The sequence below is a fragment of the Ligilactobacillus sp. Marseille-Q7487 genome, from assembly GCF_949152225.1.
Taxonomy (GTDB): Bacteria; Bacillota; Bacilli; order Lactobacillales; family Lactobacillaceae; genus Ligilactobacillus.
Map to the genome: position 1 here is coordinate 1,700,172 of NZ_CASCJC010000001.1, position 115,343 is coordinate 1,815,514.

Genomic DNA, 115,343 nt, shown 5'->3' on the forward strand with positions numbered 1-115,343 from the left:
GATTGAAGCTTCAGGTGGTATCAACGCTGAAACACTACCACAATTTAAGGGCTGTGGGGCTAATTTCTTATCGCTTGGATGCTTGACTAATGAAGTAGCGGTATTTGATATTAGCTTTTTATTAACAGATGCAATCAAAGCAGACAACCCCTTAACTAAATAGTTTTGACTAAGCCACGAAAACCCATCTGTTGATGAGTATTTCGTGGCTTTTATAAAATATACCCTAAAATTTGCATAAATAAGACTAACTTAGCTATCAAACTCCCGCTTTTTTGCTCCTGTGCAAAAAAGCACAAATTATCTTTGTATAATTTTACATTTTTGTAACATTATTTTTAAAAATTCTTTTATTAGAAGTTTAGACAGGTTCACAAAACCTTGGCATAATAATTTTTCGAAATATTACTCACCTTAATAATTTAGTAACATTTTTGTAACATTTGTAGTGATTACTAAAATTTACTATTGACACAAAAACCTTGTATTATCAACTATAGCTAACCGAAATATAAGTTCTCATTTCGTTCGCAAATTAAAATAAAGTCTTCATAAACAATGGTTTCATAGGGGTTATGCGCCTTTTGTTACAAAAAACTGCAATTTGTAACATTTTTTAACGTTCACTAGTGTCATTTTAAGGATATAATAGCATTATGGAATTAATCTACACATGTTACATGTTTCTTTAAATTTGAAAAATTAGGGAGTGAAATCATTTGAATCATTCAGCAAAATCGTTGCTTGTCGGTACTGTAGGAGCAGCTGGTTTGTTATTAGCGACAAGCGCCACTGCAAACGCTGATACAACACATAAAGTTGTCAAAAACGATACGATCTGGGATTTATCTCAAAAGTACGGTGTCTCAATTGCAGATCTCGAAAAAGCTAATAACATTGATGGCAATTCTCATTTGATTTTTGTTGGTCAAACTTTGACGATTCCTACTAGCGGTTCAACAACTGATACTGCTACAACAAATCAAGTGACTGTTAAAGCTGGCGATACCTTATGGGCAATCGCTAAAGCTCACGGCGTTTCTGTAGATCAATTACGTTCATTGAATGGTTTGGCAGCAGATGCTTTCATCATCCATCCTGGTGATGTCTTAAAGGTTACTGGCCAAGCACAAAATGTTCAACAATCTGTTTCTATTCCAGAAACAACGGTTCAAACACCAACACAAGAAACACAACCACCTGTTCAAGAAGAACAAACACAAACACCGGTTATCTCTGCTAACCATGTTTCTTATACAGTTAAAGAAGGCGATTCGCTTTACATAATCGCTCAAGCTTATGGCGTTACGGTTGAATCCTTGCGTCAATCTAATGTCTTAGGCGCTACTTTACAAATTGGTCAAACATTAATTATTAATGACCCAACTAAGAATCCTACAGCTCAAGAAGAAACACAACAATCAACAACAGTTGAAGATGTTGTTGACTCTGTTCAAGAAGATGTGCAAGTAGACGCCCCAGTTCAAAGTACACCTTCTGTAAGTACAGACAACAATACAAACAACTCTGCTAACTCGAACTCCTCAAGTTCAAGCAATGCAGGTTCAAATACAACAGTCCAACAACCTGTTGCACCTTCTACACCATCTGTATCAACACCTTCTTACAGTGGTGCAGCTATCGCTCAATACGCAAGCACATTTATCGGTGTTCCTTACGTTTGGGGCGGAACTACTCCTAGTGGTTTTGACTGCTCAGGTTTAACTCAATATGTTTACGCACACTTTGGCAAGTCCATCGGCCGTAACACAATTGCTCAAGAAAATGCAGGAACAATTATTCCAGTTTCTCAAGCACAAGTTGGTGACTTATTATTCTGGGGTTCACGTGGTAGCACATATCACGTAGGTATCTACATGGGTGGCAACACTTATTTAGCTGCTCCAGAACCAGGCCGTTCCGTATCAACAGGCAACATGACTTACTTCATGCCTTCATTTGCGGTACACGTAAACTAATTAATACAAACATTATCCCCTGCGCTTGCGTAGGGGTTTTTGATACTAAAAAAATACACCACATAATCTAGGTTATGTGGTGTATTTTAGTTTTACTCAGTCAGTAAGTTTTGTTCGATATAATTAGCAATTCCATCGTGATCATTATCATCTGTAATAAAATTAGCAACACTCTTCGTTAATTCACTACCGTTGGCCATCACGACACCAATTTTAGCGTTTTGAATCATATCATGATCATTGTCGGCATCTCCAAAGGCGCATAGGTTATCCATCGTCAAATCATGCCAACTAAGAATCTTTTCTAGTCCAAATGTCTTAGAAATACGTGGATCCATGAATTCATACAAGGTACTTGTGGTGATGAGCGCAGCTGACTTGTAGTGTGGATTAGAAAATGATTGTCCACGTTTTACAACTTTATCCATGTCTTCTGGATTAAAGACAATCATCACCTTAGGCTTTGGTTTTTGTAAAAATTCATCAAAATCGACAATTCGGTAGTCAATCTTATCTTCTTTAGATAGCGTCTTGATTAAATCATCTTCTTTAGGCGCATATAGCAAACCTTGGTATGGAATGGCAAAGTTTACCGGCATATCTGCGTAATGTTTGATGATTTCTTTGATTAAAGCTCCATCAAGTGGGTAATTATCTTCTTGTTTATCCAAGGACAAATCACATAATTCTGAGCCACCCGAACCTACGATAAAATCGACTTGGCCAGCCAAGCCCCAATCAGCAAGTTGATCTTTAACACTAAGGCTTTCACGGCCTGTGGCAATTCCAAATAAGTAACCTTGGCTGCGTGCTTTTTTGATGGCAGCAGCCGTCTTTTCTCCAACGGTTCCTGTGCTTGTGAGTAATGTTCCGTCGGCATCGCATGCGATGACTTTGATGTTATTCATAAACATATCACCTCATCACAATTATACATGCACAATTCACTTTCAACAACCGTTTTCACATTTTTAAGCTAAAGTTTGATATTTCTTAGCGAAATGCTTTTCTAAAATACTCAATAGTTGAGCAAAAGTAAAGGTCAAGACAAAATAAATGCCAGCAGCTACCAATAATGACGCTACAAAATTATACAATGTACCGCCAACACCTAGGGCTTGTGCGGTAACTTTTTGTACACCAATATAAAAAAGTACCGAAGATTCCTTGATTAATGAAATAAATTCATTGCCTAAAGCTGGTAATGTTGTTCGGATAGCTTGGGGCAAGACGATAAAACGCATTGTTTGGATATGGCTTAACCTAAGACTTAAACCGGCTTCCATCTGCCCTTTTACAACTCCAGAAATACCTGCCCGAAAAATCTCAGCGATATAAGCTGCCGAATTTAACCCTAAGGCAAGTGAGCCTGGCAAAGTTCGGTCAAGGCTTGATCCTAAAATATGAATCGGAGCAATCTCGATGCACTTAGACAAAGTATAATAAATCAGCATTACTTGAATCATCGCAGGCATCCCACGTACAATTGCGATATAGACTCGTGCAAAGCCACGTAAAAATTTAACCTTTGACATTCTAAACAACACCAAAACCAACCCTAAAATGGTCCCGATAAAGCCACCGATTAGCGAGATGATGATCGTTTGTGCCGTCCCATCGATGAATGCTGGATAGTATTGGTACATGAAATCAAACATCTATCCTTGCCCCTTTCTAATTAGTTAACGTATTTGCTTTGAAGTTCTTGCGCTTCTTTTAACATTTGTCCATCTTGTCCACTGTCTTTAACTTGTTTAATAACCTTATTGACAGCTTTAATTAACTTTTTATCCCCCTTCTTAACAGCAACACTGTACGCTTCAACATCCTTAACATCTGTTAACTGCACTTTAGCTACCGCATACTTACCAGAAAATTTTTTTGCATAGTTATTAGCCGTTGCGTTTTCCAACACGACACCGTCAAGTTTATCGTTAGCTAATTCTGTCGCTAAAGAAGTTACTAATGATTCAGAAACAAGGTTAGCATCTGGCATTTTCTTTTTAACTAATTCTTCTTGCGTAGTTGATTGTTGTGCTCCAATCTGCTTGCCGGCTAACGCTTTTAGTGTGTCATATTTATCTTGGTCGCCTTTTTTAACTAACAAAACATTTTTAACACTGTAATATGAGTCCGAAAAATCAACGGCCTTTTCTCTTTTCTTAGTCTTAGATAAGCCAGACAACACTAAATCAACCTTGTTGTTGTTCAATTCAGAAATTAAAGATGGAAATTCGATATTGACGATTTTTAACTTCACACCTAATTCATCAGCAATCTTTTTAGCTAACATCATGTCATAGCCGACAAATTCTTTTTTACCATCTTTAACGATAGGAAATTCAAATGATTCAAAGTCCGCCGAGGTTCCTACCGTTAAAACCTTGGCTTTTTTAATGTCTTTAATCGAATTATCAGTTTGTGGGCCAGCTTTTTTATTGGAACACCCTACCAATACCAAAGCTAAACCAAATAACGCTACAGTCTGCATAAAATTTTTAAGTTTCATAATAATTTCTCCCTTTAATTTTTTTCTAAATCATTTATTAACAAACACTATACAGACCATTTTCGAATTTTTAATAATAAATATTCATAATAATGTAAATTTTAGATATTTAATACAAAAATACATAATTTTATACATTTTAAAACGCAAAAAAACGAGGTACAAACTACCTCGTTTTAATCTTTATTAAACTTACGCTTCGATAATCACAAAACCATTTTGTCCGACCCGATGTTGATCTTCAAGCAAATTTTGGCTCAAGATTAATTTAGCATTTTTAGGTAAGACAAACTTGACACTGCCATATCCCATGTTAAATAACGCAAAAATCTTACGGTTACCCAAGGTCCGTGTAAAGCTCAAAAAGTCAAACTTACTGTTACATTGACCCCATTCAAGGCTACCTTGCGTCAACAAATCACTGTAACGACGTCTAAATGAAATCAATAACTTAACGAAACGATGCATAGTTTCATCTTGTTGTTCTTTATTCCACTTCATGCAGTTGCGATTAGCGAAAGGCTGTGTCCCACTTAACCCGATTTCGGTACCATAATATAAACATGGCATCCCTGGTTGCATAAACACAAAAGCAAGTAAAGCCCGTAAAAGCTGGGCATCGTCACCACATTGTGCCAGCAGACGCAATGTATTGCGATTGTCTAAGGCATTTAACATCACTTGGTTGTTTTGGTCACGATACTTCATCAACTGTTCGTTTAAAGCATGAATCATCTCGGCTAGTGGAATTTCATGTTCGATGAAGTAATCACGCAAAATACCCATCAAAGCTTCGTTGGTTGTCCCATCAAATTCGCGTCGTTCAATTCGTGAACTAGCATCTTGCTTAACTTGCCCCAACAAGCATACGTCTGGTTTAATGCGCTTGGCTTGGCGGTAAAATTCATGCCAAAATTCGTGATCGACTTCATCGGCACAACTCAAATGCCAAGCATCAATATCAAAGTTTTCTAGCCAGTAGCGTGCCACTTGCAAGAGATAATCTTTAACTGCGGGATTTTTTGTATTGAGTTTTGGCAGATGCGGATTGTTGGCAAAAACTTCATAAGATAAGCTTTTAGCAATGTGGGGATTATCGGTTGGCACATAATGTGGCGGAAAATCATGAATCAAAAACCAATCGGCAAAGCGGGATTGGCGTCCGTAACGTTTGACATCTTGCCATTGTAATGAAAAGTCACCCACATGATGAAAGACACCATCAATCATGACTTTCATTCCACGCTGATGGGCTTGTAAAATCAACTCTTTGAGCTTTTCTTTAGTTCCAAAAGTAGGATCTAGACTATAAAAGTCAATCGGATCAAATTTATGATTAGAGTAAGCAACAAATAATGCCCCCAGATACAAGCCGTTGACTCCTAGTTCTTGTAGATAATCGAGCCGATCGATGACTCCTTGTAAATCTCCCCCAAAAAAGCTCGTCTCGTTTGCTTCTTGACTATCCCATTCAAGGGTCGATTCGTGGTCATTTTTAGTATCACCATTAGCAAAACTATCCAAAAAGATATCATACCAAACAACACTACGCGCCCATTTAGGTGTTTCTAAGACATCATCCGTTGCAAAATACGGCAACTTAAACGGTGCTACGTGTTTCAAACAATCAGCTGTATATGGGCGCAACTTGCGATCATCATAAATATATTCTTCGCCTTCTGGTCCTAAGAGATGAAAAGCATACTCTAAGCGCCGATTGGCTGGCAAAGAAAACTCTGCTAACCAATAATCTGCGACCACGCTTTGATACAAGCATTTCATAGCAATCACTTCTGGATGCCACAAGCCATCAGCAGCTTGAATCGCATATGGATCGGCATATAAAAGTTCCACCCCTAAAACATCTCTGTGTTTCAAACGCAAGCGGATCTGAACAGTATTTTTATCTTTTAAATAAGCCATCGCACTATCGGGGCGATGATAAACAGCCGCTTTTTGCATTTAACATCATCCTTCAATTCTCTATAATCATGCGTATCCCCACAATACGCAATTTTCAATAGTCAGCAAACTTTAAAATTGTTTAACTGTCGCTAATATCATTGAACCTCTCATGACTAAAGTCGTAAGATTCTTGGGAAAAGAGTGTACTTGATAGATTATTTCTTTACTAACAGCGTATCTCTTGTTTACCAAGCTATCCCCGTGGTTCCTACGGTTTATAAAATTTACCTATATTTTACTTTAAATTTGCTAGGTTTCGCAATCTTTTTCCTAACAAAAAGAGGCTGGAAAAAAACTCAGCTTCAATAGAAAAAAGGCTCACGTCAAAAAATTTGGCGTGCGCCGAGTACACGTTAGAGGTGAAAAAGCAGTCCGAAAGGAACTAGGATTGTTGCTTCTGGCGATTAACATATCAAAATTATGGTATTTATTCCAAAAAAGAGGGATAAAATCCCCAAAAAAACGAACCAAAAATAGACATAATAGAAAAATAGCTGATCAAATTTCATTTTTAGAAATTCAATCAGCTATTTTTATGTCCAGACTGGTACTTTTTTCCCAGCCTCCTTTCGTTAATGCATCATATTTATCGTTGTCAAACCTGCAAACATCACCATTGTTATCACGATAATAAACAATAACATCGGCAAGTTAAAAATAGCACGCTCAATGTAGCCTGGACGAATCTTGTTTTGTGCCAACCAATCCTTGATAGTTTGTCGTTCGCTGTACAATAAGACAAGCGCACACACGCAAGCTGCAAGATTTATCACTAGATTGATGTATTGTCCAAAATTGCCCCAGTGGTTATTTAAAAAGTCACTCACACCACTGATGACAAAGTTATTACAAAAATGCAGTACAATCGACCAGACAATCCCATAATTATACGCTACATAACCTAAAATCAACCCTACACAAAAGGCAAATGGCGTTTGCATAATATTAGCATGCATCAAGCCAAACATTGCCGCTGAAACAACGATTGCTAACTTAGCTCCATATTTTTCTAGGCTACGTAACAAATAACCTCTGAAAACCAATTCCTCACTGATTGGCGCAAGCAAGGCACTATATGCTAGCATCGACCAGGTTGTCCCTGAGCTAACCGCTTGTTTAAGCTGTTCTAGCGCACTATAGCCAAATAAGTTTAGCACCATTTCAATCACACTATCAAAAATCCCTAGCAAGAGCTGGATTAAAATAAAGGTGACCACCAACGTGAAAAAGGAAAATTTCGTCATCTTCACTCTTCCTGGTGCCAAAATCTTTTTTTGTAGCTGGGGCGACACATACGTCCAAACAAAAAATAATGAGATTGCTACCGCCCCAAAATATGGTAAGCCTGAGTTTTTGACTGCAGCTACATTACTTCCGCTTAACCAAGCATGGTTGACCATAAATTGGCTAATCAACAACGCTCCTACCTGGAAGGTAACCCAATAAATCAAGATAGTCTTGGTTACTTTACCAATTGTTTGATTGTACTCTTTAAACTCCCCTAAGTTCCAATCATCTTTCATCTAATCCCACCTTTCATTTAATTATTTCAGTAAATCAAGATGTTGTTGTCTCAATGTTTCAACTTGTTGTTTGCTTAGCTTACCCATTTGATACAAGGTATCTTCAATTTCTTCTAAGACAACAATCCGGTCGTTTAAGTTCGTCACAAAATCATACTTATCCCCGTCTATGATTAAAAGTGGCGAAGCATTGTATTCTTTCATCCAGATATCATAATGCTTTAACAAGCGATGGTAATAATCGATTAAAGATGGATCTTTTTCAATCAATTCATAACTGCGCCCTCTTTTTTCGATTCGCTTAAGCATTGTTTCATATGAAACTTTAATCGTAATCATCAAATCAGGTGATTTCTTTTGTGCCGCATATGGTAGTTCTTCCATCATATTGGCTAGCAAGCTCTTGTAGATCTGGTATTCTACTTCAGTCGCATTGCCCATCTCGGTATTCATCTTCATAAAGATCTCGTCTTCATAAATCGAACGATCCAAGATGTTATTATCTGCTTGCATCGCTTCTTTAATCATCGCAAAACGACGATTTAAAAAGTATGTCTGCAACAAATACGCATACGGATTAGTCGCATCTTTTTGTCCGTTTGCCCGCTTTTGGGCCGCTAATTCGTTACCCTTATAAAACAACGGTAACACCGGATTATCCTTAACCGGTTCGTAATAAGCTTTGGTTCCTAATTCATTAGCTAAAATCTCGGTTAGACTTGATTTGCCTGAACCGATGATGCCAGATAGTGTGATCAAAATAACTGAAACATCCCTTCTATTCGCTTATTTGTAAAAAGTATCGTTAACCGCATTAGCAATCGCAATCTTAACGTGTGCAAATGACAAACCACCTTGGATGTACAAGGCATATGGTGGACGTAACGGACCATCAGAGGAAAGTTCGATAGTCGACCCTTCCACAAAACTGCCTGAAGCCATGATAACCTTGTCTTCATACCCATCCATGTAACTTGGTTCTGGATCAACAAAGGCATTCATTGGTGAATAATGTTGGATTGTCGCACAGAATTTCACCATTGGTTCTTCCTTGCCAAAAGCAACGGTTTGCACGATATCAGAACGTGGTGCATCCCATTTTGGTGAAACTTCCATACCCATCTTTTCAAGCAAGGCTGCCGTAAAGATCGTACCTTTGATAGCTTCACCAGTTGTATGTGCCGCCATGAAGAAACCTTGGTAAAAATCACGCAAGTAAGCATAGGTTGCCCCTTCGTATTTACCTGCACCTGGCACGATCAAACGTGCACCAGCTTGAGCAATCAAGTCTTTGCGTCCTACAATGTAGCCACCTGATTTGGCAATACCTGCACCGGCGTTTTTGTAAAGCGAACCAGCCATCAAATCAGCTCCATAAAAAGTTGCTTCCTCTGTTTCGGAAAATTCGCCATAACAGTTATCGATAAAGACCACCGCTTCTGGGGCTACTTTTTTGGCTAATTCAATCATCGGCTTGATCTTTTCAATCGTAAACGTATCACGGGTTGCATAGCCACGTGAACGTTGAATTGCGATAACTTTGATTGTTTTGTCTTCTTTTAAGACCTTTTCAACCACAGCATAATCAACGCTACCATCTTCTAATAACGGAGTGTAGCGAAACTTGATGCCATATTCAAGCATCGTGCCTGGATTATCACCTGCTACTCCGATGACTTCTTGAATCGTGTCATAAGGCATACCCGTCATATAATACAACGTGTCTCCTGGACGCAAGCATGAAAAAATAGCGGTCGAAATCGCATGTGTACCCGAAGCAATATGGGGGCGCACGATTGCATCTTCTGTCTTGAAGTATTCAGCATAAATCTTTTCTAATTTATCACGGCCACGATCGTCATAACCATAACCAGTTGAACCCACTAAGTCTTCTTCAGCCACGTGATTTTCTCTAAACAAGTTTAACACCCGTTGTTGGTTGTGTAAAACTTGGTCATCGATTTCTTTGATTCGTGGTGCAATTTGTTGTTCAACTTCTTGAATTTTTGTTTGTAAATCTTTAGGAAAATGTTCCATCCATGTTGGCATCATTACCACAGTCCTCCTCCAATTTTTATACCATTCTTTATTGTATCATTATTTGTCCAAGTTCAAAGGTAAAACTTCTGCTTGTACGTGGATTTTTTTGGCAGCATCCGTAAAATAGTGTACCCCTTGGATTTCAGGAATAAAACCATCGAATCTTTCCATCGCGCCTACCAAAACTTGGAAATACTTTTGGTCGATGGCTTGCCAACGCTCACCAGGCGCAACAATAAAGACTCCCGGCGGGTATGGCAAGGCTCCTTCTAGCGCAATTCGTCCAACCACATCTTCTAACGTACATAACTCGCTGTCATTTTGCATGAATGCACGATCAGCTTTGGCCGGCGTTTGCACGTAATCTTGCATATTTTCTTTTGCAAAGAGACGTTGTTGCAACCTAAACGTCTTATTTTGACTATAAAAAGCATGCATCTCATCACATAATTGTTGAATAGTGTAGCCTTGATAACGTTTGGCATGCTGACTAGCCAATAACGGTAAAACCTCGCTCAACGCCGCATCCTTAAAATACAACTCTTCAAACTTTAGCAACGCATCTAATAACGCATCTAGATCTTGCTTGGCATCACCTGGTGTCAATAAGAACAACAACGAATACAAGTCGTCTTTGCCCTTTAAGATATTGTTTTCGCTTAAATATTGTGCCACAATCGGGCCTGGAATGCCTTTGGTGGTGTATTTTTCATTAACCACATCTACCCCTGGTGTACAAATCGTCAGCTTAAACGGATCAAGCCGTGCTTGGTGTGCGGCAATATGTTTAAACCCATGCCACTGTTGATTTGGTTTGAAATTCCAACAAGTCGGATCACTTGCTAATTTGGCTGTGGAAACTTGTTGCCAAGAAGTCCCGTCAATTTCTTTTGGAACAAATGGTACAAAGAGTTTAGATTTTTGTAAGAGTTGCTTACGCCAATCTATACTTAGCTCCAATAGTTCTTGCCAAGCTGCCTGATTGGCTTTTGAGCCTGCTAAATAAGCATTAACCGTCAAAGAAGCGTATAACGGATAGGCATAACTAGACGTTACATACTTAAGATATGCATTGTTGAAGTGCTTGTGATCGACATAGCGTTTTTGGCCTTTTAAATGTGCATCTTTTTTTAGAATTTGGGAGGCTTGACCCATGCCTGCTTGTTGTTTATGAATCGATTGTGTCACTAAAATCCCTGGATCATCTGGGCCATAAGTTTTGTTTAAGGCTGCTAAATCAGCCAATAATGGGCTAAACTGCTCATAACCACCCCAAGCACAGTCAAACAAGACATAATCACATAAATGCCCAATCTTGTCTAAAATCCATTTGGCAGAATAAAACAAGCCATCATACGTCTCTAATTGTAAAACCGCTAGCCTAAAAGGACGCTTTTTTGTAGCCTTATCCGGTGCAACTTTTTGGATTTGTTTGCGCAAATAATCCTCGTTTAAATACTTAGGTAACATCTCGCCAATCAACCCTAAAGCATTGCGGTCGGTAGGCACATAAACTGGTGTTGCCTTGTTCATGATCAAGGCACTGTTGTATAAAGATTTGTGATTATTGCGATCAAACAAAACTAAATCGCCCTCACCTAGCAATGCACTTGCGCAAATCGTGTTGGCGCTTGTCGTACCATTCGTGCAAAAATAAACTTTATCGGCCCCATAAACCTTAGCGGCGTGTTGTTGTGCATCTAAAGGTGTGCCTTGATGCGTCATCGTATCACCCAATTGCGCAACCGTATCGCTTGTATCAGCGTACAACATATTATCGCCAAAAAATTCTTTAAATACTACACCAGCCGGATGCAAGTTATAATACTGACCGTTGTGATGTCCTGGTGTCGTAAAACTTATCGGCCGCTCCTTGGCAAAAGCAATCAAATCCCGCAAAAATCCTGGTACATTTTGTTCTTCATAGCGTTTAGCCGCCTTAGCTAGGTTAGCTGCATCATTTTTTGGTTCACCTGTCAGCAATACAATTGGCACATCTAGCTTTGCTTTTTGACATAATTCTTGCGCCAATTGTTGTTCTTTAACCGTAACTCCTAAGGCCGCTAGTGTTGCTAAATTTAACTCCGCACTCAAAGCTACTGCTTGATATTCTTTAGGAACACTAGCTAGCATCGTAGCTGGCACGGCAATTTTTAATATCTTCATCTGTTTATCCTTCTCTTTTATCTTTGGCTTAATTATAATAACAAAAATACGCAGTGAAAAGACTCACTGCGTAAGAAAAAACATTATAATTGATTAATCATACTTGCATTATAGGCTGCTCCAAAACCATTATCTATATTAACAACACTAACACCACTAGCACAACTATTTAGCATAGACAGTAATGCTGCCATTCCGTTAAAACTTGCTCCATAGCCCACACTCGTTGGCACTGCAATTACAGGTTTATTTACTAAGCCCCCTACAACACTTGTTAATGCACCCTCCATTCCTGCAACAACAATTACAACTTTAGCATTACGAATAACGTCTAATTTAGCCAATAAGCGATGCAACCCTGCAACACCCACATCATAAACTTCTTCAACTTTGTTTCCAAATACTCGTGCACAAAAAACAGCTTCTTTTGCAACAGGCAAATCACTTGTACCTGCTGTTACCACACAAATATAATCCTTAGTTTTTTCTTCAAATTCTCCTAAAAATGCACATTGTGAACAATCATCATATATAACACTTGGTAGTATTTTCTTAATCGTTTTAGCTTTATGTTTATCTACCCTTGTAGCTAACGCGTTTTGTCCATTTTCATGCAATACTTGCATAATTTCAATAATTTGTTCTGCCGTCTTTCCTTGACCAAAAATAATTTCTGGATAACCATTGCGACTTTGACGTGTTATATCTACTTTAGCTTGTCCAATATCTATAAACTCTTGTTTTTCCATTATTTAACACTTCTTTTCTGAATTTGATTCATATTACCTGTATGATAGCCTCGCAAACTTAACATTACATCTAAGCATCCAAAACTACGAAATGCTTGATCTACTTGATTCATAAAATCTATATCAAAAAAATTAGCTCTCATTTGCGAGTCTACCTCAATACATGCACGATAGTTCATCAATCGTACTCGCAATTTGTCAAATCCAAATTGATGTAAATAATCTTCACACTGTCTGATTAACTCAAGTTTCTCCTCTGTAATAGTTTCATTACATGGTATTCTTGTTGCCAAACATCCACTAGATGGCTTATTCCATAATTCACATCCCCATTTTTTCAACTGTAACCGAATTTCACTTTTATGCCATCCACATTCTTCAAGTAAAGATATAACCCCTAATTCCTGTAAAGCTTGCATTCCTGGGCGATAATCTAAATGATCATCTGCATTTGTACCATCAATCACATTTTTTATTCCTGCTTGATGTGCAATTTCAAAAATATGATTAAAAATATAATGTTTGCAATAATAACAACGTTTTGGACCGTTTTCGATAAACTCTTTTGTTTTAAAAACATCTAGTTTGATTCTTTTTAAAGGTAGGCTTGTTTGTTTAGCAAAACGCAAAACATCATCTTGATCATTTGTGCAGATAACTGCAGCATCAACATGTATTAATAATGTCTGATCAGGAATTGTTTTTTGGCAAAGCAATGCCAAAAACGTACTATCAACTCCACCAGAATATGCAATCGCCACTTTCCCTAATTTTTTTAAAACTTGTTTAGTATAAGTTAATTTTTCTTCTAAATCCATCCTTCTCAGCTTTGAAGCTTTACTCCTCTCATTATAGGCAGAATTTCTCTTAATACTAAGTTCATTGGCAATTTTTAGCTTATTTTTTGAATAAATCTAGTTAATTGATTTTTTACATCAGTACAATCTATATGATTTGGTAAAGCTAGTAAATGTAAAACTTCTTTTTCAATTTCACTAAACTCATCTAATTTTTTAAGAAGCACTTGCTTTTTTTCTTGCGATAAAATATTAGCTTCTTGGCGTACTAATAAACTAGTCTGATATGCTTGCATTAAATAAATACGACATGTTTCCTTTTCATAAACTGCTTCCCTGGCATTCTCTAATTGAATTAACATTTGTTCAAACATAATTTTTCTCTCCTTATACGAGTTAATTACTCTTTTTTATTTCTAAAGATTCATTCATTCTTCCTGTTCGAAAAGGTTCTACATCAAGAGTCACATATTCAAATCCAAATTCACGTAATTTTTTTGCAATTCTTTCTCGTTTTTCCCATGCAACCATTAAATCTTCTTCAGGCAATTCAATACGTGCTAAATCTTGATGGGCACGTACACGAACAGTTTTAAACATAAACTCATCACGTAAATACTTCTCACTTGCGAAAACCCGTTGAATCACATCATGAGTTAATCTTGTTCCATATGGAAAACGTGAAGCTAAACTACAAGAAGCTACCTTGTTCCAGTTACTCAAATTATGTCTTTGTGCTAATAGACGAACTTCATTTTTATATAGCTTGACCTGTTGTAAAAGACTTAAAATCCCCTCTTCATCACGTGCTTTTAATCCAGGTCTAAAATCACTTTCATCATCCATTATCATGCCATCTAATATATTTTCATATCCTTCTTTATTAACATGTTTTTTTATTGTCTGATAGAGTAATTTTTTACTGTAATACCAGCTTTTAGGCGTATTCGCGACAATTTTAGGCTCACGTAATTCACTCATTTCCAGTCCTAAAACTTGCGACCCCATTTTATCTGCTATATCAATGGCTAAATTAAACTCTTCATCTGAAAATAATTCAGAATTGACAATAACCGCTAACACATTAGATTCTCCTAGTGTTTCTAAAGCTACTTTCAGCAAATAAGTACTATCAATTCCACCAGAATACGCAATTGCTACCTTTTTTAAAGTACACAACTTTTCAATAAGATGTTGTTCTTTTTCTAACATTTCTTGCATAATTTCACTCTCCCAATAAATTGCTAAACTAATGATGTATATTAGTATATGCAAAACTATCTTTAAAAAAAATAACGATTATTGTCATCATTTGCTACCAATTTATTGTGCTTTATATTCTTGCAATGCTTCTATGTTTTTGATAATAATTTTTTGTTTGTTGACTTCAATAATTTCTCCTTGTTTCAAATCATGCATTATTCGATTAACACTATTTCGTGTTGAAATACCACAAAATCCAGCTATATCCTCATTAGTTACACAGAAATCAATTAAAATACTTCCGTTTTCTTGTTTCTTCCCAAACAAATCAACTAATTTACAAAGTAGCGCACAAACCGCTCCTTTTTTACCATTCATTGTCATGGTCTGTAAAGTTTCAATATAAATCGATAATTTTTTACGATAATAATCCCTTACATAATCTTGTAACTTTTGGTCAGCTTTTACATAGCACCAAAATTCAGTACGTGGCATACGATAAAATACAGCTTCTTCACTTTCAATTCGAATATTAAAGGGTGAAGAAGTATATTTTGATACTTCATCTTTTAATAGCGAAATTACATCCGGTGCAGTGATATACGATAAATTAAATTCTCGTCCATCTAGCAAAATAACGCTAATTTTAACAATACCTTCTTTTAATATATAAACGTATGATTCATCTAGTCCATGGTATGCCAAATATGTGTGTTTTCTTTTGGAAATAATTGGTACATGCTTGTTTTCTAAAAATTTAATCAAATAATCTATCTTATCCTCTGACATTTTTACTACGCTACCCCTTTTTACAATTATTAACTTACATTAGTTTTCATACGCGTTTACAAATTTACTCTATTATTTTTCAAAAAACAATAACATTTGTTACTAACAATCGTGTTTTCGTTAATATACTTTTTTAGTATATACTACCCTTTGTTAAAAATTTAACACTTAGGAGATGTAAGAAATGGTAGAGATTAACTTACCTTACAACACAACAAGTATTACTGCAAAAATTCCAGATGAAAATTTTGCAGGCTTAATTGAGTCACATGCTGAAGATTTTTCAAATCCATTTTCTGAAAAAGAAACTGTTGAAAAATCATTAGATAATCCTATTGGCAGTCCAAGATTAGAAGAACTTGCTAAAGGAAAAAAAGATATCGTGATTATTAGTTCTGATCATACTCGACCAGTCCCATCTCATATAATCACCCCAATTTTACTTCGGCGTATTCGTAGTGTTGCACCAGATGCACGTATTCGTATCTTAGTAGCCACCGGATTTCATCGTCCATCAACACGTGAAGAATTAATCAACAAGTATGGGCAAGAAATTGTTGACAATGAAGAAATCGTCATGCATTTTTCTAAAAAAGATGAAGATATGGTTGAAATTGGCACACTTCCTTCCGGTGGTGCTTGTCTAATTAATAAAGTCGCTGCACAAGCCGACTTATTAATTTCTGAAGGTTTTATTGAATCCCACTTTTTTGCTGGATTTTCTGGTGGACGCAAAGCTGTTTTACCTGGCATTTCTTCTTATAAGACTATCATGTATAACCACTCAGGAGAATTTATTAATTCAAAAAATTCACGTACTGGTAACCTTAAGCATAATCTTATTCATGAAGATATGGTTTATGCTGCTCGCTGTGCTAAATTAGCTTTCATCTTAAATGTTGTCTTGGATGGCGATAAAAAAATCATCGGTTCTTTTGCAGGTGATATGGAAGCTGCACATAAAGTCGGTTGTGATTTTGTTGAAAAATTAGCCACTGTTAAAAAAATTCCTTGTGATATTGCAGTTTCAACTAATGGTGGTTTCCCATTAGATCAAAACATTTATCAAGCAGTTAAAGGAATGACTGCTGCAGAAGCTACTAATAAAGAAAATGGTGTAATTATCATGGTCGCTGGCTGCCAAGATGGTCATGGTGGTGAAGGATTTTATCATAATATTGCCGACTTGGCTACACCACAAGAATTTTTAGATAAAGCTATCAACACTCCACAACTTGAAACAACACCTGATCAATGGACTTCACAAATTCTTGCACGGATCTTAGTTCATCATAAAGTAATCATAGTTTCTGATCTAGTTGATCCACAACTTGTAACTAATTTACACATGCAAATTGCCAAAACATTTGATGAAGCCTTACAAATGGCCTTTGAAATGCAAGGCAAAGAGGCAAAAGTTACTGTTATTCGTGATGGCTTGTCTGTCATTGTCAAATAAAATTTAAAACCTAAAGGAGTTTTACTATGTCTCATATTTTGTATCTTGAGCCATTCTCTGGGTTAAGTGGTGATATGCTTAACGGCTTATTATTAGATTTAGGCGCAGATGTTGATAATTTAAAAAAGTCATTGACTTCATTATCGAATAAAGAATTTGAAATTAAAATTGAACATATTACTAAGAATAATATTTTAGGAACTGATTTTGATGTCATAATGCCACATCATCAACCTAAAGATTGCGGTATTGCACACAATCATCATCATTCCCGTAACTTAAAAGACATCTTAACTTTGATTGAATCTAGTGCGCTTAGTTCATTTGTCAAAAAACACGCAAGTAATGTTTTTTATGATATTGCTAAAGCTGAAGCAAATGTTCATAACAAGTCACTTAATGACATTCATTTTCATGAAGTTGGTGCAATTGATTCAATTGTTGATGTCATTAGCTTCTTTGTTATGTTTGAACAATTGCAAATCTCACAAGTTTATTCAACTACTATTACCGAAGGCTGTGGATTTATCAATGTTGCGCATGGAACAATGCCCGTTCCTGTACCAGCTGTTATACAATTATTAAACCATACAGACTTCCCAATTAAACAAGATACAGATGTTGAAACCGAGCTTGTAACTCCTACTGGTTTAGCCATTTTAAAAGAACTAAAACCCATCTTTCAACCATTGCCAAACTGCACTCAAATCAAAATCGGTTACGGATTTGGCAAAAAAAATACAGGAAAGTTTAATGCTTTACGCGGAAGATTATTTTCACTGAAACACAGTCAAACTCAAATTAATCAAACCAATGATCAAATCATCAAAATCGAAGCAAATATCGATGATCAAAGTCCCGAGCAACTAGGTTATGTAATGAATTTACTCTTAGAAAATGGAGCTCTAGATGTTTTTTATACATCTATTCAAATGAAAAAAAATCGACCAGCAACTATGCTAAGCGTTTTAGTAGACGTTACTCAAAAAGATAATTTTATTAAATTAATTTTAAAACATACTTCAACAATTGGTGTCCGCTATCAAATATTCCAACGTGTAGTTATGCGTCGCTCATTTGATACATTAACCACTTCCTATGGAAAAATCCGTATTAAAATTTGCCAATTTCAAGATTTAACAAAAAAAACACTTGAATTCGATGATTGTGCAGAAATTGCCAAGATAAATAAATTACCAATTTCAACCGTTTACCAAACAGCGAATGCTGCATTAAATAATCATACAAATTAAAGGAGTTATGTCATGTTACACAATGTTTTAGCTGAATTTATGGGAACCTGCTTAATGATTGTTTTTGGGGTAGGTGTACACTGCGATGAAGTCTTACACAAAACAAAATATCATGGTTCTGGTCACATCTTTGCAATTACCACCTGGGCATTCGGAATTACCGTTTGTTTGTTCATATTCGGTGGAGTATGTATTAACCCAGCTATGGCACTATGCCAAGCAATCTTAGGAATGATTCCTTGGAGCAGTTTTATTCCTTATGTAATTGCTGAACTTCTCGGTGCACTTTTAGGTGCAACAATTGCTTATATCATGTATGCAGATCATTTTAAAGCATCTGAAGGAATTATCGATCCAGTTGCAATCCGTAACATTTTTTCAACCAATCCTAATTGCCGTAATTTAGCACGTAACTATTTTGTCGAAACATTTGCTACTTTTGTCTTTTTAACAAGCATATTGGCAATAGCTCATAATGCCGAACCTGTATTGCCTATTGGTGTTGGTTTATTAACTTGGGCTGTTGGTATGGGACTTGGTGGTACAACTGGTTTTGCTATGAATCAAGCTCGTGACTTAGGTCCTCGTTTAGCTTATCAATTATTACCAATCAAAAATAAAACCAATAACGATTGGCAATATGGTTTAATTGTCCCAGGAACTGCACCTTTTGTAGGAGCTATTTTAGCGGCTTTATTCGTCAAATTTTACCTAAAATTCTAGTTTAAATTATCGAAAGGATGTGTTGGCATTTTATCCATTTTCAATGGTTAAATGTCGAATTTATGAAAAAAGAAATTTTATCTGACAGCTTAAAATATTATCTAGCTTGCTTAGGATTACACATCATTGGAATTGGATTATTGCTTAATGCAATGGCAAGCTATCCTCGATTCTTGGCATTAGGTTTATTAGCCTATTCTTTAGGATTACGTCATGCATTTGATGCTGATCATATTGCTGCTATTGACAATACTGTTCGTAAACTTATTTCTGAAAACAAAAAAACAAGTGGTGTTGGATTTTTCTTTTCACTTGGACACTCAACCGTTGTTTTTTTGATGGCTTTATTTATTGGTTTATCAGTAAAATGGGCTACTATTCAGCTTCCTATTCTTCAAAAAATTGGCGGAAAAATAGGTGCTGTGGTATCTGGGAGCTTTTTAATTGCTATTGCTGCCTTTAACTTTGTTATTTTAATAAGCTTATTTCGTTCACTTCTTGATTTGAAAAGCGGTAAATTAGACGATACCAAGATAAATTCATTACTTGTTCCAAATGGTTTTTTAACTCGTCTTTTACGGCCACTTTTTAAATGCATCAATCATAGTTGGCATATGTATCCTATTGGTTTTTTGTTTGGTTTAGGATTTGATACTGCTTCAGAAATTGCTTTACTTGCGCTTTCTGCTACAGCAACCCAAGCAAACTCATCTTTTCTAGGAACTTTATCATTGCCAATATTATTTGCTGCTGGAATGAATTTGATGGACACTACTGATTCTGTTATGATGTCTGGTGCCTATAAATGGGCTTTCGAAACACCCGTACGTAAAATTTATTACAACCTAACTGTTACAGCTATTTCTAGTATAGCCGCTCTTCTAATTGGTAGCATCGAATTATTACAAGTCGCTTCTAAGTCTATTAAATTTAAAAACATTTTTCTACGATATTTACAACGTTTAGACTTTGGAGTTCTTGGATATTGTATTGTTATTTTATTAGGAGCATGTTGGTTAGTAACATACCTTTCTTATAAGCTTAAAAATCAACATTTTGACAATCAAAAACTGTAAAATTTTTAAGGAGCTGGGAAAAATTCAGCTTTAATAGAAAAAAGGCTTACGTCAAAAAAATTTGGCGTGAGCCTTTTTTATGGCTAATCTCTTGCTAATATTAAGTTGAACAAAACCAATAAAGGAGAGGTTAACCATGTACAAAAATTATAACACATCTGAACTAGAATTAGATATTACTTATTCATTAAAATTACCATCTGACCATATTGCAGTTTTAATCAGCCACTTCGTGGACTCAATTTTACTTAATATTCTTTCAGAAGAGACTTCACATACCGGTCGGCCTGCTTTTCATCCGGCTATACTACTAAAAATGACGCTTTTTGCTTATCATGAAGCTGTTTTTTCTGACAGAAAGATTACTAAATTAAATTAATATTACCTTCCTATGATGTGGTTAAGTGGTAATACTCTCATTAGCTATAAAACTATCAATAATTTTCGTTCTAGTGATGCAATAAAAGAACTTATCAAAGAAACTGATATTAAACTAATTGAGTTGGAAGAAGAAATTAAAGCCGAACCTAGGGTTATAAAAGGTGGTTCAAAAAACAAACATGTTCGTCGTAAATTAAAGAGTATCAAACGTAAATTGAAAGAAGATTTTCTTCCTAGAAAAGTGAAGTATGAACGTGATAGAGAAATTTTCAAAGATCGCAATAGTTTCTCGAAAATAGATACTGACGCTACTTTTATGCGCTTAAAAGAAGACCACATGCAAAATGGTCAATTAAAACCTGCTTATAATTTACAAATTGCGACCAGTGGTCGCTTTGTTTTGCACTATGATATCTTCCCTAATCCAACGGATACACGGACGTTGGTACCTTTTTTGAAATCTTTTTCTAATTTGGATTTATTTAAACACATTGTTGCGGATGCAGGCTATGACAGTGAAATTAATTATCAAGCAGTTATTGACAAATTTGAAAAGATTCCATTGATTCCTTACGGAACGTATCAAAAAGAACAGAGTCGTAAATACCAAAGAGATCCACAAAATATTAACATTGGACATATTACGATAAAGATGATTATTATACAGACCCTGATGGAGTCGTATTTAAGTTCCAAAGATATAGTTCTCGTGTGGATAATATGGGGTTAAACGAGATTTTAAAGTCTACGTAGCTGATAAATTTCAAGCGACAAAGAAATTAGAACAATTAGCGAAAACTCAAAAGGGCCAACAACGGACTAAATCAATAAACTTAAACTGGGAATATTTAAAACATAAAGCTAAAGAAAACCTTTCTAGCGAAAAAGGTTCAACTATCTACCAAGAAGATGAACAGATGTTGCAACAATTTTCGGAGATATGAAGGGGAATTTTGGCGTGCGCCGAGTACACGTTAGAGGTGAAAAAGCAATCCGAAATGAACTAGGATTGTTGTTTCTGGCGATTAACATATCAAAATTATGGCATTTATTCCAAAAAAGAGAGATAAAATCCCCAAAAAAACGAACCAAAAATAGACATAATAGAAAAATAGCTGATCAAATTTCATTTTTAGAAATTTAATCAGCTATTTTTATGTCCAGACTGGTGCTTTTTTCCCAGTCCCTTTTATATTAATCAACTTTTCTTCTTGGAACAAAAAATCCTAAAATCAACCATACAAACACTACATATGGGAAGAGGTTCATTGGCCAAGCCGGTATCGGCCACAAGTTGCTATAAATTGGGAAAATCATCACACCAATCCCGATGATTGGCGCAATCAAGTGCTTAAAGTAAGCTTTGCTCTTTTGTTTTCTAAAATAAACAATTGCGCCGACATTAACTAACACATAAACCAACAATAAGGCGATCACGCCGATTGTACCAAAATAGTTGTAGTAATCACCAGCACTAACTTTTAAGCCAATACCAATGATTGCATAAAAGATCAACGCTAATACAGTAATCAAGTCTAGCGCTTTGGTTGGTGTTTGCTTTTCACCTTTTAATTCACCTAAAGAAGGCATCAAATACCCACTTTTGGCTAAGGCTTCTAACATAAACGCACCCGCATTCAAAGCACCAAAGTAGCAAGCAAAATAACTTGTTACAGAAGCAAAGTCAATAAAGACTGCCATCCAACTGCCGACATAACGAGTTGATAAGTAATTTAACGGTGCAGCAGAGTCTTGCATCTTGTCAAGATTTGCCAAACCAAAGCCCATGATTTCAGTGTAACTAACAATCATGTAAAAGAACATTCCAAAGACAACTGAACCTAAGATCGCAATCTTAATGGCCTTAGCCGGTTTTTTAGCTCGTGGTGCAATCGTTGCTGAACCTTCAAAACCTGCAAATGACATCAGGGCAAAAATCATCCCAGCGCCAATTCCACTCCAAGTCCCGTTGCTTGGATTTAGTGGTTTAGCTGAAAGTCCTGCATCGCCACCCTTAATTAAAATGATAGCCGTCAAGACTACTAAAGCCCCTACCGCAAAAAACTCAAGCACTAAGGCAAAACGTGTCGAAAATTCAATCCCTTTGTGACTCAATGCCCCACCTAAAAGCAACACGAAAATCACGTAAAGTGGCACAGGCAAATGAATTCCGAAATGTTGTAAGAAGACATCTAAAAAGTTCCCCACAACCGCTGAACTACTAAATGCAAAGGTCACATAAACTAATACCAACAACCAACCTGAAATAAAACCTGCTTTTTCGCCTAAAGCCTTAGCATTGTAAGCATAAGCCGATCCTTCACCTGGAATTTCACGTCCAAGTTGAACAAACGACATCCCGACAAACAAAATACCTAAACCTGCCAAAATAAAACCAATCGGTGCAACTACACCAGAAGTCTTGACCGCACCAGCCGTATTAAAGGCCATTGCCCCAGTCGGTGCTAACATCGCCACAGATAAACCTAAGACTTCAAGTAATGATAATTTCTTTTCTCTCATCTAGTCAACAATTCTCCTTAAAATTCTTCTCTAATCCCATAAATTTGTGCACTTGTTTGCCAACAAATCGCATCAATATAACGCTTCTTTGCGTCTAACGGTAGTAGCGTTAATTTTTCAAAATGTGCTAACAGTGCTTCTTTGAAACGTCTGGCTGCCACACCATACATTTCCGGACTTGTACTTGCATCAGAAGCAAATAAAAAGCGTGTATATGGCGCCAATTCCAACGCCTCATCCAAGACACGTTCAATTGCACTTGGTCCCAACGGATCGATTAACGAAATATCAAAATACAAGTTAGGAAAGACACTCGCTAGATAACCTGCTTCACGATGATATGGATAGCAATGTAGTAACACTACTTTTAATCCTGCTAAACACCATTTTTGTAAAAAGTCCCGCAACAACAACGGATTTCCTTGATACATATCGGTATCCGCATCACCATACCCTACGTGAAATTGTAGCGGTAAATCTTGTTTAATCATCAATGGTGCTAAATTCCAGACAAGATAACTGATAATTTGCGGATCACTTAAACGAACTACACTGGATTTTTTCCATGCTTCAAACGCAATTTTAGCTTGTTTTTCAGAAACTTCCGTGATTTTTAAACCAAAACGATAAGCTGCAATCGATTTAAAACCTACATACCCATTTGCTTTAGCCATTTTAACTTCAGCATACAACGCTTGCCACCATTGCTCAAAAGTCACACTTTTTTGCATGATATCTTGGGCTGCTGTTTCGAGGCGATAAATCGGATATACACTCGTATTGGTCAAAGTCGCTGTTTCCTTTAAATCCAAAATCGCATTGTCTGGCACAAAGCCAATATCAATCAATAAACTCCGATAACCATAATGTCCAAATAAGTTCGTACAATATTGTTGATATTGTTGTTGTGTCAGCACATTTAGCGGATCAAAATCCTGACTAAACTTCTTAGCTTCTGCTTGAAATTCCCACCATGCCAAGCGATTCTTGGTATCTTCTAGTGGATAATAACTACTATCAGCCTCACTTGATATCATCGCTGTTCTTTGGGCCCGATTAGCCAAGGTCCCATCAATCAAGAAATGACAATGATGATCAAGCAAAGGCACTTCTTTTAGATAATCTGCTAAATTCATTTTTTCTTCCTCTAATATAAATCACGGTACGCAGCCGCAATCTCGGCTGGCGTTTTATCGGAAAAATATGCCACATCTCGTTGCTTAACTTTCAAATACGTTTCTAAGCCTATTTTCCCTAACATTTCACCAAACAACTCATCTTGTTGCAAAGCTTCTAAAGCTTCGGTCAAACTTTGTGGTAACCGTGTGATTCCTAAGGCTTCTCGTTGTGTTTGACTCAATAAGGCCGGATCACTGTCTAATAGTTGAGTTGGCATGATTTGTTGTTCAATACCTTCAATTCCTGCAGCCAATAGCGCACTGCAGGCTAGATACGGATTGCAACAAGCATCGCTCGCCTTCAATTCGATATTTAATGTTTGGGCTGGGTCGCTTGCAAACGTTGATGGAATTCGTATGCAAGTTTCTCGATTATCTTGACCAAATGCCACATAAGCACTGCTCCAGTGACTTGGCTTTAAACGTTCATAGGAATTTAAACTCGCACAGCTAAATGCAAGCAATGCCGGCATATGCTTTAAAAGCCCTCCAACAAACCAATAACCTAGCTGGCTTAACTTCATTGCATCATCTTCAGCATACAAGGCATTTTTTTCACCTTGCCATAACGACACGTGCAAGTGTGCACCGTTACCAGCTTGATCTAAATTAGGCTTTGGCGCAAATGTTGCGTATAGACCATGCTTTTTAACAACACTTTTAAGCACACGCTTAAAGCGTAATAAATCATCGGCTGCTTCTAAAGCCTCCTTAGGCTTGACTGGTAATTCATGTTGCCCTGCCCCAGCTTCAGGATAATATGCAATAGGTTCGATTCCTACACGTTGCAAATCTTCTAATATTTCGGGTAAAAACACATAGACATCTTCCATTGATTCAGTCGAAAAACAAATGTTAGGCCGATATGGTTTTAATCGCTTATTTTCATCTTTTTCATACAGACTAAATTCATTTTCATAACTAAATTTAGCTGTCAAACCTAATTTAGCCAAACGTTTGATTTGCTTTTGTAAAATAACTCGTCCATCAAATTCTAAAGGTGTTCCATCTTGCATTTGGTAATCACACATCACCGTTGCTACCCAAGGTGTCTGAGGTAATACGCGTAGTGAACTTAAATCAGGTACTAACCGAAATTCACCAATTGCATCAAACCCTTTGACTGCAACGATCTCATCACGCATTGTTGATGCAGGCATTGCCCGGGTTATACCCATTCCATCGCTGAGACGTGAAGCCAATTGTTCTAAAACAATCGTCTTTCCACGTGCAATCCCTGTATAATCAACATAAATAAATTCAACTAATTTAACACCTTGTTTATACAACAAACTCACTAATTCTTCGACTTTCACCACGTTATTTCCCTTTTATATGTGCTAATTTCCATTCTTGTGCGCGTTTAACTAAATCACTGAAAAATTGTAACTGAGCTGGATCTTCTTGCCACAAGTTTTCAGGATGCCATTGAACGGCCAAGGCATTAGCTTGTTTTGATTCGATTGCTTCAATGACGCCATCATAAGCTTTAGCACTTGCGATTAAGCCTTCCCCCAAAGACTTGATTGCTTGATGATGTCTGGAGTTAACCGTTACTTTTTGCGCAAACATTTGCGCTAATTTTGTTTCTGGTGTAACAAAAGCATCATGGGTTGGGAAATGTCCTAACGTTGCTTGACTATGTTGCACTTGTAAATTCTCGTATTGACTTGGTAAATCTTGATATAAACTGCCTCCTAGAGCAACGTTTAAAATCTGTAATCCTCGACAAATTCCAAAAATTGGTTTTTGTTGTTTAATCGTTTCTTTAATTAAGGCAATTTCAAATTCATCTTTAGCACTTAAAGTAATGCCGATTTGTGGATGAGGTTGTTCACCGAAATAAAGCGGATCAACATCAGGGCCACCCGGAAGCAACAATCCATCATATAAATCCACCATTTCTTTAGCCGCAGCGGTCGCATCGGCTTTTCGATCAGGGAAAGGAAGGATTATTGGAATCCCATGAGTCGCATAAATCGCTTCTTTGGTGTCATGGGGCGCATAAGCTAAATAATCGCCAGGCATTCTTGGATTTACTTCAACTAATTGATCACTTGGAATCCCAATAATAGGTTTCATAAAAAAACAGTCCTTTCTTTCCATTAGAGATACCTCATTATGATAATAATTTCTCTTGTAAATTACAAGTTTTTTATGAAAATCTCCGCTAATTTACATTGATTTGCTTACAATTATCGACTATAATTCAAACTGTTTAAAAATATTTATTTTAAAGGAAATCACTACATGAAACTTGCTTGCAAAAATACACAGATAAAAACTATTCGTAAAATCTTCTTTGCTGTTTTATACGGTTTATTATCCGCAATTGGTATCAATATGTTTTTATCGCATGCTAACTCTTATTCAGTCGGAGTTCCTGGAATTGCGCAGTTATTACATGCAATCTTATTAAAAACCAACTTCAACTTAAGTATCAGTTTGCTGATGATTTTTATGAACATCCCTTTGTTTTTATTTGCTTGGCGCTGTTTTGGCCTTAGATATATCACTTATTCGTTAATTGCCGTTGCTTCTAACATTACATTTTTAGAATTTATCCCGCAAACAATGATTGTCTCTGATAAATTAACTAACACGCTATTAGGCGCTGCGTTAATCGGTATTGGTGTGGGATTATGCTTTAATAACGGATTTTCGACCGGTGGAACTGACGTCATTGTGACTTATGTCCAAATGCGCTTTAAAAAGAAGATTGGTTTTGTCAATAATCTCATCAACGGCATCGTCTTGGTGGCTGCCGCCCTTTGCTTTGATTTAGGACGCAGTGTCTTTAGTTTGATTGGTATGCTTGTCACCAGTTATTCAATGGATTATTTCTTCATCCAACAAAAAGATGTCAACATCATGATTTTCACCAAGCAATCCGCTAAATTAGCAGCAGCCCTTAAAAATTTCGTCCACGGGGCCACATTATTAAACGGGACAGGCATTTATACCGATCAGCCAACCGATATTATTATTATCGTCGCCCAAAAAGGCCAGCTTAAATACTTGAAACAAACGATTCAATTAACCGATCCAAATGCCTTTATCAGTGTGCAAGGTGCCGATGCTGATTTAGGTAATTACCGTCAAGTTTTTGAAGACTAATAAAGAGGACAGTCATGTTTTTATGACTGTCCTTTTTTTGACATTAAAAAAGCCGTCCTTTTCTAGACGGCTCAAGCACTTACACTTTTATGTTCTTATCGGTATAGATGATTAACATGACGATACCAATTTTGATTACCCCTCTTAAAAATTCATGTTCAAACAAGTTTAGTACCCCCTAACACTAACATCACTAAACACGCAACAATCAAAAAGATTCTTTTGACTTGTGTATTTAACATCATAATCCCCCTATTTACAAAAACAACCGTTGTTTGTAAAGCCTATTTTACAAAAACATACTCCGTTTGACTAGATTTTTCAGGTAAAAAGCGATAACCCAATTCATTGAATTCCTTTGCTTGAGCTAAATCTTGAATTTGCTTGCGTGCCAAAAACTGCACCATTTGCCCACGTGCCATCTTAGCGGCTGTCGCTTTTTGTTTAACTTTGCCATCTTTTAATTCACCAAAAACACAAGTCACAAATTTTTGGTCAGGCTTAACATAGCGTTCAATCGCTTTAGAATATTCCTTTGAAGCCAGATTCAAGACACAATCATCATCTTCATACAATACCTGATATAGTCTATCTGCCCATAAAGCATATAAATCCTTACTATCATTTAGTTTTACTTTAGCTTGCATCTCCAAGCGATACGGCACTACCCCATCAAATGGCGCTAACACTCCATAAAAACCAGATAAAATCCGCAAATATTTCTGCACATAATCAAATTGAACCTGACTAAAAACTTCTGGCGCCATGGTTTGATATTGAATCCCCACATAGGCTAATAAAGCCGGGGTCAAATTACCATCAAGGTTCATTTCCAAAAGATTTTGGTAGTTTTCTGTTGCCAATTTATCACTACACTTCCACAAATCTTTTAGTTCTTCAAAAGATAACGAACGTAGATACTCTAACAACTGCTGTGTTTGTTCCAAAAAAAGTGGTTGACTAAGCGGAATAAAGCTATCCGTATCAACTTGCATCTTTTTAGCCGGCGAAATAATAATCTTCATTACACCCACCCTTTCTTACTTTTTAATCCCTAAAAAAATATACTTGACTTGGTATGCTATAATCATAGCTGTTAGTTATTTTTTATGCAATTATTGCGGAGGAGATTTTTATGAGCGAAAATAATGAATCTAAACCACAGAATCAAAATTTATCGCCTAAACATCACATGGCCATGCCTTGGCATAATTTTGTCACAAGCAATGACCACATCATGGCAAGCGATGCACCTTTAAGAGAAAAGGCCTCTTTAGTTGGTAGAATCGGAATCATGATGCTTTCATGTGGGACAGGAGCTTGGCGTGTTAGAGATTCGATGAACACTATCGCACGCACTTTAGGATTAACTTGTTCAGCCGATGTCGGCTTGATTTCAATCGAATACACCTGTATTCAAGATGGTCACAGCTACACCCAAGCCCTAGCCTTACCAACAACTGGTGTTAACACCGATAAACTTTCGGAAATGGAACACTTCGTTAGACGTTTTGAAGAACAAGGTGCTTTTATGAGCATCGAACAAATTCATGACACTTTAGACAAAATTCAAGCCAAACCTGGAAATTACTCCGCTTTGGCAGCTGGTTTTGCTTCAGCCTTAGCATGTAGCGCCTTTGTTTTCTTATTAGGCGGTGGCTTAATCGAGATGATTTGTTGTTTTATCGGTGCTGGTTTTGGCAACTGGATTCGCCGTAAAATGCTAGACAAACATCTAACATTGATTGCTTGCATCTCAGTTAGTGTTGCTGTAGCTTGCTTGGCTTACTTAATAAGCTTTGAAGCCTTAGATTATTTCTTTAATATTTCTTCGGCTCACGAAGCTGGCTATATTGGCTCCATGCTTTTTGTGATTCCTGGTTTTCCATTTATCACAAGCGGACTAGACTTAGCTAAACTCGATATGCGCTCAGGAATTGAACGGATGATTCACGCTTTAGTCATCATTACCGTTGCTACCTTGGTTGGTTGGATCTTAGCTTTGATTGTCAACTTCAAGCCAAGCGACTTTATTGCTTTAAACCTTAATCCATGGGTTTTAGCTGGATTGCGTATAATTGCTAGTTTTTGTGGGGTATTTGGCTTTTCAATCATGTTTAATAGCCCTTATAAAATGGCAACCGTTGCCGGCTTAATCGGTGCAGTTGCTAATACCTTGCGTTTAGAATTAGTTGATCTAGCTAATTGTCCGCCAGCCGCTGCTGCTTTTTTAGGGGCTTTAGTCGCTGGATTACTCGCATCAGCAGCTCATCAAGACTACCCACGCATCACTTTGACAGTCCCTTCAATCGTCATCATGGTGCCTGGTCTTTATATGTATCGAGCTGTCTATAACATCGGTGTCACCTCGATTAGCGATGGTGCTTTGTGGTTAACTAAGGCTGCTTTAATCGTCTTATTCTTACCGTTAGGCTTGATTATTGCACGTGTTTTGACCGACAAAAAATGGCGCTATTGTAGTTAATAATTATAAAAAAACTCAGCTTACAAGGCTGAGTTTTTTATTTATGATACGGGGTATTGTTATTTATCATGTAGCAACGATAGATCTGTTCACTCAATACTAACCGCATTAATTGATGTGGCAAGGTTAATTTACCAAACGAAATTTGTGCATCACTTCTGTTCATAACTTCCATACTTAAGCCTAACGAACCTCCAATGACAAATGTCAAATCACTTTTTCCATACGTTGCTAATTGGTTTAACTCACGAGCAAATTCTTCTGAGCTTCGTTGCTTTCCTTCAATCGCCAAGGCATAAACATATTCTTTATCCTTAATCTTAGCTAAAATACGTTCGCCTTCTTTTTGCTTGACTGCTTGCATTTGAGCTTCACTTAATTTTTCTGGGGCCTTTTCATCTGCAACCTCAACAACTTCAAACTTACAAAACTTACCTAGACGTTTAGCATATTCAGCTATCCCCTGCTTGAGATATTTTTCTTTTAACTTACCCACAGCAATTATCTTTATATTCACAAAAATTCACATCCTATCAACAGGTTTTCCACAAAGTTATCCACAGTTTCCACAAAAAACACCCCATATCTTGTGTAGAACATATTTTCCCCACAAGATTTATTGTTTTGTTTCTTTTCCACAATCTAAAAGTTATCAACATCTCGACCAATAACATCCACAATATTCTTGTGTACTCATAAGCCTTGATATTATAACCTTTTCATGTCCAAACCACAACTAAATCTTTAAAGTTATCCACAATTATCCACAAGGGTTGTTGATAATTCTGGGTAAAACTTGGCTAAAATCATCTATATATTATGGACGATTCTTCTAGCTGATGCAACCTACAAAAAAGACCACTCAAGAAGAGTGATCTTTTCTACGATTATTGACCTTCGTTTGAAGCAGCTGACGTATTTGAATCATTTGCCTCAAGTGTTAATTTAACCGTTGTTGTTTTTAGCTTACCATCGTGATAGTACTTAATTGCCACACTATCACCTAATTTGTGATCATACAAGGCTTCTCTTAAGGTTGCAATACCTGTAACATCTTTGCCACCTAAGCCCACAATTACGTCATATTTTGAAATGCCTGAGTTCTTGAGTGGTGAATCACTATTGATATCAGCAACTACAATCCCACTTGTAACATCACTTGGTAATTTCAACAATGATTCACGTTCATTTTCAGGAACATTTGTCAAATCAATCAAGCTAATCCCTAAAGCAGGACGAACCACTTTACCGTTAGCAACCAATTGATTAATGATATTGACAACTTCATTACTTGGAATAGCAAAGCCCATACCTTCAACAGAAGTTCCATCAGAACCTGTGCTTGCCAATTTCATCGAGTTAATTCCGATTACTTGTCCATCCAAGTTGATCAATGGGCCACCAGAGTTACCTGGGTTAATTGCGGCATCAGTTTGAATAACTGTTGCTTGACCTGTTTCTACACCACTGCTGTTAGTTACTGAAACAGTCCGCTTCTTAGCCGAAATAATCCCTTGTGTTAGCGAAGTTGCATATTGTGAGCCTAATGGAGAACCGATAGCTAAGGCAGTTTCACCAACTTTAATATTATCTGAATTTCCAAAATCTGCGACTTGTTTTACATCTGCAGCGTTAATCTTTAAAACTGCCAAGTCTGTAATAGCATCATGTCCGACAACTGTCGCCTTTAATTTTTTACCAGAGCTAAGCAAAACTTCAACACTATCTGCGCCAGAGATAACGTGATTATTCGTTACGATAAAGGCGGTATCGCCAGATTTCTTATAAATAACACCAGACCCTTCACTTGTTGAAGTCGTTTCTTGACCCATACCACCAAGTAAAGCTTCTAAAGAATCGCTTTGACTTGTACTGTATGCTTCAACCGAAACCACAGCTTCTTTAATCTTATCAAATGCTTTAGTTGTTTGACTATTAACATTAACATTGATGTTACTTGTCTTAGCCGTACCTAATGAATTATTTGAGGTCACACCGTCAACCGTGCGATTTTCATATAAGGCATAGCCACCTGTGACAATTCCACCACCTAACAAACCACCAATCAATGCTACTACAAAAATTTTAGGCAAATTAGACTTGGATTGTTTTGTTCTTTTAGGTTCTTCATTTTTTTCTGGTTGTGTAAATTCTTCTTGTGTTGGAGGTACTTCTTTGAATTCCCCATCAAATTGATTATCTTCATTCATAAATAATGAACTCCTTTCATGTGTAACTAATTGTTATGGTCTTGATTATAATAACTAATTTTGAAAACTTTTTGAATTAAATGTAATTTTATCATAAAGAGCTCTGAAACTTCTTAAGATATGCTCAAAAAAACATCTATCTTTGTGAATTTAACCTTATTCCGTTCTTTTTTGACCTCTTTTTTAAGTGTATTATGAGAAAAATTAGAAAAATCAGATTAGTCAAACTAAACATTTTCTAATTTACACCCTAAATAAAATTCTCTATAAAACAACATTTTTAACTGTATTTACAAAAAACATCATATTTTTATTACAAATTTCTAAAAATCTATTGCATTATTTATTAGAAAATATTACAATACAGACATTATTTTTTAATAATTCATAAAGTAATTAAACGAATGAGGGGTTTGTATGAATGAAACGCTATTAAAAATCCGTGGTTTAAATACATCTTTTAAACTAGACGGGCAATTTTATACAGCAATCGAAGATATTAATCTCGATTTAAAAAAAGATGAAGTTCTTGCTATCGTGGGTGAATCTGGCTGTGGTAAAAGCACCTTAGCCACAAGTATTATTGGCTTACACAACTACAACAACACAAAAGTTGAAGGTAGCATCAACTATCTAGATCAAGATTTGCTTCAATTAAGTATCGATCAAATGGATAAATTACGTGGCAACAACATTGGAATGATTTTCCAAGATCCCTTGGCTGCTTTAAATCCATTGATGCGTATCGAAGATCAAATTAAAGAAAATCTCGATTTACACACCACTTTAGATGAAGAAAGCAAGCAAAAACGCGTCTTAGAACTTTTACAACAAGTCGGTATCCCTAATCCTAAACGTGTGGCTCGCCAATATCCACACCAACTTTCAGGTGGGATGCGCCAAAGAATCATTATTGCAATCGCTATTGCTTGTAAACCAGAAATCATCATCGCTGATGAACCAACGACAGCACTAGACGTTACAATTCAAGCACAAATTTTAGATCTTTTAAAAGATATCCAAGCACAAAACCACGCCGGCATCATCTTAATCACCCACGATTTAGGTGTCGTAGCTGAAATTGCCGATCGTGTAGCTGTTATGTATGCCGGTCAAATCGTTGAATTAGGTAGCGTTGAACAAATTTTTACAAACCCTAAACATCCTTATACTCGTTCTTTATTACGATCAATGCCACAAAAAGAAAGCATCTCCGACCAGCTTTATGTTATCGATGGAATGGTACCATCACTCAAAAACATGCCTCATGACGGTTGTCGCTTTGCTAAACGTATTTCTTGGATTAACGCTAGTGCTCATGAGCAACATCCAACATTACACGAAGTCGAACCACAACATCTGGTACGGTGCACTTGTTATCAAGAATTCACCTTTAAAGACGAGAGATAGGGGGACAACATATGAGCAACAACTTAATAGAGATAAAAGATCTTTGCGTACACTATCCAATTCGGTCTGGTTTTTTTAATCGTATCACCGATTATGTTTATGCCGTTGATGGGGTAACCTTTGAAATCAAACAAGGTGAAAGTTATGGTATCATCGGCGAATCTGGTTCAGGTAAATCAACCATTGGTAAATCAATTGTTGGCCTTGAAAAGACGACTTCCGGACAGATTTTGTATCAAGGAAATGATGTAACTAAAAAGCATACTAGAACCAAAACTAAATACAACAAAGATGTGCAAATGATTTTTCAAGATTCACTTTCCAGCTTGAATCCACGTAAAAAGATTTTAGACATTATTGCCGAACCGTTACGTAACTTCGAACAACTCAGCCAACACGAAATAGTCGAAAAAGTAGCACATCTCTTAGAAATCGTTGGGTTAGAGCGTGACTCGCTTTACAAGTACCCCCATCAATTTTCCGGGGGACAACGACAAAGAATCGGGGTTGCACGGGCTGTAGCATCCAATCCCAAGCTCATCATCGCCGACGAACCCGTTTCAGCGCTTGACTTATCTGTGCAAGCACAAGTTTTAAACTACATGAAAAAGATTCAAAAAGAATTTGGTGTCTCATTTATGTTTATCTCACATGACTTAGGTGTCGTTTATCATATGTGTGATAACTTAGCCATCATGCACCGTGGGCGTTTCGTGGAAATCGGCTCACGCCAAGATATTTACCAAAATCCACAACATATCTACACCAAGCGCTTATTAGCGGCTATTCCACGTGTTGATGTTACAAATCGTGCAAAAAATCGTGCACTACGCCAACAAGTTGAACAAGAATTCCAAGAAAATCAATATTCCTATTATGACGAAAACGGTCGAGTCTATCCATTACGCCAAATCTCAGATACTCACTGGGTAGCCCTACCAGAACAAAAGGAGGGGAAATAAGATGTGGAAAACAATTTTGCGGCGGATCTTATTAATGATTCCGCAAATTATTATCTTAAGTATCTTAGTTTTTGTATTAGCTAAAGCCATGCCTGGCGATCCATTTACCGGCAAGGTGACTCCACAAACTTCTCCTAGTCAAATCGAGGCTTTAAAAAAGGCCGCTGGATTGTTTGATCCTTGGTATGTGCAATATTTCCGCTGGGTTAAAAATATTTTCCACGGTGATTTTGGTATCAGTTACCAATTCAAATCACCCGTTCTCAACCTAATTGCTTCACGGGCAGCCAACACTTTATGGCTTTCCTTAGCAACGGTTATCTTAAGTTATGTGATCGCAATTCCTTTAGGTGTAATTGCTGGTCGTCATGAAAATAGTAAAAAAGATAAGGCCATCCAAATCTATAACTACATTTCTTATGCTATTCCTGCCTTCGTCTTTTATCTGTTAGGTTTGTGGTTATTTGGTTATGTTTTAGGTTGGTTCCCAACATCTGGTTCGGTCTCGGTTTCTGCTGGTGGCGGTCTAAATTATGTCTTTAGTCGTATCTATCACATGATCTTGCCTGCACTTTTAATGTCATTATTATCAACAACTAGTGTAGTGCAATATTTACGTAGTGAAATCATCGATTCTAAAAACCAAGATTACGTTAAGACTGCACGTGCTAAAGGTGTTCCTGAAAAGAAAGTCTTTAATCGTCACATCTTACGTAACTCTCTTTTACCAATCGCTGCATTTGCCGGCTATTCAATTACCGGACTTTTAGGTGGTTCAATCTTTGTTGAAACTGTCTTTGCTTACCCTGGCATGGGCTTGTTGTTTGTCGATTCAATCACCAACCGCGATTATTCCGTTATCACCGTTTTAGTCTTGCTTTATGGTAGCTTAAACCTTTTAGGTACCCTACTATCCGATATCATCTTAAGCATTGTCGATCCACGGATTCGCATCGAATAATCTGCAAGGGGGAAATAAGATTATGCTCTTTAATAATAAAAAACAAAAACCAGAAAAAGCCTATGATGATGAGCAAATCATCGCTAATCTCAAGCAAAACGAACAACCCTCTGGCTTACGGGTCTTGATGCGTGAATTTGCTAAAGATCGTTGGGCTTTAGGTGCATTAATCGTCTTAATAATCATCTTTTTAGGGATTTTTATCGGCGCACTTTTCTTGAAGACTTCTAAGGTCATGACCGTTGATATCTTTGCACAATATAACAAACCTGGTACTGACGGGATGATTTTAGGGGCTGATCAAGGCGGACGTGATGTCTTTAAGATGTTAATTCTTGGTGGACGCAACTCCTTGATTATTGGCTTATCAATCACCTTTTTAATGGAAATCATCGGCATCATCTATGGTATCATCGCCGGCTATTACGGCGGTTTAGTCGATAACATCATGATGCGCTTCTTAGATTTTATGTTAGTCTTACCAACATTGATGTTAATCATCGTTTTGGTTACGGTCATTCCACATTACAACATCTGGACTTTCATCTTGGTGATGGCCGCATTTTACTGGGTTGGAACGGCTCGTTTGATTCGTTCCAAAGCACTATCCGAGTCGCGCAAAGACTATATCAGCGCTTCAAAGACCTCGGGCACCAGTGATCTTAAAATAATGTTTCGAGAATTACTTCCTAATTTAAGTTCTATTATCATTGTCGACGCTACTTTAAGTTTGGCTGCTAACATCGGGATCGAAGTTAGTTTGACCTTCTTAGGGTTCGGTTTACCAAACGATGTGCCTAGTTTAGGAACCTTGATTGGTTATGCGACCGATCCAGACGTTTTAACCGGCATGCCATGGGTGTGGGTCCCTGCATCAGTCCTCATCTTAGTTTTATGTGTCGGTATCAGTTATGTCGGAAATGTTTTGCGTAGAACGGCTGATGCCCGTCAGCGTTTGGGTTAATTCTAAAAAAATATGTAAAGGGGAAATAGCTTTATGAAGTTAAGAAAATCACTTGCCTATATGGCAACCTTACTTTCTGTCGTTGCACTTAGTTTTGCTTCAGGCGCTCAAAGCGTAGCCGCCGCTACAAAACAAGCTAATTTACCACTCGCTTATAACAATAAGAAAGCTGCTAAAAAAGGCGGTACACTTAAAATTGGTTATGTCAGTGATTCAGCATTTAAAGGAATCTTTAACGATGGTTTATCCGATGACGCTAACGATTCTACCTTCGCACAATTTGGTGATATGCCATTATTTAAAACCGATGATAACTACAAGTTTGTCAAAGGTGGCGCAGCTGATATCTCATTTGATCAAAATGCTAAAACAGCCACAATCACCATCAACCCTAAAGTTAAATGGTCCGATGGTCAACCTTTAGTGGCTAAAGATATCGTTTATTCTTATGAAATCATCGCTAACAAAGATAGCGGCAGTTCACGTTACACTGATAGTTTGAAAAACATCGAAGGGATGGAAGAATACCACGAAGGTAAAGCTGACAGCATCTCTGGTTTAGAAATCAAAGATGATCACACCTTAGTGATCCACTTCAAGGAAATGAAACCCGGCATGACCACTTCTGGATCTGGTTATATTTGGGAAGTTGCTTCACCATATCACTACCTTAAAGACGTACCATTCAAAGACTTACAATCTTCCGATAAAATCCGTAAAGCACCTTTATACTACGGCCCTTACATGATCAAAAAGATTGTTCAAGGCGAATCTATTGAATGGGTACCAAACCCATATTACTTTGGTAAAAAGCCTAAGTTTGACAAGATTACCATCGAAACAGTTTCTCCTTCTTCAGCAAGTGCTGCTTTGAAGTCTAAGAAATACGACATCTTATGGCAATTACCAAGCTCTGTTTACGGTAAGAACAAAAAAGTTAACGGCTACGTTTACACCGGTAAACAAGAATTAGCTTATAATTACTTGGCATTTAAAGTTGGTAAATTTGACAACGAAACTTCTAAAAACGTCATGGATAAAAACGCTAAAATGAACAACCGCTCTTTGCGTCAAGCAATCGCTTATGCGATGAATATCCAACAAGTCAGCGACAAGTTTGGTTATGGTTTAAAGACTCGCGCAACAACGCTTATCCCACCTGCATTTGGTGATTACCACGACAAGAGCGTCAAAGGGTATGCTTATAACTTGAAGAAAGCTAATAATCTTTTAGACAAAGCCGGCTACAAGAAAGGCAAAGATGGCTACAGAACCGATCCTAATGGTAAGAAGTTAACCATCTACCTCGCAGCAATGAGTGGTTCTGCCGACCAAGAAGCTATCATCAAAAACTACATCCAACAATGGAAAAAAGTTGGTTTACGTGTGAAACTTGTTAACGGTCGTCTCCTTGATTTCAATAATTTCTACGATAAAGTTCAAAACGACGTTAAGGGCATCGATATGTTCATGGGTGCATGGTCCTTATCTTCTGAACCATCCCCTAACGACCTTTACAGCGAAGGTGCGCCATACAACATGTCTCGTTTCGTCTCTAAAGAAAACAACACGTTGTTAGCAAACATCGATTCTGCTAAATCATTCAATACAAAATACCGCATCAAGCAATTCTACAAGTGGCAAGAATACATGAACAAAGAAGCTTATGTTGTGCCAATGCAATATTACTATGATGCAACTCCAGTAGCTAAAAACATCAAAGGTTACACTAACCAAGTAAGTAAGGGTTACTACCTCTGGGAAAATGTATCCTTCTCTAAATAATCGATAACAAAATACTTTTTAACTAAGGTCATTTATTGACTACGGTTAGACAACTCCTTAACCCGAGTGGGCTTGATGCTCCCACTCGGTTTTTTTGCTCTTGGTCTAATTGAACCGATAGAGTCATCAGCAAAAATTAAAGTTATTAATTTTTAAGCCCTTTTTACTATTTTTCAGTAAGCAGGGCTTTTTTGTATAAACATGAAAAAGAGGTCTCATTTTTTCAAAACTTTTGCGTTATAATAAAAATAATCTTTTTATTTTACCATTAATTTTCATAAGGGGGTTTTCATGATGAGTAATCTCATCAAGAAACGATATATCGCTTGGCCCGTCTTGGCTTTGATGGATTTTGTTACCGTAATCGGTTTTGATGACATCATCTACAACTTCAAAAACCAAGGCTTAGGCGTGGTCACATCATGGATTATTATGTTGTTTGTTTATGTTTTGCCTTACGAACTAATCGTAGGTAATCTAGGTTCGGCTTTTAGTAAGGAGTCAGGTGGTATGTCATCGTGGGTCCGTAAGACTTCAGGTGATAACTGGGGCTACCTTTGTGCCTGGATTTATTGGGTAACTGGTTTGCCTTACCTAGTCGATGTCGCCAATTCAATGGTCGTTTCTTTTGGGTGGTTGATTTGGGGTGATAACTCGATGGAAGACAAATTGACCAACTCGCAATTCGCCTTAGCTACTGCAATTATTTTTATTTTATTCATTTGGGTGCAACATCGCCTAAAAAACTCATTACAAGTGCTTAGCATCCTAGGCGGGGGCGCCATGTTTATCATGTCGATCATGTTTGTCTTTATGACCTTTGTTTCACTTGGGCAAGGTGGTCACATTGCCACACAGCCTTTTTCAGCTAAAGCTTTCTTGCCAACCTTAGACATGAAGTTTTTATCGTCTCTTGGGCTATTAATCTTTGCGATGAACGGCGCTGAATTTGTTGCGCCCTACGTCACACAGATGAAAGATGGCAAGCGTGATTTCCCACGGGCAATGATCATGTTAGCTGTCATGACCGCCTTTTTAACCGTGTTAGGCTCATTTTCTTTAGGCGTCTTCTTTAATGCCCATCATTTACCACATGATTTGAAGATGAACGGTTCATACTATGCTTTCTTAGCTTTAGGTCAACAATTTCATCTTGGCAAATCCTTAATGTATCTGTTTGCCATCACGCAAGCTTTATACATGTGTGCGCAACTAGCCGTCTTATTAGATGCTGGTACACGGATGTTTTTATCCGATACCGCTAAACAATTCTTGCCAAGCAAATTAACTAAGACTAATGAACAAGGCCTACCAATCAACGGTTATTGGCTTACTACCATCATTTGTACCGTGATTTTACTTTTGAGTGCAACGCTGCCTGAAATGACCGATATCTTTAACTGGTTATTAAACATCAACGGAATCGTTTCGCCTTACTCAACGTGCTTTTTATTCTGGGCGTTCATCAAGATTCGCTTAAAAGAAGATGAATTTCCTTCTGAGTATGTCTTCTTAAAAAATCGTAAATTAGCTTTAGCCGTGGGAATCTGGTGTTTTGTGGCGACCTTTGTCTGTGCAACTGCCGGAATCTTCCCAACCGATGCCACACCTGGCACCGCTAAATATACCCATGAGTTAATCTTAAACATCGTCTTACCAATCTTGATGATTGCACTCGGTGTGATCTTACCATTGATTGCGAAGTGGGAAAAACAAAAGAACTTAAACTAAACAAAAAACCAATGTAGTTTAATGGACTGCATTGGTTTTATTTTTTATCAAACAGTTTTATGCGTTGCTTATTTTTACTATAATGCTTACAAACATTTAAGAGGAATCTATTATGAAAGAACCATTCAAACAAAAATGGAATAGAAAAAATGGTTTATTTTAGGGGCATACACGCCAGTGATTTATATGTTTTTCAAAATGTTGTTTGAGCACTACTAAAACGTCTTAATTAACCAAAATACCTTCTATACTTGGAGGGTATTTTTTAGCTATTTTAAAAGAAGTAGCACCGAAAGTAAGGCGCAAATCTTTCAATGCTACCATCAAAAAAACGACCTAACCGTAGTCAAATACCACAATTAGGTCGGATATATTTAAAGCATCCTTACATAAGTTTTTTACCATTTGCGCAGATTGACGTAGACATGCTTTAAAAACAGCAAACCTTACTCAACCTCTTTTATGAAGTAACCAAACGACACGATCAAAAACAAATACATTGGCAAATAACCTGTTAGATACATGTCAAAATGTTAATATATTCTTTGTTTTTTATATCGCAATTCGCTTGATCAAAACCTCATTTTGCATCCTTTATAAAATAGAAGAATCCAAGTGCAATAAATGCATAAAAAGGAAGATACAGCGTTTGAAATCCTTGTAACACACACAATGTAGTAAGAGCTAAAAACAATATAAAAGTTCCCCGATTCCTTCTTAGTTTCACCGCAAAAGGATGATTTCTAAACATCCTAGAAATTATAATACTTAGTAATGCGATTAATGCTAAAATAATATAATTCATAGCTTACTTCCCCCGTTTATACTGTATAAATCTGATAAATTCATGTTAGATACATGTCCAATATGATTAATTGCCTTCCTCCGCCAAAGCCACCCTTTTATTAACCAAAGCGCTTTCATGAATATGAAAAATAGGTTTTGTTATCCCCGGAATAACAGACACACCTAGCGTTAACAATGAGATACCTAATAACATTTTTTCATTTCTACATCCCCCTGTAGTATGATAAATGTTTTTAAGCTATTTATTATCGTTATTATAATATATAACAAAAAATATCGAGATATATTTTGTACAAATTAATTAATAGTGTCGCCTTATTTCGCTGTTTTTCTTACTAAAATAGTTAAAAAAGTCCTCTTCGCTGGATAATTCCAACAAAGAGGACAAGCTAACTTTAATCTTTGACGACTACACTAGCAATCAAGTTTGACCAGGAACCTTTTAAATTTCCGTTAACGGTGTGGCACACTCCGGATCGGTATCTAGCAACGCAAAATCTTGTCCGACCGCCACATCTTGGCCTTTCATGATCATTTCGACCGTCAGATGCGCTAATTCTTTCATGTTATTTTCCCTGCTTAAATGCCCTAGATAAATCTTTTTAGTCCGATTTCCCATGACATCAATCAAAGCTTGCGCCCCATCTTCATTTGACAAATGTCCTTGATCGCCTAAGATGCGTTGTTTTAAAGACCACGGATAAGCTCCCATCCTTAACATCTCTAAGTCGTGATTACATTCAAACAAATAACCATCTGCATTTGCGACTAGCCCCGCAACACGACTCGACACATAACCGGTATCAGTTACGATGGCAAAGGTTTTGTTGTTGTGATGCAACGCATAAAACTGTGGATTAGCTGCATCGTGTGACACCGCAAAGCTTTGGACATCGATGTCGCCTAAGGTTTTGATTTGTTCAGGCTCGAAAAGATGCTTTTGTGCACTCGGTATCTGACCTATTTTATCGCCTAAAGCCTGCCAAGTCTTTTCGTTAGCATAAATGTCTAAACCATACCGTCTAGCCAAGACCCCGACTCCCTTGCAATGGTCGCTGTGCTCATGACTTAGCAACAAACTATCGACTTGCGCTAATGACCGGCCAATCGAGTTCATCAATTCTTCGAGTTTTTTACCAGACAAGCCGGCATCAACGAGAATTTTTTGTTTAGGCGTCTCGAAATAAGTCGCATTCCCACCGCTACCACTCGCTAAAATGCTGACTTTCAAAGCATCGCTATTATCGTCTACCATGTTTTTGACCCTTTCTAACTAGTTAATGTTCATCGTGCCATCGATCACAGCCCCCGTAAAGGCGTTGATGCGGCGATAAACCACGCTTTCAGAAGATTTATTTTTAATCGAAAAATTCCAAGTTGGAATATAAATCGTGCTGCCATTGACTGCTAGTAATTTAGAATAACCCAAATGACACCATTCAACGCTACTATTATAGGGCAATTTATTGTATTGATACAACCAAATTAGCGCCCTTTTTTGACTGATAGTCTTCTTTTTTTCACGCAAAATTTGGAGGTTATCCAGATACGTTTGAACATAACCTGTCACATAGCCATCCTTAATGCTAAAGCTAATTGCACCGTCTTCGGAATAAAGTGGCAGCCCATAGATTTCTTGAAAACAAATTGCGCGCTTATCGGTTGATAAATCCGCTGTGTAAACATAATCTTGCCCATTACTAATAAGTGTTTTATTATCTAAAATTGTTTTTAGCGTTTGTTTTAAACCTTTTTTATCATCTATTTTGATTGGACTAACAAAATTTACTTCTAAACGATTATTAACATATGTCCAACTAACATTTTTTAAAGTCTGAGCTTGGCGTTGCAAAGAATCTTCGTTTGTACTTGCTAAGTAAAATCCTGTCGACGTTTTATCCGACAGATTCCCATAGCTAATCTGTTCGCTTCGAATACTTTTCATAATAGAGTTTGTCGCATCTTCTCTTGAATTAGTCACAGAAATAAGCTGACTGTTTTGGCGTAAAAACGATACGACCAAGAAGATGTCTAAAGCGATGAATGTAATAAAAAAGATCCATTCGATTCGTTTGAAATTCATCTTTTCTCCTCCCCTTACTCTATTGGTAAAAAGTTCCCTAACAACAAATCTTGATAATCACACCAAGAACCTTGATACTTCACGAAATATGTGGGCGTCAAATCAACCACCATATCAGCACTAGCATTATCAGACCATCGATACCCAATTGTTAAATCACTTAACTCATCAAGCTTCACACCTGACTGTTGCAACTGTTCTAACATGCTATCTGTCGTTGGCAATTGTGACGCTTGCCCATTGGCTGGTACTGGAATTTGCAAAGTATCTAAAGAAAAGTCAAGCCGTCTAGCCCCATTAGACTTTGTTTGAGCCTTAAAAGTTCCATAACAATTTTTAGCAATAATAGGATAGCTATTAATATAGCTACGATAAGTTACTGTTGCTGTCTTTGCATTATAATTATCATAGCGAATATCGTCTAAAGCCAAGCCTAAAGAACTCAACAAATCAAAATTAGCCTTTAAGTTATAATAAAGCGAACGTTTGCCGTCAAGATCTAGGCGTGATTCATTATAATTATCAAACGTTACTTCTCCGCTTTGATTATTAACAGTCAATTTTTTACCATTATCATCAGAATAAACTGTCACTTCTTTTTGCTCTCTAGTCGTAATCGAACTACTGTTACTTGTTCCTAATAGCCTTCCAATATAAACACCTGCATTTTCTTTATTGACTAAATAACTATATTTAGGCACACTGACCGGTTGAGGATAAGTGATAACATAGTTTGAACCTATTTTACGATAATCAATCTCTGTTTTCTTTACACGATTATCCTGTAACAATTGCGCAGCTTTGGTACTAGTTTTTTCTTTAGAAACCATCTGGTAAACTTGCCTTTTACTATCATTTAACAAATAAGCATGATACGGTGCTTTTAAGGATAAAACAATCCAATTAAAGTCGTATTTTGGCGTCTTTTTTTGTGCTTTTTTACGTGCAAAAAGTAGCGTTGAAACCCGATCAGGATAACGTAATACCACTGCATTTTTAAGCGTTAGATAGTGTAAATAATCCTTATCACTAGTAACTTTCATTTGCTTGAGCTTTTGTGCATTCCAATTTTTACCTAAGTCCTTGATATTACGAATTAAGTCGATTTTCTTGCTCGAAATCAAATAATGTTGCTCATTGGTTACATTATATAAAATGCTCGTTGGAAAATAAATATCGGTTATATCATAGCCATTATCCTGTCGAACCGTTGTTGAATCCTTTTGTTCATTAGTCACCGGTCTTTGAAACGTGGCTGGATTAATCCAGATTAAAGCCGAAAATAAAATACTGATTAGGATTGTTATCGTCAAGCAGATATGCAATAAATTTTGTCTAATCTTCTTCATTCCACAAATCCTCCTCATATTCTTCATACGGCAATGAAATATAAAAAGTCGACCCTTTGCCTTCAACACTATCAACCCAGATACGTCCATGATGAAGCTCAATAACTTCTTTAGAAATGGCCAATCCTAACCCAGTACCACCTTGGGCACGTGAACGGGCCTTATCTACTCTAAAGAAACGATCAAAAATTCGATTTACGTCTTTTTTAGGAATACCCAAGCCTTGATCGGTAATACTTAAAATCACATGGTTATGTGTTTCAAGTAAGCGACATGTAATTATTCCACCATCTGGAGAGTATTTGATTGCATTATTCATGATATTATCGACTACCTGAATGAATTTGTCAGTGTCAATTTCAACCCATAAATCACGCTTAGTAAAGTCGCGCTTAATCGTATAGTTTTTTTGTTCATGTTGTTGTTCATTTTCTTGATTAAGCATCATTTCAAAACGATCCAAGATATAATTAAACAACTCGTTTAAATTCACTAACTCTAAATCAAGTTTCACTCGACCTGAATCCATACGCGATAAGCTCAATAAATCGTTGATCATTCGAATCATACGGTCGGTTTCATCTTGAGTAACTTTCAAAAAGCTTGGCGCAACTTCAGGATCTTTCCATGCTCCATCATTTAACGCTTCAATATAACTGCGCATACTTGTCAAAGGCGTGCGTAACTCATGAGAAACATTAGACACGAATTGGCGTCTTTCGCGATCAATCTTTTCTTGCTCCGTAATATCATGCAAAACACAGACTAGCCCTGATAAATATCCATCTTCACCACGTTGAATCAATGAAAAATAAGCATTTAAAATCTGATTATGTTCAACATCGGATAAATCTAAAGTAATTTCATCTTGATTTTTTAACAAATCACGGATTGTATATTGATCACGCAAATTTAAAACATCTAAGATTGACTGACCTACAACTTGTTCAGCATCATCGATTTCCAATGCTTCACAAGCCATTTCATTAATAATCGTGATTCGGCCGGCACGATCGGTCGCAATCACCCCATCAGACATATGCGCTAACACCGAATCTAAGCGCCGTCTTTCCGATTCTGAAGATTCCTGGGCGTCTTTGACTCGAATAGACAAATTATTCACGGCCAAAGCCAATTGACCTAATTCATCGTTGCCATAGATGCGCACATGACCACTATAATCTCCACGAGCGATACGTTCGGTTTGCTTTTTCATCTCATCAATTGGCTGCGTAATTGTCCGTGAAATCATAATAGCCAAAATCATCCCAATAGCGGTCGCAAATAACGCAGCCGTCGCAAAAATTACTGTCACCGAATTAACCGAACTATACACGCTATCAAGATTTGCTTTCAGATAAACAACACCGATAATCGTATTGACATTACCCCCTGTTCCATACAAAGGCGTAATAGAAATATAATAACGCTTGTTATCTTCTCGACTATATGTCGTTTTAGCATACGCTTGCCCTGTATATAAGGCTTGTTTAATATCTGTGTTAGCCGTTTTTTGGCCGATTAACATCCGATTGCTAACATCGCTGTCGCCTCGAATATTTCCCTTGGCATCGACAACTTGAACTTGCGAGATATTTTCATTATTAACGTCTTCCAAAATTTCTTTAATCTTGGCATCAGCACGGTTTGTGTCTGAACTGCTCAAGCTAGTCGTTAACAAGTTATCAACATAAGAAGAAAGCTCTACTCTTTGTTTGAAACTCTTAAGATTATCACTTTTTACTCGTTGTACAAATACTGCTCCAACGATTTGAAAAGTAATCAATAACAGTAAAGCAAACACTAAGGCGATTTTAAAATGAATCGATTGAAAGAAATTGAGTTTTTTGTTTTCCATCGCTTTATTCCTTTATCAAATGTCTAATTAGAAAGACTGCCGCATCTCAAACGAAGCGGCAGCAACATCTTATTCAGCTTCAGGGTTGCGTAAGTAATACCCCACACCACGGCGCGTTACTAGCCATACTGGACGGCTTGGGTTGTCTTCGATTTTTTCACGCAACCGCCGGACAGTCACATCGACTGTTCGTACATCTCCAAAATAATCATAACCCCACACAGTTTGTAACAAATGTTCACGTGTCATCACTTGACCGATATGTTTAGCCAAATAATGCAATAATTCAAATTCACGATGCGTCAATTCAATTTTTTCATCGTTTCTAGAAATGGTATAAGATTCTGGATGAATCGTTAAATCACCGATAATAATATCGTTACTCTTTTCTTTTTCAGCAGATGAAGCCGCTACAAGCGTTGATTGACGCCGTAAATTGGCTTTGACACGTGCAACTAACTCACGATTTGAAAATGGCTTAGTCACGTAATCATCTGCGCCCATTTCAAGTCCTAAAACCTTATCGATTTCAGTGTCCTTAGCTGTCACCATAATAATTGGTGTATCCCGTGTCTTACGTACTTCACGTACTACATCTAATCCAGCAACCTTTGGCAACATCACGTCTAACAAAATTAAATCTGGTTCAACGGCTGCTACTTGTTCAAGTGCTTCCTTACCATCATAAGCTGTATAAACTTCATATCCTTCTTTATCCAAATTAAATTTAATAATATCTGAGATTGGTTTTTCATCATCGACAACTAGAATTTTTTTCATACCCAAAGTCTCCTTTGTTTCACTTTAACGCAAATACACTCCTTTTAATTATAAACTATATTTAACAAAGGAGCAAAAAACAATGCAACAAAAAAGCTCAGCTAACAAATCTTTGCTACCCAAGCTGTGAACTACTCACCACTTAGCTAAACCTAACGGTTCTTAACGCTTGAAGTGGGAGCTTCTTGGGAAGAGAGCATACTTGATAGCGTATTTCTTTACTAACAGCGGTGTCTCTTATTTACCAAGCTATCCCCGTAGTTCCTACGGTTCTTGATTATATCTAAGCTAACGCTTGTATTCTTAGACCTTCGGTCAGAATATTGATACTAGCATTGATATCTCGGTCGTGATGAGCATGACAAATAGGACAAGTCCATTCTCGAATTTCGAGAGATTTCTTGCCGTCTTGATGTCCGCACTCTGAACAAATTTGACTTGATGGAAACCATTTATCTATCTTAATGATTTTACGTCCATACCAGTCAGCTTTGTATTGTAATTTCGTTACAAAACTAGACCATGACACATCAGAAATACTTTTCGCTAGTTTATGATTACGCAACATACCTTTTGTGTTTAAGTCTTCAATACAGATAATATCGTGATTTTTGATAATTTCTGTACTCAACTTATTTAGAAAGTCGTTACGCTGATTCATTACTTTTTCATGTAGTCGTGCTACTTTTCGTTTTTGTTTTTGGTAGTTTTTGGCTTCAAAAAGATTGATGGCTTTCTTTTTAGCTAGTAATGCACGCCTTGACAGTTTACGTTGTTCACGTTTGAGTTTCTTTTCCATTTTTGACGTGAATCGATTATTATCAATTTTTTGACCGTTAGAAAGAATGGCAAAATCAGTCATACCAAGGTCAATTCCGATAGCAGAATTAGTTTTAGGAAGCTCAATTATTTCTTCTTTACACAATAAGGAAATATAATATTTACCACTTGAATGACGTGATATTGTGGCAGATTTAATCATTCCTTTAGGTTGTCTATGAAGCTTAATTTTGACTAAAGACTTCAACTTAGGAATTTTGATAAATTTATTATCAATCAAAGCTACTGTTCCTTTTTGATTATTAGTCGTATAACTTTGAACTGGATTCTTCTTACTTTTGAATCGAGGAAATCCAACGGATTTATCTCTAAAGAAATTCTTATATGCTTTATCTAAATTGAGCTGGGCATTAGCTAGAGCAAGGCTGTCCACTTCTTTCAAAAATGAAAATTCTTCCTTGTATTTAGCAGGCGTTGGAAATTTCATTTTTTTAGAAGGATTCTTTTTAGTTTCTTCATAAGCTTTCATCCGGTCATTAAGCATTAGATTGTAGACCTTACGGACACAACCAAAAGATTTAGCAAAGAAAATTTCTTGTTCTTCTGTTGGATATAATCTGAATTTATATGCTTTTAGTCGTTCCACAAGGTTCACCTGCTTTCTATTTATGATTGTTTCCTTGATTCTGAATGTATTTCTTTATAACGTCAATTGGTGCTCCACCCGTAGTCAAAAGACAGAAACTTTTAGACCAGAACATTTCTTTCCAAAGAAACTGTTTGACTCTTGGGAAGTCTCGTTTTATCAAACGTGAGCTGGCACTTTTATAAGCATTGATAAACTTTGTCAGCTCTGTTTTAGGTTGTGCTTTGAACATAATATGAACATAGTCTTTATCATGATTCCACTCAATTAGAGTAATATGATACGACTCTGCAATTCGTACAAAAGTTGTTTTAGCAAATTCAGATATTTCATCGTCAATCACCTGTCTACGGTATTTAGTTACTAGTACAAGATGATAATAGAGAAGAAACACTGAATGATTATTAGTATCTAGTTCCATGTTATATCAACTCACTTCTTATATAGACTGATTGTAACATAGGACAAAATAAAAAGGCAATATGCCTTGTATGTCGGTTTTCGAGTTACCAACGGTAACCCTCATACCGAACGGCATTCATCACCCACCTATAGAGGATGGGCGACTTCTGCCTAAATTAAGTTAAAATTTTAGTGCTTTAGTTTTATATCATCTTATATCTATTACTCAAATGTTTTAAGAACATCCCTAATTCAAACGAATAAATGTATGAGAATATAATCCCTAAAATCACAGATTCATAGCCATACACAAAAAAGCCTATACCTAAAATGAGAATATTTAATACCCTGATAGTTTTTTCTAACGGTAAATCACGATATTTGTTCAATATAAGAGCTATTACATCCATTCCAACAGTCGAAGAATTAGCCACTAAACAACAAAAATAACCAAATGCAACCAATATACTAGCAAGCAACATTGACACAATCGGCCCACAATCAAGGTTAAAATTATGATTAACAAAATAACTAAAAAATACAGCGTATACTATGCTACTCATTATTGATTTAACCAAGATTTCTTTGCCTAAAAATAATGTCACTAACACGAGCAATAAAAACATTATTACTACATTCATGATATCAATAGGTGCATTAAAAAAGCTAGATGTTATCAATGCAAGACTCGTAACTCCACCATTGATAATGTTATAGGGCACCATAAACTGCGCATACCCAAAACTCATCACGATATTACCTAAGATGATTACAAAAATATCCAAGAGATGCTTTTTAATTTGCATTTGTATTTGATACCTCTTCTTTTAAATCACCATCATCTTAACATAGATTTGCTATCTTGGATTAAGATTACTAAAAAAACTAGTATCTTGAATAGATACTAGTTTTTTTACATATTGATATGGTGCACTTTACCCCAGCACACAGATGGCTTTTTAATCAAACTGTTTATCTAAGTCCTTGATCTTATTGCCGATTTCTTTAACCAAATCCACTCGTTTATTGTATTCTTTAAGATCCATATCAATCAAAGAAAAACAACCGCGAACTTTTTCTTTAACCGGCATTTCAAGGTCTTTAGCCTTTTGCGTTAATGTCACATAGACCTTGCGTCCATCATGAATATCATGCTTACGCATCACCCATTCGTCTTTTTCCATCCGTTTTAATAACGGTGTTAAAGTTCCGGTATCTAGGCCTACTCTTGCTCCGATTTCTTTAATCATCAAAGGCTTCTTTTCTTCCCACAAGACCAACAAGGTAATATATTGCGGATAAGTCAAGCGAAACTCTTTTAAACTTTCAGTATAAAACTTGTTGTAGTATTTTTGCGCAGAGTAAATCGCAAAACACAATTCATCTTCTAAATGATTTGGAAAATGCTCCATCATGTTTAACACATCCTTTACTCGTAATGTCCATTAACCGGTTCAATCACCACATAACGATGTGGTTCTGTTCCACGTGAATATGTCTTAACGTGTGTATTGTCGGCTAATGCAAAATGAATTATCTTACGTTCATAAGCAGGCATCGGATCGAGTTGTTGTACTTTACCTTGGGCAATAGCATCTCGTCCAACCTTTTGAGCTAGATGTGTCAACGTTTCTGCACGTCGTTCACGATAATTAGCTACATCCAAGATAACACGTACACGTCTGCGAACACGCTTGTCTAAATAATCTTGTGCCAATAATTGCAATGCATTTAGCGTCTTGCCATGTTTACCAATCAATAAACCTTCTTGCTTGGTATCAAAATCATAGTATACTGTATGTTTTTCTGGAGTCACATCAATCGATGTTTCAACTCCCATTTTTTCTGTAATATCAGCTAAGTAATGCCCTAAGTCAATCAATGCTTGTTCAAATTCTTCTTGGCTTTCAAATCTTTTTTCTTCGACTTGCGGTGTTTCAACTACTTCCTTTGGTGCTTCTTGACTCGGTGTTTTTACAGGTTCTTCTTGCACAGAAGCTTGCTTGATAACTTGTAACTCAACTATAGCATCTTGCTTACCAATACCTAAAAAACCTTTCTTAGCATCTTGAATTACTTTGATTTCAACCTGATCTTTGGTAACTCCTAATTCTTTTAAGCCTACTTCGATTGCCTCTTCAATCGTTTGCGCAGTATATTCCATTTAATAACACTCCTTTCCATGCAAGACAGGCAAAATATTGCCTCAAACATATAATAGTTCACCTATCAGTATATCACAATATGAAACTTGATTTTTCAAAAATTTCAATCGTTTCCTTCACCAATCGTTTTTTATCGCCTTTCTTCTTTAAAAAAATAGCGTACAATCAATCTTTTGAGAACGTTTTAAGTTTTAAATTATTTTTATTCTAGTAGTATTAAGAATTATTTTTTGCTATGATTTAGTCAAGATAGGGAAAATTTACACCCCAAATTAATTTAAAGTGAGGTCTTTTATTATGAGTCTGATCGATACTTATGAATTATCTAACGGCAGCAAAATTCCTGTCGTTGGTTTTGGAACTTGGCAAACACCATCTGGAGCGGTTGCTAATTTTGCTACTAAGGCTGCTTTAGCTTCTGGCTATCGTCATATTGATACCGCTGAAATGTATGGTAATGAAGCTAGCATTGGTGAAGCCCTCAAAGAATGTGGTATTTCCCGCCACTCCGTCTTTATCACTAGCAAATTAAACAACAACGCACACAACTATGAAGCTGCCAGTACTGCCATCGAACAATCTTTAAAAGACCTCAAGACGGATTATCTTGACTTATTTTTGATTCATTGGCCTAATCCAAAGCCTTTCCGTGATGAAAACTGGGAAAAACATCTACAAGAAACTTGGAAGGCACTTGAAGATGCTTATCAAGCAGGCAAACTAAAAGCGATTGGTGTTTCAAACTTCAAACCTAAACACTTTGCTGTTTTAGAACAAACCCAACGTATCGTGCCAATGGTCAATCAAATTCGTCTCTGCCCAGGAGATCATGATGAAGAAACGATTGCTTATTGTCGTCAACACAACATCTTATTAGAAGCCTACAGCCCTCTTGGCACTGGTAAAATCTTTAGCGATGAAACCATGCAAGCTATCGCTAACGAAACGGGGCGCTCGATTGCTCAAGTCTGCATTCGTTGGTCTTTACAACATGGCTTTTTACCTCTTCCAAAATCCGTTCATGAAGAACGTATTGAAGAAAACACCCGTGTCTTTGATTTTGAATTGACCCCTGAACAAATGGCGCGTATCGACGCTTTAGACGGTGTCGTTGGTTACGCAACCGATCCAGATACAGCCGAATTTTAAAATCAAAAATGCATCGACTAAGTTTTAGCCGATGCATTTTTTTATTGTTCACCGTTTAGTTGTAACAACAAACCATAAAGTGCGCCGTATAAGTTGGCATCATTTTGGAAATGAGCTTGCACGATTTGTGGAGAAGTCAACACTTCAGTAAACATTCCTAATTCAGATTTTAACTTAAGATATTGTTCATTAATGGTTTTAACCACGATTGGTTGTGCACTGATACCACCACCAATCGCAAATTTTTGTAAATCAATAACTGCTTGAATATTAAAGATAATCATCGCTATTTCACGGCAGTAACTTTCAAAAATTTCCCATGCTTGTCCTTGTTTAGCATTAATCGCTTCAAAGGCCGCCAAACCATCTTTAAGATTACTATTTCCAAGAGCTTTATTGACTCTTGTAATCATTTGTACGGCTGAACCTAAGGAGCCTTCCATGGCAATTTTACCATCTTGATCGGTCCCGTTTAACAAGAAACTCAATTCACCTGCTTGAAAATGTGTTCCACGTACAAGGTGCCCACTGACGATGATTCCACCGCCAACACCAGTTCCTAAAACAACTGCCGCACAATTGTTAACATCTTTAAGATTGCCTAACCACATCTCTGCCAGGGCAGCCGCTTTACCATCATTTTCGATGCCTACAGGAATATTATATCTATCCTCAATCAATTCTTTCATACATGCTTTATGCAAGAATTGCAATGCCCCACCATAATAAATCGTCTTTGTATGTACATCAATCTTACCAGGTGCACTAAATGCGATTCCTTTGACCCTATCTTTATATTGTTCAACGATTTGATAGATGGCTTTCATAAATGTCTGTAAATCCGCTGTTGGGGTGCTAACTTTATCTTTTTCAACAATATTACCCGCTGTATCTAACAATGCATATTTAATATTAGTCCCGCCAATATCAATACTCAAATACTGTTTCATAATTAACTTACCTCACTTTAAAATTAACCGCTTTCTTGTCTTTTAGTATACGTTTTCTAACCGCGCATAAAATGTGCTATACTGATATTTATAGGACAATTATGCTAGAAAGGAATTATTTTTATGCAAGCTCTTCTTAATCTTTTCTATGAAACGACCGCCACACCAGTTTATTGGGTGGACATTAAGAAAAACTTACTTTGTTATTTACCTAAAAATCCATTAAACACCTTGCCTAAGCCCCTTTTAGAGCAACTTTTGACACTTGATTACCATCAACATTGTGCCTTAATGATCCTAAAGCAAACCTATTATGGCATCATCTTTTCGCCTACTAAAGGTTACTTTATTTTTAAAAAGCCGTTTGAATTAGTCAACAACACCTTAAATACACAGTTTAAAATGTTATATTACCTAATATTTAATGAATTCTTAGAGCCTTTCCCACACTGTTTAGATGCTAAACCACTAAAAGACACTACCTCACCTTCCCAGCCTCATAAAACTAATCAAGCTGAACAGTGGCTTTTAAATTCGATTACCTTAGGACTGCCCTTAGAATTCAAGCGCCGGCATCAGCAATTTTGGTATAGTTATGGGCATCTAGGTGTCTTAGATACGCAAAGTAATCTTCGAAGTCAAAAAAATTTAGCCATTGCTTGGATTACTTTGGCAACACGTGCAGCTATTAAAGGTGGTATGCCTGGTGAACAAGCCTATCATTTAAGCGATCAACTCATTCAACAGTTAGAAAAACAAAGATGTTTAGTCTTAGAAACCTTTAATCAAAATGCGGGTGAACTCTTTGCTCAAGCCGTTAATGACAGTAAGCTACAAGCTGTTAGTGCCGATATTTTAGAAGTCTGTGTCTATTTGCAAGAAAACTATGCTAAACCACTAAATTTGCCTAGTTTGGCTCAAAAGTTGGACTTAAGTGTCGGCTATCTTCAGCATAAATTCAAAGCACAAACCAAGCAAAGCATCACAACTTACTTGTGTTTGCAACGTATTAACAAAGCTAAAGAACTGTTAACTTACACTTCACTTTCACTCACCCAAATCGCCAACCAGTGTGGCTTTGAAGATGTCAGTTATTTTGGTAGGGTCTTTAAAAAATATACTCATAGCACTCCACTCAAATGGCGCCAGACAATACATTAAAACATTTATGAATAAACATTCAAAAAATATGTACATTTGACCGAATGAATGGTATAGTTTAAGAATAATTAATCTAAAATATGCAAGGTGACCAATATGATAGATGAACAAAAAATTCAAATTCTCGCAAACTTTATCAAGATTAAAACCGTCAACGACAACGAAGCTCAATTAGCCGACTACATCAGCGAACTTTTTAGTCCTTATCAACCCAAAGTTGAAATTGAACGCCTCAGCTTTGCACCAGGTCGTGACAATTTAGTTGTTACCATGGGGCCTAAAGACAAACCAATCCTTGGCTTATCTGGCCACATGGATGTCGTAGCTATCGGTGACGAAAGTGATTGGAACAGTGATCCTTTCACTGCAACCATTAAAGACGGTTGCCTTTATGGTCGAGGCGCTGCCGATATGAAGAGTGGTTTAGCTGCCTTAGTCGTGGCTATGCTTGAATTGCTTGAACAAGACCAAGTCGATAACTTGCCTGTTCAACTGCGCTTATTAGCATCTGTTGGTGAAGAAACTGGCGAATATGGTGCTGCTCAATTAACTAAAGCCGGTTATGCCGATGATTTGGTGGGCTTAATCATTGCTGAACCAACTGATAACCTAACTAAAATCGTCTACACTGGCAAAGGCGTTATCGATTATAAAGTCACTTCAAGTGGTAAATCCGTCCATAGTTCAACGCCTGAATTAGGAATCAATGCCATCACCAATTTATTTGAGTTTTGCCAACAAGCTACGCAAAAATTAGCGCAACTCGATCAAATCAACCCAGTTCTTGGCAAATTAACGCACAGTATCACGATTTTTAACGGGGGCTTGCAAGTTAACAGTATCCCGGCCAAAGCTGAAATGATGGGCAACATTCGCACGATTCCTGAACATGCTAATAATCAAGTCTATCAAATTCTTAATCAAATCGTTGCTGACTTAAACACTAAACCAGGCTTTGATCTTAAGATTGAATACATTTATCCAGAAGAACCGATCCCTGGTTCACCAGACTCATTATTGGTGCAAAAGGTGCAATCTTGCTATGAAGAAATGTTTGGCCATTACGCTACATTATCCGGTAGCACCGGCGCTAATGATGGCTCGGAATATCTGCAAGCTAAAGGTGATTTTAACAGTATTAACATCGGCCCTGGTTCAGAAACAGGGCATCAAGCCAATGAATATGTCCAATTAGACAAATATCTTGCGGCTATCAAACTTTACCAAAAGATTGCCTTAGAATTTTAAAAAAGAGACTCGTCTCGCTTGAGATGAGTCTCTTTTTGTTTGCTAGTCTCTTTTCATGTACAACAACGGATAAGGATTACCTTGTTCGTCTAATGGTGTCCTTTGATAGACGCTAAAGCCCATCCGTTCGTAAAAGTTGCGGGCCTGGGGATTTTGTTCGTTGACCGTCAACTTGGTTAGTGTATACTTGGTGAGGCCATATTCTAACAGTTGTCTGCCGATGCCTTGTCCGCGTTTGTCTTTGGCGACAAAAAGCATCTCTAGCGTGTGCTCAGCAATGCCCATGAAGCCTAACAGACGGTCGCTAGCATCTAGTGCAACGACCAACACAGGAACATTTTGCAAGGCTTGCGGCACATATTGTTTAATCTGGTGTACCTCATCTTCCGTCAAAAACGTATGGGTGGCTTTGACGGAGCCCTCCCAAAGCGCTAACAGTTGGGCGACGAGGGCTGGCTTTCTTGTTTGAACTTCTATAATTTTCATTTTTCCTCCTGTAACTTGCGCTTTTTTAGTAGCTAACAGCGGTTTTGACCTCTAAAAACTTAAACTTTGTTTGGATTGGTTGCCAACTTTGGCGAATCACTAGTGTTGGGCGTTTCTTTTGTAAAGGCAAAGTCGTTTGATTAAGCTGATTATACAGATAGCTAAAACAATTTTGGGCTTGTGTCTTTAGATCCATGTCAACTGAAGTTATATCTAACAAATGCGAACTTGTTGTGTTATCCAAACTAATAATATCTAGCTGCGGTTGTTTTAGTTTTTGCCAGCGATAATGAAATTCACATGCCAATTTATCCATGTAAAAAAAGACGGTATCAAAGCCTTCTTGTGCGGTTGCAATGAGTTTTGCAACATCAGTTTCAAAGCAATTTTGGGCCACTAATCCATGTTTTTTCAAAGCTGTAATTGCCCTAAGAGCCGACTTAGTATTTTCTGTACGCCGCCGATTTAACACAAATAAAACACGCTTTTTTTGTGCTAAAAGCTCTTGGCCTAATTCTAGATAAACCTGGTAGTGATCAATATAAGAAGAATAAATCTGCTTTGAATCAATCCGATGCCACGTCGCTAGCGGGCCATATTGTTGATAAGCCAAGATCGTGGGCCAATCGTTGCTGCGCGTGAGGATAAAAAAGGCATCGACTTGTTTATACTTTAAAAAATCTAGATAGTCTAGCTCACGTTTTTTATCGGCTTGACAAGAATACAAGATGACCTCATAACCAAAACTTTCAGCAATCGTGATAAAGTGCTCTAAAAAACTAGCCGCACCTTTGATCGAACCATTAACGATAAAACCAATTGTCTTAGTTTGACTCTTGCGAAAATTACGTGCTAAAAAATTAGGAACATAATTTAATTCACGTACGGCTTCTTGCACTTTTCGCGTAGCTTCTTGACTAGCATACCCTTGACCACTTAAAACACGTGAGACGGTCGACTTAGAAACACCGGCTTTTTTAGCAACATCGATAATTGTTGGCATTTTTTATTCTCCTTGCTTGACATGGGAATATTCCCACAGTTTACACTAAGTATATCACAACGCTTACAAAAAGAAATGGAGGTCTTTTAATGACACGTGAAGCATTGAAGTTAGTTACTATTGGCGGTGGTTCAAGTTATACCCCCGAATTGATCGAAGGTTACATCAAACGTAAAGACGAACTACCTATCAAAGAAATTTGGTTAGTTGATATTGAAGCTGGTAAGGAAAAACTTGAAATCGTTGGAGCCATGGCTAAACGGATGGTCAAAGCAGCCGGTTTAGATTGGCAAGTGCACCTTACCTTAGATCGACGCCAAGCACTCAAAGATGCTGATTTTGTCTCCACCCAATTTCGGGTAGGTTTGCTAAATGCCCGCATCAAAGACGAACGCATCCCGCTTTCTTATGGTATGTTAGGTCAAGAAACCAACGGGGCTGGCGGTATGTTTAAGGCCTTTAGAACGATTCCGGTTATCTTAGATATCGTCAAAGATATGAAAGAACTCTGTCCTAATGCATGGTTAATCAATTTCACCAATCCAAGTGGCATGGTCACAGAAGCTATCAAGACTTATGGCAAATGGGATAAAGTAATCGGCTTATGTAACGTACCGGTCAACGCAATGATGAAAGAACCCGAATTAATCGGCAAGACCTTAGATCAATTAACTTATCGCTTCGCTGGGATTGACCACTTCCATTGGCATCGGGTCTTTGATGAGACTGGCAAAGAAGTTACGCTAGACATTATCGATGCTATGCAAAATAATGATGCTGGTTTGCCTAAAAATATTTTTGACGTTAAATTCTTTAGCGAACAACTTCACCAAATGAAGATGATCCCTTGCGGCTATCATCGCTACTACTATCGTGAAGAAGAAATGTTAAATCACAGCTTAGAAGAATATTCTGGCGTGGGCACCCGTGCACAACAAGTTAAACGTATTGAAGATGAATTATTTGAACTTTACAAAGATGAACATCTCGACTACAAACCAAAACAACTCTCTGAACGTGGCGGAGCATATTACTCTGATGCTGCTTGCGAGGCAATGGCTTCAATTTATAACGACAAGAAGACTCACATGGTCGTTTCAACCTTAAATAACGGTACTTTACCTGATTTACCAGCCGATCATGTTGTCGAAGTCTCTGCGCAAATCGGTGCTTGCGGGGCTATTCCATTTACATTTGGGCCTTTACATCCAGCACAACGTGGTTGGTTGCAAATGATGAAAAACATGGAACTTTGCACCGTTGAAGCGGCCGTTACCGGCGATTATGGATTAGCTTTACAAGCCTTCACCATGAATCCGATGGTTAAATCTGGCGCTACTGCTAAACGCATCTTAGACGAATTATTGATTGCGCATGAAAAACACCTACCTCAATTTGCAACTAAGATTGCCGAATTAAAAGCTGCTGGCGTAACGGTCAAAGACCCTATTGCTGCTAAATTAGACTAGTTTTATCAAAATAGAAATTGCACTTACTCGTGTAATTTCTATTTTTTTGACCCTTAATTTGTATTAGAATAGACAAAGTAAATACTGTCTAGGAGGAAAATGCATGAGTTTTGTCAAAAAAGATAACTATCGATTTTATAATCCTGTAAGGCGCGCTATCTTAAGTTATGAAATGATTAAACCTGGTGAAAAAATCGCCATTGGCATGTCGGGTGGAAAAGATAGCACTACCCTTTTATACTTACTTGATACCATCAAAAAACAACGGCGTTTAGGCTTTGATTTTGAAATTTGTCCCATTAGCCTAGATATGGGCATGGAAATGGATTTAACGCCACTTAAAGAATTTTGTCAACAACTTGGCTATGAATTAATCGTCGTCCCAACTAATATCGCCAAAATTGTCTTTGATATTCGTCAAGAAAAAAATCCGTGTTCCTTATGTGCTAAATTACGACGAGGAACATTATATAATACTACCAAACAATTAGGTTGCCAAAAAGTTGCCTTAGGTCATCACCTTGATGATGCTATCGAAACGTATTTGATGAACTTTTTATTTCATGGTGAGCTGGCTAGTTTTGAACCAATCACTTATCTGACACGTAGCGAAGTGTCGATTATCCGCCCTTTAATCTATATCGAAGAAAAAGAAATCGAATCACTTGTTTCACGTGAAACTTTACCCGTCATTTTTAATCCCTGCCCGGTCGATAAGAAAACCAAGCGTGAAGAAATCAAAAAATTAGTCAGCCAGTTAAGTCAAAGTTATCCAGATATTCGCCAAAAATTCATCCAGGGTATTCAAGAAACAACACCAAAACAACTCTGGGGCGAAAAACTTTTGCATCCTGAATTTTTAAGACACTAGGCAGATACTTTGGGTTTCTAACTTAGAAGTGTTATACTCAAGATGTACCAAAAAATAATACAAAGAAGGTTATCCGCATGAAATATGAAAAGATAGTCAATCAAATCGCCGAAACAATCGTTAAATTGGATGATGATTTAGCTCAAATCGATGCTGCTAGTGAACCTAAAGACAAGATGCATGAAATGAAAAAATGGTTTGCCGAAAAAAAGGCAATTCATGAAGTTAAACGTTTATTACATGAAGTTTCAAAATATGAAAAATATGATGAAAAAGAACTTGAAAAAATGACTGCTTTCTTGAAATCATTTGAATAAGTTTTGCTATCGAAACTAACGTTATGCCCAGATGCATAACGTTTTTTTATTAACCCCCTGGAATTTCACAGATAACCATTAAAATTACGTACAAATAATGGTATAATGCTTATAAGCTCTGATTTTTTGAGCACACTACTAAAAAGTGTTATTTCGATAATGTAAGGATGTGAAAAATGCAAATGCAACCCAATGTTTTAATCAGTCAAGACTTATCATGTATGGGACAAGTTTCATTAGGCGTCGCACTACCCTTGCTAGGTGCTTGTGGGCTACAACCCAACGTCTTACCTACCGCCCTTTTATCAACACACACCGGTGGTTTTGGAGCTAACACACACCTTGATTTAGCTCCTGAAATGATTAAGATTCTCCAACATTGGCGTCAGCTAGACACTAAATTTGATGCGGTCTATCTGGGATATTTAGGAGCGCACCCTTTAGCTGTTTTGCTACAGCATTTGCAATCTGTTTGTCAAAAGGACTGCTTGTTTTTAGTCGATCCAGTTATGGGTGATCATGGTAAATTATACCGTGGTTTTGATAAAAGCTACGTTGCTCAGATGCAACAACTTGTGCAAAAAGCTTCGATTGTAACACCTAATTTAACTGAAGCCAAATTATTACTGGGAATGGCTTTAAAACCAACTACTTCTCCAGTTACTTTATCTGAAGCTCATCAAGTTGCTCAACAACTCGCAACTCAGTTTGAAATTCCATACGTTATTTTAACAGGGTTAGACTTGACCGCACACCAAATTGGTGTCGTTGGTTATCAACTTGCAGATAAAACAAACTGGGATATTGTCCAACCAAAATTACCTGGGAATTTTTTTGGAACGGGCGATTTATTTGCAAGTGTCCTTTTAGCTGGGATTTTAAAAGGATACCAAGTTAAGCCAGTCGCTCAAATTGCGATGAATTTCATCAGTCAAGCAATCCAACAAACACCTAAAGAACATGACTTACGTTATGGCGTTAATTACGCTACAGCAATACAAACTTTACTTAGTAGTTTAGAAAATAAGAAAGGATAAAGCATCATGCGTGACCAACAAAATACTTTTCGAGCTTTGATTTTAACTGGTCTTTTTGCAGCGATTATTTATATCGGAGTTTGGACTTTACGAATTCCTATTCCAGCGATGGTCGGGCGCCCGTTCATCCACTTTGGAAATACTTTAACCGCTGTTGCAATCTTATTTTTAGGCCTTCGAAATGGAATGTTAGCCGGAATTATTGGCTTAGGTGGCTTTGATATCTTAAATGGCTATGCTGCAACATCGTGGCTGACGATGCTTGAAGTCGTAGTTGTGGCTTTGATAATTTCCGGACTTTTCAAGATGCTCAAATACAACGACAGTAAAAGAAATATCATCTTATTAGCTATTGTTGCTGGGGTAACAAAGATTTTCACTTCTTATTTTACCTCGATTATCGAAGCCTTAATGGCTGGGACATTATTAAAAACAGCCTTAGTTGCATCGTTTTTAAGTTTGCCTGCAACAGTCATTAATTCTATTTCTACTGCGATTTGTACACCGATTCTTTATTTCTTTGTCAAATCCGTGTTTAATACCGTTCAAAAACGTCAGAGATAAAATTAAACAATTAAATCATCCTACAAATATTGTGGCTTATTAAGTCGCAATATTTTTTTTGTAAATCTCTTGCTTTTTGAGCTAAAAACTGGCATAATAATTTAAGTATTCTGGGTGGTTAGCTCAGCTGGCAGAGCAACGGACTCTTAATCCGTGGGTCCAGGGTTCGATCCCCTGACCACCCATTTTAACCATATTATGTAATTTTAATATCACATACACTCCTATGCTCGGTTAATCACCGAGCATTTTTTTGCCTCTTTGCCATATCAAACTGATGCAGTAGTCACCAAAAATTAAAATTATTGATTTTAAAACTCTCTTTACTGTTTTTCCAGTAAGGAGGGTTTTTGTTTTGTCTTTAAAGCTAGTTGAGCTCACACAGCGTACAAAACAAAAAAAGTTTCGCAAACTTAGTTATCTAAACTTGCGAAACTTCTAAAAGCTTTATATATTTTATTGTTTAGCGGCTAATTCTTTGGCCTTAGCTTGTTCTTCTTTGTAAAGTTTACCATCGTAAAACTTGAAGAATGGATAATAAATTAAGGTTGCTACTACAGCAGTTACCACGCCTAAAACAGCTCCACGCCAGTCACCACCAGTTCCGATAAAACCAGAAATCCCGATTGGTGTTGGCCATGGCACTTGCGCAATTACGGCATGAACCATATGCAACTTAATCGCAAAATAACCGATTGAAGCAGCTGCCATTGGGGCTAAGAAGAATGGAATCGCCATATAAGCATTGTAAACCATTGGCAAACCAAAGACGATTGGTTCATTAATGTTAAAGAATGATGGTACTAAAGCAGCCCGACTTAAAGCCTTCAATTGTGCTGATTTAGCAAACAAGGTCATTGTCAACACTAAACCTAAAGTTGCACCAGAACCCCCGATAGTAACAAACATGTTGTTAAATTCACCAGCAAATGGAATATTTGCACCATGAGCATTAGCTTGCATGTTGGACAATACGATTGGGGTTAAGAATGAAGTTACGATGTTAGCACCATGAATACCGACAATCCATAGGGCATGAATCAAGAAGTAAATCACCATTAAACCTAACCACGTATTAGTCAAGTTAGTAACAAAACTAAATGGAATAGCAATCATATTAAAGATATCTGTGCCTAAAGCTACTAAAGTCCCATTAATTGCTAAAACAACGATAGATAAAAGAGCTGTTGGAATCAATGCTGTAAATGAGCGTGAAACCCCTGCAGGTACAGTTGGAGGCATCTTGATAACCCAGTTATTTTTAACACATAGACAGTATAATTTAACTGCGATAATCGACATGATGATCGCCGTAAAGATCCCACTTGTACCTAAACGTTGAATAATTGTGTCCATCCGATAACCGTGAATAACTGTTTCACTCTTATTAATAGATTCAAGTAAGCTCATCGTGCCACCTTTAATAACGAATTCAGGTAAACACATGAAAAAGGCAAACATTGAAAGTAAAGCACCGTTTAATGGGTTAACATCGATTTTTTCTTCTTGAGCTTGAATCGAGGTGTATTCATAACCAAACACCAACCCAAAGTATAAAGCCAAAATCCCCATCGTGCTGACGTTAGCAACCATGTAAAGATCGCTAATTTTGAAAAACGTTGCTTCAAAGAAGTTTTCTAAAACTGGAAAAGCTTGGGGCAAAACATTTAATACCAAAAACATCGAACCAACGATCGTAAATGGAATCGACGCCATCCCGGCTGCCATAACGGCACGCACAATGCGAAATTGGGAGAGCTTACCCATTGGACCCATCAAATATTTTTCTAAAAACTGAAATGCTTTATTATTTCCATTATCCATAACTCAAAATCCTTTCTATACTCATTTGATCACTGAATCGACGCTTCAAAATCTTTGAGCGCTTTAAAATAGCGATCTTGATCATGAGCAATCTTAAACAGTTTGCGTTCAACGACTATACAACCAATACTGCCAACTACTAGCAAAATGGCTAAGGCCCCTTTTCCGGTTGGCTTGATAAAAGGATACAAATTCGTAAATAACGGTGTATACAAGCTGATTAACAGACAAATGTTAATGCTCAACTGCAACCAATAATACCAATATGCTTGGGGCAAATGGCGACTAGGTTGACGGTATTGCTTAACTTGCTCGGCACATACTAAAACCAAACCAACAAGTAAGCAAGCTGGCAAAATAAGCGTCATCTTGCGCATACTTGCTAGCAAGATCAACCAGTAAAGATTCATGAAAAAATAGCCTGCCGTAAAGTAGCGCACCAATAAATAGCGGTTAAAATGCATATTACGCAAACTCGTTTGCCTTTGTTTAGCTTGTCTTGACGTCATTTTGAATCGTTCCTTTCGTACTTAACAACTATTGTTTTATGCTAAATCTGCACCATTTGTCTTGATAACTTTTTGATACCAGTAAAATGAATCCTTGCGTGAACGCGCCAAAGTTCCGTTACCTTCATCATCTTTGTCGACATAGATAAAACCATAGCGCTTAGACATTTGTCCTGTTCCTGCAGATACTAAATCAATGCAACCCCATGGAGTATAACCCATCAAATCTACACCATCTTCAAGCACGGCTTTTTTAACTTCTTGTATATGTGCCCGTAGATAATCAATACGGTATGGATCATGGATGCTGCCGTCTGCTTGTACCTCATCGACGGCGCCTAACCCATTTTCTACGATGAACAATGGAAGATGATAACGGTCTGTCAAAAGATTTAAGCTGTAACGCAAACCGACCGGATCGATTGGCCAACCCCAATCACTGGCTTTGAGGTTTGGATTTTCCACTTGGGCTTCATGCGGATCTGTGAGTTGGTCGACACTAACTTTTTGGGATGAAACGCTCATCGATTGATAGTAACTAAAACCAACATAATCGACGGTCCCTTCGCTTAAAACGATTCGATCTTCGGCCGTGATATCTGGTCTAAAGCCTTTTTTCGTGATATAAGCTTCGATGCCCGCTGGATAATAGCCCCAAACTTGCACATCGGAAAACCAGTTGCGACGTTGATCGACTCTTTGTGCCAACAAGACATCTTCGGGATTAGAAGTAGCCGGATAAACCGGGGTGTAGTTGATCATCGTCCCAATCATGAAATCAGGATTGATCTTTTTACCTTCCTTAACCGCTAACGCACTTGCCACTAATTCGTAATGGGCCGCCTGAAACATTTGGGCTTCGTTGTCTAACTCGTTATCTAACAACAAGCCTGAATTGGTACACATCAAAAAATCATTGTTAAAGCTACTTTGATTATCGATTTCGTTAAAGGTCATCCAGTATTTAACCTTGTCTTTGTAACGTTTAAAACATGTCACAGCAAATTTAACAAAAAAGTCGATACACTTACGATTAGCAAATCCACCATAAGCTTCTACCAGATGATATGGCATTTCAAAATGTGCCAAGGTGATTACTGGTTCGATTCCATACTTGAGGCATTCGTCGAATAAATCATCGTAAAACTTTAACCCTGCTTCGTTTGGATTGGCATCATCCCCATTTGGAAAGATACGTGTCCAAGCAATCGAAGTTCTAAAACATTTGAAGCCCATTTCAGCAAATAGCTTAACGTCTTCTTTATAATGGCTATAAAAATCAATTGCCTCATGGTTAGGATAATTTTTACCAGGAAGTACACCTTTTGTGATTTCACGGGGCACACCATAAGCACCGGCCGTCATGACATCGGCAACCGAAATACCTTTGCCATCGGCTTGCCACCCACCTTCTAGTTGATGAGCAGCGACCGCACCACCCCATAAAAAGCCTGCTGGAAATTGATTTGCACTCATTTTAAGCACTCCTTTATCATGATTTTGCAAAAAACAATTTGGAAACGTTAACTGTAAGTGTTTCCATAAAAGATTATAAGTTATTGGTACAAATTTTTCAAGTGCCTACATCTAAAAAAATGACGGTTAATACAAAAAGTATCGCTTCAATTTTACAAAAAGCCTTATTTGCGTACGTTTTCAAACACCGATATTTATTTTTTTAACTGTTTTTTCACCCTAAAAGTCAAAGTTCATGCTATATTGTAAAATATGAATATTTAAGAGAGATGAGAATTATGACTTTAAATGTATACTTAGTCCGTCATGGACAAACTTTTTTAAATCTATATAACCGCCTGCAAGGCTGGTGTGATTCGCCCTTGACTCCTAAGGGAATCAACGACGCACATAACGCTGGACAACATCTCGCACATATCGCTTTTGATGCAGCCTATCACAGTGATACAACACGGGCGATGCGCACGTGCCAATATATTCTAGAAGAAAATGTTGCTACACCTGTCTTGCCTAACCCACAAATGTTGCGGAATTTTCGTGAACAAAGTTTTGGTTACTTTGAAGGCAATGATGCTGGTCAAACCTGGTTAATGGTTGGAGCTAGCCATGGTTGCCGTACCTATGATGAACTGATTGATAAATTCGGCGCAGCTGCCACACGTGATTTTTTGAAACAAACAGACCCTTTCCACCATTGTGAAAACGATCAAGAATACTGGCAACGTATCCAGGCTGGCTTTGATTATCTTTATCAACACCACACCGATGGTCAAAATATCTTACTTGTCAGCCACAGTATTACAATTCGAACAATTGTCGATCGTTTTGCTCCCGAATATCAAGCACCCAAAAACGGCCCTAAAAACGGTGCAGTAACTAAACTAGCCTTAAAGCAAGGAAAAATTGAGGTCTGCTATTATAATCACTATCAAGAAACGCAAAACTACTAAACTCTTTTATCTTGTACTATACTGTATAAAAAGATGCTGCGTTAATTTTCAAACAACCCATGGAGCTTTTAAAATTTTTAGATCAACAAAAAAAGACAAGGATGATCCTTGTCTTTTTTTAGGCCTAAAGTCCTAAACTACATAATAAAGCTAAAAAAATGATATTCCACAATGAAAAAATCAATAAGAAACGCCCTTTTTGTTCAGGGTAATTAGCGACTAATTGTTTATACGAAATCAAACTAGCCATCGAGGCGATCAACGTTCCTAAACCACCCAAATTAGTGCCAATCAACAAGCTTTGATAGTCATGACTAAACCCTGCTAATAATAAGGCTGCCGGCACGTTACTGATGACTTGGCTAACCAAGATAGCCACCCCGCGCACATTTTGGGCTAACACGTGTTGAATCAAGTGACTAAACGCGTCCACACGGGCCAGATTTCCAATAAAAATAAAAAAGCACACAAAAGTCAGCAATAAACTATAATCAACTTGCCCTAAAAGCTTGCGATTTTCAAATAAAATGGCTAAAAGAATCACCAACAATAATTCTAACGGTGGTAAAATCTTGGCGACACTTAGCAGACATACTAAAAATAAACCCCAATAATAAGCTAGTTTACGCGTATTTAATTGCAGTTGATTTGGATTAACCTTAACAGTTAAGACTTGCTTTGGGAAAAAAAGCCAAACGCTAATAACCAAACCAAATGCTGCTAATAAAGTATACGGCAATAAAACAGCCACAAACTGTGGCAAAGAAAAACCTGAAATCGAATATAAGTAAAGATTTTGCGGATTGCCAATCGGTGTCAACATACTACCTAAATTACTTGCAATCGTCATTAAGGTAATCACTAAACAGACACTTGCTTGCATCTTAGCTAGCCTTAAAACCAATAAAGCCAGCGGGACAAAGGTTAACAAGGCTACATCGTTAGTAATCAGCATGCTACTAAAAAAACACAAGAAAACCAAGGTTAACACTAGGCTGCGTTTAGTTTGGATTTTTTGTAATAAAGCTTCTCCTATGTATTCAAAAAACGCTTGTTGTTTTAAACCGGCCATCACCGCCATCAAACAAAAAAGTACAATCAACGTATGCCAGTCTAAATAATTTAAATACGCCGCATCTGGTTTTATTAAAAAACATGAAAAAATGGCTAATAAAAAAGCCACTCCTAAGACTGTTTCCTTCTTAAAAAAAGTGATGATTTTTGTCAATTATATTCCCCTCTTTGATCAGCTTAACAACAAAATCTTATCACACTCTTTTTAAGCTTTGAAGTCCCAATTAATTTAACCAAGCCACTCCTAAAGTCAAATAACTAGCAAATAAAATCCATAATAGATATGGCCAAAGCAACCAACTAGCCCAACGATTGACTTGCTTGAGATAATAAATCAAATAAGCAACAACAAGATCTAAGATAATAATCAAACCAAAACCTAACCAATAAGCACTACCACTAAAAAAGACAATGCTCCAAATAAAATTAATCAGCATTTGTAAAAAATACAAACCACATCCTAAGGCCTTAGGGCTTGTTTTAGTTTGCCAAAATAAATAAAACGATACCGCAATACTCAAATATAATAACGGCCAAACAATTCCAAACAAATAATTGGGCGGTGCTAATGGTGGTAAAACTAAATTGGCATAGACTTGCTTGATATCACCAGCAAAAAGGGCCGATAAGCCTCCAAGTCCTTCGACAACAATAATGATGACAATTAAGCCACCAAAACGTTTTAGACGTTGCATAACCTCGCCTCCATTTCTTAACTTCATTATAGTCTTAAAAAAAGATTTCCTCTAATAATTCAACTCATTTTAACAGGTACCTGTCAAAAAGTTCTTGCATTTATAACCGGTACCTGTTAAACTTTAAATATCAAATCACGAAAGTAGGTCACACAATGGAGCAAAACACCGAACTATACGTTAAACTCTATCAGCTGAATCATTTATTAAAAAAGACCTTCATTGCCGAAAATCATCAGCTTGATGGTATTCAAAACTTCAATTGGGGTCAAGGAAAAATCCTTGCCTTATTAAAAGCTAAGGATGGTTTATCAACCAAAGAAATGTCTTATCTTTTAGGTATTCGGACCTCTTCTTTAAACGAATCACTCGCTAAATTAGAAAAAAATGGTTATATTACGCGTGAACCTTCGCTTAAAGATAAACGCATTATTCTTAACAAATTGACCGCTAAAGGGCAAAATTTGCAGCGTCCCCATACTAAAGTCGCTGATATTTTTGATTGTTTAGACAACCAACAACAACAAGCCTTCAAGGAATGCTTAGATTTGCTACTTGAAAAAACAAACGCTAAGCTCGAACAAATTCCTGGTATAAAAGATCAAAATGCTAAAAAACAAGAACTGTTAGCTAAGCTTTTTCAAGATCCAACAACTGATTTTAGCTGCTTTAATTTCATGGACGAACTAGGTTCACTTGATTGTCCATATCATCAATAACTAACTGTGAGGGGAAAAATATGACAACTGCTAAAAAAAATACAACATTTGCCTTGAGTATCTTTGTCATCGGCGTTTTTATGTCGGCCTTAGATAACGGGATTATCTCAAGTGCACTTTCAACTATCAATTATTCTTTTCATGTCAGCGAAGTCGCCGGAAGCTGGGGTATTACCCTTTATACGCTAGGTATGGCAATCTCAACTCCAATTATCGGTAAACTTGCTGATAACTATGGTCGTAAAAAACTTTTCTTAATTGAAATTGCTTTATTTGTCTTTGGTTCATTGCTAGTGGCATTAAGTCCTAATTTCACTTTCTTTTTGGTGGCACGTTTAGTGCAATCATTTGGTGGTGGCGGAATTTTCATTATCGCTTCAAGCCACATCTTATCAACTTATCCTAAAAAACAACAAGGTAAGCTATTAGGTATTTTAGGTTCTGTTAATGGAATTGCTTCGATTGTTGGGCCTAATTTAGGAAGTTTAATCTTAAATTTGACCGGTAAATGGCATATGTTATTTATGATCAACTTACCCATCGCCATTTTCGTCTTGATTTCTGGAATTATCAGCATTCCTGAAACAACTAATGCCAACGATAAAAAAGTTGATCTTAAAGGTTTGAGTTATTTAACTTTGGCGATTTTAAGCTTTATGTTGGCTGTAACCAATGTCCAAAGTGGCTCACTTTTGGCAAGTTTAACTTCTGTTACTTTCATCTTACCGTTAATTTTAAGTATTATTTTTATTGCTTTACTTTTAAATACCGAAAAAAACGTCAAAGATCATGTCGATCCATTCCTACCATACAACTTATTAAACAATCAACGCTTCGTCTTAACGCTTTTGATGGGCGCTTTGTCTGGTATGTTAATCGCTATTTTCGTCTTTATTCCAAGTTTTGTTGAACAAGCTTATGGAATCAGTGCCAACAACAGTGGTATTTACATGAGCGGCATCGGTCTGGGATCGATTTTTGGGGCTGGCATCGGTGGTGCTTTAGTTACCAAAATGGGGGCTCCTAAATCAATCGTTATTTCTGGTGCTTTATCAACTCTTGGATTTGGTTTAATTGCTTTGGCTTCTCCTAATCCATTAACCTTTATCTTGACTTCAACTGTGGCCGGATTAGGCTTTGGGATGTTGATGGGAGCGCCATTATCAGTTTTAATGTCGATGATTGCTGGCCCTAAAGATAGTGGCGTGGCTTTAGGAACACTATCTGTTAGCCGCCAAATTGGTTTAACAATTGCACCGACAATCTATGCTGCTTTAGTGCAACAACAAATGTTTAATAGCTCATTAGCTAAGAATTATCCCGCTAAATCAATTGAGCAACTTTATATCAAATTACAAAATATTGATAATTCTTCCTTACGTCAACATGTCTTGGAAATCTTCCATCAAAGCGCTAAAGGTGCTTATCAACATTTATTCTTTGCAGCTGTGATTTTTTCAGCTATTATCTTAATTTGTGGAGCATACCTTAAGAAAAAAGCACATTAAAAAAGAACTCTTTGCTGTTTAAAAAATAGCAAAGAGTTCTTTTTTATTAGTGTCGCTTATAAATAATTATTCCACCCAAAGCAACTAAGATAGTTATTCCTAAACCAATTGCAATACCATAATTAGCTGTTGCTTTTTGCGCCTTAGTTTTGGCTTTAGTTGCTGATTTAGTTACTTTATTTTTTGTTGCTTTTTGTGATGACTTTTGCTCATCGGTTGACTTAGTTTCTGATTGATTTTGCGTTGCTATATCTGAAGCAGTTATTTTTTCTCCTGCTGTTACAACTTTTTTAGAAACAGCAGGTGTATTTTTTGCCGTTGTTTTAGGTGTATCTGTCCGAACGACTCCTGTTTCAACTGTTTGATTATCATTTGACGAATCATCGACGACAACCTTTTTTTGTAGTTGTTTAATTGCTGTCTGTAGTTGAACAACTATTTGATCAATCTGAATTTGTGTCGCACTATTCAAATATAATAAATGCTTAGCTTGAGCCACTACTTGTTGGAGCTTTTGCCAACTATCTGAAGTGTAATCTTGTTCATTTAATTGTGAGATTTGCTTGATTAAAGTTGTTAATTTACTCTTATCTACCTCTTTTTTAGGAACTAAATTTGCTTGTAGCTTAGATAACTGATACGCCAGATTTAAAACTTCAGTCTGGGTTACTTCAGTTTGTTCTACTTGATCAAGCAGTTCTTGAGCTTTGGCCAAAGTTTCACTAAACTTAGTCGTATCTTGATATTTATCAAGATCAACTTGTTTAGCTGCAGTAACTGCATCCGTTAGCGTTTGAATATCTATACTCGTCGCTAGTAATTCTAAATCGTTTAAACCTTGGGCTAGTTTTTCTGCAACTTGATCAATCTTACTTTGCTGAATTGTTGGCGTTTCTAAAAGCTTTTCTGCTTCCTTCATTATTGCTTGCACTTTTTGATAACTGTTTGTTGTATACTGACTAGCATCTAATTTATCAAATTGATTCATTTCAGCTTGAAGTTTGGAAAAATCTGAAGCTTGTTCATATACAGCAAATTCTGCAGCCGAAGCAAATTGATTCTTAGCACTCAAAATTTCTAATTTGACATATTGGGCTTTAGTAGCTGCAAACTTCACTTTTTGAACTTCATTAACATCTTTGAAAGTTCCTTGATCAACTACTTTAGTCCAAGCATCATCTTTAGCTTCTTTGACATATAAATTATATTTTTCAAGCTTCCCATTATCGCCACCTTGTGGACGTTGTAAATATGAAAATTGATTAAGCTTATAAACCTTTCCTAGATTAATTTCCACTATTGCTGGATTACTTTCAGAAACTGCAAATCCTGCATATGCACTATGCCAAATTGTATTTGGATTATTATCAAAAGCTAATTTAATTGGGCCTTCATTTCCGGTTTGCGCCTGTTGTGTATTAGCCGAGACTACAAAATTATCAGCTGCAATTTTGACTGCATCGCTAACCTTTGGACGAGATAACTTATTAGCTAAGCTTGCATTCAATTGTTCTAAAATATCATAAAATGCTGCTGCGCTAACATTTGTTTGACTTTGCAATGCTTGTAATTTTTGTTTGCTTGCCTGAATAACTTGCCAATCTTCATCTAAGAAATATTCTTCTTTTACATTAGTTTGGGCTATAGCCGTTGCAATTAATTCAGCTTGACTTTCAGGTTTTAATATTAATGCTTGATAAGCATTCGTTAAAGTTTGTGTTGCATTTGCAATTTCACTTTCAGTTACCCCCGCTTTCAAATCAATTGCTTGAGCATCATTTAATGCGGATAAAAAGCTTTGAAGTTCTTTACCATCAACAATTGCGTTGCGGTCAACTAATTGTGCTTTTTTAATTGCTTTATGCAATTGTGTACGATCAACTAATGGTACAAGTTTATCTTTAGCTTGATTTAAGTTACTTGTCATTTGTTGAATTTCTTTAACCGTTACTTTTGACTTAGCTAAGAGCTTATCTGCTTGAGTTAAAATACTTTGGAAAGTTAGCCAATTTGAATCTTGTTTATAATCTGTAATCTGTAATGTTTTTAATTGTTCAACTAAAGTTTGTAACTCTTGTTTTTCTTGTGACGTAGCATATTTATCTAAATTTTCTAAAGCTTTTTCCAGCTTTTCATAAACTGCTTTAATTTGCTCATTTGTTGCGTTACTATTGTCATACACCTCTTGGGCTGCCTTTTTAGCTGTCAACATTGCTGTATACGATTTTTCAGTATAATCTTGTGGTTGTAACGCATCTGCTTGTGCAATTAATTCTCCTAAAGTTTCATGATTAATCGGCTTTTTAGCTTCAACATAGAAATTATCTAAATAATATTCTGATCCACTCTTCTTGGTTACATCGATATAATAATCATCATAATTCCCCGTGGTAAACTTAAGCTCTAAATGTCCATTTTGATTTTGTAACGTTGCATCTGTGCTAGCGATTACCGCATGCTCTGTATCATTTGCTTCTTTGGCTTTGTCAGATTTCACAGCTAAAGTAAACGCATTAGCTGTTGGAGATTTATAATCTATACCTACAGTATATTCAGTATTTGGTTCTAATCTAACAGTTGATGGTAGCGTGCGTAGATAATCGCCTGCGCGAATTTTTAATGAATAATCTCCAGCAATTACATCAGTTGTGTATTCAGGATTAATTGGATTTCTTTGTGATAAATGTGATTGATCAGATTCTGTCGATACAAATGGTCCAAAGCCTTGATCAATATTTTCAAAATCTTCCCAGTACAAATATTTTGTTGGTTGTGGATTTTGTCTTAGCGTGACCTTTGCTACTCTAACATCATCAAAATCAACTTGAAAATTTTCATCTTTTCCATTAGCTACACTAAGAACCAACTTAGCTGTTGTTGCTTTAGCTACAAAAGTAACCTTCATTCGTTGCGCATAAGTCTTGTATTTATCATTATGGTGAATTCCATAGATAACATTACTCCGTGTCATATAATTTGTAACTGTTTGGTCACCATTTTCAACACTAATTGAAGCTTTACGTCCATCATCTGTGATTGCCCAGACGGATGCACTATAAGCTTGTCCTGGAACTAAATTAGTCATTGTTTGACTCACTTGTCCATCTTTGGTTCCCGTAATATATAGATGTGCATTGCCTAAATTATTATTTTTTATTTGAATATGGCTTACATCACCTGAGCTTGAACTTGGTTGCCAATTCTTAAAAGTATAAGAATCAAATCCCATATCTTTGATTGGCGAACCTTGTGACCAATCAACGTTAGCTGCAGTTTTAATTTCAGCTTTAGCTAACTTGTCCTTATATAAAACATATCCTTGTTTAGCTTTGGCATCAATTGTAACTTCACCATTTGTCACCGTTAAAGTTTTAGCATTAGTTTTACCTTTTTCATCTAAATTATATAGTGTTACGGTTTTAACATTTTTCCAAGAATTTGGTAATTGCCAAGTTGTTGTACCACCTTCACGATTCCAATGGTAAATCTTAGATTCATTATCCCATGGAATAAATACTTTATTACCCTCTAAAACTTTTTTACCATCTTGTGTAATTACATTTACGTTATTTTCAATTTTGGTTACAACTTGATTATTTTTACCTAAAACAGCTTGATTAGCAGTATATTGCATTACTGGATATTGAGCTAAATATTTGTTAGGTAGGACTTTTTCATAAAATGCTTGAATTGCATTGTAAAAATTCTTAGCATTTTGCCATCCATCAATCCCCACATCATCAGATGCTCGATCAGCTTCTCCATGGAAAAGTTGATCATTAGCAAAAATATCAGCTTGGTTATTATCTACAAATCTTACTAAATTTCCTGCACCGCCAAAATTCGAACCAATATGATGTGCAAAAACACTATAAGATACCATTTCATCCACATATTCAGTCCCAAGAGCCATCCCACGTCGATTAATATTATCCACTAACTTATACATTGGCCATCTTGTTCCAAAGAATACATCAATATATGTTGTTGCAATTTTATTAGCTGTATCCTTATCGTAAAGTTGACTAAAACGTGCATCTAAACCATTTGAGCTCGTATCTAAATCATCATTTTCACGAACAATTTGTTGTGCGGTATCATACCATGACCATGCACCTAAATCAGTTTTGATTTTCCCATATTCCGGTGACTCTGGATATACATCAGTTTGATTAATATGGATTCCAATTTTGGCATTCCATTTCTCAGCATTATCAAGTAATGTTTTGAAATCTTCCAAACCACCTGCATGTTTATTATAGTTTGCAAAATCTGGATGCGAAGAATCATGCCCTTCTCCTTGATAGCCTTTAATAATGATATTTTGCCCAAAATTATCAGTTGCTAATGACATTTTTTTTGCATTATCCAAAATACGTAAAAATGGATATTGCGCTTCAGAACCAACATTCATTGCAATCATGCTCCAATTGCTAGTTGCTATATCGGCTCCTGTCTTACGTGGTAAACAATCATCACGTAAAGCAATTGCTCCATCTTGATAATCAACTTTATTATCTTGATTACGGTCTTTAGTAATAGAAACCTTAGTCCACATATTATCTCCAAGTTTCTTACCATCTAAACCGCGATAAGCATATTCATTCATCCATAAACCCGTAGAAGTATGATCTCCAACGTTAAATGTTTGATAAGCAATTTCATGACGATTTTTGTATGATTGTTCCCCAATTGCGGCCGCTACATTATCATTACTTAAAACGGCCAAAGTCGTCTCATTATATGTCTTTTGTGCAGTAGCCTGTGCTAGTTGTAGAGTTGTTTCATTTTGATAATTATTTACTTTTAAACTTGCATTAGGCTCTTGACTACTCATCGAAACTAAACTTTGTCCTGGAAAATTTAGAGTATATAGTTTTTCATGATCGTCAATTACATTAGCAATTTTTAGAGTTAAAGTATTGTCTTTAACTTCAAAAATCACATCAAATGACATCGCAAGTTCATTAATTTTTACATGATAAGTTATCGAACTAGGATTTACCTCGCTTTTTACTTCTGGTTTGTATAAGGTATTATTAACTTCTAATTGATGCAAAGCTAATTCTTGGCCGTTAATTGTTTGGCCATCTAAATCATAAGAAATTACTCGAGGAAAATCTTTATCTAATTTAACTGTCATCTGATTAGATTTAATTGTTGTTTCTGTTATATCTTCTGTAACAACTTGTGGTGCTTTAGCAGTTTGTTGCTTAAATTGATAGACATTCATGCCTGTACTATTGCTACAATAAAATCCAACTTTACCTGGATTTTGTGTTATTCCATTAACTTGTCCAGTATAAATTTCTTCATTATCAACAAAAATCGTTATCACATCGTCAATAACACGAACTTTGATTTTATAGGGTTTAACTCTACCAGACAAAATAAAACCACTATCTTGAATATCTGCTACTTTTCCTTTAGGGGTATAAACTCCCCAATTAGTATAATGTTGTCCATATTGACTTGCTGGTCCAACATAGAGATAATCATTTGGTGAATTATATCGTAAAACCACCCCGTAATTACAGTTATTATTCATCGGATCATATAAAAATTCAACTTCTTGATTTTTTAATGTTTCTGATTGCTGATCAATGAATAAACCATCACCTTGCATTTGGGCTACTTTATTATTTTCATTCCAAACTAAATTTCCATTGCCAGTAACTTTTTCAAATCCTGTAATTCCTTGGCTAAAGTCTCTTTGATAAGACACTTCTTTATCTGGTTTATTAATCATAATACTACAAGTTTTCTTTTGCCCGTCTGAAAACTCAAATGTTAAATCTGTATTAGCAATATCCTTAATTTTTGCTAGATAACTCTTTTTCAAAGTTACTGTTGCATTTTTTAAATCATAATCAACATTAGCGGTTAGACTTTCTTGTCCATTTTTAATTGCTACCAATTTAGGTGTAGTATCATTCAAATTAATTTGAACATCATTTTTTCCAACTTCATCATAATCTAAGGCTATATTACTAGGTGTTAAAGTTATTTCTTTAGCTAGTTGCCCGGTCTTAATTTGCGTAAGATTTAACTGACAATCATACCCATCAGCCTTTACCCCCCATAGGCGCATTCCAATTTTTCCTGTTTTAGGATTAGCAAATTCACTAATTACTTGATTAATAATCTCTTTACCATCTTCAAGGACTCTAATTGTTGTTCCTCGATACTCTACTTTAATTTTGTGATTTTCCCCGGTAGTGGCAAAACTTTGTTTAGTTGAATTAACACTTCCCCAACTTCCATCGCCCTTAAACCAAGTCCAATTGCCACTATCAACTCCGATTCCTTGCCAATCGGTTGGATTATTATAGCGGAAGATAATCCCAAAACGAGCATTCTTGATATTATTGATATTCATCTCAACATATCCATCTGTTCTTGACTCAGCTTTGGTATCTGCAAAAATTGTATTATCATCGGAATTTAAATTTAAGTAATTCCCAAAACCTTCATTTTTAATCGCCAAACTACCATTGCCACTTACTTTTTGCCATCCTGATAACTCATCTGTAGTCGATGCCTTTGAATGTGCAGTCGTTGTTTGAGCATAAGTAATTAACGAGCCAAAAGGTAATAAATTGGTACACATACATGTAATTGTCAAAACTGATAACAATTTCTTGTTGATTTTCCTCATGTCAAAAACTCCTCTTAAAATTCTTTAAGCGCTTACAAAAAGAAGTATAAACTATTGAATAATCACTATCAAGCACATTTTTTAGTAAATATACAGCTTAATCTAATGTTTTTTACATAATATAAAACCAATTTTTTGAACGAACTTAATATATTAAATCCCACAACTATACCATTCAAAAAGCTAACTTCAAAAAAATAAAAAACATTCAGATTTTTTACAATCTGAAGTGCAACAAAAAAGTTAGACAAAAATAAAATATTTTTAAGCAGCTAAGACATAGGTTTGGTAATCAACCGGACTCATGTTTTTTGTTTTATTGGAAATTCGATCATTATTGTACCAATTGACATATTTGTTAAAGAACTGTGTGAACTGAGAAATATTCTTTTGGCAAGTTTTGTTGTTCAACCCTGATCTGATCCACAATTATTGTTTTCTCCTTAGCTTTGAGGATCCGAACAGGGTCAACGATTTTTTTAAGATATCACGCTCCATTTTGGCTTGACGTAATTCACTCTTTAGTGCCGCAATTTCATCACTTTCCTTTTTTAAAATTTTACGTGCATCCTTCTTTGTCATTTTTGACATCTTACTTGGCCTACCTTTCTTCTTGGGTTTCAAGACCTCAGATCCACCTTCCATAAACAACTTCAACCAGATAGATATCTATGAACACAAAAGATTATGGGAAGACGCTGCTTTGGACATTGAAACATCATTATTTAGGTAGTAGTTTATCACACGAAGTTTAAAATCAACAGTAAATTTACGTTTGAAATATCGTAATTTCAACCCTTCGGGTCCTTTTAAATTGTATACAGTCCACCATTTTTTTAAGGTATCTTTTGGTAAAGAATACTTATTTTCTAGACATCGTTGTGAACAGCCAGTATCTAGGTATTCTTGAATAAGATCTAATTTGAATTTTTGAGTATATTTAGTCATACGAAAAAAGCACCTCACAATTGCTAGACTTTGTCTAACAATTGTAAGGCACTTCAATCTGAATATTTTTTGTTTACATTGCTTGTTCTTGCATTTTTTCGTTATGTTCACACACTTTGAAGAATGGCAGATAAATAACCATTGCTACAAAGATTAAAGCAATCCAAAAGACCACGTTACGCCAATCCATCGTTGACATGTAGGCTTGAGCAAAAAATGGTGTAAATGACGGATCAACAATATAACCTAGACTGATCAAACCAATCTTTTGTGCTCCATAAGTCAACAAGAGGTTTACGATTGGTGCTAAGATAAATGGAATACCTAAGATCGGGTTAAAGACAATTGGACTACCAAAAATTACGGGTTCATTAATACTACACATTCCTGGAATAAAGGATAAACGTCCAATACTACGGAATTTTTCAACACGACTAAACATCATCAATAAAACTAACCCTAAAGTATTGCCGGCTCCGCCTAAAACGGAAATTCTAAACATTTGCAAGTTGATCAAATGGCTAGCTGCTTGGCCATGATTGATTAAATCAGCATTCATCCCACTTTGTGAAACACCTAGGGCAAACAAAATCGGAAAGACGATACTTGTCCCGTTAACGCCGATTAACCATAAAAAATTACCGATTGTCACGATCAAGATAAAGCCCCAAAGATTTGTTGCAATCGAGGTAGCCGGTGTCAATAACTTCGTGATAAATTCAGGGAAAGAAGCATGTGTCCAAGAATGAATCAATAAATTAGCACCATAAAAGACCAAAATATTAACTGTTAATGGAATCAATGAATTAATAAAGGTCGTCACCATTGGCGGTACCGTGCTTGGCATATTAATCTTTAAACCATCACGATCAACTAAGCGATTTAATTCAACAGATAACAACCCAATTAAGATTGCCACAAATAAACCGTTAGTTCCCAAATAATCCATCGCTAACTTGTTATCTTTAACATCGGTCGCTACCATCATGAAGATGATTAACGCCATCATTCCATCCATTGGAGCGTTGCGCTCATAGGTTTTACTTAACTCATGGCCAATTCCAAAGGCACAAACAATCCCATAGATGCCCATCGTCATGTTGTAAGGCAAGGTGATAGCATCATAGTTAGCCACCGCAAAGTCCTTCCAACTAGCCATAAAATGCATGAAAAAGTTGGCTGTTTCTGGGTTGTATCTATCTAGGTTAATTGGGGGATTCGCAAAAATCAAGAAAAATGACCCAATCACCAAGAAAGGCAAACCAAACATCATCCCGTTGGCGATTGCTTGTAGGTGCCGTTGATTACCTAGTTTGACGCCAATTGGCGAAAGAACCTTATCTAATTTTGCAAGCAGTCCATTTTGCATCGTGATTAAAACTCCTTTTCTAATGTTGATTAAACTTGATATGGATTAAAAACAAAAGCACTATCAATGATCTTGCTTGGATCATAGTCTTTCATCAATTCGTTGTATTCTTCATAATAACCATTGTCCACTTCCATTTGTGGAATAACCTTGCTTGCTTCGTGTAAGAAGTGCATGCTATCGCGCCCCATTTCTTGTCCGCGTTTAGTGTGTTTATCCAAAGCATAATCAGGAATTTCTGGCACATAGCCTTTGTTAAAGTTTTTGATAACAATATTTTTCAACAAGTCAGAGGAGCGATCCTTAGTAGATTGGCATAAATAACGAATCGCATGCACAAACATCATGGCACGATCTGGTTCGCTGTATTCAAAGTTTTTACGCATTTGGTTTAATGTATTAACAAAAATTGGTGCATTAGGATTACCCATGCCGATATCTTCAACAGAGATAGCTAGTAAACGACGCCATAATTTTTCTTCAAATTGTGGTGAAGAAATATACATTTCATAAGCAAATTCAACCGCAGCACGTTCTTTACCACGACGGATTGATTTTTGCAAAGCAGAGATTACTTCGTCTCCAGCTAAACCGTTACGTGTAGTCGTGCGTGCCCATGGATCAGCGATGAACTCTTTTTTTGCTTGGCAATTTTTGTTATTATTTTCTTGTGACATATTTTGTTACTTCCTTTCAATACTTAACTTTATTTAGGGGGTTTTTACTTGGACATTCGACAAATCAGCGAAAAATACCAACTAAATGAAACTGAAGTTGCTGTTTTAAACTACATGCAAGAGCATCGAGATAAACTAAAAACACTTGGTGTACGTCAGTTAGCCAAAGAAACTTTCACCTCGCCTAGTTTCATCGTTAAAATGGCTAAGCGCATGAATCTTTCTGGCTATTACGAATTAGTCTTTTTGATGACTGACACAAGCTTTGCTTTACTCAACTTCGAAGATTTACTTAACATCAAACAATATATCGAATCCTTCAAAAAGCTACTAAACAAACACCGTGATTCGATGATAACCATCATGGGAAGCGGCTTTTCACAAAATATCGCTAACTATATGAGTGAATATTTCAACATTCATGGCTACCGCTGTACAGCTAATTCACATCTTGAATTAATCCGTAAAGATACCAATCGTCAAAATTTGATCATTGTTATCAGCAATTCTGGAGAGACAAAACGTTTGACCGAGTTGTGCCAAGAAGCCAATGGCAATGAGTGTGATGTGATCGCTTTTGTAGGCAATACCAACTCAACAATTGCACAAAATGTCAAGCTTGCTATCAGCACCGATTCTTTTAAACCATCTTTTTTTGACAGCAGTCATCCACAACTGTTCTTTGGCCTGGCTTTAATCTATTTTGAAGTCTTAATGAGCTCAGTTTTAACAGACAACCAATAATTTTACTATAATTGAAAAATGAGAACTTGTGAACAGTTTGGTAGCTTTCGTGAACATGTTATTATTCTTAAAAAACATGTTTTCCGATTTAAAAAGAGCTCTTTTTAAAAAAATAAGCACAAAAAACCGAACTTCATATTAGATTAACCCAATATGAAGTTCGGTTTTTCATTTCAGTAAAATGCACAAACGATTGACAAATTAAATAAATATGCCACATTATTCATTAGACCTTAATCAGTATCAAGATAATGGTGCCTTAGCTAATTTTAAAAATCTATTAGCCCAAGCTAACACGCTATTAAGCAACGATAATGTTACGCAAAAACAAATCGATCAAATGCTAAAGGATTTGACAACTGCACGTGCTGCTTTAACTTTAAAAGAAACTAAAAAGCCAACAACTGATAAAAACAACTCAAATAATGCTAAGCCAAAACAAAAATTACCTCAAACCGGCGACAGCAAACAGACTGTGCTTGGTCTATTAGGCTTTAGCATCCTTACAATCGGTGCTATTAGCTTAAAAAAATTTAACTAGATATTAAATAAGGACTACGAAAAGTTTCGTAGTCCTTATTTTGTTAAAAATTATTTTAAAATAGTTTTTTGCGCAGCTTCGCTAGCATGTGTTAATTTAAAGACCAACAAGTTAAAGACCATAATCAAGCTGCTGACCACAAAAATACCGCGGTAATCAAAGATCCCAGCCACAAACGAACCGATCATTGGTCCTAAGACACTACCAACTGATTGGAAGCTTTGGTTATATGAAAAGACAATACTTGTATTTTCTGTTGTTGTGTTCTTGGTTAATAGAGTTTGAACAGATGGCAACATTGCTGCATCAGAAATCCCTGTTAAAATGCGCATCCCTATCAATTGATAGACATTGGTTACAAAAGAAGTTGCAAAAAAGACCAGCATCGCAAAAATAAAACCAAAGACTAGCATCTTTTGCGTTCCAATCCGATCACCTAAGCGTCCAAATAAAGGTGCTGCGATAATTGTGGATAAACCTGGCATCGAAGCTACAATCCCAGCCATAAAGGTCACGGATTGATGTGAAGAAGTCAATAATTCTTTAACGAATAGACTTAAAATGGGGTTGATCGACATATTGACGATTTGAACAAACATCGTTGTCGAAAATAAAACGAGGATTAAACGTACACTGATAATTTGTTTGAAGGTTACTTTTGGATGTTTTTTATCAGTGGCTGGCTTAGCGGTAAAATCTTCTTTCACACAAAAATAAGTCAAAATAAAAACCAACATCATGATGATTCCTGTAATATTAAAGGTCATGCGATAAGAAAATACACTCGCTAATGCCCCGCCTAATAAGGGACCTAGCAATGTTCCAGCAGTCAAGCCGGTTACTAAGATACTCAATGCTTGTCCCGAATTTTTCTTAGGTGCTTGTGAAGCAATCAAGGCATTGGCATTGGAAACATACCCGCCAAAGGCTCCTTGTAGTGCACGTAAAAGCAAAAGTTCCCATACATTGGTCACAAAGCCCATCAATAAAAAGACTACCGCCATCCCAAACGATGCCCGTAACAGCATCAAACGCCGGCCCTTTTTATCCGCTAACCTGCCCCAAACAGGCGAGACTATCGCCATTACTAAAAAGCATGAAGCAAACACAATTCCCGTATAAAACGTCAGTTGTTGTTTGCTATAATGCCCCAATTCACCAATAAATAGTGACAAAAACGGAGTGATTTCACTCATCCCCATCCCCGTCATAAAAACGCCAAACCAAAGCACAAATAAGTTTTTGCGCCAGAGTGGACGTGTTTGTGTAGTTTCCATACTAATTCCTTCTTTGTCTATATTTTTTTGAAAACCCCCAGTACAAATTTTTATACAGTTTTTTGTTTAACCATAATATATAGTATAGACCTCAAATAAGATAAAAGCTATACAAAAAGTAAGTCAATTTGTACACTTTGTTTCTTCATCCGTTTTCAATAAGTTATTTTTTTCTGCACTAAAAAAGCCGTAAGATAACAAACAGTTTGTTATTTCACAGCTCTTTTAGATTTCACTTGCTTTTAACCCATTCCTGGCGGTTCGGGAGCATATGAAATGTTTGCAAATTTATAACACGTTTTGTTAAATAAAAGCTTTATCGTCCCACGCGCACCAGCACGGTTTTTTTCGATGATCAATTCGACCACACCAGCATCGGGATTGCCTAATGGCGCAGAATTTTCTTCGTTTTCGTCATCACCTTCTGCGCGTTCATAGTAATCATCACGATACAAGAAAGCAACAATATCAGCATCTTGTTCAATCGCCCCAGATTCACGAATATCTGAGAGGACCGGACGTTTGTCTTGGCGTTGTTCAACCCCACGTGAAAGCTGGGATAAGGCAATGACTGGTACAGCCAATTCTTTGGCAAGCTTCTTTAATTCACGCGAAATCTCAGAAACTTCTTGTTGTCGGCTTTCCTTATTAGAACCTTCAATCAACTGCAAGTAGTCAATCACAATCAAACCTAATTTACCAGTCTTTTTAGCCAAACCACGACATCTGGCCCGAATAGCCGCCATTTTGATCCCTGGCGTATCATCGATATAAATATCAGTCCGCTTCAAAGACTCGATTGATACACTTAGACTAGCCCATTCTTCACTAGAGAGATTCCCGTTTTGTAAATTAGAAGCATTGATTGAACCTTCTGCCGACAACATCCGGCGCACCAAAGATTCTGCCCCCATTTCCAAAGAGAAAATAGCCACAGAAACATCATTTTCTTTGGCCACATTTTGGGCGATATTCAAAGCAAAAGCCGTTTTACCCACGGCTGGACGTGCCGCTAAGATAATCAAATTATCTGCTTGTAACCCAGCCGTTACCTTATCTAGCTCACCATAGCCAGTTGAAAGCCCGATGATTTCTTCTGTTTGATTAGCCCGTTGTGTCGTTTCATCATAAACTGCATCCAAAACATTGGCAATGCGTTTAAAACTGCCATCCGTTTTTTGTTCGGCAATCTCTGCAATATTGCGCTCTGCTTCGCCTAAAAGGCCGGCAATATCTTGATCATCATTTTGTGCTATCGCAAAGATTTCACGTGCTGCACTCATCAAACGCCGCCGGACTGCTTTTTCTTGCACTAATTTAGCATACGAAACAGCATTTCTAGCCGTTGGTTGCGCGTTAGTCATTAACCTTGATAAATAAACAATCCCACCAGCATCATCGAGTTGTTTTTGAAGACTTAAACGATCATTGAGTGTTACCAATGATATTTGTTCATTGCGATTATTTAAATCTATCATCGTTGCAAAGATAATCTGATTTTGACGTGTATAAAAATCGAGTGGCTGAACAAATTCTAAAACATCATCTAAAACATTAGAGTTAGACAAAATTATTCCTAAAAGATTTTCTTCTGCCTCTATGTTTTTAGGCAAATTATCTGTCGCCAAAAAATCATTAGCCATGACTCTTGATCCTTTCTACAAAACTTATGCTTAAGCACTCATTATTTTTCTGCAATGTGTACACGAATCTTAGAAGTTACTTCATTGTGCAACTTAACAGGTACATTTACATAACCCATCGAACGAATTGGCGCTGCTAGTTCCATCTTACGCTTATCAATCTTCAAACCATATTGTTCATTTAATGCCTGTGCAATTTGCTTGGTAGTAATTGAACCAAATAAGCGCCCATCTTCACCGGCTTTTGCCTTTAGTTCGACTACATATTTGCCAGATTCTAATTTTTCTTTTAAGGCCTTGGCTTCGGCTAAAATTTCTGCTTCTTTCTTAGCTTCGGCACGTTTTTGCCCCTTAAGCTCGCTCATCGCTGCTGCATTAGCTTGCTTAGCCTTATTAGCCTTGATTAAGAAATTAGCGTAACCATCGGGAAGTTCCTTAATTTCTCCGCGTTTACCTTTTCCTCTAACATCTTGTGTAAAAATAACTTTCATAATTTTTTCCTCCTAATCTTGTGCATCGCCATCTTCAGCCAATTCTTCTAAAATCGCTAAAAGAGCTCGTTTTACTTGGCTGACACTTTGACCTTCAATTTGAGTTGCGGCATTGCTCAAATGACCGCCACCGCCCATTTTTTCCATGATTAACTGTACATTAATTTCACCATTACTTCGTGCAGAGATTCCAACTTTGCCTTGTGGTCGACTGGTAATTACAAACGAAGCATGCACTCCACTGACATCTAAAAGTGAATCGGCTGCTTGAGCGGCGGTCACCGGATCGTATGGACGACCATCTTCACCTGCACAAACCGCCATGGAATTACCAATAAATTCCACACGATCAATCAAATGATTACGCTGCAAATATTGTGTTGCACTTTCTTTCATGAAATGTCTAGTCATTTCTAGATCGGCACCTACCGAACGTAGATAACTAGCCGCATCAAAGGTTCTTGTACCTGTATTCATAGAAAACGATTTAGTATCGATAATGATCCCTGTAAGCATCGCTGTCGCCTCTAATTTATTGATTGGCTCACTATCACGACTTTGATATTCAAACATTTCTGTGATTAACTCACATGTTGAGCTTGCATAAGGCTCAATGTAAACTAACAGTGGATTTTCTGGGAATTCCTCGCCACGGCGATGATGATCAATAATCATCAGTTTATCTTGCAGACGTTCATATAAACGTGGGCTAAGTGCCATCGATGGTTTAGAATGATCAACCATCACCAATAAACTATTGGCACTAATTTTTTCAAGTGCTTCGTCTGTTGAAATAATCTTTTCTTTAATTTCAGGATATGCACCCAACTCTTCTAATAAACGCGCAATATCTGAGTGGACAACTTCATTGTCTAAAACAATCCAGCATTGCTTTTTATTCATCTCTGCAATCCGACGTAAACCTAAACAAGCACCAATTGAGTCCATATCAGGACGTGTATGCCCCATTACAAAAATTTCTTCGCTTTGTGCCATTAATTCCTTTAAGGCTTGGGAAATCATGCGTGCACGCACCCGCGTTCGTTTAGCCATCGGGTTAGTCTTGCCACCATAAAAACGCGCTTGACCATCATCTTGGCGTACTACCGCTTGGTCACCACCTCGTCCTAAGGCTAAGTCTAAATTACTTTGTGCCAATTTAGCCAAAGAAGCCAGGTTTTCTTGCCCATAGGCTAGACCAATACTTAGTGTTAATGGTGAATTTTGCTTTGATGTCCACTCACGAATAGTATCTAAAATCTTAAAACGTTGCTGCTCGATTTCTTGTAGAGATTTAGTATAGCCTAAAACTAGGTACTGATCTTCATCGACACGTTTAACAAACATCCCAAACTCATTAGCCCAATCATCTATCGCATTAGTCACGAAATTGCTCAAGTTAGAAACACTCTTATCGTTCATCGCTTTAGTAACCTCATCATAATTATCGACAAATATTTGTCCAATAACTAACTGTGATTCACTAAAATGTTTTTGTAACTCGACATAATGAGTTACCTCATACAAATAAGCAACATGTAATTCTGGTTGAATCAAGATATTAAAATAATTATCGCGCCACTTAGCTTCAAAAAATGTCTCTTCTTCTTGATGTTTACTAATCAATGCTAAAAGTTCGCTATCAACATTTTTTAGCGGTTTTCCTAATAAATCAACCTTGCCAAAATATTGCTGTAACGTTGGATTAATCCATTGAACATCATAGTCTTTACTATAAAATAAAATTCCAATTGGCATTTGTACTAAAGCATCTTGTTCACCACGTTTGATACGATAAGATAAATCTGAAATATATTCGTTGGTGCGCTCCACAATTTTGCCTAATGTTTCTAACACCAAGACAATTGCCAAAACTAAGGCAACTAACAAGATAATTCCTAACATCCAATTTAAGATGAAAGCCATCACATCACAAGCCAACGCAATCAACAATAAAAAGACCGCGATTAAGCGTGGTTGTCTTTCTTGCATAAAGTCTAATGTTTGCCAAAAATCCTTTGAAATAATTTTTTTCATATACTTCCTCACTTTTTCTTTGCTTATTGTCAAAGAAAAACTTTTACTCCTAACAAAAATAGACATAGATTTTATCTTTTATTTTATCACACTTTGTAATAACAAAAAAAGGAGCCAGCCTAAAACTAGTTCCTTTCTTTGGTTATGAGTTTTTCTTACTTTAAGTATACATTGAATTCATTGTTTTGTCAGTTAAATCTAATCATATTTTTTTAAACAATTTTTGTGCTTTCTTATACATTGGTACAAAGATTTAATGGTAAAATGAAAGTAAATATATTTTCTAAGAAAGGAGCAAGGAATTTTAGAGTTCCTTAATATCGCTCGTGAAAACAAAGCTTCTTAAACGTTTAACCATCGCCGCTTTGGCTTTAATTGCAACAACTAGTTTACCCGCTAATATCAAAGCCGACACAAACTCTACTAGTCATACTTTAAATGCTAGTTACGTTGTTTATGGGGCCGGTACAGCTACTGAGGTGCGCTCAAAATTAGCCGATGTCTTAGGGACCGACTCTAATTTTAAGACGTTAACCGCTACGGCTAGCGATTATAGCAAATACATCGGCAACGGTGCCACGACGACCGATGCGGCCATGATTAGCTCGGTGGCAATCGCTCCTAGCGATCCAGGGTCTGGCGTTAAAGTCAACATCAAAAAATACGACGGCCAAGACAACATCACCCAAGTGACCGCCCAACAATATGCGATGGTGGCCCAGATGGCTGGGGTTAACGACGTGACAATCGTCGTAACAGCCAATCGTGCTGTCTCGGGTGAATCGGCTCTAACCGGCGTCTACAAAGCCTTGGCACAAGACGGTATCACCCTTAACACCACCGATACGGCCACGGCTAACCAAATGCTTGATGCTACCCAACAAGCCATCAACGAAAACAAAGACGACAGTGCCTATGCCGGAAAATTGATGGCAGCCGTTGGGGATACCACCAAAGAAATCGCAAAACAAAAACAAGACGGTCAAACTTTAACAAGAGAAGACATTCAACAATTGTTAAACGAAGCCTTACAAAAACATGATATTGCCAACCAAACTTCCCAAAATGCGGTCAACAATATCATCAACGTCTTGATTAAATTTGAAAACTCCCCAATTTCTTTGAGTAAAGACTACCTTGAAAATGTGACAAACACAATTGATAACGTCAAAAACTCGACAGGCGATCTGATGAACAAGGTCAAAGACTGGGCCAACAGTGATGCGGCTAAAGAAACCGTCCAAAAAGCTAAGAATATTTTTACTCAATTTATCGAATGGATCAAAAGCTTCTTTAATTAAAGCTTGCTTGCTAAAATCAACTCCTGAATTCCTTAGCACTATGTCCTGTCAAGTATACAGTTTAAATATATAAAAATTGATTATGCGACCTGATTGCGGAATTGTTCCGCTGTTAGGTCGTTTTTTGATGCATATGCTTTCTGTGTATTGAAATATTTAATTCCATCTTCTACCAATTGTTCTAACTCTCTAAATGATCGAGGTCGAGGATGACGTGCTAGCCAAAGAAGCTTAAAATCATTCCACCATCTTTCAATTGGTGAATTCTCCCATGAATGCCCAGGGTGTGACATACTGTGAACACAATTCATCTTTTCTAAATAGTTGTTAAAACTTATTGAACAGTATGCTGCACCTCTGTCTGTATGAACCCATCGGATGTGCTTGTGGTTCATGCGCAAAAGCTTTTTAAATGTCTCTATAGCTGCCACTGAAGTTTCAGTTTGTGATAAATTATGACTTATTACAAAACGACCATATAAATCTAACACTACGTGTAAGCGAACTTTTCTTAGTTCATTATTCGCAAAGTAACTAACTTCTGTTGTATCTGTAACCCATACTTCATTTTTATGTCTTCGATTAAATTGACAAGCTAATAAGTTTTCGCTGATATATTCCTCGTATCGTTTAATCCGATTACGTTTCTTTTTTCTAACATTTACTCTAATGTTATTTTTACGCATACAAGATCTTACTCGCTTTAAACCAACTTTAAAATTTAGTTTCCCTTCAAATTTTAACTGGGTAATCATACTTAAATATCCAAGTGTATAATTATGCTTCTCTTCTAAATAAATTATGGTATTAAGTAACTGTATTTGTTGTTTCCGATAGATACTATCACTTCGTTTAAATCATTTATAGTATGCATCTCTTGTTACCCCAGCAATTTTCGCAAGTTTACTAATAGCCCATCCATGTTCATTATGCAATTCTTTAATTGCTTGATATTTTATTTCTTTCCCCTCGATTGCGTATTTCCATTAATTTTTTTGCGAAGGCTATCTCCATTTCTTGTTGTTTAAGTTGGGCTTTTAGTAGACGATTTTCAGCTTTGAGATGGTCAAGTTCGGTCAATGATTCTTCTGGTTTTGATTTTCCACGATTATCACGTAGTGATTCAGGATTATTACCACTAGCTGTATATTTTTTATACCAGTTATATACTTGAATATAACTGACATTATTCTTATTTGCGACTAAGTTATAATTTAGATTATGTTTAATAAGGTCTTCAATTATCTTTAAACGTTTTTCAAAGGTTGTTTTTTTGGCGGGCTTTCTTTTTTTAGGCATACTTGAGTCTCTCTTTCTAGGCGAATACGCCTCTATATTAAATTCATTATACCGTTTTATCCAATCAAAAAGTTGTTTATCTGATTTCACTCCATTTTTTATTGCGAATTCGAGTGCAGAATCTATTGATTCTTTAAAAGAAGCGACCAAAGAAATTTTAAATTTAAGAGAATATCTCTAATTATTGGATTTACTATTAAGTCCGTCGATTCCCTGATACTTATACAATAGCCTCCAACTATTTAATGTTTTTCTATCAATAGAATACTCATTTAGAACTTGCGAAATACTCGTCTTCTTTACTTCTTTTAAAATAGCTAATTTTTGTTCTGGACTAAATTTTGGTTTTCTTCCCATAAAAAAATACCCTCCAAGTATACGATGATTTTATATATTTCATCTGTATACTTAGAAGGCATTATAGCCCCATGTGATTTCAGGGGTTTTTTATTCTTTTAAGTTTCCACAAAAATAAAAAAACTTCGCGGTTAAGGGGAAAACCGCGAAGAAAAAAGAGTAGTCTTTCCTATAAAGATAAGCACTTTTAGTATGTTTACTTTTTATAGAGAAAAAAAGTTATGAAACTTGTTTTGCTATTGGGTATGCTTATATACTAATGCTTACCTGTGAAAAAAATATGACTATCTTATACAGATTTAATTAAAAAAATATGTTTTCTTTCTTAAAAATTTGCGCTTTTTTTGAACAAAAAGGCAGTTGCATACAACAACTACCTTTAAAATCACTTATTTCCCTTCTTCTAAAGCTTGCTTTGCTAAGGCAAAATCACCTAAAGTTGCCGAACCATTGTTAGCAACTTTTGGCATCACGATATATTCAGCCAAATCACCGACTTCGACATAGTCATTTAACATTTCGCTAAATTGCACGCGAACTTTTTGCAAGAATGTCTCGCTAGACACCCCACCACCGATAATAACTTTATCTGGGCGCACGGTTAAAGTCGCTTGCATCACGGCTTGGGCCACATAATAGGCCACGATATCCCAAGTTGGGTTATCAAACGGTACATCTTGGCCGGCAATCCCTAAACGCGCCTTAAAACTTGGGCCAGCTGCCACGCCTTCTAAACAATCACCATGATATGGGCAAACACCTTTGAAAGCTAAGTCTTCTGGATGACGTTTTACCAAGACATGGCCCATTTCTGGATGACCCTTCGCGCCTACTAGCTTGCCATCGATCACGATTCCAGCCCCGATTCCAGTTCCGACTGTGTAATATACTAATGAACTTAATTCTTGACCGGCATCCTTGTAAGCAACGTATTCACCATAAGCCGAACCATTTACATCAGTTGTCCATGCCATTGGTACATCTAGGGTCTTCTTTAATGTTCCTAAGAAATCAGCATCATGCCAACCTGGCTTTGGTGTAGTTGTCACATAGCCGTACTTAGGCGAGTCCTTGCGAATTTCAATCGGACCAAATGATGCAATCCCGATTGCCTTTAAATCAGGAAATTGTGCAAAAAATTCACTTGTCTTAGCTAATGTTTCTTCAGGTGTAGTCGTTGGAAATTGGACCATTTCTTTTACTTGATAATTTTCATCACCGACCGCACAGACAAATTTTGTCCCGCCGGCTTCAACACTTCCTAAAAGCATCTTATATTACCTCCATCACAAACAAATTATGTTTGTTTTAAGTTTATCTAACTACATTAAATTATGCAATTTTTCACGCAAAAAAACTAGTCCTATCTGGAAAATCGTCTAAAAAGATGCATATCGTCAATATATCAGGTTACCTTCTTAATAAAAATTTTAAAGATTAATTTAAAGACATTAGTGAAGAAAATCACATTGTGCACAATTTAAAATTTTTTTCAGCATATTAATTTCAATTATTATCAGTTATTTAACATATATATACAATATGTGCAAGATGCAACAATGTTTACAACGTTAAACAAACAGAGTAACATTCATTGTGTAAGCGTTACAGTAAAGAAATGATTTGTTTGTCGGTTTTTTGTCATATAGTTAAAAAATTGCTTATTGTAGCAATAACTGATTTAGGAGGCTTTATAGATGAGTAGAATAGATTTTGATAAATTAAACGCAGCCCCTGTGATTGAACCTATCCGTGTTTTAGATGAAACCGGAAAAGTGGTTGATCAAGAGTTGGCTGCTTTATTGAGCGATGAAGAGTTAGTAGAACTCTTCAAACAAATGGTTTGGTCACGTGTTTTAAACGAACGTTCAACCAAACTTAACCGCCAAGGTCGTTTGGGCTTTTTTGCTCCAACAGCTGGCGAAGAAGCAAGCCAAATTGCTTCTAACTTTGCAATGGAAAAAGAAGATTTTTTATTGCCCGCTTACCGTGATATTCCACAATTAGTTCAACACGGTTTACCACTTTATCAAGCATTCTTGTGGTCAAAAGGTCATGCTTTGGGAAACAAGTATCCTGAAGGTTTACAAGCTTTACCACCACAAATCATCATTGGCGCACAATATGTACAAGCTGCCGGTGTTGCTTTAGGTCTTAAGAGAAATCAAAAACCTAATGTCGCTTACACATACACCGGAGATGGTGGTACTTCTGAAGGTGATTTTTACGAAGGAATGAACTTTGCCGGCGCATTCAAAGCACCTGCTATCTTCTTTGTTCAAAACAACGGTTACGCTATTTCTGTGCCACGTGCTTTGCAAACAGCTGCACCTACTTTAGCACAAAAAGCTGTTGCTGCCGGAATCCCTGGCGTTCAAGTAGATGGTATGGATGCTTTAGCCGTTTATGCGGTTACTAAATCTGCTCGTGATTGGAGCGTTGCTGGCAACGGCCCTGTTTTAATCGAAACATTAACCTATCGCTATGGTCCACATACATTATCCGGTGATGATCCAAAACGTTACCGGACTTCTGCTGAAGAAGGCGATTGGCAACAAAAAGATCCATTGATCAGAATGCGTAAATACTTGCTTGAAAAAGGTCTTTGGACATCTGAATTAGAACAAAGTTGGGAAGAAGAATTCAACGAACAAATCAACGAAGCAATCAAAGAAACTGAAGCAGCTCCTGTTCAAAAGATCAGTGAATTCTTAGAAAACACATTTATCGATACACCGCAAACCTTACAAGATCAAATTGCGGTTTTCAAGGCAAAGGAGGCTAAATAAAATGGCAAAAATCACAATGATTAAGGCTATTACAGAAGCCATGGACCAAGAATTAAAGAACAACGACAAAGTATTAATCTTTGGTGAAGACGTTGGACGTAACGGTGGGGTTTTCCGTGCAACCGATGGCTTGCAAGACATTCACGGTAAAGACCGCGTTTTTGATACTCCACTAGCTGAATCTGGTATTGGTGGTTTAGCCTTTGGTTTAGCTTTACAAGGTTTCCGCCCTATCTGTGAAATCCAATTCTTTGGTTTTGTATTTGAAGTTATGGATCAAATTGCTGGTCAAATCTCACGGACTCACTACCGTATGAGTAAGAGCCGTAAAATGCCAGTGACAATCCGTGCACCATTTGGTGGTGGTGTGCATACTCCTGAACTTCACTCTGATAGTTTAGAAGGTTTGATGGCACAAACACCAGGAATTCGTGTTGTGATCCCAAGTGGTCCATACGATGCTAAAGGTTTATTACTTTCTGCGATTCGTTCAGATGATCCCGTTGTCTTCTTGGAACATATGAAACTTTATCGCTCTGTCAAAGAAGAAGTGCCTGAAGAAATGTACACTATCCCGTTAGACAAAGCAGATGTTAAACGTGAAGGTAAAGATTTGACTATCATTTCTTATGGCTACATGGTTCAAGAAAGCTTAAAAGCTGCTGATGCTTTAGCTAAAGAAGGTATCGATGTTGAAGTTGTTGACTTACGAACAGTTTCACCAATTGATGAAGAAACAATCCTCGCTTCTGTTCAAAAAACTGGACGTGTTGTCTTGGTACAAGAAGCACAACAACAAGCTGGTGTTTCTAGCCAAGTAGCTACAATCATTGCTGAAAAAGGCATTATGTCTTTAGAAGCACCAATCGGTCGTGTTTATGCGCCAGATACACCATATCCATTTGGTGAAGCAGAACATGCATGGTTACCAAATAAAAACGATATTATCGCTAAGGTCAAAGAAATCGTGAACTACTAATTGGAGGTAAAAATTAATGAGTAGATATCAATTTAAATTACCCGATATCGGTGAAGGTATCGCCGAAGGAACAATCGGTGAATGGCACGTTAAGCCAGGCGACGAAGTCCAAGTTGACGGCGAATTAGTACAAATTGAAAATGATAAATCAGTAGAAGAATTACCATCTCCTGTGGCTGGTAAAGTTATTAAAATCTTAGTGGCTGAAGGTGAAACGGCCGAAGTTGGCGATCCTTTGATCGAACTTGAAGTTGCTGAAGGTTTGGGTAATGTTGATGAAAGCCAAGAAGAAGCACCTGCTCAAGAAGCTAATGCTGAAGTTAAGCCACAAGAAACAACCCCTGCCACACCAGCAATCGCAGCTACAAATGCACCTAGCGTTCAAGACCACAGCTTACCTGTTTTAGCTATGCCTGTAGTCCGCGCTTATGCACGTGAAAAAGGTGTTGATTTGACTCAAGTTAAGGGTACAGGTAACCACGGCCAAATTTTACGTAGTGATATCGATCAATTCTTAACTCAAGGTAGTGCTCCAATCGTTGTTAGTGAAGAACAAGAAGTTAAACAACCAACTAAAGCACCACAAGTTATTGCCGATGCAGCTTGGCCACAACATGCTGAAAAAATGTCAGCTGTTCGTTACGCAACCGCTAAATCAGTGGCACGCTCAGTTCAAGAAATCCCACACGTTCATGTCTTTGATGAAGTTGTCGTGGATAAATTATGGGAACATCGTGCAAAATACAAAGAATTGGCTTTACAAAAAGATGTCCGCCTAACCTTCTTGGCTTACATCGTCAAAGCCGTTGCTGTTGTGCTTAAAGAATTCCCAATCTTTAACTCAGTTGTTGATATGGACAACAAGCAAATGATCTTTAATGACTTCATCAATGTTGGTATCGCAACCGATACTGAACGTGGTTTGTTTATGCCAAACATCAAGCATGCAGATCAAATGAGTTTATTTGGCATCGCAAAACAAATCACAGAAAACACAGCCAAGGCTAAAGAAGGTAAATTAACAGTTGAAGATATGAAACATGCAAGCATTTCTTTAACTAACATCGGTTCTGTTGGTGGTGGATTCTTTACACCAATCATTAACTGGCCAGAAGTTGCCATCTTAGGTATTGGTCGCATCACCAAGGAAGCAGTTGTTCAAGGCGATGAAGTCATGGCTGCTAGAGTCTTGAAACTTTCCTTGGCCTTTGACCACCGTGTGATTGACGGTGCAACTGCTCAAAAGGCACTTAACCGCTTGAAAGAATTACTTGGCGAACCAGAATTGCTATTAATGGAGGGATAAGAATGGTTGTTGGAGATTTCGCAATCGAACTAGATACAGTTGTCATCGGGGCGGGCCCTGGTGGTTATGTTGCTGCAATTCATGCAGCTGAATTAGGTCAAAAAGTTACTGTGATTGAACGTGAATACATTGGCGGTGTCTGCTTAAACGTTGGTTGTATTCCATCTAAGGCTTTAATTGAAGCCGCACACCGTTACCAAAATGCAATGAATTCCCAAGACATGGGTTTGCGTGTAACCGCAGCTAACCTTGATTTTTCAAAGACCCAAGAATGGAAACAAAAAGTTGTTTCTCAATTAACCGGTGGTGTTGCTGGTTTATTTAAGAAACACAAAATCGATGTTATTTGGGGTAATGCTTACCTTAAAGACGAAAACACATTGCGTGTCTTAGATAGCGAAGACAACGCACAAACTTATACTTTCAACAACTTGATTATCGCAACTGGTAGTCATCCAATTGAAATTCCTAATTTTAAATTCGAAGGACGTGTGCTTGATTCAACTGGCGCTTTAGCTTTAACAGAAGTTCCTAAACGTTTAGTTGTAATCGGTGGTGGCTACATCGGTTCTGAATTGGCTTCTGCTTACGCTAACTTAGGTGCACACGTTTCTATCTTAGAAGGCTCTGATTCAATCTTAGCTAACTATGAAAAAGACTTGGTGAAAGTTGTTGAACATCACTTTAGCAAACAAGGTGTAGATATTTACACTAATGCTTTTGCTAAAAATTCTGAACAAACAAAAGATTCCGTAATCATCACCGCTAACGTCAATGGTAAAGATATGGAAATCGAAGCTGATTACTGCATCGTTTCCGTTGGTCGTCGCCCTAACACACGCGACATGGGCTTAGAACAAATTGGTGTTAAAATTGATGAACGTGGCTTAATCGAAGTTGATGCTCAAAGCCGTACAAGTGTACCAAACATCTATGCAATTGGTGATGTGGTTCCTGGCTTTGCTTTAGCACACAAAGCTAGCTACGAAGGTAAAGTTGCTGCCGAAGCAATCGCAGGTAAGCCAACAATTGTTGATTACCATGCAATGCCTGCTGTTTGCTATACAGACACTTCGATTGCAACAACTGGTTTAACCTTTGCGGAAGCTAAAGAACAAGGCTTAGACGTTAAAAAAGCACAATTCCCATTTGCAGCTAATGGTCGTGCAATCTCAATGGGTGCAACAAATGGTTTTGTACGCTTAGTCTTTATCAAAGACTCTAACATTTTAGTCGGAGCTCAAATCGTTGGGGCACACTCTTCTGACTTGATCAGTGAATTGACCTTAGCTATTGAAGCCGGTGCAACCGTTGATGACGTTGCCTTAACTATCCATCCACATCCATCAATCAGTGAAGCTGTCATGGATGCTGCTGATGTTGGTTTAGGGTTCCCAACAAACATCTAAGGGGTGAATTAGATGCAATATCTAGCAATGCAAACCAATGATATTCGCACAAACTTAGCAACTGAACAATATTTGCTCAACTCTGGTAAAATCAAACCACCTTTCATGTTGTTTTATATCGAAAAACCTTGCATCATCGTAGGGCGTAACCAAAACACCATGGAAGAAATCGATCCGATTTACTGCCAAGAAAACGGCGTAACAGTTACTCGCCGTCTTTCTGGTGGGGGTGCAGTCTATCAAGATTTAGGCAATCTATGCTATAGCTTTGTCGTTCCTGCTGAAAAACAACAATTCGGTGATTTTTCAAGTATCTTGCAACCAATCGTCGATGTATTACACGACATGGGCGCAACTGGTGCGCAAGTTAACGGACGCAACGATATTATCATTGATAATAAAAAATTCTCCGGCAATGCAATGTATACCAAAAATGGGATTAGCTTTTGCCATGGAACCTTGATGTTTGACGTTGATACAAGTGCAGTTGCTAGTGCCTTGCGTGTTCCTCAAGATAAGATTGAATCAAAAGGTATCAAATCTGTGCGCTCACGTGTTACTAACATCAAACCTTATCTAAAACCAGCATACCAAAATTTGGATGCTTTTGGATTTAGGGATGAATTAATTAAAAAACTTCTCAAAGTCGATACACTAGAACAAGCCCAAGCTTTTGCTTTTAATCTAGATGAAACCGACAAAAAAGAAATTGAAAAGATTACCCAAGAACTTTATAGCAATTGGGATTGGGTCTATGGTAAATCCCCTGAATTTAGTGTGCAACGGCGCCAAAAATTCGTAGGTGGAACCATCGATGCTCGTTACGTCGTTGAAAACGGCAAGATTACTGTCGCTAAAATCTATGGTGATTTCTTCGGTGCTAAAGCCGTCAACGACCTTGAAACAGCCTTAATCGGCGTAGTTTATGATGCTGATACCATTGCTAAAGCTTTAGCTGATTTTGATTTAAGTGCTTACTTTAGTGGTATTGAGCCTAATGATGTTATTGATCTGTTAAGCAAACAAAAATAAATCATTTCTGTAACCATCTAACCTAACCAGACTTGCTTAACAGTAAAATAAAAATTCCTTCCCAATTTACGGGAAATAAAAAGCCATCCGTCAAGACGGATGGCTTTTTTGTATAAAAATAGATGCTAGCTGTTAACCAGTAGCATCTATCCAAAGATTATTAATCTAAATCAGATCCGTTTGAAGCAATGACTTTTTTGTACCAATAAAATGAATCTTTCTTAATCCGTTTTAGGCTACCATTACCAAGATCGTCACGATCAACATAAACAAAGCCATAGCGTTTCTTCATTTCACCGGTCCCATTTGAGACAAGGTCGATGCAACCCCACATTGCATACCCCATCAAATCGACACCATCTAAATTAACGGCATCATCCATCGATTTAATAGCGGCGCGTAAATATTTAATGCGGTAATCATCATGCACGCTACCGTCTGCTTCGAGCTTATCATCCCAGCCTAAACCATTTTCAACAATCCATAATGGCTTATGGTATCTATCCCACAAGGTATTTAACGCTAACCGTAAACAATGTGGATCCGTTGCCCAACCCCAGGCATTGGTTTCAAGATATGGATTCTTTACGCCGGCCATCCCTAAGTTGCCATCTGCTTTAGCGGCTTGTTGATGCGTCGTCACAACCGCTGAACTATAACAAGAAAAACTCAAGAAATCAGCGGAATATTTAGCCAACAATTCATAATCTTCTGGCGTATCGTCTAACTTGATGCCAGCACGTTCATAGTATTTCAAGCGATATTCTGGATAATACCCACCCGTTTGCACATCAGAATAAAAGAACGTCTTTTGTTGTTCTTCCATGATGGCAATTTGATCAGCTGGATCACAAGTGTAAGCATAAATTGGTGCATAAGCTAACATTTGGCCAACACGCATTGCAGGATCAATTTCATGAGCGGCTTTGACAGCTAAGGCACTAGCTACAAATTGATTATGTGCTCCTTGTGCTCGATTTTGCGGTGTTGGATCAAGTAAACCACCACCCATGTATGGCGCGTGATCCATTGCGTTAATTTCATTAAATGTCAACCAATATTTTACTTTACCTTTATAACGCGTAAAAACTGTTTTAGCATAGTTTTCAAAGATTGTAATCATCTTACGATCAATCCAACCACCATACTTATTAATCAAGGCAAGCGGTGTCTCATAATGCGATAATGTTACCAATGGCTCAATTCCATACTTAGCACATTCATCAAAAACCTTATCATAAAAAGCTAGCCCAGCTTCGTTTGGTGTTTGGTCATCACCGTTTGGAAAAATTCGTGCCCAGTTCATCGATAAGCGAAAGACCTTAAAGCCCATTTCAGCCATTAACTTGATATCTTCTTGATAATGATGATAAAAATCTGTTGCAGTATGACTTGGATAGTAATAACCATCAACCAAAGCAGGTTTTGCGCCTTGAGGGACACTAAACTCCTTTCCCCAAACCAATGGTGAAAACCCAGTCTGTCCATTTTTATCAATCCACGTTACCTTACGTGGTTCAGTTGCTGAACCATTTGTTAAAACATCGATTGCATTTAATCCTTTGCCATCTTCTTGATAGCCACCTTCATATTGGTTAGCAGCAGTTGCGCCACCCCATAAAAAATCTTTACCTAAAGTCATCTTAACCTAGCCTACCTTTATCTAAAAATTAACTTTATGCTGTTGGATCATAAATATCTAATAATGTAAAACTTTTCGTAGTTGAATCATATAAATATTTAAAAATACAACAATTAGGGATACGTCCAAAACGTTCAAAAACAATCTCTGGATCTCCCCATTTAGCTAAAAACGACATCGAAGATCCTGCATGTGAGACAGCTAAAACAGTTTGATTGTTTGGATCTTGCATAATATCAGTTAGCGTTTCAACCATACGTTTTTGTACTTGACTACGCGTCTCACCACCATAAGATACAAAAAATTCTTCTAATTGGTCCCGCTTGGGATTTAAGTATTCATGTTCACCTTCAAACGCTCCAAAAAAGGCCTCTTTTAGACCTTTTAAGCGTGTATAAGGTAGTGCACTAACTAATTCAAGTGTGTCACTACAACGCTCAGAAGTCGAGCAATAAGCAGCGTCAAAATCAACATCTGCTAAAAATACACCAGCTTTTTTAGCCTGTTGGATTCCTTCTTTAGTTAAAGGTGAATCACACCATCCCTGAATTTTACGCATTTTATTGAAAAGTGTTTTGGCATGGCGCATTAAGTATAACGTCTTTTCCAAAAACCACACATTCTTTCTTAAAATGTTTTTGATAAAAAAGGGCCGCCCTTTGTGATTGCTCATAAAGGTGCGCCCCTCCTAATATTTTTAAATTATTTCTTTAAATCAGCCAATTTTTCGTAAACATCAACGAAATCAGCAGCTAGATCACAAAATGTAATAGCAGTCATCAAGTGATCTTGAGAATGAACAGTCAACAATGTAACGTTGGCATGGTTTCCTTGTGCTTCTTGTGTCAACATCCCAGTTTGTGTATTATGAGCTTCCACAAGTGCTTTTTGTGCTTCATCTAATTTTTGGTGTGCTAATTCAAAGTTACCTTCTTTAGCAGCCTTGATTGCTTCTACACCAAAAGACTTAGCATTACCCGCATTCATGATTAAGCCCATTGTAATCATTAATTGTTCTTCTTCTGACACTTGGTTTTTTACTTCTTCTGACATCCCTAATTCTCCTTTGCGATCCTAATTAAAAAAACTATTCGCCCATCATTTCGTATGCTTGGCCTAAAACTTTTTCACCATTCATCATACCGTATGCTTGCATATCGATAACAGCCAATGGAATATTCTTGCCTTCAAGTTTCTTCTTGAAGTCTGCTTCCATGTAACGAACTTGAGGTCCAAGTAACACGCAGTTGATGTTCTTTGTTGCTAATTCGTTATCAGCTTCAGAAGCGGATACCGCAAAAATTTCAACATCCTTATTTTGTGCTTCAGCAGCCTTTTGCATCTTTGCAACCAACATACTTGTACTCATACCTGCAGCGCAGCATAACATAATTGTCTTTTCAGCCATAATAAATTACCTCCATAATTCACCAAATCATTAAGCGATTTCATTTCGCTCCACTTGAATGATTAAGCGTTTTCGATTACAATATAGTTATATCATATTGGTACAAATTTTACAAGTACCTTTAAAACAATTAAGGAGGACAAATTTATGGTTTTGAAGTATCAAGAGATCGCACGTGATATTGCAACCAAAATCTTTAACCATACTTTTGTAGAAAAACTCCCGAGTGAAGCAGAATTGATGAAAATGTATCTTGTTAGTCGCAACACTATTAGAAGTGCCATCAATGTCTTACACAACCAAGGAATTATCAGCCGTATTCAAGGTAGTGGCTACTTTGTCAGTACACCTTTACACAGCGATCAAAATCTGATGAACTTGGCTAACAAAGTCGGGATGAATGCTTTTCATAAAGACTATCCTGTAGTCTCAACAATTTTAAAGCTCGAAACAAAAGTTGCTGGAAATAAAATTGCTAAGTTTTTAAAATGCGATCCTAGTAGTTCTATTTATTACATCAAACGTTTGCGCAAAATCAAAGATGAACTCTTTAGCCTAGAGCGTGCCTATTATCTGCGCGAAGTTGTACCGTACTTACCAGAAGAGGCTTGTCAAAATTCGATTTTTGCTTTTATTACCGAAAATTATAACGTTGAAATCAAAACAGCTGACGAATACGTTTCGTTGCATCGGTTGACCAAAGACGAAGCAACTTTAGCCAACCTACCAGAAAATAGCCCCACTTTACGTATTGAAGAGTTAAATTATCTAAAAAATGAACAACCTTTTAATTACTCAACTAGTGATTACTTCCAAGAAGACTTAACTTTGTATTATCACATCAGTAATTACTTGCACTAAAAACGGGGCTGGGAAAAAAGAACCAGTCTGGACATAAGAATAGCTGATTGAATTTCTAAAAATGAAATTTGATCAGCTATTTTTCTATTATGTCTATTTTGGGTTCGTTTTTTTAGGGATTCTATCCCTTTTTTTGGAATAAATGCCATAATTTTGATATATTAATCGCCAGAAGTAATAATCCTAATTCATTTCGAACTGCTTTTTCACCTCTAACGTATACTCGGTGTACGCCAAAATTCCCCTTCATATCTCCGAAAATTGTTTCAACATCTGTTCACCTTCTTGGGTAGATAGTTGAACCTTTTTCGCTAGAAAGGTTTTCTTTAGCTTTATGTTTTAAATATTCCCAGTTTAAGTTTATTGATTTAGTTCGTTGTTGTCCCTTTTGAGTTTGCGCTAATTGTTCTAATTTCTTTGTCGCTTGAAATTTATCAGCTACGTAGACTTTAAAATCTCGTTTAACCCCATATTTATCCACACGAGAACTATATCTTTGGAACTTAAATACGACTCCATCAGGGTCTGTATAATAATCATCTTTATCGTGATATGTCCAATTGTTAATATTTTGTGGACCTCTTTGGTATTTCCGACTCTGTTCTTTTTCATACATTTCATAAGGAATCAATGGAATCTTTTCAAACTTGTCAATAACTGCTTGATAATTAGTTTCACTGCCATAGCCTGCATCCGCAACAATGTATTTAAATAAATCCAAATTAGAAAAAGACTTCAAAAAAGTACCAACGTTCGTGTATCCGTTGGATTAGGGAAGATATCATAGTGTAAAACAAAGCGACCGCTGTTCGCAATTTGTAAATTATAAGCAGGTTTTAATTGACCATTTTGCATGTGGTCTTCTTTTAAGCGCATAAAAGTAGCGTCAGTATCTGTTTTCGAGAAACTATTGCGATCTTTGAAAATTTCTCTATCACGTTCATACTTCACTTTTCTAGGAAGAAAATCTTCTTTCAATTTCCATTTGATACTCTTTAATTTACGACGAACACGTTTGTTTTTTGAACCGCCTTTTATAACCCTAGGTTTGGCTTCAATTTCTTCTTCCAACTCAACTAGTTTAATATCAGTTTCTTTGATAAGTTCTTTTATTGCATCACTAGAACGAAAATTATCGATAGTTTTATAGCTAATGAGAGTATTACCACTTAACCACATCATAGGAAGGTAATATTGATTTAATTTAGCAATCTTTCTGCCAGAAAAAACAGCGTCATGATAAGCAAAAAACGTCATTTTTAGTAGCATAGCCGGATGAAAAAGGCCGACCGGTATGTGAAGTCTCTTCTGAAAGAATATTAAGTGGAATTGAGTCCACGAAGTGGCTGATTAAAAGTGCAATATGGTCAGATGGTAATTTTAATGAATAAGTAATAAGTAATATCTAATTCTAGTTCAGATGTGTTATAATTTTTATACATGGTTAACCTCTCCCTTATTGGTTTTGTTCAACTTAATATTAGCAAGAGATTAGCCATAAAAAAGGCCCACGCCAATTTTTTGACGTGAGCCTTTTTTTCTATTGAAGCTGAGTTTTTTCCCAGCTCCATTTTTTAGCTAATTATTTTATTTCAACATTTTTCCAAGTGTAAGTACCACCAGAAGAGTTGATGATTAAACCTTTAACATTTGAGCGTACCAACATTGCTTGTTTAGATTGATACAACGGTACGATTCCTTGTTGTTCATTTAGTAGATCTGATGCTGCTATTAAATCTTGCCAACGTTTGGCAGGATCATTAACGTCTTGTTGCCGTGATGCTTCAATTAATTGATCGTATTGACTGTTTTTGTAACGGCCATAGTTATTGGTGTTGTCGCTTGTAAACAAATCAAGATAGGTAATCGGATCAGCAAAATCTGCTCCCCAACTAGAAACCGTGATATCATAATCACCAGCTTCAGCCCGATTTAGTGCTGTTTTTAACGGTACGCTGCTAACATTAACCGTTAAGTTTGGCAATGTTTGTTCAAGTGAACTTTGCAAATATTCATCAACTTTTTTAGCCGTATCCGTGTCTTGAATCAATAAGGTAATTGACACCTTATCTAAACCTAATTCGCTTAGTCCTGTTTGCCATAATTTTTTAGCGTTCTTCTTATTAAAACTCATCCCTTTATTACTAATGGCTTTAGTAAAATCAACACCATCTTGTTGGACTAAACTTTTAGCAACCACCGTATCAATAGCTTGTGCACTACCACCTAAAACCTCGTTGGCCAATTGTTTTTTATTGATAGCAGCTGCGATTGCTTGCCGAATATTTTGATTTTTAAACAATGCCTTGTCTTGGTTAAAATCAATATAATACGTTTGGGATTGTTTACCTACCGTATAACCAGGATCTTTGGTTAAATGTTGTGCTTGTTCAGAACTAAGAGGTGTCATATCTAATTGCTTGTCTTGATACATGTTATAAGATGTTGATGTTGTCTTGTTAACCTTAAAATTAACTGCTTGTAGCTTAACATCTTTTTTATCCCAATAAGCATTATTTTTGACCAATTTCCATGTCAGACTAGAACCACTCCAGCCTTTTAGAACAAATGGACCATTATAAACTATGTATTTGGCTGCTGTACCATACTTTTTACCATATTTTTGTACTGCATCTTGGTTTTGGGGATAAAATGATGGAAAACCTAGCAATAATTTAAAGTAAGGAATATTTTTTTCTAAGGTAATTTCTAATGATGCTTTCCAGTCGCCTTAATTCCAAGTTCTTGTGGTTCTTTTTGTCCTTCCATAATAATTCTTTATTCCATCGTATAAGTAGCAATACTGCGAACCAGTCTTAGGATCAATCGTACGTTGCCAACCATAAACAAAATCTTGTGCAGTTACAGTTTGCCCATTTGACCACTTAGTATTTTTCTTCAAATCAACCTTATATGTCAAACCATCATCGCTTACACTGACCTTTTGTGCCAAAGTAGGTTTAACCTGATTATTTTTTGTATAACGATACAAACCTTCCATACTGTTGTTGATAATGTCAAAACTAGTCGAATCAATCGCCAAAGATGAATCAATCGTCGTCAATTCAGCCCCAGAACTCCAATTTAAGACTTGTTTAGCTTTTTGATCTGCTTGTGCCTTACCGCAGCCTCCTAATACAAAGGCTAACCCACAAAGAACAAGACTTGACTTTAATATTTTTTGAATTTTCATAACCTGACACTATCTTTTATTCTATTTTTATTCATTATAACAAAAGATATTGTTTTATCAAGATTTTTTGCATAAAAATTTATAAAATAAGCATATTTTGTGTAAAAAAATCGGATATCCCACCGAATATCCGACTTTTTATTATTTAATTTGGACATGTTTCCACGTAAATGTCACCCCAGAAGAATCAATGATCAACCCTTTAACGTTTTGACGCAACAACATTGCTTGATTTTCTTGATAAAGTGGCACAATCCCTTGTTGTTCATTTAAAACATCTGAAGCATCGACTAAATCTTGCCAACGCTTGTTTGGATCATTAACATCTTGTGTCTTAGATACTGTAATCAATTGATCATATTGAGCGTTACTCCACTTACCATAGTTGTAAGAATTACCACTGGTAAACATATCTAAAAAGGTAATTGGATCAGCAAAATCAGCTACCCAACTAGAAACAGTAATATCATAGTCACCTTTATCAGAACGATCTAGTGCCGTTTTTAATGGTACATTGCTTACATTTACGCTCAAACCAGGTAAAGCTTGTTCAAGTGCACTTTGTAAATATTCACTTACCTTTTGAGCAGTATCCGTATCACGATTGAGTAAAGTCAACGAAACCTTAGTCAAACCTAGCTCTTGTAGACCTTCTTTCCAGAGTTCTTGTGCTTTTTTCTTGTCGTATTGCATTCCTTTATTAGTGATAGCTTTGGCAAAATCAACACCTTGGTTTTGAGCTAAACCGTTAGCCACTACCGTATCAACCGGCAACGATCCATTACCTAAAATTTCGGTAGCTAGTTGCTTTTTATTAATAGCCGCTGCAATCGCTTGCCGAATCTTTTGATTTTGGAAGATTTTTTTGGTTTGATTAAATTCTAAATAGGTTGTCTGTGATTGCTTATTGATTGTGTAAGCTGGATCGTTTTTCAATTGTTTAGCTTGTTCAAAACTCAAATTTGTTACATCTAATTGCTTGTCTTGATACATGTTATAAGACGTATTAGTTGTTTTGTTAACCTTAAAATTAATCGTTTGTAGCTTCACAGCTTTTTTATCCCAGTAAGTTTTATTCTTAACCATCTTCCAACTTAAGTTTGAGCCGGTCCAATCTTTAACAATAAATGGGCCATTATAGACCATGTATTTAGACGCCGTACCGTACTTTTTACCATATTTTTCTACGGCTGCTTGTTGTTGTGGATAAAATGATGGAAAACCAAGCAATAGCTTAAAATAAGGAATATCTTTTTCTAAAGTAATAACCAATTGATATTTACCTACTGCCTTGATTCCCAAAGTATCTGGACTCTTTTGTCCTTCCATGATTGCGGTAGCATTTTGAATTCCTTCAAATAAATAGCTATACTGCGAACCTGTTTTAGGATCAACCGTGCGTTGCCAGCCATAAACAAAGTCTTTAGCAAGTACTGGTTGCCCATTTGACCATTTAGTATTCTTTTTTAAATCAATTGTATAAGTTAAGCCATCATCACTAACCGTCATCTTTTGAGCCAAAGCTGGTTCAACCTTATTATTTTTCGTGTAACGATACAAACCTTCTTGACTATTGTTAATGATGTCAAAACTTACTGCATCAACAGCCGTAGAAGGATCGATTGTCGTTAATTCTCCGGATTCACTCCAATTAAGAACTTGTTTAGTTTGTCCTGTTTCTTTTTGTTGGCCACAGCCTCCCAACACAAGCATCAGTCCAGCCAAACTCATACCAAAAATTAAAATTTTATGCATTTTCATAACTTTATTACCACTCTTTTTTAGATTTTTATTCATTATAACGGTTAAAGAGGCTAAACGCAAGTTGTTTTTGAATATTTTTTCAAAAAACAGCAATAAAGCTAGTATTTGTTGTATAATTAACTAAACAAATCATGAAATACGGGGGAAATTTATGAAACCATATTTGCATAAAGTTCAATATTATGAAACCGACCGTATGGGAATTACCCATCATTCCAACTATGTCCGCTGGCTTGAAGAAGCACGCGTTGCCTTTTTAGAAGATATCGGTTGGAGCTATGCAACACTCGAACAAAATGGCGTCATCTCGCCAGTTGTTAGCGTTGAATGCAAGTATCTTAAATCTACAACATTTGACGATACAATTTCGATCAGTGTTACAGTTAAAGAATTTAAAGGCGTCAAATTAATCTTAGACTATCAACTCATCAATACTAAGACTAATGAAATTGTATGCCAAGCACAATCTGCTCATTGCTTTACCACCAAAGATGGGAAGCTTTTACGTTTAACCAATTCTCATCCTCAATTTGCACAATGTCTTAAAGATCGCTGTACAAATCAAAAATTCATATGAGTTTTAAAAAAGTACTTGCATTCAACAATATATTTTGTTATGATATCTCTTGTTGATATGATAACAATTTGGGTGGTTAGCTCAGCTGGCAGAGCAACGGACTCTTAATCCGTGGGTCCAGGGTTCGATCCCCTGACCACCCATCATTGACTCGCTTTGGCGGGTCTTTTTTTATCTTAAAAATAAACCAATAAAAGAGTCGTGAAATAACAAAAACATGTTTTTTCACGACTCTTTTTATATAACTAATTGTCATCTTACCAAACAAATAAACCAACAGTTGCAGCTGATAATAAGGAAACTAAAATTCCTGAAACAAGCATCAACCACACATTTTTAGCGATTAATTCGTTCTTTTCTTTGTCAACTAAGCCTTTAAATGCCCCAATAATCATCCCAACAGTTGAGAAGTTAGCAAATGAAGTTACAAAGACTGTTAAACATGCACGATAATGTTCACTAAAGGCTGCTGTTGTGATTGTCTTAGTTACTTCACCCATAACGACAAATTCATTGGTTACCAATTTTTGACCCATATATTGTGCAAATTCAAATGCATCATGTACAGGTAAGCCCATTAACCAAGCAAATGGGAACATGATAACCCCTAAAATATTTTCTAGACTCAAGACTGGTGAAATCAAACCTAACAATTGATCAATCATCGCTGCTAAAGCAACAAAGGCAATAACATTAGCTGTGATAATCAAGATTAAGCGTCCTGCCCCTAAGATAGAATCACCTAAAAATGAGAAGAATGGCTCACGTTCACCTTTTTCATTGACTTGGTTTGCCATTGTAGCAACCGTGTCTTCTTCTTTTGATAATTTAACAGGATTTAACATCGCAGTCACGATTAAAGCATTAATCACGTTCAATGGAATCGCCGTTAAAATATAACGCGCAGGCATCATTTGTGTATAAGCCCCCACGATTGAAGCAGTGATACAGCTCATAGACATCATCGCTAACGTCAAGTTACGTGCTGGACTCATTTGTTTTAATTGCAAACTAGAAACAGCCAATGCTTCTGTATTACCCAAAAACATCATTTCCACAGCGAAAAATGATTCAAATTTCGGTTGACGTGTTAACTTAGATAAACCAAAGCCGATCCATTTGATGATAAATGGTAAGACACCGATGTAAGTTAAAATATCAAACAACGGTACAATTAAAAGAATTGGCATCAAAACAGAAATTACAAAGTCCATGCTCTTGACATTAACCATGCTTGGCAAAGCAAAAGCAATCCCTTTATAAGAGATTTCCACCAATTCATTGAAACCAGCTGCCGCTCCATCGACAATGACGCGCCCAATAGAAAAACTTGTCAAAAACCATGCTAAAAACATGTTAAAGACAACCATAATAATAATTGCACGCCAGTCAATCTTCTTACGGTCACGTGAAAATAACCATCCAATACCTAAGAAAATCAACAAACCTATAATATTAATTGCTAAATACACAAAAATTCCCCTTTCTAGATTTAATTGATATTTAGCTTATTCAAGTATAGCTACTTCAACCGCATTTGTAAACAAAACCCGAACATTATCTTCTTAAATTCAACATACAAATAATTCAATAATGATAACGCTTGCATTTTTAGAAGAAAGCAGTATAATAATAATTGTAAAGGGGTTACAAAATCCTACGGGTAGTCAAAAGAGGTGACTACAAGGTATCAACAGGGATATCTAATTAATAGTGAAACGACTATATTCGCCACAGTCAGAGAATATAGCTTGAAGGGAAATGATAGGATTTATCAACTCCTTGCTTGAATAACCAAAGCTAGTAAGACGTGTTAACGTATCGCCTTATAATGTAAAAGAAGATCGTGAAAGTTATTTGCGGTGATGTAAGGTTGACATGGCTTACTAGTTTTTTTATGCCAAAAAGACGTGCGCTTTGCACGTCTTTTCTTTTTCAGTAACAATTACATTTTGGTTGCTGTGAACCTATATATTATGCCACTAGTAGCTATTCTTGTAGGTGTAGTAATAAAATCGAATTGGGCTTGTGGCTTATTTATGCTGAATATGACTTTCAAATAAAAAAACTTAGAAAATCTAAGTCCTTTTTTTACATCATTTTTTTGACTCAAGAGTAATATAACGTTTAATACCAAAATTATTCATCTTGAATCGACTATAAATTGGCGCTTTTTAAGTTCAATCAATTCATCGCAACTTTTAGCTACCTCTTTTTCATGTGTCACAATGATAACACACTTATTTTGCTGATGTGCTAATTGTTCAAACAATGCCATAACCTCATAAGTATTTTGTTCATCGAGATTTCCAGTCGGCTCATCTGCAACCACTATCGGTGCATCACAACACATTGCACGTGCAATCGCTACTCGCTGTTGTTGTCCTCCTGATAATAATTTGACGTTTTTTAGTGCTAATTGCTCATCGATTCCGATTTTAGCCAACATTGCTAAAGCATACTCTTTGTCTTTGGCATGCTTTGAGCGCGTAATCTGTAAGATGGCCAACACGTTATCCAAAGCCGACATATACTCCAAAAGATTATACGATTGAAAAACAATCGAGACATATTGATTACGATAGTTATTTAAACCGATTTTTTCTAAAGTCTTTCCTTGATAACAGATACGTCCTTTTTTGGGGCAATCTAATCCTGCTAATAAAGCCAACAACGTCGTCTTCCCAGTTCCGCTACTCCCTACAATCACATATGATTTTCCTGCCACAAATTTTAACGTAACATCTTGATATAAAGGATTGTTACAATCATCATACCAATAACTTACTTCTTCAACTGTTAACATTTTTTCACCCCTTATCCTACTAAAATCTTCTTAGGTTGCATCCGTAAGATACCTATTGCACCTAAAATAATTGCTAAAAAGACAATGACTGCACTGACTAAGCTTAACTTAAGCAAGAAAATCACATCAACTTTAACTGCCAATTGGATTTTTTCTTGCTTGATTGGTATCTTTTGTTGACCTTTTTGTGGTACTTGTCTTTGCTTTGTTGGAGCTTGGGTATCTTGATTTGGTCCTTGTGCTTGTTTTTGGAAATTAGTCGTCATGCTTGTTGTTTGTTGTGTTAATAGCTGGATTCCTAACGCATTGGCCACAAACTTTCCTCCGATTCCAGCCAATGCTAAAGCTAAAATCATTAAGGTCAACATTTCAGCTAAAAATTGCGCAATAATCTCATGGCGTTTTTCACCTAACGCCATTAAAATTCCAATCTCATGTCGCCGTTCCCTAACCATTAAAACTACCAATAAAGTTAAGATAATTGTTCCTGCTAAACAAACTAACCAAACAATTTTGTTTGCAAAACTCTTAACATTATTTAACGGAACTTTAATTGCTTGGTAGGCCATGTCGTCAGTACTAATAGTTAATTTATTGGTATTAATCTGCTTTTTAGCAGCCTTGATAAACGTTTTAGCTTTAGTTGGATTCGTCAAATTATAAGTTGCGCTTTGAACCTTACCTTTTTGATTGGTTAAATCATTAATCAAGGTATAAGATGCATAAATCACGTTAGCTGGATCACTCATCATTCCTAGCATCTGTAAACTTGTTGCCTTATAGATACCTACAATCTTTAACTTCTTAGTTTTATCAGTCTCAACTTTAAGCGTATCTCCTACTTTTAAATCATTTTGTTTAGCTAGTTGTTGTTCGATTACGACATTATTACTGTTCTGGTCGTCACTTGTTAATTCGCGTCCAGAAATGATTTTATTGCTTCCATCAGAAAATGACGTTACCAAATTCAACTCCAAAACACCACTGAGTGAAACTTGATTGCTATCTTGTTGTTCACCCATTGCACCACTTGGCCGTTGCATTACCGACATCGAATTCGTTGTTGCGATAACATCAAATGATCTAGCTGTTACCGGCGTTGAATTAGTCAAATTATAACTTTTCACCAATGAATTACGTGCAATTTTTTGCGCCGTCTTGACACTGACTTGTGCTAAATTTAGCTTAGGTTTACTAGACTCTTGTTTTTACTTCGTTTCTTCTTGACGTTGCTGATCTAATTTAGCGAACGCTTTTTGGCGATCGGCTTGTAGAGTCACCATTGCTTCTGCTTGTTTTTTTGCCTCATCAACTGCACTTTTAGCAACACTTTGAATCAAGATTCATGCCAATACAAACAACAAGATTACAGTCAAAATACTTCCCAATAAAAATGAGCGTCCCTTTTTAGCACGTAGACTTAAAAAAGCCCGTTTTAAATAATTCATATCTAACCTCCAGTTTTTTGCTGATTAATAGTTAGCTTATCCGATAAATATGAATAATTTGATACTAAAATACTTTATTTTTAAGAATATTTAGCTAAATTAATTAGCTAAAGTTCATGAATGATTCTTAAATTTTTATTAAATACATTATTTTAAATGGTTTTTTATGGTGAAAATTTGTTAATTTTATAGTTAGATAAATACGTATAAACAAAGGAGTGATTAGCCAATGGAAATGGACGCAGACCCGCATTTATCATGGAGTCTAGTCAAAGATGATGTTTTATATTTCCTAATTGAATAACAAGTTTTTTCTTATCGATAAAACATTGCTTATGTAATTCAAGGAGGAAATTTTTTTAAATGGAACATTATCAAACCAAAATAGCAGATTTAGCTCAAGAGTACCCCAACCAGTCGTTTGAACAAGGCTTAAGCGACCAGCAAGCCCAACAACGCTTGGCTCAAAATGGGCCCAATAAACTGGAAACTAAAACTACCCCTAAATGGATCTTGTTTGTACGCCAGTTTAATAACATGATTACTTATATTTTGCTGCTTGCGATGATTTTAACGTTAACAATGGGGCATCATACCGATGCAATCGTTATCGCATTAGTTGTCATCATCAATGCCATTATCGGTTATTACCAAGAAGCCAATGCTGCTGATGCATTAAGTAAGATTCAACAAATGCTTGCCACCAAAGCTACCGTCTATCGCCAAGATCGACGCTTAGACATCCCAGCCACTGATTTAGTCGTTGGTGACGTGGTGTATTTAGAAGCCGGCGATAGCGTACCGGCCGACTTACGCTTGGTAACAACCGCTAATTTGCGGATTCAAGAATCTGCTTTAACAGGCGAAAGCGATGCAGTAACCAAGACAACCGCAGAACTCTTAGCCGATAAAGTACCTTTAGCCGAACAAACTAACATGGCCTTTACTTCAACAGCTGTAGCCAACGGTTCTGGTTTAGGAGTGGTCGTTGCTGTGGGCAAAGACACCCAGATTGGTCAGATTTCAACAGCTATAGCTGAAACCAAACCTAAATTAACCCCGCTAATGCGCGAAATCAATGGCTTAGGTAAAGGCGTTTCGATTGCTGTTTTGATTGCGGCTGCCTGCTTATTTGTTCTTGGCTTAATCTTTGACACATATTCCGTTTCCGTTTTGGCTTTGGCCGTGGTAACGATGATTGTGGGTTCCGTGCCTGAAGGATTGCCAGCCACAACTTCTGTTATCTTGGCATTAGGGGTTTCTGACATGGCTAAAAATAAGAAAACCATTGTCAAATCTCTACCAGCCGTTGAAACACTTGGCGCTGTCGATGTGATTGCGACCGATAAAACCGGAACACTAACTAAAAACGAGATGACCATGACCGACATCTACACTAAAAAAGACCACTTTACACTTAGTGGTACTGGTTATAAGCCACAAGGTGATTTGTTGGCTGATGGTCACAAAACAACTGCTAATCAAACAGTGCAAACGCTCTTACTTTCAGGATACATTGCCAACGATACCGAACTAGTCCAAGAAAATGGTCAGTTTAACATCAACGGTGAACCGACTGATGGAGCCTTTTTGACAGCTTATCACAAAGTTTTTGCAACGATGAGCGAACCCGAATACGAAACAATCGACATGTTGCCGTTTGATTCCGATTATCGCTATATCGCGCGCTTGGTCAAATTACCAAATCAAACTAAGCCTCAACTCTTTATCAAAGGTTCTCCTGATAAGTTATTTACGATGGCTAAAAACGATCCAACATTTGATGAAAAATATTGGCAACAAAAAGTCGCAGAACTTTCATCTTGTGGCAAACGGGTAGTGGCCGTGGGACAAAAGACCTTAACCTCCCATGAAACAACCATTAGTCACGACCTACTTAACACAGGCATCGATTTTCTAGGAATCGTTGGTATCATCGATCCACCTAGAACCGAGGTCATCGAAACTTTAAAGACGATGAATCAAGCACACGTCGAAGTCAAGATGATTACAGGTGACTCGCCACTCACAGCCAGTGCAATTGGTAAACAACTTGGGTTAGCCCCTGACATTAAGGCTATTACCGGGGCACAATGGGATACTTTGACTCCCGAACAAAAACGTAAAGCCGCCGTTGAAAACCAAATCTTTGCACGAACAACACCAAAAAACAAGCTCGAGATCGTTAAAGCTTTACAACAAAGCGGTAAAGTAACCGCCATGACCGGTGATGGTGTCAACGATGCGCCCGCCCTCAAGGCTGCTGACATTGGAGTTGCGATGGGAATCAAAGGAACCGACGTAGCACGTGATGCAGCCGATATGGTCTTGACCGATGATAATTTTGCGACTCTAGGCCAAGCGATCAAGGAAGGCCGCCGTATCTATGACAACATTAAAAAAAGTATCTTGTTTTTACTACCAACATCTTTTGCAGAAGGCTTAATTATCTTCTTTTCGATTATGTTTAATCAACCAATGCCTCTGCAAGCTACTCAGATGCTGTGGATTAACATGGTTTCAGCAATTACGATTCAGTTTGCGTTTATCTTTGAACCTGCCGAAGCTGGCATCATGCAGCGCCGGCCACGTAAAACCAATCAAGCAATGATGAATCGACATGATGTAATTCAGATGGCTTATGTTTCAGTCTTAATGGCTGTCAGTGCCCTTTTTTCTTATGAATGGCTCCAAAGCCTGGGCGCCGATGCCAAAACCGCTAGCACGATGATGTTAAATATTATTATCATTAGTAAAATTTTTTACTTGTTTAATATCCGTACGCCTAAATTGGCTTTTTCAAAAGAATTTTTCGGCAACAAAAAAGCCTTCTATGTCATCTTTGTAATGTTGTTATTGCAACTAATCCTGACATATGTACCATTTATGCAAGAAGTCTTTTACACGGAACCTTTGACTTTAAACGAATGGTTAGCTGCAATTTTATGCGGTATGTTTGTTTTAGTAATCACTGAAATTGACAAGTTCATTCGTCTAAAAAAACAAGCTTAATCCAAAAAAGCCCCAAAGTAGCATTGCGCTAGTTTAGGGCTTTTTGTCTAGCTACGTTTGCTTTTTTCTCTTAAGGAAAAGTGCTATGATTAAGATAACTTTTACAGGAGGATAATCGTATGCCAAATATCATGACTTGTCGCCAGACACTCGCTGTTACTAGCCATCGCATCTTAGCTAGTGATTTAAATGAACACGAAACCGTCTATGGTGGTCGCTTATTAGAGATGTTAGATGGGACTGCATCAATCTCAGCAAGTCGCCTAGCTCGCAGCCAAGTAGTCACTGCATCGATGGATCAAACAAACTTTATTGCACCATTTGAATTAAACGATTCATTTTGCATCGAAACTTATGTCAGCGGTATCGGCAAACGTTCAATCGAAGTCTTTGCCAAAATCATCGGTGAACATCTTAAAAGTGGTGAACGTTTTATCGGACTGACCGCCTTTTTAACCTTTGTGGCCGAAGAAGAAATAACCTTTACTACCCTTGAAGCGCAGTCAGCCGAAGAAAAGTTTGTTTGCCAAGGTTATCAACAACGCCAACAAGTCCGGATGCAAAATTTGCATCGACAACAACAATTTAATCGCCAACTTAGTTTGAAACATCCGTGGGACTTATAATTTTTTAGGAGTGCTAATCTTACTAGCATTCCTATTTTTTAACAACAAAAAAGGATTGCTTTTTTGCATCAAACAGAAAAGCAATCCTTTTTAATTATTTTATCCAATCAATAGAAATCAGTTTATTTAACAACCATTCCTGGTTTCCAGGTTAGATATCCTTTGTAATCATCAACATGCAAGAGTTTTTGCGCATTTTCGATACGCTCGGTTGTTGGTGGTTCCACACCTTCTAAGCGATACTTGATGCCCATTTCTTTGTACTTGCGCACACCCATCGTATGGTATGGCAAGACTTCGACTTTTTGCACGTTTTTTAAAGTCTTGATGAAATCACTGGTTTGTTCTAGATACATATCGATATCGGTAATTCCTGGCACCAATACTTGGCGAATCCAAACAGGCTTACCAATATCAGAAAGATACGTACACATATCTAAGATATTTTCGTTTGGGAATCCCGTCAATTTTTGATGTTCAGCCGAATTGATATGCTTAATGTCAACTAACAAAATATCAGTCACTTCTAAAAGTTCATTGAACTTGCTAAACCATGGATCACGACGTGTAAATGGCTTACCACACGTATCTAAACAAGTACTGATGCCTAGCTTCTTGCATTTTTTGAACAATTCTAAGGCAAAATCAACTTGTAATAAAACTTCACCACCAGACAAGGTAATCCCACCTTGTTCACCCCAGAAACTTTGATATGACAAGGCCTTTTCTAAAACCTCATCTGTCGTCATCTTTGTACCGACATTTAGCTTCCATGTATCGGGATTATGACAAAACTTACAACGCATGTGACAACCTTGCATAAACACGACAAATCTAATCCCAGGGCCATCAACGGCGCCAAATGTCTCAAACGAATGAATATAACCTTCGACTTGACCATCTCTCATTGGAACCGGATTTAATAGATGTGACTCTGCTTGCGTACTCATAATTCTTAGGCCTCCCAAACTTCTCTTATTGTACTATCACTATAACACATTACATGGAAGTATGGAATGTTCTTGAGATAACGTCATCTTGTTGTTCTTTAGTCAAATCAGCAAAGTATACGCAGTAACCCGAAACACGAATTGTCAATGTTGGGTATTTTTCTGGATGAGCTTGAGCATCTAACAATGTTTCACGATTAAAGACATTGATATTTAAATGATGACCTTCATTTCTCATATAACCACTAATCATGTTTACCAAAGTATCAACTTGTGATTCTTCGTCATGACCAAGTGTTGTTGGTGTTACAGCGAAGGTATTTGAAATACCATCTGTTGCGTATTTGTATGGTAATTTAGATACTGAAAGCAATGATGCCA

At 36.9% G+C, this 115,343-nt stretch carries 104 protein-coding genes, 2 tRNA genes and 1 pseudogene (2 of these 107 cut by a window edge); 42 read left to right on the forward strand and 65 right to left on the reverse strand.

The window, feature by feature from the left end; all coding sequences use genetic code 11:
* Nucleotides 1-163: the 3' portion of a carboxylating nicotinate-nucleotide diphosphorylase gene (gene nadC, locus QM017_RS08385; RefSeq protein ID WP_178198062.1), read on the forward strand. It extends 695 nt beyond the left edge of the window; 163 of the gene's 858 nt are visible here — the last part of the coding sequence; the start codon falls outside the window, past its left edge; it ends in the stop codon at nt 161-163.
* A gap of 556 nt (nt 164-719) precedes the next feature.
* Nucleotides 720-1,979 carry a C40 family peptidase gene (locus QM017_RS08390; protein ID WP_282709476.1) on the forward strand — a complete coding sequence of 420 codons (1,260 nt, stop codon included), beginning with the start codon at nt 720-722 and terminating at the stop codon, nt 1,977-1,979.
* A gap of 92 nt (nt 1,980-2,071) precedes the next feature.
* On the opposite strand, the gene QM017_RS08395 is transcribed toward QM017_RS08390, so the two are convergent.
* The 13 genes from QM017_RS08395 to QM017_RS08455 all read right to left on the reverse strand — a co-directional run bounded on the left by QM017_RS08395 (nt 2,072) and on the right by QM017_RS08455 (nt 15,720).
* Nucleotides 2,072-2,887, reverse strand: coding sequence for a Cof-type HAD-IIB family hydrolase (locus QM017_RS08395; protein WP_282709477.1), 816 nt, complete (start codon nt 2,885-2,887; stop codon nt 2,072-2,074).
* A gap of 63 nt (nt 2,888-2,950) precedes the next feature.
* Entirely contained in the window at nt 2,951-3,637 is a 687-nt protein-coding gene (locus QM017_RS08400; RefSeq protein WP_282709478.1) for an amino acid ABC transporter permease, read from the reverse strand.
* A gap of 20 nt (nt 3,638-3,657) precedes the next feature.
* Nucleotides 3,658-4,488: a transporter substrate-binding domain-containing protein gene (locus QM017_RS08405; RefSeq protein WP_282709479.1), complete on the reverse strand. Its 831-nt coding sequence runs from the start codon at nt 4,486-4,488 to the stop codon at nt 3,658-3,660.
* Nucleotides 4,489-4,680: 192 nt separating this feature from the next.
* Entirely contained in the window at nt 4,681-6,450 is a 1,770-nt protein-coding gene (locus tag QM017_RS08410) for a glycoside hydrolase family 13 protein (RefSeq protein ID WP_282709480.1), read from the reverse strand.
* Nucleotides 6,451-7,025: 575 nt separating this feature from the next.
* Complete coding sequence (locus QM017_RS08415; RefSeq protein ID WP_282709481.1) at nt 7,026-7,976, reverse strand: type II CAAX endopeptidase family protein; 951 nt, start codon at nt 7,974-7,976, stop codon at nt 7,026-7,028.
* A gap of 21 nt (nt 7,977-7,997) precedes the next feature.
* Nucleotides 7,998-8,735 carry a deoxynucleoside kinase gene (locus QM017_RS08420; RefSeq protein WP_282709483.1) on the reverse strand — a complete coding sequence of 246 codons (738 nt, stop codon included), beginning with the start codon at nt 8,733-8,735 and terminating at the stop codon, nt 7,998-8,000.
* A gap of 27 nt (nt 8,736-8,762) precedes the next feature.
* A complete protein-coding gene (locus QM017_RS08425) occupies nt 8,763-10,028 on the reverse strand; it encodes a methionine gamma-lyase family protein (protein ID WP_282709484.1) in 1,266 nt (421 codons plus the stop codon).
* A gap of 45 nt (nt 10,029-10,073) precedes the next feature.
* On the reverse strand, nt 10,074-12,182 hold the full coding sequence (locus QM017_RS08430; RefSeq protein WP_282709485.1) for a putative ornithine decarboxylase: 2,109 nt from the start codon (nt 12,180-12,182) through the stop codon (nt 10,074-10,076).
* An 83-nt stretch (nt 12,183-12,265) separates the two neighbouring features.
* Nucleotides 12,266-12,931, reverse strand: coding sequence for a nickel pincer cofactor biosynthesis protein LarB (larB, locus tag QM017_RS08435; protein WP_178198430.1), 666 nt, complete (start codon nt 12,929-12,931; stop codon nt 12,266-12,268).
* Entirely contained in the window at nt 12,931-13,749 is an 819-nt protein-coding gene (gene larE, locus QM017_RS08440) for an ATP-dependent sacrificial sulfur transferase LarE (RefSeq protein WP_178198431.1), read from the reverse strand. The genes larB and larE (QM017_RS08440) overlap by 1 nt, the downstream gene beginning before the upstream one ends.
* 74 nt (nt 13,750-13,823) lie before the next feature.
* Complete coding sequence (locus tag QM017_RS08445; RefSeq protein WP_282709486.1) at nt 13,824-14,102, reverse strand: hypothetical protein; 279 nt, start codon at nt 14,100-14,102, stop codon at nt 13,824-13,826.
* A 22-nt stretch (nt 14,103-14,124) separates the two neighbouring features.
* Nucleotides 14,125-14,940 (reverse strand): ATP-dependent sacrificial sulfur transferase LarE, encoded by an 816-nt coding sequence (gene larE, locus QM017_RS08450; RefSeq protein WP_178198438.1) that lies wholly within the window; start codon nt 14,938-14,940, stop codon nt 14,125-14,127.
* Between the two features lie 111 nt (nt 14,941-15,051).
* Nucleotides 15,052-15,720 (reverse strand): Crp/Fnr family transcriptional regulator, encoded by a 669-nt coding sequence (locus tag QM017_RS08455; protein WP_282709488.1) that lies wholly within the window; start codon nt 15,718-15,720, stop codon nt 15,052-15,054.
* Between the two features lie 184 nt (nt 15,721-15,904).
* Here QM017_RS08455 and larA point away from each other — a divergent pair, with 184 nt between their 5' ends.
* The 7 genes from larA (at nt 15,905) to QM017_RS09270 (ending at nt 21,756) form a co-directional block, all read left to right on the forward strand.
* The gene (larA, locus tag QM017_RS08460) at nt 15,905-17,179 is read left to right on the forward strand and encodes a nickel-dependent lactate racemase (RefSeq protein ID WP_178198434.1); all 1,275 of its coding nucleotides are present in this window, start codon (nt 15,905-15,907) and stop codon (nt 17,177-17,179) included.
* Nucleotides 17,180-17,205: 26 nt separating this feature from the next.
* Nucleotides 17,206-18,432, forward strand: a complete 1,227-nt coding sequence (gene larC / locus QM017_RS08465; RefSeq protein WP_282709489.1) for a nickel pincer cofactor biosynthesis protein LarC — start codon at nt 17,206-17,208, stop codon at nt 18,430-18,432.
* A gap of 12 nt (nt 18,433-18,444) precedes the next feature.
* Complete coding sequence (larD, locus tag QM017_RS08470) at nt 18,445-19,155, forward strand: D/L-lactic acid transporter LarD (protein ID WP_178198436.1); 711 nt, start codon at nt 18,445-18,447, stop codon at nt 19,153-19,155.
* 62 nt (nt 19,156-19,217) lie between these two features.
* Nucleotides 19,218-20,231, forward strand: a complete 1,014-nt coding sequence (locus QM017_RS08475) for a HoxN/HupN/NixA family nickel/cobalt transporter (RefSeq protein ID WP_178198437.1) — start codon at nt 19,218-19,220, stop codon at nt 20,229-20,231.
* Nucleotides 20,232-20,367: 136 nt separating this feature from the next.
* On the forward strand, nt 20,368-20,610 hold the full coding sequence (locus tag QM017_RS09260; protein WP_349238485.1) for a transposase: 243 nt from the start codon (nt 20,368-20,370) through the stop codon (nt 20,608-20,610).
* Nucleotides 20,611-20,622: 12 nt separating this feature from the next.
* Complete coding sequence (locus QM017_RS09265; protein WP_349238486.1) at nt 20,623-21,342, forward strand: transposase; 720 nt, start codon at nt 20,623-20,625, stop codon at nt 21,340-21,342.
* Nucleotides 21,343-21,540: 198 nt separating this feature from the next.
* Nucleotides 21,541-21,756, forward strand: a complete 216-nt coding sequence (locus tag QM017_RS09270) for a transposase (RefSeq protein WP_349238497.1) — start codon at nt 21,541-21,543, stop codon at nt 21,754-21,756.
* A 50-nt stretch (nt 21,757-21,806) separates the two neighbouring features.
* Here the strand turns inward: QM017_RS09270 and QM017_RS08485 are convergent, their stop codons facing one another.
* The 4 genes from QM017_RS08485 to QM017_RS08500 are packed head-to-tail and all read right to left on the reverse strand — an operon-like array spanning nt 21,807 to nt 26,395.
* Nucleotides 21,807-23,135 (reverse strand): APC family permease, encoded by a 1,329-nt coding sequence (locus tag QM017_RS08485; RefSeq protein ID WP_178195350.1) that lies wholly within the window; start codon nt 23,133-23,135, stop codon nt 21,807-21,809.
* A gap of 17 nt (nt 23,136-23,152) precedes the next feature.
* Nucleotides 23,153-24,271, reverse strand: a complete 1,119-nt coding sequence (locus tag QM017_RS08490; protein ID WP_282709490.1) for an amidohydrolase family protein — start codon at nt 24,269-24,271, stop codon at nt 23,153-23,155.
* Nucleotides 24,272-24,282: 11 nt separating this feature from the next.
* Nucleotides 24,283-25,629, reverse strand: a complete 1,347-nt coding sequence (locus QM017_RS08495; protein WP_282709491.1) for a glutamine synthetase family protein — start codon at nt 25,627-25,629, stop codon at nt 24,283-24,285.
* Nucleotides 25,630-25,633: 4 nt separating this feature from the next.
* Nucleotides 25,634-26,395, reverse strand: coding sequence for a gamma-glutamyl-gamma-aminobutyrate hydrolase family protein (locus QM017_RS08500; protein ID WP_282709492.1), 762 nt, complete (start codon nt 26,393-26,395; stop codon nt 25,634-25,636).
* Nucleotides 26,396-26,563: 168 nt separating this feature from the next.
* Here QM017_RS08500 and QM017_RS08505 point away from each other — a divergent pair, with 168 nt between their 5' ends.
* Nucleotides 26,564-27,430, forward strand: a complete 867-nt coding sequence (locus tag QM017_RS08505) for a YitT family protein (protein ID WP_282709493.1) — start codon at nt 26,564-26,566, stop codon at nt 27,428-27,430.
* Between the two features lie 284 nt (nt 27,431-27,714).
* On the opposite strand, the gene yaaA is transcribed toward QM017_RS08505, so the two are convergent.
* Nucleotides 27,715-28,455 carry a peroxide stress protein YaaA gene (yaaA, locus tag QM017_RS08510; RefSeq protein WP_178195337.1) on the reverse strand — a complete coding sequence of 247 codons (741 nt, stop codon included), beginning with the start codon at nt 28,453-28,455 and terminating at the stop codon, nt 27,715-27,717.
* A gap of 110 nt (nt 28,456-28,565) precedes the next feature.
* Between yaaA and QM017_RS08515 the strand changes: the two genes are divergently transcribed.
* Complete coding sequence (locus tag QM017_RS08515) at nt 28,566-29,915, forward strand: threonine/serine exporter family protein (protein ID WP_178195335.1); 1,350 nt, start codon at nt 28,566-28,568, stop codon at nt 29,913-29,915.
* Between the two features lie 37 nt (nt 29,916-29,952).
* On the opposite strand, the gene rlmH is transcribed toward QM017_RS08515, so the two are convergent.
* Nucleotides 29,953-30,432 (reverse strand): 23S rRNA (pseudouridine(1915)-N(3))-methyltransferase RlmH, encoded by a 480-nt coding sequence (gene rlmH / locus QM017_RS08520; protein WP_178195333.1) that lies wholly within the window; start codon nt 30,430-30,432, stop codon nt 29,953-29,955.
* Nucleotides 30,433-30,802: 370 nt separating this feature from the next.
* Nucleotides 30,803-32,125, reverse strand: a complete 1,323-nt coding sequence (locus QM017_RS08525) for a trypsin-like peptidase domain-containing protein (protein ID WP_178195331.1) — start codon at nt 32,123-32,125, stop codon at nt 30,803-30,805.
* A gap of 417 nt (nt 32,126-32,542) precedes the next feature.
* On the opposite strand from QM017_RS08525, the gene QM017_RS08530 reads away from it, so the two are divergent.
* From QM017_RS08530 to QM017_RS08555, 6 genes are all read left to right on the forward strand, one after another.
* Nucleotides 32,543-33,535: an ABC transporter ATP-binding protein gene (locus QM017_RS08530; protein ID WP_178195329.1), complete on the forward strand. Its 993-nt coding sequence runs from the start codon at nt 32,543-32,545 to the stop codon at nt 33,533-33,535.
* An 11-nt stretch (nt 33,536-33,546) separates the two neighbouring features.
* Nucleotides 33,547-34,497 carry an ATP-binding cassette domain-containing protein gene (locus QM017_RS08535; RefSeq protein ID WP_178195327.1) on the forward strand — a complete coding sequence of 317 codons (951 nt, stop codon included), beginning with the start codon at nt 33,547-33,549 and terminating at the stop codon, nt 34,495-34,497.
* Between the two features lies 1 nt (nt 34,498).
* Nucleotides 34,499-35,458, forward strand: a complete 960-nt coding sequence (opp4B, locus tag QM017_RS08540; protein ID WP_282709494.1) for an oligopeptide ABC transporter permease — start codon at nt 34,499-34,501, stop codon at nt 35,456-35,458.
* Nucleotides 35,459-35,585: 127 nt separating this feature from the next.
* The gene (locus QM017_RS08545; RefSeq protein WP_282709583.1) at nt 35,586-36,422 is read left to right on the forward strand and encodes an ABC transporter permease; all 837 of its coding nucleotides are present in this window, start codon (nt 35,586-35,588) and stop codon (nt 36,420-36,422) included.
* A gap of 33 nt (nt 36,423-36,455) precedes the next feature.
* Nucleotides 36,456-38,207: an oligopeptide ABC transporter substrate-binding protein gene (locus QM017_RS08550; protein WP_282709495.1), complete on the forward strand. Its 1,752-nt coding sequence runs from the start codon at nt 36,456-36,458 to the stop codon at nt 38,205-38,207.
* Nucleotides 38,208-38,501: 294 nt separating this feature from the next.
* Nucleotides 38,502-39,938, forward strand: coding sequence for an amino acid permease (locus tag QM017_RS08555; protein ID WP_282709496.1), 1,437 nt, complete (start codon nt 38,502-38,504; stop codon nt 39,936-39,938).
* Between the two features lie 1,249 nt (nt 39,939-41,187).
* On the opposite strand, the gene QM017_RS08560 is transcribed toward QM017_RS08555, so the two are convergent.
* The 10 genes from QM017_RS08560 to jag all read right to left on the reverse strand — a co-directional run bounded on the left by QM017_RS08560 (nt 41,188) and on the right by jag (nt 50,807).
* Nucleotides 41,188-42,000, reverse strand: a complete 813-nt coding sequence (locus QM017_RS08560; protein ID WP_178195307.1) for an MBL fold metallo-hydrolase — start codon at nt 41,998-42,000, stop codon at nt 41,188-41,190.
* An 18-nt stretch (nt 42,001-42,018) separates the two neighbouring features.
* Nucleotides 42,019-42,828 (reverse strand): two-component system regulatory protein YycI, encoded by an 810-nt coding sequence (locus QM017_RS08565; protein WP_178195305.1) that lies wholly within the window; start codon nt 42,826-42,828, stop codon nt 42,019-42,021.
* 14 nt (nt 42,829-42,842) lie between these two features.
* Nucleotides 42,843-44,177, reverse strand: coding sequence for a two-component system activity regulator YycH (yycH, locus tag QM017_RS08570; RefSeq protein ID WP_282709497.1), 1,335 nt, complete (start codon nt 44,175-44,177; stop codon nt 42,843-42,845).
* Nucleotides 44,164-46,035 (reverse strand): cell wall metabolism sensor histidine kinase WalK, encoded by a 1,872-nt coding sequence (walK, locus tag QM017_RS08575; RefSeq protein ID WP_282709498.1) that lies wholly within the window; start codon nt 46,033-46,035, stop codon nt 44,164-44,166. The genes yycH and walK overlap by 14 nt, the downstream gene beginning before the upstream one ends.
* A gap of 69 nt (nt 46,036-46,104) precedes the next feature.
* Nucleotides 46,105-46,815: a response regulator YycF gene (gene yycF, locus QM017_RS08580; RefSeq protein ID WP_178195299.1), complete on the reverse strand. Its 711-nt coding sequence runs from the start codon at nt 46,813-46,815 to the stop codon at nt 46,105-46,107.
* A 283-nt stretch (nt 46,816-47,098) separates the two neighbouring features.
* The gene (gene tnpB, locus QM017_RS08585) at nt 47,099-48,241 is read right to left on the reverse strand and encodes an IS200/IS605 family element RNA-guided endonuclease TnpB (RefSeq protein WP_282709499.1); all 1,143 of its coding nucleotides are present in this window, start codon (nt 48,239-48,241) and stop codon (nt 47,099-47,101) included.
* A 16-nt stretch (nt 48,242-48,257) separates the two neighbouring features.
* The gene (tnpA, locus tag QM017_RS08590) at nt 48,258-48,662 is read right to left on the reverse strand and encodes an IS200/IS605 family transposase (protein ID WP_282709368.1); all 405 of its coding nucleotides are present in this window, start codon (nt 48,660-48,662) and stop codon (nt 48,258-48,260) included.
* Between the two features lie 184 nt (nt 48,663-48,846).
* Nucleotides 48,847-49,449, reverse strand: a complete 603-nt coding sequence (locus tag QM017_RS08595; RefSeq protein WP_282709500.1) for a YitT family protein — start codon at nt 49,447-49,449, stop codon at nt 48,847-48,849.
* 153 nt (nt 49,450-49,602) lie between these two features.
* Nucleotides 49,603-50,058 (reverse strand): MarR family transcriptional regulator, encoded by a 456-nt coding sequence (locus tag QM017_RS08600; RefSeq protein ID WP_282709501.1) that lies wholly within the window; start codon nt 50,056-50,058, stop codon nt 49,603-49,605.
* Between the two features lie 14 nt (nt 50,059-50,072).
* Nucleotides 50,073-50,807 (reverse strand): RNA-binding cell elongation regulator Jag/EloR, encoded by a 735-nt coding sequence (jag, locus tag QM017_RS08605; RefSeq protein WP_282709502.1) that lies wholly within the window; start codon nt 50,805-50,807, stop codon nt 50,073-50,075.
* 298 nt (nt 50,808-51,105) lie between these two features.
* Between jag and QM017_RS08610 the strand changes: the two genes are divergently transcribed.
* Complete coding sequence (locus QM017_RS08610; RefSeq protein ID WP_178195291.1) at nt 51,106-51,957, forward strand: aldo/keto reductase; 852 nt, start codon at nt 51,106-51,108, stop codon at nt 51,955-51,957.
* Between the two features lie 41 nt (nt 51,958-51,998).
* Here QM017_RS08610 and QM017_RS08615 read toward each other — a convergent pair whose 3' ends face one another.
* Nucleotides 51,999-52,907, reverse strand: a complete 909-nt coding sequence (locus QM017_RS08615) for an ROK family protein (protein ID WP_282709503.1) — start codon at nt 52,905-52,907, stop codon at nt 51,999-52,001.
* A gap of 123 nt (nt 52,908-53,030) precedes the next feature.
* Here QM017_RS08615 and QM017_RS08620 point away from each other — a divergent pair, with 123 nt between their 5' ends.
* Together QM017_RS08620 and QM017_RS08625 are read left to right on the forward strand one after the other, a co-directional pair.
* Nucleotides 53,031-54,068: an AraC family transcriptional regulator gene (locus QM017_RS08620; RefSeq protein WP_282709504.1), complete on the forward strand. Its 1,038-nt coding sequence runs from the start codon at nt 53,031-53,033 to the stop codon at nt 54,066-54,068.
* A gap of 96 nt (nt 54,069-54,164) precedes the next feature.
* Nucleotides 54,165-55,316, forward strand: coding sequence for an ArgE/DapE family deacylase (locus QM017_RS08625; RefSeq protein ID WP_282709505.1), 1,152 nt, complete (start codon nt 54,165-54,167; stop codon nt 55,314-55,316).
* Nucleotides 55,317-55,358: 42 nt separating this feature from the next.
* On the opposite strand, the gene QM017_RS08630 is transcribed toward QM017_RS08625, so the two are convergent.
* Both QM017_RS08630 and QM017_RS08635 read right to left on the reverse strand, forming a co-directional pair.
* Nucleotides 55,359-55,802 carry a GNAT family N-acetyltransferase gene (locus tag QM017_RS08630; protein WP_282709506.1) on the reverse strand — a complete coding sequence of 148 codons (444 nt, stop codon included), beginning with the start codon at nt 55,800-55,802 and terminating at the stop codon, nt 55,359-55,361.
* A 25-nt stretch (nt 55,803-55,827) separates the two neighbouring features.
* Nucleotides 55,828-56,805, reverse strand: a complete 978-nt coding sequence (locus tag QM017_RS08635; protein ID WP_282709507.1) for a LacI family DNA-binding transcriptional regulator — start codon at nt 56,803-56,805, stop codon at nt 55,828-55,830.
* A gap of 89 nt (nt 56,806-56,894) precedes the next feature.
* Between QM017_RS08635 and QM017_RS08640 the strand changes: the two genes are divergently transcribed.
* The 6 genes from QM017_RS08640 to QM017_RS08665 all read left to right on the forward strand — a co-directional run bounded on the left by QM017_RS08640 (nt 56,895) and on the right by QM017_RS08665 (nt 61,248).
* Complete coding sequence (locus tag QM017_RS08640) at nt 56,895-58,274, forward strand: 6-phospho-beta-glucosidase (RefSeq protein WP_178195279.1); 1,380 nt, start codon at nt 56,895-56,897, stop codon at nt 58,272-58,274.
* Nucleotides 58,275-58,377: 103 nt separating this feature from the next.
* Nucleotides 58,378-59,145 (forward strand): adenine nucleotide alpha hydrolase family protein, encoded by a 768-nt coding sequence (locus QM017_RS08645; protein WP_178195277.1) that lies wholly within the window; start codon nt 58,378-58,380, stop codon nt 59,143-59,145.
* A gap of 77 nt (nt 59,146-59,222) precedes the next feature.
* Complete coding sequence (locus QM017_RS08650) at nt 59,223-59,462, forward strand: hypothetical protein (RefSeq protein ID WP_282709508.1); 240 nt, start codon at nt 59,223-59,225, stop codon at nt 59,460-59,462.
* A 182-nt stretch (nt 59,463-59,644) separates the two neighbouring features.
* The gene (locus tag QM017_RS08655; protein ID WP_178195353.1) at nt 59,645-60,499 is read left to right on the forward strand and encodes a pyridoxamine kinase; all 855 of its coding nucleotides are present in this window, start codon (nt 59,645-59,647) and stop codon (nt 60,497-60,499) included.
* Between the two features lie 6 nt (nt 60,500-60,505).
* Nucleotides 60,506-61,063, forward strand: a complete 558-nt coding sequence (locus QM017_RS08660) for an ECF transporter S component (protein WP_178195273.1) — start codon at nt 60,506-60,508, stop codon at nt 61,061-61,063.
* A gap of 112 nt (nt 61,064-61,175) precedes the next feature.
* A tRNA-Lys gene (locus QM017_RS08665) sits at nt 61,176-61,248 on the forward strand.
* A 271-nt stretch (nt 61,249-61,519) separates the two neighbouring features.
* On the opposite strand, the gene celB is transcribed toward QM017_RS08665, so the two are convergent.
* The 3 genes from celB to QM017_RS08680 are packed head-to-tail and all read right to left on the reverse strand — an operon-like array spanning nt 61,520 to nt 64,872.
* Nucleotides 61,520-62,887, reverse strand: a complete 1,368-nt coding sequence (celB, locus tag QM017_RS08670) for a PTS cellobiose transporter subunit IIC (protein WP_178195271.1) — start codon at nt 62,885-62,887, stop codon at nt 61,520-61,522.
* 29 nt (nt 62,888-62,916) lie between these two features.
* Nucleotides 62,917-63,396 (reverse strand): hypothetical protein, encoded by a 480-nt coding sequence (locus QM017_RS08675; protein WP_178195269.1) that lies wholly within the window; start codon nt 63,394-63,396, stop codon nt 62,917-62,919.
* A gap of 36 nt (nt 63,397-63,432) precedes the next feature.
* The gene (locus tag QM017_RS08680) at nt 63,433-64,872 is read right to left on the reverse strand and encodes a 6-phospho-beta-glucosidase (RefSeq protein WP_282709509.1); all 1,440 of its coding nucleotides are present in this window, start codon (nt 64,870-64,872) and stop codon (nt 63,433-63,435) included.
* Nucleotides 64,873-65,150: 278 nt separating this feature from the next.
* Between QM017_RS08680 and QM017_RS08685 the strand changes: the two genes are divergently transcribed.
* Nucleotides 65,151-65,822 carry a histidine phosphatase family protein gene (locus QM017_RS08685; protein WP_282709510.1) on the forward strand — a complete coding sequence of 224 codons (672 nt, stop codon included), beginning with the start codon at nt 65,151-65,153 and terminating at the stop codon, nt 65,820-65,822.
* Between the two features lie 124 nt (nt 65,823-65,946).
* Here QM017_RS08685 and QM017_RS08690 read toward each other — a convergent pair whose 3' ends face one another.
* Together QM017_RS08690 and QM017_RS08695 are read right to left on the reverse strand one after the other, a co-directional pair.
* Complete coding sequence (locus QM017_RS08690; protein WP_282709511.1) at nt 65,947-67,050, reverse strand: SLC13 family permease; 1,104 nt, start codon at nt 67,048-67,050, stop codon at nt 65,947-65,949.
* Nucleotides 67,051-67,120: 70 nt separating this feature from the next.
* Entirely contained in the window at nt 67,121-67,591 is a 471-nt protein-coding gene (locus QM017_RS08695; protein ID WP_178195261.1) for a TspO/MBR family protein, read from the reverse strand.
* A gap of 155 nt (nt 67,592-67,746) precedes the next feature.
* On the opposite strand from QM017_RS08695, the gene QM017_RS08700 reads away from it, so the two are divergent.
* Nucleotides 67,747-68,310, forward strand: coding sequence for a MarR family transcriptional regulator (locus QM017_RS08700; protein WP_178195259.1), 564 nt, complete (start codon nt 67,747-67,749; stop codon nt 68,308-68,310).
* Nucleotides 68,311-68,330: 20 nt separating this feature from the next.
* Nucleotides 68,331-69,818, forward strand: coding sequence for an MFS transporter (locus tag QM017_RS08705; protein WP_282709512.1), 1,488 nt, complete (start codon nt 68,331-68,333; stop codon nt 69,816-69,818).
* Nucleotides 69,819-69,864: 46 nt separating this feature from the next.
* Here the strand turns inward: QM017_RS08705 and QM017_RS08710 are convergent, their stop codons facing one another.
* The 5 genes from QM017_RS08710 to QM017_RS08730 all read right to left on the reverse strand — a co-directional run bounded on the left by QM017_RS08710 (nt 69,865) and on the right by QM017_RS08730 (nt 79,470).
* Nucleotides 69,865-76,476 (reverse strand): endo-alpha-N-acetylgalactosaminidase family protein, encoded by a 6,612-nt coding sequence (locus tag QM017_RS08710; RefSeq protein ID WP_282709513.1) that lies wholly within the window; start codon nt 76,474-76,476, stop codon nt 69,865-69,867.
* A 429-nt stretch (nt 76,477-76,905) separates the two neighbouring features.
* A complete protein-coding gene (locus QM017_RS08715; RefSeq protein WP_282709514.1) occupies nt 76,906-77,067 on the reverse strand; it encodes a hypothetical protein in 162 nt (53 codons plus the stop codon).
* Between the two features lie 78 nt (nt 77,068-77,145).
* Nucleotides 77,146-77,424 carry a transposase gene (locus QM017_RS08720; protein ID WP_282709515.1) on the reverse strand — a complete coding sequence of 93 codons (279 nt, stop codon included), beginning with the start codon at nt 77,422-77,424 and terminating at the stop codon, nt 77,146-77,148.
* A 73-nt stretch (nt 77,425-77,497) separates the two neighbouring features.
* Complete coding sequence (locus QM017_RS08725) at nt 77,498-78,793, reverse strand: PTS transporter subunit EIIC (protein WP_282709516.1); 1,296 nt, start codon at nt 78,791-78,793, stop codon at nt 77,498-77,500.
* A 29-nt stretch (nt 78,794-78,822) separates the two neighbouring features.
* Nucleotides 78,823-79,470, reverse strand: a complete 648-nt coding sequence (locus QM017_RS08730; RefSeq protein ID WP_178195252.1) for a hypothetical protein — start codon at nt 79,468-79,470, stop codon at nt 78,823-78,825.
* 48 nt (nt 79,471-79,518) lie between these two features.
* On the opposite strand from QM017_RS08730, the gene QM017_RS08735 reads away from it, so the two are divergent.
* Nucleotides 79,519-80,214, forward strand: a complete 696-nt coding sequence (locus QM017_RS08735) for an SIS domain-containing protein (protein ID WP_282709517.1) — start codon at nt 79,519-79,521, stop codon at nt 80,212-80,214.
* Between the two features lie 211 nt (nt 80,215-80,425).
* Nucleotides 80,426-80,755 (forward strand): LPXTG cell wall anchor domain-containing protein, encoded by a 330-nt coding sequence (locus QM017_RS08740; RefSeq protein WP_282709518.1) that lies wholly within the window; start codon nt 80,426-80,428, stop codon nt 80,753-80,755.
* A gap of 50 nt (nt 80,756-80,805) precedes the next feature.
* Here QM017_RS08740 and QM017_RS08745 read toward each other — a convergent pair whose 3' ends face one another.
* The 4 genes from QM017_RS08745 to QM017_RS08760 all read right to left on the reverse strand — a co-directional run bounded on the left by QM017_RS08745 (nt 80,806) and on the right by QM017_RS08760 (nt 86,203).
* The gene (locus QM017_RS08745) at nt 80,806-82,032 is read right to left on the reverse strand and encodes an MFS transporter (protein ID WP_282709519.1); all 1,227 of its coding nucleotides are present in this window, start codon (nt 82,030-82,032) and stop codon (nt 80,806-80,808) included.
* A 242-nt stretch (nt 82,033-82,274) separates the two neighbouring features.
* Nucleotides 82,275-83,675, reverse strand: a complete 1,401-nt coding sequence (dnaB, locus tag QM017_RS08750; protein WP_178195243.1) for a replicative DNA helicase — start codon at nt 83,673-83,675, stop codon at nt 82,275-82,277.
* A gap of 41 nt (nt 83,676-83,716) precedes the next feature.
* The gene (gene rplI, locus QM017_RS08755; protein ID WP_178195241.1) at nt 83,717-84,166 is read right to left on the reverse strand and encodes a 50S ribosomal protein L9; all 450 of its coding nucleotides are present in this window, start codon (nt 84,164-84,166) and stop codon (nt 83,717-83,719) included.
* A gap of 12 nt (nt 84,167-84,178) precedes the next feature.
* On the reverse strand, nt 84,179-86,203 hold the full coding sequence (locus QM017_RS08760) for a DHH family phosphoesterase (RefSeq protein ID WP_178195239.1): 2,025 nt from the start codon (nt 86,201-86,203) through the stop codon (nt 84,179-84,181).
* A gap of 374 nt (nt 86,204-86,577) precedes the next feature.
* Between QM017_RS08760 and QM017_RS08765 the strand changes: the two genes are divergently transcribed.
* Entirely contained in the window at nt 86,578-87,504 is a 927-nt protein-coding gene (locus tag QM017_RS08765) for a DUF1002 domain-containing protein (RefSeq protein WP_282709585.1), read from the forward strand.
* An 80-nt stretch (nt 87,505-87,584) separates the two neighbouring features.
* On the opposite strand, the gene QM017_RS08770 is transcribed toward QM017_RS08765, so the two are convergent.
* From QM017_RS08770 to scrK, 4 genes are all read right to left on the reverse strand, one after another.
* Nucleotides 87,585-88,259 carry a DDE-type integrase/transposase/recombinase gene (locus QM017_RS08770; protein WP_282709520.1) on the reverse strand — a complete coding sequence of 225 codons (675 nt, stop codon included), beginning with the start codon at nt 88,257-88,259 and terminating at the stop codon, nt 87,585-87,587.
* 184 nt (nt 88,260-88,443) lie between these two features.
* Complete coding sequence (locus QM017_RS09275; protein WP_349238487.1) at nt 88,444-88,803, reverse strand: helix-turn-helix domain-containing protein; 360 nt, start codon at nt 88,801-88,803, stop codon at nt 88,444-88,446.
* Between the two features lie 177 nt (nt 88,804-88,980).
* The gene (locus tag QM017_RS09280) at nt 88,981-89,160 is read right to left on the reverse strand and encodes a transposase (RefSeq protein ID WP_349238488.1); all 180 of its coding nucleotides are present in this window, start codon (nt 89,158-89,160) and stop codon (nt 88,981-88,983) included.
* Nucleotides 89,161-89,549: 389 nt separating this feature from the next.
* Nucleotides 89,550-90,431 carry a fructokinase ScrK gene (gene scrK, locus QM017_RS08780; RefSeq protein ID WP_282709521.1) on the reverse strand — a complete coding sequence of 294 codons (882 nt, stop codon included), beginning with the start codon at nt 90,429-90,431 and terminating at the stop codon, nt 89,550-89,552.
* A 426-nt stretch (nt 90,432-90,857) separates the two neighbouring features.
* Here scrK and pdhA point away from each other — a divergent pair, with 426 nt between their 5' ends.
* From pdhA to QM017_RS08805, 5 genes are read left to right on the forward strand one after another with little or no spacing between them, the layout of a single operon-like run.
* Complete coding sequence (gene pdhA / locus QM017_RS08785; protein ID WP_282709522.1) at nt 90,858-91,949, forward strand: pyruvate dehydrogenase (acetyl-transferring) E1 component subunit alpha; 1,092 nt, start codon at nt 90,858-90,860, stop codon at nt 91,947-91,949.
* Nucleotide 91,950: 1 nt separating this feature from the next.
* On the forward strand, nt 91,951-92,928 hold the full coding sequence (locus QM017_RS08790; protein ID WP_178198126.1) for an alpha-ketoacid dehydrogenase subunit beta: 978 nt from the start codon (nt 91,951-91,953) through the stop codon (nt 92,926-92,928).
* A gap of 16 nt (nt 92,929-92,944) precedes the next feature.
* The gene (locus QM017_RS08795) at nt 92,945-94,234 is read left to right on the forward strand and encodes a dihydrolipoamide acetyltransferase family protein (protein ID WP_282709523.1); all 1,290 of its coding nucleotides are present in this window, start codon (nt 92,945-92,947) and stop codon (nt 94,232-94,234) included.
* A gap of 2 nt (nt 94,235-94,236) precedes the next feature.
* On the forward strand, nt 94,237-95,643 hold the full coding sequence (gene lpdA, locus QM017_RS08800) for a dihydrolipoyl dehydrogenase (RefSeq protein ID WP_178198128.1): 1,407 nt from the start codon (nt 94,237-94,239) through the stop codon (nt 95,641-95,643).
* A gap of 12 nt (nt 95,644-95,655) precedes the next feature.
* Nucleotides 95,656-96,675, forward strand: coding sequence for a lipoate--protein ligase (locus QM017_RS08805; RefSeq protein WP_282709524.1), 1,020 nt, complete (start codon nt 95,656-95,658; stop codon nt 96,673-96,675).
* 160 nt (nt 96,676-96,835) lie between these two features.
* On the opposite strand, the gene QM017_RS08810 is transcribed toward QM017_RS08805, so the two are convergent.
* The 4 genes from QM017_RS08810 to QM017_RS08825 form a co-directional block, all read right to left on the reverse strand.
* The gene (locus QM017_RS08810; protein WP_178198130.1) at nt 96,836-98,317 is read right to left on the reverse strand and encodes a family 1 glycosylhydrolase; all 1,482 of its coding nucleotides are present in this window, start codon (nt 98,315-98,317) and stop codon (nt 96,836-96,838) included.
* Between the two features lie 34 nt (nt 98,318-98,351).
* A complete protein-coding gene (locus tag QM017_RS08815) occupies nt 98,352-98,927 on the reverse strand; it encodes a histidine phosphatase family protein (protein WP_282709525.1) in 576 nt (191 codons plus the stop codon).
* 92 nt (nt 98,928-99,019) lie between these two features.
* Nucleotides 99,020-99,370 (reverse strand): PTS lactose/cellobiose transporter subunit IIA, encoded by a 351-nt coding sequence (locus QM017_RS08820; protein ID WP_178198131.1) that lies wholly within the window; start codon nt 99,368-99,370, stop codon nt 99,020-99,022.
* Nucleotides 99,371-99,404: 34 nt separating this feature from the next.
* A complete protein-coding gene (locus QM017_RS08825; RefSeq protein WP_178198132.1) occupies nt 99,405-99,725 on the reverse strand; it encodes a PTS sugar transporter subunit IIB in 321 nt (106 codons plus the stop codon).
* Nucleotides 99,726-99,872: 147 nt separating this feature from the next.
* On the opposite strand from QM017_RS08825, the gene QM017_RS08830 reads away from it, so the two are divergent.
* Nucleotides 99,873-100,586 (forward strand): GntR family transcriptional regulator, encoded by a 714-nt coding sequence (locus tag QM017_RS08830; RefSeq protein WP_282709526.1) that lies wholly within the window; start codon nt 99,873-99,875, stop codon nt 100,584-100,586.
* 277 nt (nt 100,587-100,863) lie between these two features.
* On the opposite strand, the gene QM017_RS09285 is transcribed toward QM017_RS08830, so the two are convergent.
* The 4 genes and pseudogenes from QM017_RS09285 to QM017_RS08845 form a co-directional block, all read right to left on the reverse strand.
* Nucleotides 100,864-101,307, reverse strand: a complete 444-nt coding sequence (locus QM017_RS09285; protein ID WP_349238489.1) for a hypothetical protein — start codon at nt 101,305-101,307, stop codon at nt 100,864-100,866.
* A 14-nt stretch (nt 101,308-101,321) separates the two neighbouring features.
* Complete coding sequence (locus QM017_RS09290) at nt 101,322-101,843, reverse strand: hypothetical protein (RefSeq protein WP_349238490.1); 522 nt, start codon at nt 101,841-101,843, stop codon at nt 101,322-101,324.
* 325 nt (nt 101,844-102,168) lie between these two features.
* Nucleotides 102,169-103,779, reverse strand: a pseudogene (locus QM017_RS08840) (peptide ABC transporter substrate-binding protein).
* Nucleotides 103,780-103,920: 141 nt separating this feature from the next.
* Nucleotides 103,921-105,540: a peptide ABC transporter substrate-binding protein gene (locus QM017_RS08845; protein WP_282709527.1), complete on the reverse strand. Its 1,620-nt coding sequence runs from the start codon at nt 105,538-105,540 to the stop codon at nt 103,921-103,923.
* 154 nt (nt 105,541-105,694) lie between these two features.
* On the opposite strand from QM017_RS08845, the gene QM017_RS08850 reads away from it, so the two are divergent.
* Both QM017_RS08850 and QM017_RS08855 read left to right on the forward strand, forming a co-directional pair.
* Nucleotides 105,695-106,120: an acyl-CoA thioesterase gene (locus tag QM017_RS08850; RefSeq protein ID WP_178198135.1), complete on the forward strand. Its 426-nt coding sequence runs from the start codon at nt 105,695-105,697 to the stop codon at nt 106,118-106,120.
* A 70-nt stretch (nt 106,121-106,190) separates the two neighbouring features.
* A tRNA-Lys gene (locus tag QM017_RS08855) sits at nt 106,191-106,263 on the forward strand.
* Between the two features lie 114 nt (nt 106,264-106,377).
* Here the strand turns inward: QM017_RS08855 and QM017_RS08860 are convergent.
* The 4 genes from QM017_RS08860 to QM017_RS08875 form a co-directional block, all read right to left on the reverse strand.
* Nucleotides 106,378-107,592, reverse strand: coding sequence for a nucleoside transporter C-terminal domain-containing protein (locus QM017_RS08860; protein WP_282709528.1), 1,215 nt, complete (start codon nt 107,590-107,592; stop codon nt 106,378-106,380).
* Nucleotides 107,593-108,263: 671 nt separating this feature from the next.
* A complete protein-coding gene (locus QM017_RS08865) occupies nt 108,264-108,926 on the reverse strand; it encodes an ABC transporter ATP-binding protein (RefSeq protein WP_282709529.1) in 663 nt (220 codons plus the stop codon).
* 11 nt (nt 108,927-108,937) lie between these two features.
* The gene (locus tag QM017_RS08870; RefSeq protein ID WP_282709530.1) at nt 108,938-110,053 is read right to left on the reverse strand and encodes an ABC transporter permease; all 1,116 of its coding nucleotides are present in this window, start codon (nt 110,051-110,053) and stop codon (nt 108,938-108,940) included.
* An 81-nt stretch (nt 110,054-110,134) separates the two neighbouring features.
* On the reverse strand, nt 110,135-110,266 hold the full coding sequence (locus tag QM017_RS08875; RefSeq protein WP_282709531.1) for a hypothetical protein: 132 nt from the start codon (nt 110,264-110,266) through the stop codon (nt 110,135-110,137).
* Nucleotides 110,267-110,737: 471 nt separating this feature from the next.
* On the opposite strand from QM017_RS08875, the gene QM017_RS08880 reads away from it, so the two are divergent.
* Together QM017_RS08880 and QM017_RS08885 are read left to right on the forward strand one after the other, a co-directional pair.
* Complete coding sequence (locus tag QM017_RS08880; protein ID WP_282709532.1) at nt 110,738-113,386, forward strand: HAD-IC family P-type ATPase; 2,649 nt, start codon at nt 110,738-110,740, stop codon at nt 113,384-113,386.
* 119 nt (nt 113,387-113,505) lie between these two features.
* A complete protein-coding gene (locus QM017_RS08885) occupies nt 113,506-114,012 on the forward strand; it encodes an acyl-CoA thioesterase (protein ID WP_178198140.1) in 507 nt (168 codons plus the stop codon).
* 122 nt (nt 114,013-114,134) lie between these two features.
* Here QM017_RS08885 and pflA read toward each other — a convergent pair whose 3' ends face one another.
* A complete protein-coding gene (gene pflA / locus QM017_RS08890; protein WP_178198141.1) occupies nt 114,135-114,962 on the reverse strand; it encodes a pyruvate formate-lyase-activating protein in 828 nt (275 codons plus the stop codon).
* 49 nt (nt 114,963-115,011) lie between these two features.
* A protein-coding gene (gene pflB, locus QM017_RS08895; RefSeq protein ID WP_178198142.1) for a formate C-acetyltransferase crosses the window boundary here: on the reverse strand, nt 115,012-115,343 show its 3' end. 1,924 nt of this gene lie beyond the right edge of the window; only the last 332 of its 2,256 coding nucleotides appear in the window; its start codon lies beyond the right edge, outside the window; it ends in the stop codon at nt 115,012-115,014.

What these genes read in the sequence shown, in the direction of transcription:
- QM017_RS08395 (WP_282709477.1), bottom strand. Translation starts at nt 2,887, where the DNA reads ATGAATAACATCAAAGTCATCGCATGCGATGCCGACGGAACATTACTC.
- QM017_RS08400 (WP_282709478.1), bottom strand. Translation starts at nt 3,637, where the DNA reads ATGTTTGATTTCATGTACCAATACTATCCAGCATTCATCGATGGGACG.
- QM017_RS08405 (WP_282709479.1), bottom strand. Translation starts at nt 4,488, where the DNA reads ATGAAACTTAAAAATTTTATGCAGACTGTAGCGTTATTTGGTTTAGCT.
- QM017_RS08410 (WP_282709480.1), bottom strand. Translation starts at nt 6,450, where the DNA reads ATGCAAAAAGCGGCTGTTTATCATCGCCCCGATAGTGCGATGGCTTAT.
- QM017_RS08415 (WP_282709481.1), bottom strand. Translation starts at nt 7,976, where the DNA reads ATGAAAGATGATTGGAACTTAGGGGAGTTTAAAGAGTACAATCAAACA.
- QM017_RS08425 (WP_282709484.1), bottom strand. Translation starts at nt 10,028, where the DNA reads ATGATGCCAACATGGATGGAACATTTTCCTAAAGATTTACAAACAAAA.
- QM017_RS08430 (WP_282709485.1), bottom strand. Translation starts at nt 12,182, where the DNA reads ATGAAGATATTAAAAATTGCCGTGCCAGCTACGATGCTAGCTAGTGTT.
- larB (WP_178198430.1), bottom strand. Translation starts at nt 12,931, where the DNA reads ATGGAAAAACAAGAGTTTATAGATATTGGACAAGCTAAAGTAGATATA.
- larE (WP_178198431.1), bottom strand. Translation starts at nt 13,749, where the DNA reads ATGGATTTAGAAGAAAAATTAACTTATACTAAACAAGTTTTAAAAAAA.
- QM017_RS08445 (WP_282709486.1), bottom strand. Translation starts at nt 14,102, where the DNA reads ATGTTTGAACAAATGTTAATTCAATTAGAGAATGCCAGGGAAGCAGTT.
- larE (WP_178198438.1), bottom strand. Translation starts at nt 14,940, where the DNA reads ATGTTAGAAAAAGAACAACATCTTATTGAAAAGTTGTGTACTTTAAAA.
- QM017_RS08455 (WP_282709488.1), bottom strand. Translation starts at nt 15,720, where the DNA reads ATGTCAGAGGATAAGATAGATTATTTGATTAAATTTTTAGAAAACAAG.
- larA (WP_178198434.1), top strand. Translation starts at nt 15,905, where the DNA reads ATGGTAGAGATTAACTTACCTTACAACACAACAAGTATTACTGCAAAA.
- larC (WP_282709489.1), top strand. Translation starts at nt 17,206, where the DNA reads ATGTCTCATATTTTGTATCTTGAGCCATTCTCTGGGTTAAGTGGTGAT.
- larD (WP_178198436.1), top strand. Translation starts at nt 18,445, where the DNA reads ATGTTACACAATGTTTTAGCTGAATTTATGGGAACCTGCTTAATGATT.
- QM017_RS08475 (WP_178198437.1), top strand. Translation starts at nt 19,218, where the DNA reads ATGAAAAAAGAAATTTTATCTGACAGCTTAAAATATTATCTAGCTTGC.
- QM017_RS09260 (WP_349238485.1), top strand. Translation starts at nt 20,368, where the DNA reads ATGTACAAAAATTATAACACATCTGAACTAGAATTAGATATTACTTAT.
- QM017_RS09265 (WP_349238486.1), top strand. Translation starts at nt 20,623, where the DNA reads ATGATGTGGTTAAGTGGTAATACTCTCATTAGCTATAAAACTATCAAT.
- QM017_RS08485 (WP_178195350.1), bottom strand. Translation starts at nt 23,135, where the DNA reads ATGAGAGAAAAGAAATTATCATTACTTGAAGTCTTAGGTTTATCTGTG.
- QM017_RS08490 (WP_282709490.1), bottom strand. Translation starts at nt 24,271, where the DNA reads ATGAATTTAGCAGATTATCTAAAAGAAGTGCCTTTGCTTGATCATCAT.
- QM017_RS08500 (WP_282709492.1), bottom strand. Translation starts at nt 26,395, where the DNA reads ATGAAACCTATTATTGGGATTCCAAGTGATCAATTAGTTGAAGTAAAT.
- QM017_RS08505 (WP_282709493.1), top strand. Translation starts at nt 26,564, where the DNA reads ATGAAACTTGCTTGCAAAAATACACAGATAAAAACTATTCGTAAAATC.
- yaaA (WP_178195337.1), bottom strand. Translation starts at nt 28,455, where the DNA reads ATGAAGATTATTATTTCGCCGGCTAAAAAGATGCAAGTTGATACGGAT.
- QM017_RS08515 (WP_178195335.1), top strand. Translation starts at nt 28,566, where the DNA reads ATGAGCGAAAATAATGAATCTAAACCACAGAATCAAAATTTATCGCCT.
- QM017_RS08525 (WP_178195331.1), bottom strand. Translation starts at nt 32,125, where the DNA reads ATGAATGAAGATAATCAATTTGATGGGGAATTCAAAGAAGTACCTCCA.
- QM017_RS08530 (WP_178195329.1), top strand. Translation starts at nt 32,543, where the DNA reads ATGAATGAAACGCTATTAAAAATCCGTGGTTTAAATACATCTTTTAAA.
- QM017_RS08535 (WP_178195327.1), top strand. Translation starts at nt 33,547, where the DNA reads ATGAGCAACAACTTAATAGAGATAAAAGATCTTTGCGTACACTATCCA.
- opp4B (WP_282709494.1), top strand. Translation starts at nt 34,499, where the DNA reads ATGTGGAAAACAATTTTGCGGCGGATCTTATTAATGATTCCGCAAATT.
- QM017_RS08545 (WP_282709583.1), top strand. Translation starts at nt 35,586, where the DNA reads ATGCGTGAATTTGCTAAAGATCGTTGGGCTTTAGGTGCATTAATCGTC.
- QM017_RS08550 (WP_282709495.1), top strand. Translation starts at nt 36,456, where the DNA reads ATGAAGTTAAGAAAATCACTTGCCTATATGGCAACCTTACTTTCTGTC.
- QM017_RS08555 (WP_282709496.1), top strand. Translation starts at nt 38,502, where the DNA reads ATGAGTAATCTCATCAAGAAACGATATATCGCTTGGCCCGTCTTGGCT.
- QM017_RS08560 (WP_178195307.1), bottom strand. Translation starts at nt 42,000, where the DNA reads ATGGTAGACGATAATAGCGATGCTTTGAAAGTCAGCATTTTAGCGAGT.
- QM017_RS08565 (WP_178195305.1), bottom strand. Translation starts at nt 42,828, where the DNA reads ATGAATTTCAAACGAATCGAATGGATCTTTTTTATTACATTCATCGCT.
- yycH (WP_282709497.1), bottom strand. Translation starts at nt 44,177, where the DNA reads ATGAAGAAGATTAGACAAAATTTATTGCATATCTGCTTGACGATAACA.
- walK (WP_282709498.1), bottom strand. Translation starts at nt 46,035, where the DNA reads ATGGAAAACAAAAAACTCAATTTCTTTCAATCGATTCATTTTAAAATC.
- yycF (WP_178195299.1), bottom strand. Translation starts at nt 46,815, where the DNA reads ATGAAAAAAATTCTAGTTGTCGATGATGAAAAACCAATCTCAGATATT.
- tnpA (WP_282709368.1), bottom strand. Translation starts at nt 48,662, where the DNA reads ATGGAACTAGATACTAATAATCATTCAGTGTTTCTTCTCTATTATCAT.
- QM017_RS08595 (WP_282709500.1), bottom strand. Translation starts at nt 49,449, where the DNA reads ATGCAAATTAAAAAGCATCTCTTGGATATTTTTGTAATCATCTTAGGT.
- QM017_RS08600 (WP_282709501.1), bottom strand. Translation starts at nt 50,058, where the DNA reads ATGATGGAGCATTTTCCAAATCATTTAGAAGATGAATTGTGTTTTGCG.
- jag (WP_282709502.1), bottom strand. Translation starts at nt 50,807, where the DNA reads ATGGAATATACTGCGCAAACGATTGAAGAGGCAATCGAAGTAGGCTTA.
- QM017_RS08610 (WP_178195291.1), top strand. Translation starts at nt 51,106, where the DNA reads ATGAGTCTGATCGATACTTATGAATTATCTAACGGCAGCAAAATTCCT.
- QM017_RS08615 (WP_282709503.1), bottom strand. Translation starts at nt 52,907, where the DNA reads ATGAAACAGTATTTGAGTATTGATATTGGCGGGACTAATATTAAATAT.
- QM017_RS08620 (WP_282709504.1), top strand. Translation starts at nt 53,031, where the DNA reads ATGCAAGCTCTTCTTAATCTTTTCTATGAAACGACCGCCACACCAGTT.
- QM017_RS08625 (WP_282709505.1), top strand. Translation starts at nt 54,165, where the DNA reads ATGATAGATGAACAAAAAATTCAAATTCTCGCAAACTTTATCAAGATT.
- QM017_RS08630 (WP_282709506.1), bottom strand. Translation starts at nt 55,802, where the DNA reads ATGAAAATTATAGAAGTTCAAACAAGAAAGCCAGCCCTCGTCGCCCAA.
- QM017_RS08635 (WP_282709507.1), bottom strand. Translation starts at nt 56,805, where the DNA reads ATGCCAACAATTATCGATGTTGCTAAAAAAGCCGGTGTTTCTAAGTCG.
- QM017_RS08640 (WP_178195279.1), top strand. Translation starts at nt 56,895, where the DNA reads ATGACACGTGAAGCATTGAAGTTAGTTACTATTGGCGGTGGTTCAAGT.
- QM017_RS08645 (WP_178195277.1), top strand. Translation starts at nt 58,378, where the DNA reads ATGAGTTTTGTCAAAAAAGATAACTATCGATTTTATAATCCTGTAAGG.
- QM017_RS08650 (WP_282709508.1), top strand. Translation starts at nt 59,223, where the DNA reads ATGAAATATGAAAAGATAGTCAATCAAATCGCCGAAACAATCGTTAAA.
- QM017_RS08655 (WP_178195353.1), top strand. Translation starts at nt 59,645, where the DNA reads ATGCAACCCAATGTTTTAATCAGTCAAGACTTATCATGTATGGGACAA.
- QM017_RS08660 (WP_178195273.1), top strand. Translation starts at nt 60,506, where the DNA reads ATGCGTGACCAACAAAATACTTTTCGAGCTTTGATTTTAACTGGTCTT.
- celB (WP_178195271.1), bottom strand. Translation starts at nt 62,887, where the DNA reads ATGGATAATGGAAATAATAAAGCATTTCAGTTTTTAGAAAAATATTTG.
- QM017_RS08675 (WP_178195269.1), bottom strand. Translation starts at nt 63,396, where the DNA reads ATGACGTCAAGACAAGCTAAACAAAGGCAAACGAGTTTGCGTAATATG.
- QM017_RS08680 (WP_282709509.1), bottom strand. Translation starts at nt 64,872, where the DNA reads ATGAGTGCAAATCAATTTCCAGCAGGCTTTTTATGGGGTGGTGCGGTC.
- QM017_RS08685 (WP_282709510.1), top strand. Translation starts at nt 65,151, where the DNA reads ATGACTTTAAATGTATACTTAGTCCGTCATGGACAAACTTTTTTAAAT.
- QM017_RS08695 (WP_178195261.1), bottom strand. Translation starts at nt 67,591, where the DNA reads ATGCAACGTCTAAAACGTTTTGGTGGCTTAATTGTCATCATTATTGTT.
- QM017_RS08700 (WP_178195259.1), top strand. Translation starts at nt 67,747, where the DNA reads ATGGAGCAAAACACCGAACTATACGTTAAACTCTATCAGCTGAATCAT.
- QM017_RS08705 (WP_282709512.1), top strand. Translation starts at nt 68,331, where the DNA reads ATGACAACTGCTAAAAAAAATACAACATTTGCCTTGAGTATCTTTGTC.
- QM017_RS08710 (WP_282709513.1), bottom strand. Translation starts at nt 76,476, where the DNA reads ATGAGGAAAATCAACAAGAAATTGTTATCAGTTTTGACAATTACATGT.
- QM017_RS08715 (WP_282709514.1), bottom strand. Translation starts at nt 77,067, where the DNA reads ATGTCAAAAATGACAAAGAAGGATGCACGTAAAATTTTAAAAAAGGAA.
- QM017_RS08720 (WP_282709515.1), bottom strand. Translation starts at nt 77,424, where the DNA reads ATGACTAAATATACTCAAAAATTCAAATTAGATCTTATTCAAGAATAC.
- QM017_RS08725 (WP_282709516.1), bottom strand. Translation starts at nt 78,793, where the DNA reads ATGCAAAATGGACTGCTTGCAAAATTAGATAAGGTTCTTTCGCCAATT.
- QM017_RS08730 (WP_178195252.1), bottom strand. Translation starts at nt 79,470, where the DNA reads ATGTCACAAGAAAATAATAACAAAAATTGCCAAGCAAAAAAAGAGTTC.
- QM017_RS08740 (WP_282709518.1), top strand. Translation starts at nt 80,426, where the DNA reads ATGCCACATTATTCATTAGACCTTAATCAGTATCAAGATAATGGTGCC.
- QM017_RS08745 (WP_282709519.1), bottom strand. Translation starts at nt 82,032, where the DNA reads ATGGAAACTACACAAACACGTCCACTCTGGCGCAAAAACTTATTTGTG.
- dnaB (WP_178195243.1), bottom strand. Translation starts at nt 83,675, where the DNA reads ATGGCTAATGATTTTTTGGCGACAGATAATTTGCCTAAAAACATAGAG.
- rplI (WP_178195241.1), bottom strand. Translation starts at nt 84,166, where the DNA reads ATGAAAGTTATTTTTACACAAGATGTTAGAGGAAAAGGTAAACGCGGA.
- QM017_RS08760 (WP_178195239.1), bottom strand. Translation starts at nt 86,203, where the DNA reads ATGAAAAAAATTATTTCAAAGGATTTTTGGCAAACATTAGACTTTATG.
- QM017_RS08770 (WP_282709520.1), bottom strand. Translation starts at nt 88,259, where the DNA reads ATGATTACCCAGTTAAAATTTGAAGGGAAACTAAATTTTAAAGTTGGT.
- QM017_RS09275 (WP_349238487.1), bottom strand. Translation starts at nt 88,803, where the DNA reads ATGCCTAAAAAAAGAAAGCCCGCCAAAAAAACAACCTTTGAAAAACGT.
- QM017_RS09280 (WP_349238488.1), bottom strand. Translation starts at nt 89,160, where the DNA reads ATGGGAAGAAAACCAAAATTTAGTCCAGAACAAAAATTAGCTATTTTA.
- scrK (WP_282709521.1), bottom strand. Translation starts at nt 90,431, where the DNA reads ATGCTTTTAGGAAGTGTTGAAGCCGGCGGGACAAAATTTGTCTGTGCG.
- pdhA (WP_282709522.1), top strand. Translation starts at nt 90,858, where the DNA reads ATGAGTAGAATAGATTTTGATAAATTAAACGCAGCCCCTGTGATTGAA.
- QM017_RS08790 (WP_178198126.1), top strand. Translation starts at nt 91,951, where the DNA reads ATGGCAAAAATCACAATGATTAAGGCTATTACAGAAGCCATGGACCAA.
- QM017_RS08795 (WP_282709523.1), top strand. Translation starts at nt 92,945, where the DNA reads ATGAGTAGATATCAATTTAAATTACCCGATATCGGTGAAGGTATCGCC.
- lpdA (WP_178198128.1), top strand. Translation starts at nt 94,237, where the DNA reads ATGGTTGTTGGAGATTTCGCAATCGAACTAGATACAGTTGTCATCGGG.
- QM017_RS08805 (WP_282709524.1), top strand. Translation starts at nt 95,656, where the DNA reads ATGCAATATCTAGCAATGCAAACCAATGATATTCGCACAAACTTAGCA.
- QM017_RS08810 (WP_178198130.1), bottom strand. Translation starts at nt 98,317, where the DNA reads ATGACTTTAGGTAAAGATTTTTTATGGGGTGGCGCAACTGCTGCTAAC.
- QM017_RS08820 (WP_178198131.1), bottom strand. Translation starts at nt 99,370, where the DNA reads ATGTCAGAAGAAGTAAAAAACCAAGTGTCAGAAGAAGAACAATTAATG.
- QM017_RS08825 (WP_178198132.1), bottom strand. Translation starts at nt 99,725, where the DNA reads ATGGCTGAAAAGACAATTATGTTATGCTGCGCTGCAGGTATGAGTACA.
- QM017_RS08830 (WP_282709526.1), top strand. Translation starts at nt 99,873, where the DNA reads ATGGTTTTGAAGTATCAAGAGATCGCACGTGATATTGCAACCAAAATC.
- QM017_RS09290 (WP_349238490.1), bottom strand. Translation starts at nt 101,843, where the DNA reads ATGACGTTTTTTGCTTATCATGACGCTGTTTTTTCTGGCAGAAAGATT.
- QM017_RS08845 (WP_282709527.1), bottom strand. Translation starts at nt 105,540, where the DNA reads ATGAAAATGCATAAAATTTTAATTTTTGGTATGAGTTTGGCTGGACTG.
- QM017_RS08850 (WP_178198135.1), top strand. Translation starts at nt 105,695, where the DNA reads ATGAAACCATATTTGCATAAAGTTCAATATTATGAAACCGACCGTATG.
- QM017_RS08865 (WP_282709529.1), bottom strand. Translation starts at nt 108,926, where the DNA reads ATGTTAACAGTTGAAGAAGTAAGTTATTGGTATGATGATTGTAACAAT.
- QM017_RS08880 (WP_282709532.1), top strand. Translation starts at nt 110,738, where the DNA reads ATGGAACATTATCAAACCAAAATAGCAGATTTAGCTCAAGAGTACCCC.
- QM017_RS08885 (WP_178198140.1), top strand. Translation starts at nt 113,506, where the DNA reads ATGCCAAATATCATGACTTGTCGCCAGACACTCGCTGTTACTAGCCAT.
- pflA (WP_178198141.1), bottom strand. Translation starts at nt 114,962, where the DNA reads ATGAGTACGCAAGCAGAGTCACATCTATTAAATCCGGTTCCAATGAGA.